The 115,108-nt window shown below is 53.2% G+C and carries 110 protein-coding genes and 1 tRNA gene (1 of these 111 cut by a window edge); 44 read left to right on the plus strand and 67 right to left on the minus strand.

Going from position 1 to position 115,108, the window contains the following annotated elements:
- On the plus strand, positions 1-1,280 hold a 1,280-nt coding region (locus OGY08_RS14530), incomplete at its 5' end, for an L-lactate permease (RefSeq protein ID WP_286565950.1).
- A 500-nt stretch (positions 1,281-1,780) separates the two neighbouring features.
- Here the strand turns inward: OGY08_RS14530 and pdxY are convergent.
- The 8 genes from pdxY to OGY08_RS14570 all read right to left on the minus strand — a co-directional run bounded on the left by pdxY (position 1,781) and on the right by OGY08_RS14570 (position 12,425).
- Positions 1,781-2,638 carry a pyridoxal kinase PdxY gene (gene pdxY / locus OGY08_RS14535; RefSeq protein WP_286565952.1) on the minus strand — a complete coding sequence of 286 codons (858 nt, stop codon included), beginning with the start codon at positions 2,636-2,638 and terminating at the stop codon, positions 1,781-1,783.
- A gap of 11 nt (positions 2,639-2,649) precedes the next feature.
- Positions 2,650-3,915, minus strand: a complete 1,266-nt coding sequence (locus OGY08_RS14540) for an aromatic amino acid transporter (RefSeq protein WP_048215030.1) — start codon at positions 3,913-3,915, stop codon at positions 2,650-2,652.
- A gap of 188 nt (positions 3,916-4,103) precedes the next feature.
- On the minus strand, positions 4,104-5,474 hold the full coding sequence (locus OGY08_RS14545; protein WP_286565954.1) for a tyrosine phenol-lyase: 1,371 nt from the start codon (positions 5,472-5,474) through the stop codon (positions 4,104-4,106).
- 819 nt (positions 5,475-6,293) lie between these two features.
- Positions 6,294-7,304 carry an Ldh family oxidoreductase gene (locus tag OGY08_RS14550; protein ID WP_111466176.1) on the minus strand — a complete coding sequence of 337 codons (1,011 nt, stop codon included), beginning with the start codon at positions 7,302-7,304 and terminating at the stop codon, positions 6,294-6,296.
- A gap of 11 nt (positions 7,305-7,315) precedes the next feature.
- Positions 7,316-8,917, minus strand: coding sequence for an APC family permease (locus OGY08_RS14555; RefSeq protein WP_234103054.1), 1,602 nt, complete (start codon positions 8,915-8,917; stop codon positions 7,316-7,318).
- 11 nt (positions 8,918-8,928) lie between these two features.
- A complete protein-coding gene (locus tag OGY08_RS14560) occupies positions 8,929-10,536 on the minus strand; it encodes an aldehyde dehydrogenase (NADP(+)) (RefSeq protein WP_234096423.1) in 1,608 nt (535 codons plus the stop codon).
- Positions 10,537-10,550: 14 nt separating this feature from the next.
- A complete protein-coding gene (locus tag OGY08_RS14565; RefSeq protein WP_003830108.1) occupies positions 10,551-11,471 on the minus strand; it encodes a dihydrodipicolinate synthase family protein in 921 nt (306 codons plus the stop codon).
- A 138-nt stretch (positions 11,472-11,609) separates the two neighbouring features.
- Positions 11,610-12,425, minus strand: a complete 816-nt coding sequence (locus OGY08_RS14570; protein ID WP_008786078.1) for an AraC family transcriptional regulator — start codon at positions 12,423-12,425, stop codon at positions 11,610-11,612.
- Positions 12,426-12,733: 308 nt separating this feature from the next.
- Here OGY08_RS14570 and OGY08_RS14575 point away from each other — a divergent pair, with 308 nt between their 5' ends.
- From OGY08_RS14575 to OGY08_RS14595, 5 genes are all read left to right on the plus strand, one after another.
- Positions 12,734-13,675, plus strand: a complete 942-nt coding sequence (locus OGY08_RS14575) for a 4-hydroxyproline epimerase (protein ID WP_234103053.1) — start codon at positions 12,734-12,736, stop codon at positions 13,673-13,675.
- The gene (locus tag OGY08_RS14580; protein WP_020996246.1) at positions 13,672-14,775 is read left to right on the plus strand and encodes an NAD(P)/FAD-dependent oxidoreductase; all 1,104 of its coding nucleotides are present in this window, start codon (positions 13,672-13,674) and stop codon (positions 14,773-14,775) included. Before OGY08_RS14575 ends, OGY08_RS14580 begins: the two co-directional genes overlap by 4 nt.
- Positions 14,772-15,026, plus strand: a complete 255-nt coding sequence (locus OGY08_RS14585; RefSeq protein WP_234103052.1) for a (2Fe-2S)-binding protein — start codon at positions 14,772-14,774, stop codon at positions 15,024-15,026. The genes OGY08_RS14580 and OGY08_RS14585 overlap by 4 nt, the downstream gene beginning before the upstream one ends.
- Positions 15,013-16,269 (plus strand): NAD(P)/FAD-dependent oxidoreductase, encoded by a 1,257-nt coding sequence (locus OGY08_RS14590; RefSeq protein ID WP_241176598.1) that lies wholly within the window; start codon positions 15,013-15,015, stop codon positions 16,267-16,269. The genes OGY08_RS14585 and OGY08_RS14590 overlap by 14 nt, the downstream gene beginning before the upstream one ends.
- 494 nt (positions 16,270-16,763) lie before the next feature.
- Entirely contained in the window at positions 16,764-17,636 is an 873-nt protein-coding gene (locus OGY08_RS14595; protein ID WP_241176597.1) for a phosphorothioated DNA-binding restriction endonuclease, read from the plus strand.
- 245 nt (positions 17,637-17,881) lie between these two features.
- Here the strand turns inward: OGY08_RS14595 and OGY08_RS14600 are convergent, their stop codons facing one another.
- The gene (locus tag OGY08_RS14600) at positions 17,882-19,408 is read right to left on the minus strand and encodes a T6SS phospholipase effector Tle1-like catalytic domain-containing protein (protein WP_275372092.1); all 1,527 of its coding nucleotides are present in this window, start codon (positions 19,406-19,408) and stop codon (positions 17,882-17,884) included.
- Positions 19,409-19,457: 49 nt separating this feature from the next.
- Positions 19,458-20,605, minus strand: a protein-coding gene (locus OGY08_RS14605; RefSeq protein WP_241176594.1) for an IS3 family transposase whose coding sequence is annotated in 2 segments (ribosomal slippage) — positions 19,458-20,368 and positions 20,368-20,605 — 1,149 coding nt in all. Because the reading frame shifts where the segments join, the coding sequence is not laid out codon by codon here.
- A gap of 285 nt (positions 20,606-20,890) precedes the next feature.
- Here OGY08_RS14605 and OGY08_RS14610 point away from each other — a divergent pair.
- Positions 20,891-21,712 (plus strand): hypothetical protein, encoded by an 822-nt coding sequence (locus tag OGY08_RS14610; RefSeq protein WP_128612179.1) that lies wholly within the window; start codon positions 20,891-20,893, stop codon positions 21,710-21,712.
- Positions 21,713-21,764: 52 nt separating this feature from the next.
- Here OGY08_RS14610 and OGY08_RS14615 read toward each other — a convergent pair whose 3' ends face one another.
- The 3 genes from OGY08_RS14615 to OGY08_RS14625 form a co-directional block, all read right to left on the minus strand.
- Positions 21,765-22,415 carry a hypothetical protein gene (locus OGY08_RS14615; RefSeq protein WP_118263067.1) on the minus strand — a complete coding sequence of 217 codons (651 nt, stop codon included), beginning with the start codon at positions 22,413-22,415 and terminating at the stop codon, positions 21,765-21,767.
- A 79-nt stretch (positions 22,416-22,494) separates the two neighbouring features.
- Complete coding sequence (locus tag OGY08_RS14620; protein ID WP_020996252.1) at positions 22,495-22,809, minus strand: hypothetical protein; 315 nt, start codon at positions 22,807-22,809, stop codon at positions 22,495-22,497.
- A 521-nt stretch (positions 22,810-23,330) separates the two neighbouring features.
- Positions 23,331-23,415, minus strand: a tRNA-Leu gene (locus OGY08_RS14625).
- Between the two features lie 220 nt (positions 23,416-23,635).
- On the opposite strand from OGY08_RS14625, the gene ahr reads away from it, so the two are divergent.
- Positions 23,636-24,655 (plus strand): NADPH-dependent aldehyde reductase Ahr, encoded by a 1,020-nt coding sequence (gene ahr / locus OGY08_RS14630; RefSeq protein WP_111466188.1) that lies wholly within the window; start codon positions 23,636-23,638, stop codon positions 24,653-24,655.
- A 147-nt stretch (positions 24,656-24,802) separates the two neighbouring features.
- The gene (locus tag OGY08_RS14635; protein ID WP_048227236.1) at positions 24,803-26,305 is read left to right on the plus strand and encodes a helicase HerA-like C-terminal domain-containing protein; all 1,503 of its coding nucleotides are present in this window, start codon (positions 24,803-24,805) and stop codon (positions 26,303-26,305) included.
- A 103-nt stretch (positions 26,306-26,408) separates the two neighbouring features.
- On the opposite strand, the gene lptG is transcribed toward OGY08_RS14635, so the two are convergent.
- From lptG to OGY08_RS14650, 3 genes are all read right to left on the minus strand, one after another.
- On the minus strand, positions 26,409-27,491 hold the full coding sequence (gene lptG / locus OGY08_RS14640; protein WP_008786067.1) for an LPS export ABC transporter permease LptG: 1,083 nt from the start codon (positions 27,489-27,491) through the stop codon (positions 26,409-26,411).
- A complete protein-coding gene (gene lptF / locus OGY08_RS14645; protein WP_032942200.1) occupies positions 27,491-28,591 on the minus strand; it encodes an LPS export ABC transporter permease LptF in 1,101 nt (366 codons plus the stop codon). Before lptF ends, lptG begins: the two co-directional genes overlap by 1 nt.
- A 62-nt stretch (positions 28,592-28,653) precedes the next feature.
- A complete protein-coding gene (locus OGY08_RS14650; RefSeq protein ID WP_212723231.1) occupies positions 28,654-28,704 on the minus strand; it encodes a hypothetical protein in 51 nt (16 codons plus the stop codon).
- 153 nt (positions 28,705-28,857) lie between these two features.
- Between OGY08_RS14650 and pepA the strand changes: the two genes are divergently transcribed.
- The 4 genes from pepA (at position 28,858) to OGY08_RS14670 (ending at position 34,497) form a co-directional block, all read left to right on the plus strand.
- On the plus strand, positions 28,858-30,369 hold the full coding sequence (pepA, locus tag OGY08_RS14655) for a leucyl aminopeptidase (protein ID WP_003025870.1): 1,512 nt from the start codon (positions 28,858-28,860) through the stop codon (positions 30,367-30,369).
- A gap of 119 nt (positions 30,370-30,488) precedes the next feature.
- Entirely contained in the window at positions 30,489-30,932 is a 444-nt protein-coding gene (gene holC / locus OGY08_RS14660) for a DNA polymerase III subunit chi (protein WP_003830256.1), read from the plus strand.
- The gene (locus OGY08_RS14665; RefSeq protein ID WP_008786064.1) at positions 30,932-33,787 is read left to right on the plus strand and encodes a valine--tRNA ligase; all 2,856 of its coding nucleotides are present in this window, start codon (positions 30,932-30,934) and stop codon (positions 33,785-33,787) included. Before holC ends, OGY08_RS14665 begins: the two co-directional genes overlap by 1 nt.
- Positions 33,788-33,993: 206 nt before the next feature.
- A complete protein-coding gene (locus OGY08_RS14670; RefSeq protein WP_003830259.1) occupies positions 33,994-34,497 on the plus strand; it encodes a GNAT family N-acetyltransferase in 504 nt (167 codons plus the stop codon).
- 26 nt (positions 34,498-34,523) lie between these two features.
- Here OGY08_RS14670 and OGY08_RS14675 read toward each other — a convergent pair whose 3' ends face one another.
- From OGY08_RS14675 to rraB, 3 genes are all read right to left on the minus strand, one after another.
- Positions 34,524-35,354, minus strand: coding sequence for a topoisomerase II (locus tag OGY08_RS14675; protein ID WP_125363022.1), 831 nt, complete (start codon positions 35,352-35,354; stop codon positions 34,524-34,526).
- A gap of 165 nt (positions 35,355-35,519) precedes the next feature.
- Positions 35,520-36,278: a tRNA isopentenyl-2-thiomethyl-A-37 hydroxylase MiaE gene (gene miaE / locus OGY08_RS14680; RefSeq protein ID WP_008786061.1), complete on the minus strand. Its 759-nt coding sequence runs from the start codon at positions 36,276-36,278 to the stop codon at positions 35,520-35,522.
- 51 nt (positions 36,279-36,329) lie between these two features.
- Positions 36,330-36,755, minus strand: a complete 426-nt coding sequence (gene rraB, locus OGY08_RS14685; RefSeq protein WP_003025845.1) for a ribonuclease E inhibitor RraB — start codon at positions 36,753-36,755, stop codon at positions 36,330-36,332.
- 98 nt (positions 36,756-36,853) lie between these two features.
- Here rraB and argL point away from each other — a divergent pair, with 98 nt between their 5' ends.
- Positions 36,854-36,949, plus strand: coding sequence for a putative translational regulatory protein ArgL (argL, locus tag OGY08_RS25320; RefSeq protein ID WP_370867251.1), 96 nt, complete (start codon positions 36,854-36,856; stop codon positions 36,947-36,949).
- A complete protein-coding gene (argF, locus tag OGY08_RS14690) occupies positions 36,919-37,923 on the plus strand; it encodes an ornithine carbamoyltransferase (RefSeq protein WP_125363020.1) in 1,005 nt (334 codons plus the stop codon). The genes argL and argF overlap by 31 nt, the downstream gene beginning before the upstream one ends.
- 107 nt (positions 37,924-38,030) lie before the next feature.
- On the opposite strand, the gene OGY08_RS14695 is transcribed toward argF, so the two are convergent.
- Positions 38,031-38,483, minus strand: coding sequence for a YhcH/YjgK/YiaL family protein (locus OGY08_RS14695; protein ID WP_125363019.1), 453 nt, complete (start codon positions 38,481-38,483; stop codon positions 38,031-38,033).
- A gap of 238 nt (positions 38,484-38,721) precedes the next feature.
- Here OGY08_RS14695 and pyrL point away from each other — a divergent pair, with 238 nt between their 5' ends.
- The 5 genes from pyrL to OGY08_RS14720 all read left to right on the plus strand — a co-directional run bounded on the left by pyrL (position 38,722) and on the right by OGY08_RS14720 (position 41,258).
- Positions 38,722-38,823, plus strand: coding sequence for a pyr operon leader peptide (gene pyrL, locus OGY08_RS14700; protein WP_003025819.1), 102 nt, complete (start codon positions 38,722-38,724; stop codon positions 38,821-38,823).
- A gap of 36 nt (positions 38,824-38,859) precedes the next feature.
- Positions 38,860-39,795 carry an aspartate carbamoyltransferase gene (gene pyrB / locus OGY08_RS14705; RefSeq protein WP_125363018.1) on the plus strand — a complete coding sequence of 312 codons (936 nt, stop codon included), beginning with the start codon at positions 38,860-38,862 and terminating at the stop codon, positions 39,793-39,795.
- A gap of 13 nt (positions 39,796-39,808) precedes the next feature.
- On the plus strand, positions 39,809-40,270 hold the full coding sequence (gene pyrI / locus OGY08_RS14710; protein WP_003025816.1) for an aspartate carbamoyltransferase regulatory subunit: 462 nt from the start codon (positions 39,809-39,811) through the stop codon (positions 40,268-40,270).
- 76 nt (positions 40,271-40,346) lie between these two features.
- Positions 40,347-40,733: a 2-iminobutanoate/2-iminopropanoate deaminase gene (ridA, locus tag OGY08_RS14715; protein ID WP_000047544.1), complete on the plus strand. Its 387-nt coding sequence runs from the start codon at positions 40,347-40,349 to the stop codon at positions 40,731-40,733.
- Between the two features lie 72 nt (positions 40,734-40,805).
- Complete coding sequence (locus OGY08_RS14720) at positions 40,806-41,258, plus strand: transposase (RefSeq protein WP_008786057.1); 453 nt, start codon at positions 40,806-40,808, stop codon at positions 41,256-41,258.
- Positions 41,259-41,323: 65 nt separating this feature from the next.
- Here OGY08_RS14720 and OGY08_RS14725 read toward each other — a convergent pair whose 3' ends face one another.
- From OGY08_RS14725 to mgtL, 5 genes are all read right to left on the minus strand, one after another.
- Positions 41,324-42,610 (minus strand): TRAP transporter large permease, encoded by a 1,287-nt coding sequence (locus tag OGY08_RS14725; protein WP_003830349.1) that lies wholly within the window; start codon positions 42,608-42,610, stop codon positions 41,324-41,326.
- Positions 42,611-42,640: 30 nt separating this feature from the next.
- Positions 42,641-43,150: a TRAP transporter small permease gene (locus OGY08_RS14730; RefSeq protein ID WP_020996255.1), complete on the minus strand. Its 510-nt coding sequence runs from the start codon at positions 43,148-43,150 to the stop codon at positions 42,641-42,643.
- A gap of 62 nt (positions 43,151-43,212) precedes the next feature.
- Positions 43,213-44,190: a TRAP transporter substrate-binding protein gene (locus tag OGY08_RS14735; RefSeq protein ID WP_008786055.1), complete on the minus strand. Its 978-nt coding sequence runs from the start codon at positions 44,188-44,190 to the stop codon at positions 43,213-43,215.
- 375 nt (positions 44,191-44,565) lie between these two features.
- Entirely contained in the window at positions 44,566-47,274 is a 2,709-nt protein-coding gene (mgtA, locus tag OGY08_RS14740) for a magnesium-translocating P-type ATPase (protein ID WP_032942195.1), read from the minus strand.
- 144 nt (positions 47,275-47,418) lie between these two features.
- Positions 47,419-47,472 (minus strand): mgtA regulatory leader peptide MgtL, encoded by a 54-nt coding sequence (mgtL, locus tag OGY08_RS25215; RefSeq protein ID WP_223240846.1) that lies wholly within the window; start codon positions 47,470-47,472, stop codon positions 47,419-47,421.
- A 191-nt stretch (positions 47,473-47,663) separates the two neighbouring features.
- Between mgtL and treR the strand changes: the two genes are divergently transcribed.
- From treR to nrdG, 5 genes are all read left to right on the plus strand, one after another.
- Positions 47,664-48,611, plus strand: a complete 948-nt coding sequence (gene treR / locus OGY08_RS14745; protein WP_125363017.1) for a trehalose operon repressor TreR — start codon at positions 47,664-47,666, stop codon at positions 48,609-48,611.
- A 157-nt stretch (positions 48,612-48,768) separates the two neighbouring features.
- Complete coding sequence (gene treB, locus OGY08_RS14750; RefSeq protein ID WP_048215055.1) at positions 48,769-50,187, plus strand: PTS trehalose transporter subunit IIBC; 1,419 nt, start codon at positions 48,769-48,771, stop codon at positions 50,185-50,187.
- A gap of 49 nt (positions 50,188-50,236) precedes the next feature.
- Positions 50,237-51,889 (plus strand): alpha,alpha-phosphotrehalase, encoded by a 1,653-nt coding sequence (gene treC / locus OGY08_RS14755; RefSeq protein ID WP_286565978.1) that lies wholly within the window; start codon positions 50,237-50,239, stop codon positions 51,887-51,889.
- Between the two features lie 408 nt (positions 51,890-52,297).
- Positions 52,298-54,436, plus strand: a complete 2,139-nt coding sequence (gene nrdD / locus OGY08_RS14760; RefSeq protein ID WP_048215057.1) for an anaerobic ribonucleoside-triphosphate reductase — start codon at positions 52,298-52,300, stop codon at positions 54,434-54,436.
- Positions 54,437-54,595: 159 nt separating this feature from the next.
- A complete protein-coding gene (nrdG, locus tag OGY08_RS14765) occupies positions 54,596-55,060 on the plus strand; it encodes an anaerobic ribonucleoside-triphosphate reductase-activating protein (RefSeq protein ID WP_125363015.1) in 465 nt (154 codons plus the stop codon).
- Between the two features lie 33 nt (positions 55,061-55,093).
- On the opposite strand, the gene OGY08_RS14770 is transcribed toward nrdG, so the two are convergent.
- The 11 genes from OGY08_RS14770 to pmbA all read right to left on the minus strand — a co-directional run bounded on the left by OGY08_RS14770 (position 55,094) and on the right by pmbA (position 64,711).
- A complete protein-coding gene (locus OGY08_RS14770) occupies positions 55,094-57,007 on the minus strand; it encodes a BglG family transcription antiterminator (RefSeq protein WP_125363014.1) in 1,914 nt (637 codons plus the stop codon).
- Between the two features lie 21 nt (positions 57,008-57,028).
- The gene (gene dagF, locus OGY08_RS14775) at positions 57,029-57,769 is read right to left on the minus strand and encodes a 2-dehydro-3-deoxy-phosphogluconate aldolase (RefSeq protein WP_125363013.1); all 741 of its coding nucleotides are present in this window, start codon (positions 57,767-57,769) and stop codon (positions 57,029-57,031) included.
- Positions 57,766-58,884, minus strand: coding sequence for a DgaE family pyridoxal phosphate-dependent ammonia lyase (locus tag OGY08_RS14780; protein ID WP_032942188.1), 1,119 nt, complete (start codon positions 58,882-58,884; stop codon positions 57,766-57,768). Before OGY08_RS14780 ends, dagF begins: the two co-directional genes overlap by 4 nt.
- Positions 58,868-60,001 (minus strand): amidohydrolase/deacetylase family metallohydrolase, encoded by a 1,134-nt coding sequence (locus tag OGY08_RS14785; protein WP_008786044.1) that lies wholly within the window; start codon positions 59,999-60,001, stop codon positions 58,868-58,870. The genes OGY08_RS14780 and OGY08_RS14785 overlap by 17 nt, the downstream gene beginning before the upstream one ends.
- A 113-nt stretch (positions 60,002-60,114) precedes the next feature.
- Positions 60,115-60,759 (minus strand): DUF4310 family protein, encoded by a 645-nt coding sequence (locus tag OGY08_RS14790; RefSeq protein ID WP_003830379.1) that lies wholly within the window; start codon positions 60,757-60,759, stop codon positions 60,115-60,117.
- An 11-nt stretch (positions 60,760-60,770) separates the two neighbouring features.
- Complete coding sequence (locus OGY08_RS14795; RefSeq protein ID WP_003025764.1) at positions 60,771-61,547, minus strand: DUF4311 domain-containing protein; 777 nt, start codon at positions 61,545-61,547, stop codon at positions 60,771-60,773.
- A 22-nt stretch (positions 61,548-61,569) separates the two neighbouring features.
- Entirely contained in the window at positions 61,570-61,869 is a 300-nt protein-coding gene (locus OGY08_RS14800) for a DUF4312 family protein (protein ID WP_003025762.1), read from the minus strand.
- Between the two features lie 2 nt (positions 61,870-61,871).
- Positions 61,872-62,234: an SFCGS family glycine-rich protein gene (locus tag OGY08_RS14805; RefSeq protein WP_003830384.1), complete on the minus strand. Its 363-nt coding sequence runs from the start codon at positions 62,232-62,234 to the stop codon at positions 61,872-61,874.
- 10 nt (positions 62,235-62,244) lie between these two features.
- Complete coding sequence (locus OGY08_RS14810; protein WP_003025758.1) at positions 62,245-62,553, minus strand: glycine dehydrogenase; 309 nt, start codon at positions 62,551-62,553, stop codon at positions 62,245-62,247.
- A 332-nt stretch (positions 62,554-62,885) separates the two neighbouring features.
- Positions 62,886-63,272 carry a cytochrome b562 gene (cybC, locus tag OGY08_RS14815; RefSeq protein WP_003025756.1) on the minus strand — a complete coding sequence of 129 codons (387 nt, stop codon included), beginning with the start codon at positions 63,270-63,272 and terminating at the stop codon, positions 62,886-62,888.
- An 86-nt stretch (positions 63,273-63,358) separates the two neighbouring features.
- Positions 63,359-64,711, minus strand: coding sequence for a metalloprotease PmbA (gene pmbA, locus OGY08_RS14820; RefSeq protein ID WP_003830385.1), 1,353 nt, complete (start codon positions 64,709-64,711; stop codon positions 63,359-63,361).
- Positions 64,712-64,806: 95 nt separating this feature from the next.
- On the opposite strand from pmbA, the gene yjgA reads away from it, so the two are divergent.
- On the plus strand, positions 64,807-65,358 hold the full coding sequence (gene yjgA / locus OGY08_RS14825; RefSeq protein WP_008786039.1) for a ribosome biogenesis factor YjgA: 552 nt from the start codon (positions 64,807-64,809) through the stop codon (positions 65,356-65,358).
- 99 nt (positions 65,359-65,457) lie between these two features.
- On the opposite strand, the gene mpl is transcribed toward yjgA, so the two are convergent.
- The gene (gene mpl / locus OGY08_RS14830) at positions 65,458-66,834 is read right to left on the minus strand and encodes a UDP-N-acetylmuramate:L-alanyl-gamma-D-glutamyl-meso-diaminopimelate ligase (protein ID WP_125363012.1); all 1,377 of its coding nucleotides are present in this window, start codon (positions 66,832-66,834) and stop codon (positions 65,458-65,460) included.
- A 175-nt stretch (positions 66,835-67,009) separates the two neighbouring features.
- Here mpl and fbp point away from each other — a divergent pair, with 175 nt between their 5' ends.
- On the plus strand, positions 67,010-68,008 hold the full coding sequence (gene fbp / locus OGY08_RS14835; RefSeq protein WP_003830390.1) for a class 1 fructose-bisphosphatase: 999 nt from the start codon (positions 67,010-67,012) through the stop codon (positions 68,006-68,008).
- A 76-nt stretch (positions 68,009-68,084) separates the two neighbouring features.
- Here fbp and OGY08_RS14840 read toward each other — a convergent pair whose 3' ends face one another.
- The 5 genes from OGY08_RS14840 to ytfQ all read right to left on the minus strand — a co-directional run bounded on the left by OGY08_RS14840 (position 68,085) and on the right by ytfQ (position 73,887).
- On the minus strand, positions 68,085-69,197 hold the full coding sequence (locus OGY08_RS14840) for a methyl-accepting chemotaxis protein (protein WP_125363011.1): 1,113 nt from the start codon (positions 69,195-69,197) through the stop codon (positions 68,085-68,087).
- Between the two features lie 103 nt (positions 69,198-69,300).
- On the minus strand, positions 69,301-70,302 hold the full coding sequence (yjfF, locus tag OGY08_RS14845; RefSeq protein WP_008786036.1) for a galactofuranose ABC transporter, permease protein YjfF: 1,002 nt from the start codon (positions 70,300-70,302) through the stop codon (positions 69,301-69,303).
- Positions 70,289-71,311: a galactofuranose ABC transporter, ATP-binding protein YtfT gene (gene ytfT, locus OGY08_RS14850; protein ID WP_003830397.1), complete on the minus strand. Its 1,023-nt coding sequence runs from the start codon at positions 71,309-71,311 to the stop codon at positions 70,289-70,291. The genes yjfF and ytfT overlap by 14 nt, the downstream gene beginning before the upstream one ends.
- Before the next feature lie 13 nt (positions 71,312-71,324).
- A complete protein-coding gene (ytfR, locus tag OGY08_RS14855) occupies positions 71,325-72,827 on the minus strand; it encodes a galactofuranose ABC transporter, ATP-binding protein YtfR (protein WP_241177405.1) in 1,503 nt (500 codons plus the stop codon).
- A 103-nt stretch (positions 72,828-72,930) separates the two neighbouring features.
- Positions 72,931-73,887, minus strand: coding sequence for a galactofuranose ABC transporter substrate-binding protein YtfQ (ytfQ, locus tag OGY08_RS14860; RefSeq protein WP_008786033.1), 957 nt, complete (start codon positions 73,885-73,887; stop codon positions 72,931-72,933).
- 309 nt (positions 73,888-74,196) lie between these two features.
- Here ytfQ and ppa point away from each other — a divergent pair, with 309 nt between their 5' ends.
- The 3 genes from ppa to OGY08_RS14875 all read left to right on the plus strand — a co-directional run bounded on the left by ppa (position 74,197) and on the right by OGY08_RS14875 (position 78,088).
- Positions 74,197-74,724: an inorganic diphosphatase gene (gene ppa, locus OGY08_RS14865; protein ID WP_003025726.1), complete on the plus strand. Its 528-nt coding sequence runs from the start codon at positions 74,197-74,199 to the stop codon at positions 74,722-74,724.
- A gap of 199 nt (positions 74,725-74,923) precedes the next feature.
- Positions 74,924-75,994, plus strand: a complete 1,071-nt coding sequence (yncE, locus tag OGY08_RS14870) for a 7-bladed beta-propeller protein YncE (RefSeq protein WP_125363009.1) — start codon at positions 74,924-74,926, stop codon at positions 75,992-75,994.
- Positions 75,995-76,078: 84 nt separating this feature from the next.
- Positions 76,079-78,088: a TonB-dependent receptor domain-containing protein gene (locus OGY08_RS14875; protein ID WP_125363008.1), complete on the plus strand. Its 2,010-nt coding sequence runs from the start codon at positions 76,079-76,081 to the stop codon at positions 78,086-78,088.
- Positions 78,089-78,145: 57 nt separating this feature from the next.
- Here OGY08_RS14875 and OGY08_RS14880 read toward each other — a convergent pair whose 3' ends face one another.
- The 3 genes from OGY08_RS14880 to tamA are packed head-to-tail and all read right to left on the minus strand — an operon-like array spanning position 78,146 to position 83,999.
- Positions 78,146-78,490 carry a gamma-glutamylcyclotransferase family protein gene (locus OGY08_RS14880; protein ID WP_003025723.1) on the minus strand — a complete coding sequence of 115 codons (345 nt, stop codon included), beginning with the start codon at positions 78,488-78,490 and terminating at the stop codon, positions 78,146-78,148.
- A gap of 2 nt (positions 78,491-78,492) precedes the next feature.
- Positions 78,493-82,269 (minus strand): autotransporter assembly complex protein TamB, encoded by a 3,777-nt coding sequence (tamB, locus tag OGY08_RS14885; protein WP_079934466.1) that lies wholly within the window; start codon positions 82,267-82,269, stop codon positions 78,493-78,495.
- Positions 82,266-83,999: an autotransporter assembly complex protein TamA gene (tamA, locus tag OGY08_RS14890; RefSeq protein WP_003025718.1), complete on the minus strand. Its 1,734-nt coding sequence runs from the start codon at positions 83,997-83,999 to the stop codon at positions 82,266-82,268. The genes tamB and tamA overlap by 4 nt, the downstream gene beginning before the upstream one ends.
- A gap of 212 nt (positions 84,000-84,211) precedes the next feature.
- Here tamA and msrA point away from each other — a divergent pair, with 212 nt between their 5' ends.
- Together msrA and paeA are read left to right on the plus strand one after the other, a co-directional pair.
- On the plus strand, positions 84,212-84,850 hold the full coding sequence (gene msrA, locus OGY08_RS14895; RefSeq protein WP_003830412.1) for a peptide-methionine (S)-S-oxide reductase MsrA: 639 nt from the start codon (positions 84,212-84,214) through the stop codon (positions 84,848-84,850).
- Between the two features lie 272 nt (positions 84,851-85,122).
- Positions 85,123-86,463 carry a polyamine export protein PaeA gene (gene paeA / locus OGY08_RS14900; protein ID WP_003025713.1) on the plus strand — a complete coding sequence of 447 codons (1,341 nt, stop codon included), beginning with the start codon at positions 85,123-85,125 and terminating at the stop codon, positions 86,461-86,463.
- Between the two features lie 66 nt (positions 86,464-86,529).
- Here paeA and OGY08_RS14905 read toward each other — a convergent pair whose 3' ends face one another.
- On the minus strand, positions 86,530-86,736 hold the full coding sequence (locus OGY08_RS14905; RefSeq protein WP_003025710.1) for a DUF1107 domain-containing protein: 207 nt from the start codon (positions 86,734-86,736) through the stop codon (positions 86,530-86,532).
- A gap of 328 nt (positions 86,737-87,064) precedes the next feature.
- On the opposite strand from OGY08_RS14905, the gene OGY08_RS14910 reads away from it, so the two are divergent.
- Positions 87,065-87,622: a YtfJ family protein gene (locus tag OGY08_RS14910; RefSeq protein ID WP_008786027.1), complete on the plus strand. Its 558-nt coding sequence runs from the start codon at positions 87,065-87,067 to the stop codon at positions 87,620-87,622.
- Here OGY08_RS14910 and cysQ read toward each other — a convergent pair.
- Complete coding sequence (cysQ, locus tag OGY08_RS14915) at positions 87,612-88,352, minus strand: 3'(2'),5'-bisphosphate nucleotidase CysQ (protein WP_008786026.1); 741 nt, start codon at positions 88,350-88,352, stop codon at positions 87,612-87,614. The two genes, OGY08_RS14910 and cysQ, sit on opposite strands and share 11 nt — an antisense overlap.
- Positions 88,353-88,540: 188 nt before the next feature.
- On the opposite strand from cysQ, the gene cpdB reads away from it, so the two are divergent.
- Positions 88,541-90,484, plus strand: a complete 1,944-nt coding sequence (gene cpdB / locus OGY08_RS14920; protein ID WP_103285846.1) for a 2',3'-cyclic-nucleotide 2'-phosphodiesterase — start codon at positions 88,541-88,543, stop codon at positions 90,482-90,484.
- 47 nt (positions 90,485-90,531) lie between these two features.
- On the opposite strand, the gene OGY08_RS14925 is transcribed toward cpdB, so the two are convergent.
- Positions 90,532-90,912, minus strand: coding sequence for a winged helix-turn-helix transcriptional regulator (locus tag OGY08_RS14925; RefSeq protein WP_032934267.1), 381 nt, complete (start codon positions 90,910-90,912; stop codon positions 90,532-90,534).
- A gap of 90 nt (positions 90,913-91,002) precedes the next feature.
- On the opposite strand from OGY08_RS14925, the gene OGY08_RS14930 reads away from it, so the two are divergent.
- The 3 genes from OGY08_RS14930 (at position 91,003) to OGY08_RS14940 (ending at position 93,799) form a co-directional block, all read left to right on the plus strand.
- Complete coding sequence (locus OGY08_RS14930) at positions 91,003-91,851, plus strand: SDR family oxidoreductase (protein ID WP_219013496.1); 849 nt, start codon at positions 91,003-91,005, stop codon at positions 91,849-91,851.
- 81 nt (positions 91,852-91,932) lie between these two features.
- Positions 91,933-92,757 (plus strand): AraC family transcriptional regulator, encoded by an 825-nt coding sequence (locus OGY08_RS14935; protein ID WP_020996259.1) that lies wholly within the window; start codon positions 91,933-91,935, stop codon positions 92,755-92,757.
- A 76-nt stretch (positions 92,758-92,833) separates the two neighbouring features.
- The gene (locus OGY08_RS14940) at positions 92,834-93,799 is read left to right on the plus strand and encodes a DMT family transporter (protein WP_125363035.1); all 966 of its coding nucleotides are present in this window, start codon (positions 92,834-92,836) and stop codon (positions 93,797-93,799) included.
- Between the two features lie 68 nt (positions 93,800-93,867).
- Here the strand turns inward: OGY08_RS14940 and OGY08_RS14945 are convergent, their stop codons facing one another.
- A complete protein-coding gene (locus OGY08_RS14945; RefSeq protein ID WP_125363006.1) occupies positions 93,868-95,439 on the minus strand; it encodes a methyl-accepting chemotaxis protein in 1,572 nt (523 codons plus the stop codon).
- A 244-nt stretch (positions 95,440-95,683) separates the two neighbouring features.
- On the opposite strand from OGY08_RS14945, the gene ytfE reads away from it, so the two are divergent.
- Entirely contained in the window at positions 95,684-96,346 is a 663-nt protein-coding gene (ytfE, locus tag OGY08_RS14950; RefSeq protein WP_003025690.1) for an iron-sulfur cluster repair protein YtfE, read from the plus strand.
- A gap of 144 nt (positions 96,347-96,490) precedes the next feature.
- Here the strand turns inward: ytfE and cycA are convergent, their stop codons facing one another.
- Both cycA and bamJ read right to left on the minus strand, forming a co-directional pair.
- Positions 96,491-97,900, minus strand: a complete 1,410-nt coding sequence (gene cycA / locus OGY08_RS14955) for a D-serine/D-alanine/glycine transporter (RefSeq protein ID WP_008786019.1) — start codon at positions 97,898-97,900, stop codon at positions 96,491-96,493.
- A gap of 308 nt (positions 97,901-98,208) precedes the next feature.
- Positions 98,209-98,829: a BamJ family beta-barrel-assembly machinery protein gene (bamJ, locus tag OGY08_RS14960; protein ID WP_185757621.1), complete on the minus strand. Its 621-nt coding sequence runs from the start codon at positions 98,827-98,829 to the stop codon at positions 98,209-98,211.
- Positions 98,830-99,048: 219 nt separating this feature from the next.
- On the opposite strand from bamJ, the gene OGY08_RS14965 reads away from it, so the two are divergent.
- Positions 99,049-99,699 carry a LysM-like peptidoglycan-binding domain-containing protein gene (locus OGY08_RS14965; protein ID WP_032942177.1) on the plus strand — a complete coding sequence of 217 codons (651 nt, stop codon included), beginning with the start codon at positions 99,049-99,051 and terminating at the stop codon, positions 99,697-99,699.
- Between the two features lie 64 nt (positions 99,700-99,763).
- On the opposite strand, the gene OGY08_RS14970 is transcribed toward OGY08_RS14965, so the two are convergent.
- From OGY08_RS14970 to OGY08_RS15000, 6 genes are all read right to left on the minus strand, one after another.
- The gene (locus OGY08_RS14970; RefSeq protein ID WP_286565996.1) at positions 99,764-100,687 is read right to left on the minus strand and encodes a DMT family transporter; all 924 of its coding nucleotides are present in this window, start codon (positions 100,685-100,687) and stop codon (positions 99,764-99,766) included.
- A 143-nt stretch (positions 100,688-100,830) separates the two neighbouring features.
- The gene (rplI, locus tag OGY08_RS14975; protein WP_003025676.1) at positions 100,831-101,280 is read right to left on the minus strand and encodes a 50S ribosomal protein L9; all 450 of its coding nucleotides are present in this window, start codon (positions 101,278-101,280) and stop codon (positions 100,831-100,833) included.
- 41 nt (positions 101,281-101,321) lie between these two features.
- On the minus strand, positions 101,322-101,549 hold the full coding sequence (gene rpsR / locus OGY08_RS14980; protein ID WP_000135199.1) for a 30S ribosomal protein S18: 228 nt from the start codon (positions 101,547-101,549) through the stop codon (positions 101,322-101,324).
- Between the two features lie 4 nt (positions 101,550-101,553).
- Positions 101,554-101,868, minus strand: a complete 315-nt coding sequence (gene priB / locus OGY08_RS14985; protein WP_111466208.1) for a primosomal replication protein N — start codon at positions 101,866-101,868, stop codon at positions 101,554-101,556.
- 6 nt (positions 101,869-101,874) lie between these two features.
- A complete protein-coding gene (gene rpsF, locus OGY08_RS14990; protein WP_003025672.1) occupies positions 101,875-102,270 on the minus strand; it encodes a 30S ribosomal protein S6 in 396 nt (131 codons plus the stop codon).
- A 158-nt stretch (positions 102,271-102,428) separates the two neighbouring features.
- Complete coding sequence (locus OGY08_RS15000) at positions 102,429-103,193, minus strand: TSUP family transporter (RefSeq protein ID WP_003830447.1); 765 nt, start codon at positions 103,191-103,193, stop codon at positions 102,429-102,431.
- A 299-nt stretch (positions 103,194-103,492) separates the two neighbouring features.
- Between OGY08_RS15000 and yjfY the strand changes: the two genes are divergently transcribed.
- Positions 103,493-103,768 carry a DUF1471 family protein YjfY gene (gene yjfY / locus OGY08_RS15005; protein ID WP_125363005.1) on the plus strand — a complete coding sequence of 92 codons (276 nt, stop codon included), beginning with the start codon at positions 103,493-103,495 and terminating at the stop codon, positions 103,766-103,768.
- 131 nt (positions 103,769-103,899) lie between these two features.
- Here the strand turns inward: yjfY and OGY08_RS15010 are convergent, their stop codons facing one another.
- The 6 genes from OGY08_RS15010 to ulaA are packed head-to-tail and all read right to left on the minus strand — an operon-like array spanning position 103,900 to position 108,309.
- Positions 103,900-104,586, minus strand: coding sequence for an L-ribulose-5-phosphate 4-epimerase (locus OGY08_RS15010; protein WP_125363004.1), 687 nt, complete (start codon positions 104,584-104,586; stop codon positions 103,900-103,902).
- The gene (locus OGY08_RS15015; protein WP_008786014.1) at positions 104,586-105,440 is read right to left on the minus strand and encodes an L-ribulose-5-phosphate 3-epimerase; all 855 of its coding nucleotides are present in this window, start codon (positions 105,438-105,440) and stop codon (positions 104,586-104,588) included. The genes OGY08_RS15010 and OGY08_RS15015 overlap by 1 nt, the downstream gene beginning before the upstream one ends.
- A gap of 9 nt (positions 105,441-105,449) precedes the next feature.
- Positions 105,450-106,100, minus strand: coding sequence for a 3-keto-L-gulonate-6-phosphate decarboxylase UlaD (gene ulaD, locus OGY08_RS15020; protein WP_060682846.1), 651 nt, complete (start codon positions 106,098-106,100; stop codon positions 105,450-105,452).
- A 12-nt stretch (positions 106,101-106,112) separates the two neighbouring features.
- Positions 106,113-106,580, minus strand: a complete 468-nt coding sequence (gene ulaC, locus OGY08_RS15025) for a PTS ascorbate transporter subunit IIA (RefSeq protein WP_006686330.1) — start codon at positions 106,578-106,580, stop codon at positions 106,113-106,115.
- Positions 106,581-106,590: 10 nt separating this feature from the next.
- Positions 106,591-106,896 carry a PTS ascorbate transporter subunit IIB gene (gene ulaB, locus OGY08_RS15030; RefSeq protein ID WP_003025655.1) on the minus strand — a complete coding sequence of 102 codons (306 nt, stop codon included), beginning with the start codon at positions 106,894-106,896 and terminating at the stop codon, positions 106,591-106,593.
- Positions 106,897-106,911: 15 nt separating this feature from the next.
- A complete protein-coding gene (gene ulaA, locus OGY08_RS15035; RefSeq protein WP_003830456.1) occupies positions 106,912-108,309 on the minus strand; it encodes a PTS ascorbate transporter subunit IIC in 1,398 nt (465 codons plus the stop codon).
- 367 nt (positions 108,310-108,676) lie between these two features.
- On the opposite strand from ulaA, the gene ulaG reads away from it, so the two are divergent.
- Both ulaG and ulaR read left to right on the plus strand, forming a co-directional pair.
- A complete protein-coding gene (gene ulaG, locus OGY08_RS15040; RefSeq protein WP_003025649.1) occupies positions 108,677-109,741 on the plus strand; it encodes an L-ascorbate 6-phosphate lactonase in 1,065 nt (354 codons plus the stop codon).
- A gap of 106 nt (positions 109,742-109,847) precedes the next feature.
- Complete coding sequence (ulaR, locus tag OGY08_RS15045; protein ID WP_003025646.1) at positions 109,848-110,603, plus strand: HTH-type transcriptional regulator UlaR; 756 nt, start codon at positions 109,848-109,850, stop codon at positions 110,601-110,603.
- Here the strand turns inward: ulaR and yjfP are convergent.
- Positions 110,600-111,349, minus strand: coding sequence for an esterase (gene yjfP, locus OGY08_RS15050; protein ID WP_048227203.1), 750 nt, complete (start codon positions 111,347-111,349; stop codon positions 110,600-110,602). The two genes, ulaR and yjfP, sit on opposite strands and share 4 nt — an antisense overlap.
- 181 nt (positions 111,350-111,530) lie before the next feature.
- On the opposite strand from yjfP, the gene bsmA reads away from it, so the two are divergent.
- Together bsmA and yjfN are read left to right on the plus strand one after the other, a co-directional pair.
- Entirely contained in the window at positions 111,531-111,860 is a 330-nt protein-coding gene (gene bsmA, locus OGY08_RS15055) for a biofilm peroxide resistance protein BsmA (RefSeq protein WP_057066585.1), read from the plus strand.
- Between the two features lie 147 nt (positions 111,861-112,007).
- The gene (gene yjfN / locus OGY08_RS15060) at positions 112,008-112,283 is read left to right on the plus strand and encodes a DUF1471 family protease activator YjfN (RefSeq protein ID WP_003830465.1); all 276 of its coding nucleotides are present in this window, start codon (positions 112,008-112,010) and stop codon (positions 112,281-112,283) included.
- A gap of 86 nt (positions 112,284-112,369) precedes the next feature.
- Here yjfN and OGY08_RS15065 read toward each other — a convergent pair whose 3' ends face one another.
- The 3 genes from OGY08_RS15065 to rnr all read right to left on the minus strand — a co-directional run.
- Entirely contained in the window at positions 112,370-113,992 is a 1,623-nt protein-coding gene (locus OGY08_RS15065; RefSeq protein WP_125363003.1) for an isovaleryl-CoA dehydrogenase, read from the minus strand.
- 120 nt (positions 113,993-114,112) lie between these two features.
- Positions 114,113-114,844, minus strand: a complete 732-nt coding sequence (gene rlmB / locus OGY08_RS15070; protein ID WP_003830482.1) for a 23S rRNA (guanosine(2251)-2'-O)-methyltransferase RlmB — start codon at positions 114,842-114,844, stop codon at positions 114,113-114,115.
- Between the two features lie 72 nt (positions 114,845-114,916).
- Positions 114,917-115,108 carry the end of a ribonuclease R gene (rnr, locus tag OGY08_RS15075; protein ID WP_008786007.1) on the minus strand. Its footprint extends 2,271 nt past the window's final position, so only the last 192 of its 2,463 coding nucleotides appear in the window; its start codon lies off the right edge, out of view; its stop codon occupies positions 114,917-114,919.

Genomic DNA, 115,108 nt, shown 5'->3' on the forward strand with positions numbered 1-115,108 from the left:
TGCGCGATATTCTCGCCAGCATTAGCGAAGATAAGCGTATTCAGGTGCTGCTGATTTCATGGTGTTTTGGTGGATTTCTTGAAGCCGCAGCGGGCTATGGCACGGCGGTCGCTATTCCGATCGGCATTCTTATTGCGCTGGGATTCAACCCGCTGAAGGCTGCTATTGCTTCTCTGGTGGCGAATACCGTTCCCACCGCATTCGGCGCGGTCGGGATCCCGGTTTCTATTCTGGCAGAGCAGGTTAATCTGCCGGTTTATACCTTAGGCGGAACCATTATTTTGCAGCTCGCGCTGTTTAATATCCTGCTGCCGTTTGTGATTGTCTGCATTATTGGCGGCGGCCTGAAAGCCATTCGTGGCGTATTTCTGATCACGTTGATTTGCGGCATCACCACGCTGGTTCCGCAATATTTTGTCGCCATCCATCTTGGCGCGGAATTACCCGCTTTTGCCGGTAGCCTGGTCAGCCTGTTTGCCGTGGCGATGGTCAGTCGCCTGCGCAAAGGGAAAACCGATCCAGAGTGGCGCATTGAGGTCAGCCATACCCGCGAAACCACGCCACGCTCGGCAAAAGTGCTGTTCCGCGTGGGCTCTATCTATCTGTTTATTTTTGTATTTATCCTGCTGTGTTCGCCGCTGTTCCCGACAATAAAAGGCGCGGCGTCCCAACTGGCTTCGGTGCTGCATTTCACGTTGGCTGACGGCAAAACGATGGCACTGAAAGTTGAATGGGTGACCACACCAGGGATGCTGATCATCTTTGCGACCATTATCGGCGGTTTTATTCAGGGGGCGTCCGCACACGGGATGCTGGAAGTATTTATCAAAACGATTTTCCAGCTTAAAAACTCTATCGTCGCAATTATGGCGATCGTCGCGCTGGCCACGGTGATGGATCTCAGCGGGATTATCTCCACGCTGGCGCAGTCGATTGTCGATCTGACCGGCAGCTCGTACGTCTTCCTCGCCCCGGTGATTGGCGCGCTGGGCACGTTCGTTACCGGCAGCGATACCAACTCGAACATTCTGTTCGGCAAGCTGCAAACCATTGCTGCCAGCAAGTTACATATCGATCCCAACTGGCTGGCGGCGGCCAATACCTCTGGCGCTACGGGCGGGAAAATGATTTCGCCGCAAAGCATCGCCATCGCGGTTTCTGCCACCAAAATGGACGGTCAGGCCAACCAGATTATGTCTGGCACCATGAAATACTGCTGCGCCTACATTGTGATCCTCGGCTTAAAGGTTGGTCTCTTTTATTACTGGTTTATGGCGTAAGCCATTGTCAACCCCGTCAAATTCGCGGCAATCGTATTTGACGACACAGTGACCAAAAAGGTTTACACCGCCCCAGGAACGGAACAAGGCGACAGGCTTTACGATTTGTCGGCGCTGACTAAAATAGCGCCGATGTTTCAAATCGAGGATTGTTGTTATGTTGTTCTGGAAAAAGATGGTGAAGAAGTTCGACGCCTTTTCCGCGTTGATTCCACCACGCTACTTCCGCGTGTAATACCTGGCACTTATGCCTGATGGCGCTTCGCTTATCAGGCCTACATTTCACACTCATTTGTAGGCCTGCGTTTCACGCTCATTTGTAGGCCGGATAAGGCGCGAGCCGCATCCGGCAGCGACAGCAGCGTAAAATGTTCACCCCTTCCTCTTACGCAGACCGCATGCTCTTAACACCGCCACCCACAGACGAAGCCACGCGAAACGGTAGACCAGAGGATGCTGAAGCCGCAGCAATGTCAGAAACATAGAGCCCCCTCGTGGCGCTACAGTACCACTGCCCGATAGCGAATTTGCGGATCCATTATCTGGTGACGCGCATCTATCAGTCGCAGTTCATACGAATCATGCTCTTTCGTCAGTCGCATCACCGCATCGACGACACTGGTGGTCCGCTCCAGCGCCTGCTTGTCCTCATAACCATTGAGCAGTGAGGCCAGCATCAAGCTGCAAATCAGATCCCCAACACCCACCGGCATTTTGGCAAAGGTATACAGCGGCCGGGCAATGTGTAACGTCTGTTCCGGCGTCACCAGCAGCATTTCAAACGCCTGTTTGTCCCGTGAGCAGTCGCCGAGATGCTTCACAAGCACCTTCTTCACACCCCACGACACCAGCTGCTGCGCCGCTTCCACTACCTCGTCAAAACCACGCAGTTGTCTGCCCGTCAGCACGCCCAGCTCATAGAGATTCGGTCCCATGATGTCGGCCAGTTGAATGGCATCATCGACAAAAAAGGACTCTACGCCCTGCGCGACAATGCAGCCTTTTTGCGGGTCGCCCATCACCGGATCGCAAAAATAGAGCGCCTGCGGATTACGCTGACGAATGGTGGTGACCGCGTGCATCACCTCTTCACAATGACGTTTATCCCCGAGATACCCGGACAGCACGGCATCGCATTGCGCCAGCTTTTGCAGGTCATCCAGCCCGCTGATGATGGCACTCAGCTCGCCGTGCGGCATCGCCATGCCCTGCCACATCCCGTACTGGGTGTGGTTGGAAAACTGTACGGTGTAAAACGGCCAGACATCGATCCCCGAAAGCTGCATCGGCAGCACAGCGGCTTTATTTCCGGCATAGCCATAAACGACTGACGACTGAACAGACAACACGTTTTTCATTTTGACTCCGTCTAACGAAACGTTGGCAGCAGACCAAATACGTCCAGAACAACCGTCAGATAGACAACCGCTCCACAGACAATCACCAGGTTAAGCACGGTGTTATTACAGGGCGCGGTATAGCTGGCGGTCGGAAAACGTTTCCGCGCGGCTTTCACCAGGAACGGCGGCAGGATCACGCTCCAGATGGTAAAGGCCAGACCGGCATAGCCAATCGCGTGCACAAAACCGTTCGGGAAGAAGAAGCACACGGCGGCTGGCGGGAAGTAGGTCACCAGCGCGGTTTTCAGTCGGCCCATGCCGTCATCCGGGAAGTGAAACAGGTCGGCGATATAATCGAACAAGCCAAGCGTCGCCGCCAGCAGAGAACTGGCTACTGCGAAGTTGCCGAAGAAGGTCAGGATCAGATCCATATACCGGCTGGTGAACAGCTCGCTGATGGCCTCAACAAACACGTCGATATTGCCGCCTTTGGCGATAATTGGCGGAAACGCGGAACGGCTGATGTTACCCATCGTGACGCCCAGCCAGAAGATATACAGCAGCAGGGCAAACAGCGTACCGATGATAATCGAACGCGTAATATTCGAAATCCCGCGCGTACCATACAGCTTGACCAGGCTCGGCACGTTACCGTGAAAACCAAACGAGATAATACAGAATGGCAGCGTCATCAGAATGTAAGGCAGGTACTGTGAGTTGGGCAGCGCCACCGCCACGCTGTCGACAAGTTTCGCCACTTCAATATGACCAACCAGCCCGGAGAAAGTAGCAAAGAACGCGATAAACTTACCGATAATCAACACGGTAGTGATGCGTCCGACCAGCAAGGAGCTGTACCAGGCAATCGCGCCGACCAGCATGCTGACGATCACCACCGAGATATTCGCCGGAAAGCGCACGCCGCTGTATTTGAACACGGTTTGCGCCATCACCGCTGACGATCCGGAAATATAGGCATAGGTCAGAATATACAGCACAAAGCCGAAAGCGATACCGACAACGATATTCCATTTACGGCCTAATAAATCCTGAGTAAAGGTATTAAAACTGGCACCGGCGCCATAATGCAGGTTGACTTCAACCAGCATCAGACCGGTTAATAACATCATGATGGCGATAAACAGAAGAATAACAGACGCACCGGGGAACCATACGCCGGCCATCGCAATCGGCAGGGAGAACATCCCGCCACCCACTACGGTCGCGATAACCAACATGGTTCCGCTAATCAGTCCGGGGGTACTACTCTGTCGCTCAATGGCATTAATATCCATGATAAATGTTCCTGTAGACTATTCGTTATAATTACAGCTGTCATTTGTACATCATGCGGATAATAAAAATGTCGGAGTCAGGGTTTACTTTTTTAGTTATGTCACGGTAACGGGCACCGCAAAGGCTTCCTGTTCATGGAAAAGGAATACAAAAAAGCCCCATCACGTGATGGGGCCATAACTATTTTTTAGATGTAATCAAAGCGTGCAGTAAAGAAACGCAACTGCTTCGGCTCGTAAATAAACTTCAGCCCGCGAATATCTTCTTTGTGCTGGTAAAGTTTAATAATACCGTCAGCCACGACATCCATATGTGCGTAGGTATAAACACGGCGTGGAATAGTCAGACGCACGGTTTCCAGTTTCGGTCTGTGGTGTTCACCGGTCACGTTATTACGGCCCGCAGAGATAATTCCGCGTTCCATACTACGTACGCCGGTTTCCACATAGATGCTGGCGGCCAGACTTTGTGCCGGGAACTCGTCCTGCGTCAGATGCTCGCAGAAGCGACGCGCATCGAGGAATACCGCGTGACCACCCACCGGTTCAACAATCGGTACACCAGCAGCTTTCAGCTTATCACCCAGGTAGCGAACCTGCTTCACGCGGTGCTCGATGTACTCATACTGCATGGCTTCGCGCAGGCCAATCGCCATGGCTTCCATGTCGCGTCCGGCCAGGCCGCCGTAGGATGGCATACCTTCGTAAACCACGACTAACTCTTTGGCAGAAGAGAACATTTCGTCATCGTTCATGCACAGGAAGCCGCCGATGTTCACCAGACAGTCTTTTTTACCACTCATGGTACAACCGTCGGCGTAGCTGAACATCTCATGCACGATCTCGGCGATGCTCTTGTTCTCAAATCCCTGCTCTTGCTCTTTGATAAAGTAGGCGTTTTCTACGCAGCGGGTAGCGTCGTAGAACACTTTAATGCCGTGCGCTGCCGTCAGTTCACGCACCGCACGCATGTTCGCCATGGAGACCGGCTGCCCGCCCGCGAGGTTAACCGTCACCGCCAGGCAGATATACGCAATATTCTCTGCGCCTTTTTCATCAATCAGTTTTTGTAATTTTTTAAGATCGATATCACCTTTAAACGCAATATTCAGACCGGCATCGTGCGCTTCGTCACGAACGATATCGACAAACACCGCACCATTTTTTTCCTGATGATAACGGGTGGTAGTGAAATACATATTCCCGGCAACATATTGCCCTGGTTTAATAGCCAGTTGCGATAACAGGTTTTCTGCGCCGCGGCCCTGGTGAGTCGGAACAATATGTTTAAAGCCGAACAGTTCCTGCACGGTTCTTTCCAGATGATAGAAGTTTTCGCTGCCCGCGTAAGCTTCATCACCCATCATCATTCCGGCCCACTGCTTGTCGCTCATTGCGTTAGTGCCACTGTCGGTCAGCAGGTCAATATAAATATCTTTCGAATTTAACAGGAAAGTATTGTAACCCGCTTCCTGCATTTTCTTAAGGCGCTTATCACGCGGGATCATAGATACAGTTTCAACGCTTTTAATACGGAAGGGTTCTGCCGGATAATTCATTTTGTTTCTCCAGTAACAGTGGTCATGTACGTATTAATGTGAAGTAAATCATACCTGGTTCATCAATAAAGTCTGATGAAATATAACTATTCGCCTCCTGAGCCAGGGGGAGAAATAATGTGGAGGCACTATGCAAGATTTGATTGATTATGGAAATAGCCCGGTCAACATTAATCACTGGCAATAATTTAGAAAGCTGTAAATATGAGTGATGCAAATCACACGTTATTTTTTTACCCGTTCATATTCAACGAGTTTTTTTTGCGTGTTGATTTGCCCTTCACCGTTGCATGTCACTGGAGAAGGAAAATACTGAAAACTTAACTTTCCAGGCTGTTCTCATAATGTATTGCTCAATGAGTACACCCCAATTTGTGAGAGTCGGATCACTTCCCGGGTTTATATTTGTGATTCACATCACTAAAAGTGTAAAGCAAAGTGTACAATTAAACGTTGTTTCAGAGTTTGCTATTTGCTTCAGTGAGTTAGATCGCATTTTTGGTCTGATGCCGACAGGCGTTGTTTTCTGGAGCGTGGGGATATTCAGGCGCGCGAAAGATAATGAATAAATACGATTAATAATACCGGATTTATTGGGATGAAGGCGTTTTCTATTTATTCCAAAAGCATGCTATTCGCGCTTATTTCATCTTATTTATGTCTGGACTTACCGAAGATTACTGGGGAAATTTACAGGGGTTTTATTAGCGCGATGCGAAGGTGCGCCAACACCTGCGCATCGCTAATCACAGTAACTATTTATATAAACGTATAACAGGAGGGACATCATCCCTCCTGTTATCGCGATAATGCCAATAATTATTTCACTAACGCAGATATATCCTTGAACAGCGAATGGGCTATTTCCACACCGTCACGAGTTGTACGCGTACGGGAATGATAGCGACGCTCGCCCGGCAAACGCGCCCCTTGCCGCTGCATATCGGCAAAGAGTCTCTCGGCACGTGCAAGATGCTGCGGAGCCTCCCGTCCCAGAAAGCGGGCCGGGTCCAGGGCCAGAATCAGCTCGCCACCATAGGGCAACCCACCAGCCCCCTTATCCCACGCCAGCGATTCCGCGCTGGTCATATCGCCGATGAGCGGTCCGGCAAGCAGTTCCACCATTGCCGCCAGTGCAGACCCTTTATGCCCGCCAAACGTCAACATCGCACCGTCGAGGATCGCCTGCGCGTCGGTGGTGGCCTGACCGTCACCGTCAATCCCCCACCCTTCCGGCACCGCTTTTCCCGCCCGTTGATGGAGTTGGATCTCTCCCCGTGCCGCCGCACTGGTGGCCATGTCGAAGATAAACGGGGGTTTTTCTTCACGCGGCCAGCCAAATGCTATCGGGTTAGTGCCAAAAAGCGGCTGCGTCCCGCCTGCGGGAGCAACCCACGCATGGCTGGGCGTCGTCGCCAGCGCCACCAGCCCCGCCTCCGTGAGCGGCTCAACGTCGGCAAACAGCGCCGAAAAGTGCACACAGCGGTTAATCGCCAGGGCTGCAATACCGCTGTGGCGCGCCTTTTCTATCAGCAGCGGAAGCGCGCGCTCGAATGCCAGCAGGGAAAATGCCCCACCGGCGTCCACCTTCACAATGGCCGGAGCGGTATCGGTGATAACCGGTTCAGCGTCAGGTGACACCTTTCCTTTACGTCGCGTCTCCACAATCCCCAGCAACCGCCACAAACCATGCGAGGCACAGCCATCACGCTCACCGTGGGTCACGTTGGTCGCGATCGCCACGGCATGCGCTTCACTGAATCCGTTCCCGCGCAGCACCTTATATGCCAGCGCATAAGCCTCTGTTAACGAGAGGTTTACCATCTCCATGACCGACTCCTTTACTCTTCTTCATCACCGGTAAAGTTAGCCCGCGGCAGACAGGTTCGCTCACCCCAGTAGTAAATTCCCAGCGACATCACCGCTACCACCACCGTATCCCACGGATGACCAATCACCCCTGTGCCCCCAAAACTGCCCAGCCAGGAGAAGAGCATAATCAGCGCGTAGAAGGCGATAAGCCACAGAGACGATTTCACCTGCTGCGCCAGACTTACGGTGTGTACCGGCACTTTTGATTTGCAAAGCACATAGACGACAAACATCACAATCTGCAGTCCCAGCAGCCATGACAGCGTGCCCCAGCCAGACCAGAATACAATCAGCGCCGAAATCACAAACGACACCGGACCGATAATCCCGAAGGCACGCACGCGGAATGGGCGCGGCAAATCCGGTGCATTACGACGTAGCCCCGCCGCCGTGACCGGGGCAATGGCGTAGCTCAGTACCAGCGCCGCCGACACCACGCTTATCAGCTGTTCCCATGACGGGAACGGCAATGTCCAGAAGATAGACAATGCAAAGGTCAGCCACAGCGCCGGACGCGGAATGCCAGACTCTTTATCGATGTGGGTAAACGTCTTAAAGAAGGTGCCTGCTTTGGCCCAGCCATAAATCACGCGCGGCGTGGCGTTCATGTAGATATTGCCGGTACCACTTGGGGAGACAATCGCGTCGCACACCACCATAAACGCCAGCCAGCCCATACCGAGCGTAATGGCGATATCCCGGTACGGCAGCGAGAATTGCTTGCTGATCTCCGCCCAGCCGCCACCCAGCATTTCGGTCGGAATACTGCCAAGAAATGCCAACTGCAATAGCACATAAATAATCGTCGACAGCACCACAGATAAAATCAGCGCCACCGGGATGGTACGCTGTGGATTCTTTACTTCACTCGCCACCGAAATAATTGGCGTCAACCCCAGGTAGGCGAAGATGATCCCACCGGCGCTAATCGCAGCCTCAACGCCCGACATACCAAAGGGTACAATCCCCTGAACGTGCAGGTTCTCAGGTTTGAAAAAGGTAAATAGCGTCACAACGACCGCCAACGGCACCAAAAATTTCAGAATACTGATGATGTTATTGGAACGGGCAAACGTTTTAACGCTGTAGTAATTCAGCCCGAAGAACAAACACAGCAGCAAAAACTGCACTACCCATCCCAGCAACGTTGGGTCGCTTGAACCAGTTTGAGTCAGCATCGGGAACCATGCTGCCGCATACTGCCGCGCAGCAACAATCTCTATGGAGATGAGGCTTGAAAACGCAATCAGCGTAATAAATCCAAGCAGATACCCCATCAACTCACCGTGGGAAAAGACCGGATAACGGATAATCCCCCCGGCACGAGGCAGTGCCGCGCCCAGCTCACAATAGACAATCCCTAACAGCAGAACGGCAATCCCACCGATGACCCACGAGGCAATGCCCGCAGGTCCGGCAATCGATGCCACATGGCTTGCGGCAAACAGCCAGCCGGAACCGAAGATAGCCCCAAGCCCAATAAACGTCAGGTCGGTTAGCGTTAGCTGCTTTTTAAATTTACCCACCTCAGCAACGCGGGCCTGTGTTTGGTGCGTAGAGTGAATCGTCATGGTCATGCCCTTCAGTCAACAGAGGGGGAAATGGCTTCCCGGGTCCACTGCCCGTTAATCAGGCGCAGCAGGTTCAGAGGGTTGTCATCCTGGACAGCAGGCGGAAGCAGCGCGGCAGGCACATTTTGCAGGCATACCGGGCGTAAAAAACGGTCGATGGATTGCGTCCCTACCGAGGTACCGCGAGCATCGGTGGTGGCAGGCCACGGACCGCCGTGCACCATGGCATCACAGACCTCGACCCCGGTCGGATAACCGTTAAACAAAACGCGTCCCGCTTTTTCAGTGAGGGCTGGCAGCAGGCGCTGTGCCAGCGGCCCATCATCAGATTCGGCGTGCACAGTAGCCGTCAGTTGGCCCGGAATCACGCGCAAAATGGACTGCAACTCCGCCTCATCGGCCACCTCGACCAATACCGCCAGCGGGCCAAACACTTCCTGCTGTAGCAGTGGATCCTGTGCCAGCAGCAGCGAAGCCGGAGCCTGATACAACCGGGCCTGCGCGCGGCCGATAACCGATTCATCAGACCCTGCCAAACGCTGAATATGAGGATGTGCCTCAAGCGCGCTGACACCCTCTTCATAATGGGCAAGCGTCGGGGCATTCAGCATGATCTGTGCCGGAGCCTGGTCAACCGCGACCTTCAGCGCCTGCGTGAAGCGGGACATACCCTCGCCGCGTAAGACAAGGATCAGCCCCGGCTTGGTACAAAACTGCCCACATCCCAAAGTGAAAGAGGACACCAGCTCATTGGCCAGCGTTTCTGCCCGCGTGGCGACGGCCTGCGGCAGAATAATCAGCGGGTTAATGGCCGACATTTCCGCAAAGACGGGGATCGGCTGCGGACGCTGCTGCGCCAGCTGCCAGAGCGCCTTACCGCCGCGCAGCGAACCGGTAAAACCCACCGCCTGAATCGCCGGATGGCGAACCAGATCCGCGCCAATATCGGTGCCGAAAATCATGTTAAAAACGCCCGCAGGCAGGCCAGATGCCGCGACCGCACGCACAATCGCCTGGGCAGTCAATTCCGCCGTCGCCATATGCCCGGGGTGCGCTTTCACCACCACCGGACAACCCGCCGCCAGCGCGGATGCGGTATCGCCTCCCGCCGTAGAAAAGGCCAGCGGAAAATTGCTGGCCCCGAACACCGCCACCGGGCCAAGCGCGGTCAGATACTGACGCAGATCCGGACGTGGCAGGGGCTGGCGGTCAGGGAGTGCGGTATCAATGCGTACGCCAAAGGCATCGCCCCGACGTAGCACCCCGGCAAACATGCGCAGCTGATTACTGGTACGGGTGCGCTCTCCCTGTAACCGCGCCAGCGGCAGTGCCGTTTCCTGGTGGGCTATGGCGAAAAAATCCTCGCCGAGCAAATCCAGCTCGTCGGCAAGGGTGTCGAGAAAGCGGGCACGCACGTCTGGCGCTGTCTGTGAATAGACAGGAAACGCCTGGTCAGCCGCCTCCGCCGCCGCGGCGGCCTCCTCACGAGAGGCCGGGTAAAAATGGTATCCGGTCAGCTTGCCGTCAGCGGCACGCAGGCTTGGCAGCGTCGCCTCACCGCTTGCCACGCGGCGTCCGGCGATAAACTGCTGACCCGAAACAGAGAGAGGTAGCGTCATCATCACTCCTTTACTTAAAGGCCAACATCCGGCAGCTGTGGACGGGTCGCCAGCGCCTTCTCAACAATCGCCACCACTTGCGCACGGGTATCCCCTTCCAGCGCCAGACGCGGTGGACGGGTAATGGCGCTGCCACGCCCCAGCAATTCTTCACAGAGCTTGATGCACTGCACCAGATCCGGGCGCGCATCCAGATGCAGCAACGGCATAAACCAGCGGTAAAGCGCCATCGCTTCCTCATAACGCTGTTGTTTCGCCAGGCGGAACAACGTCTCCCCTTCACGCGGGAAGGCGTTCGACATTCCGGAGATCCAGCCTTCCGCCCCAACGGCAATGCTCTCGACCACCACATCATCCAGCCCAGCGAACAGCACAAAGCGGTCGCCAACAGAGTTACGCAGGTCGATAAAACGGCGGGTATCGCCGGAGGAGTCTTTGAAGCAGACGATGTTGTCGCAGTCGGCAAGCGTCGCCAGGATATCCGGCGTCACGTCGTTTTTGTAAATCGGCGGGTTGTTGTACACCATGATAGGCAGGTCGGTAGCCGTAGCCACACTGCGGAAGTGGGCCGCTGTTTCATGCGGTTTTGAGGAATACACCAGCGCAGGCATCACCATAATACCGTCGACGCCCACGCGCTCTGCCTCTTTCGCCATCTTCTGTGCAAACGCAGTGGTGAATTCGGCCACCCCCGCAATGACTGGGATCTGACCGCCCGCTGCATCTTTCGCTACTTCGATGATCTGCAGCTTTTCCTGCGTGGTCAGAGAGGTGTTCTCCCCCACGCTGCCGCACACCACCAGGCCAGAAACACCATCCTTGACCAGGTTTTTCATCACCGTATGGGTGGCATCCAGATCTAGGGAATAATCGCTACGAAACTGGGTGCTGACTGCCGGGAATACACCGCTCCAGTGAATGGCTTTCTTGCTCATGTTCGGTTCCTTGTCGTCAATTTGTTAATTTAAAGTGAATGAATGGTGAATATTCACTGACAGATTGACGTTTCAGGCGACCGACTGCTTGGTGGTTTTCTTCCTCTTTGATGACGAAATTAGCACAGTGAGTGTGTCTTACCCGGCAAGCGTAATACGAAAATCACGCGGCGTAGAGCCCGTCATCGCCTTAAACTGGCGGCTAAACGCGCTGTGATCGGTATAACCGCACTGCAACGCAATATCGGTAATCGGCGTATCGCCCGCCAGCAGTTCGGTGGCTTTTTCCAGCCGAACTTTGTGGATCATCTGGCGCGGCGTGAGATGAAAAATACGCTTACAGTAGCGCTCAATTTGCGCCACCGACATGCCGCTCAGGGCGGTTAGTTCTTCCATCGCGATGGGACGGTGATAATGGTTGCGGATATGATCGTCGACGATCGCCAGCCGCTGCCACGCCGGGTGACGCGCCTGTGCTTCCTGCAGATCGTGTGAAATCCCCGCCATACCGATGACCTGGCCCTGCGCATCCCGCAGCGCCAGCTTCTGGGTCAAACACCAGCCGCGTTCACGACCGTTGTAGAGATGCATTTCCAGCTGATCGCGCAGCGTTACCCCTTCGCGCAGCACCCGCATATCCTGCTCGGTATAGCCCAGCCCAAGCGCTGAAGGGAAAACATCAGCAGAGGTTTTACCCAGCAGAGAAACGACCGTCTTAAACCCGCAGCGTCGTGCCAGTGTCATATTGACCATCAAATAGCGGGCCTGCACATCTTTGATAAAAAAAACCACATTCGGAATGGCATTGAGCAGCGGCGCAATCAATGCCATCGCATGGAGCAACGTCTGGATATTGTCCGGACGCTGACGCGCCAACCCCTCACATATCTGGCTAAGTTCAGCCACTTCAGGCACCGGCGACGGGGCCCGCACATCATTAATCACACAGGACATCACGCTTCCTCCCGATTAGTGATTTGAATATTTATTAACTTTTTGTTAACTCAGCAAGCATCCTTACTGCGTTTTGCGATCCTACCGTAGATTTAAAATTTCCCCTTTTCCAGCCACTGGCGCGGTTGCCTTTTTTGGTTTACCACACCACTAACAAAATGATTAATAACAAATAAATATGATATCGCCTTAACGATGACAGCGGCCATTATGCTGATTTCGTCATTTACAGTGACGAAAGCGATCAAGCCGGGACGCAAAGCTTGCGCCAGCATTTAGCAACAAAATATTAACTTCCCGGAGATCCTATGACAGAACAGTACAGTGAACTGAGAGTGATTGATTCTCACACCGGCGGTGAACCCACTCGCCTGGTCATCGACGGCTTTCCGGATCTGGGAACGGGGAACATGAGCGAGCGTCGCGAGCGCTTTTCCCGCGACTACGACGACTGGCGTAAAGCCATTATTCTTGAGCCACGCGGTAATGACGTTCTGGTCGGTGCATTGCTCTGTGAACCGGTTTCGCCACAGGCCACGGCGGGAGTCATCTTCTTTAATAACTGCGGCTTTTTGAACATGTGCGGTCACGGCACCATCGGGCTGATTGCCTCGCTGGCATGGCTTGGGCGCATTCAACCCGGTAAACATCTGATTGAAACGCCGGTGGGCGATGTGACCGCCACGCTGCACGAAGACGGCAGCGTCTCGGTCGAAAACGTGCCGGCCTACCGCTGGCGTAAGCAGGTACAGGTTGAAACCATCCACGGTACGGTAACGGGTGATATCGCCTGGGGCGGCAACTGGTTCTTCCTCGTCAACGATCATCCGTTCGCGGTCTCGCCGGAAAAGATCCCTGAATTGACGGAGTACGCATGGGCAATCCGTGAAGGGTTAGATCGTGCAGGCATCCGTGGCGAACATGACGGCATTATCGATCATATCGAACTGTTTGCAGAAGATGATCGCGCGGACAGCCGCAGCTTTGTACTCTGCCCCGGTAAAGCCTGGGATCGATCGCCCTGCGGCACCGGCACCAGCGCCAAACTGGCCTGTCTGGCAGAGGACGGAAAACTCAAATCCGGAGAATCATGGCGACAGGCGAGCATCATCGGCAGCGAATTTACGGCGCATTTCGTGCCGCATGGCGACAAGATAGTCCCGACGATCCGCGGAGAGGCATGGGTCTGTGGTGATAATAAGCTGATCCTCAATCCTGAAGATCCGTTCTGCTGGGGGATCTCGCTGTGATCGAAAGTGACGTCATCGTCATCGGTGCCGGGATTATCGGGGCCGCCTGCGCCTGGCAACTGGCCGCTCGCGGACAGCGAGTCACGCTGGTCGATGACGGCAATGCGGGCGCGACGGCGGCGGGTATGGGTCACCTGGTGTGCATGGATGACGATCCTGCGGAGCTCGCACTCTCCGCCTGGTCTCTGGAGAGCTGGCGCAAACTGACGCCCCGGATGCCGGAAAGCTGTGCCTGGCGCGGATGCGGCACGCTGTGGCTGGCGGAAACGCCGCAAGAGCTTGCGCTGGCAGAAGAAAAAAAACAACGGATGGCACAATACCAGGTTGTCAGCGAAATGCAGACCCGCGATCGGCTTGCCGCACGCGAACCGCTGCTCACCGCCGGACTCGCTGGCGGGCTGTGGGTCCCCGGCGACGGGATAGTTTACGCCCCAAACGTCGCCCGCTGGTTTATTAACGATGCCGATTTAACGCACCTTCGGGATAGCGCCCTCTCTGTTGATGCCCCTTACGTCACCCTACACAGCGGTAAACGACTGCGCGCGCGCGCCATCGTCATCGCCAGCGGTCTGGGGGCCAATATGCTGCTGGACGAAAACTGGCTCAGACCCAAAAAAGGCCAGTTGGCGATTACCGACCGCTACGGCCCCTTGCTCAGCCACCAGCTGGTAGAGTTGGGATACGGTGCCAGCGCCCATGCAGGCGGCACCTCAGTGGCATTTAACATTCAGCCACGCCCCACCGGACAGTTGCTGATTGGCTCATCCCGCCAGTTTGATAACACCGACCGCGAGGTTGACCTCCCCCTGCTGGCACAGATGCTGGCGCGCGCGCGCCATTTTTTACCCTCTCTGGAGACGCTAAATATCATCCGTTGCTGGAGCGGTTTTCGCGCGGCATCGGCTGACGGCAACCCGCTGATTGGCCCACATCCTGCGCGTCCGGGTATCTGGCTGGCGCTGGGACATGAAGGACTGGGCGTCACAACCGCGCCAGCAACCGCCGAGTTACTTTGCGCCCAGATCCTTGGCGAGCGCCCGGCGGTGTCCCCGGATGCCTGGCTCCCCGCTCGCCTGCACAAGCAGGAGGCCATCGCATGACAACCCTGAACGTAATTATCGACGGCCAGACCTGTGAGGTTCCCGTCGGAATGAGTATTGCAGCAGCACTGGTCCTGGTGGGCAACGGCGTGACCCGTCGTTCGGTGAGTGGTCAACTGCGCGCGCCCTTCTGCGGAATGGGAGTTTGTCAGGAGTGCCGCGTCACGGTGAACGGGCACCGGGTACTGGCCTGCCAGACGGAATGCCGGCCCGAAATGGTGATTGAAAGGAGCCATCATGCAAAGCGTTGACTGTGAGATCCTGATCCTTGGCGCAGGGCCTGCCGGATTGTCGGCGGCACTGGCTGCCGCACGCTGTGGAAAATCAGTGATAATCCTTGATGACAACCCTCGCCCCGGCGGGCAAATCTGGCGCGACGGGCCGCAGGTCTCACTCCCCCGGCACGCCAGACGGCTTCGTCAGGCGGTGGCGGAACATCCCCACATTACGCTGCTGAGCGGTGCCCGGCTAATTGCCCGCCCCGACCCACATTCCGTAGTCTTCGAAACCGCAGGCGACTGCGGCGAAATCCGCTGGCAGCGGCTGATTTTATGCTGCGGCGCCAGAGAACTCTCGCTGCCTTTTCCCGGCTGGACGCTACCCAATGTGACGGGGGTTGGAGGCCTGCAGGCGCAGATAAAACACGGTCTGCAGCTCAAGGGGGAACGCGTGGTCATTGCAGGCAGCGGTCCTCTTCTGCTGGCGGTCGCTAGTACAGTGAAACGCGCTGGCGGGAATATTGTCGCCATCATCGAACAGGCCCCGATGACCGCACTGGCCCGTTTCGCAACCGGGCTATGGCGCTGGCCTGAAAAATTGCGTCAGTTCGGCGAGCTCTTTCCAGCCCGCTATCATCCGGCAAGCCAGGTCATCCAAGCGCAGGGTGATACCTGTCTGCAGTCAGTGACCGTGCGCCACCAGGGGCAAACCCGGGAGATCGTCTGCGACAGGCTGGCCATTGGCTATGGGCTGGTACCGAATACAGAACCTGGCGCAATCTTTGGCTGCAAAAGAGAAAATCAGGCTATTTGGGTCGATGCGGCGCAACGCACCAGCGTGCAGGATATCTATGCGGCAGGAGAATGCACCGGCTTTGGCGGCAGCGAGCTGGCGTTAGCCGAGGGAGAAATTGCCGGCTACGCCGCCGCAAATTGTCCGCAAAAGGCCCAAAGCGCCGTCTCTGCGCGCGCCCGCTGGCAGCGTTTTGCCCAGGCGTTGCATACGACGTTTGCGCTGCCGGAGTCGCTAAAAGCCGCGACCACCGCGGATACGCTGCTCTGCCGTTGTGAGGATATTCGTTGTGGCGACGTGCAAAACGCCGAAAGCTGGCAGGCGGCAAAGCTCGCTTCACGCTGTGGAATGGGAGCCTGCCAGGGGAAAGTCTGCGCCACCAGCGCCCGCTGGCTGTACGGCTGGCCGCTGCCGCAGCCGCGCGAACCGCTCTCCCCCGCGCGTGTCGACACGCTTATCCATCTCGCAAAACCTGAGGGCTGATGGTCAGGTTTAAAGGCGCCCACTGGCGCCTTTTTTGATGTGGTGTATCCGTAGACCTTTTCGTCAAAGGGAATAATTTTTATCTTCACACATATCTATTTCGCTCTGTGTATTGGGAACCGAGCGTCCTATTTCTGCCAAACATTCAAAAATATAAAGGGAATGTAATGCATGTTTAAAATATGATAAACCCAACACTTCAAATTACCAATATTGCTTTTATTAAAAAGCAGAAACCAGCATAACACCCAAGTAAATAACTTTTTATTTTCATATAGTTAGAAAAATAACACTTACTAAAGCAAGGTTTTTATACCCCCCCTATGAATGAGCATGAATAACTTAAAAATAATATGGCGAAAAAAGTGTTTTATTTAATCTGCGAATTCGATAATGAATATTGTTTTTAGTGTTGGCCGAAATAGACACAGCAACGCTTGATTAAGTGATATTTTGCGAGCATCATCGCAATTATTTACCCGAAAATGAAATCAATGACTTCCAGTAAATCCCTGCAACAGGCAATTGCCGACATCACCATCTGGCGTAAAGGCGAGCAGCGTGCGCCGCACAAGCCTCTGCTGCTACTTCATGTGCTGGCGGGGTATCAGCAGGGTCACGGTCGCCTGTTTGACTACGGGTCGGAAGTTCGCGACCCGTTGCATAGCCTGCTGGAGCGATTTGGGCCACAGCGCGCGCAGTACCGCCCCGATATGCCCTTCTGGCGCTTACAGGGAGATGGGTTCTGGGATCTCCAAAACGCCGAGCATTGCTCAACATCCGGCAGCAGCAAACAGCCCCCTGCCGGAGAACTGGTGGCGCATAACGTTGCCGGAGGCTTTGATGAACAACATTTTGCCCTGCTGAAAAAGAGCAACAACCTCATTAACACCCTGGCACAGCAAATTCTCGAGGCTCACTTCACCGAAAGCATCCAGGAAGAGATCGCGGATGAACTGGGGTTTGATATCCTGCAAATCCGCAAACAGCGGGACCCGTTGTTCCGCCAGCAGGTTCTGCGTGCCTATAACTATGAATGCGCCATTTGTGGCTTCAATATGCGCCACGACAGCACTTCGGTTGCCCTAGAGGCCGCCCATATTAAATGGAAACAGCACGGCGGCCCGTGCGAGATTTCAAACGGCCTGGCGCTGTGTGCAATCCACCATAAAGCATTTGATAAAGGTTCGATTGGGCTGGATGAGAGTATGCGAGTTCAGGTGTCACCCGCAGTAAATGGCAGCGGCATGGTGGGCAGACTATTCTGGGATTTCGACGGGAAGGAGATTGCTCTACCGATGATGCGCGAAAATTATCCAAAAGAAGGTTTTGTGGAGTGGCACAGGAAGGAGGTGTTTAGGGGGTGAGTGCGAAGGCCGGACTCGAATAAATCATTCAACAAACTGATTTTAATGTAATTTATTTTATAAGCATGATGATTATACCCACACTTATACCCACAAATGAAAATCTGTATAAAATATGATCAATGCTTACGCTTTGATACGTTCACCGCGATAGCCACCTAATACAACTAACGGCATGCTCAGGAACTTGCATCCTTCCCATACAGCTCCTACCATTCTAGTTAATCAGGCTAACATGAAGCTTTCTAGTTGGAGCCAATAACCATAGCACTAATAGGCGAGCGGAACGTACCATCCAATTGTTTAATGCAACGTTGATATGGAGCTTCATAAACAGCTTCTGAACTAACTGTCATAGGAGTTAATTCGATAAGCCGATTATCTACCCATGTTGCCATGTAACTGTCTGGCGGCGATTCCAAAAAGCTAAAAGCAACCTTAGAGCCTTCGGATTTTATATGTCTTGTAACTTGCGGTTTGAGAAGTAAACTATTTTCACTTTCTCCCATAGTGAATCTAAAGCGGATCCGTGTAGCGTCACCTTCAGGTGATAATGTTAATGACTCTGGTATGATATTACTCGATACGCTGACAGGTACAATTCCCTCTATTGATTTTCGTAGCGTGATAGTTGCTAGCGACGTTTCAGACCGGTCTACATACATTCCAGACATACGCCTGAAATTGGCTTCCCACATCTGATTTAGGCGAAGGGCAATATCCTTACGCTGTACGATTGTCAGTGGCATAGCTTCTTTACTAACTGATGGCCGGTTTACAACCATGACAGTGTTGGGGTTCTGGCTACCAAATAAAACATCCAGCCCTCCTCGCGAGTCATGTTTCCCTGCTAACAATGGATCATAATGGCTCTCCCAACAGTTTGTCTGAGCCAAGCCCATCATGTATAAAAATTGTTCAGTCAATGTAATATATAAATCACCAATACCTTTGGAGTAAGAAGCGCCTATATCAGAGTGAGATCCTGGCACATAGATAGTATTGATTCGATTTATAGGGGCAAACTGCGTTCCTAAAGGTAGCGGTGTTTTATCCTCATCAATCGTTGGAACAAAAAGCCAGTTTCTAGCCTCGTCTGTTGCAACAAAGTGCACAAGATAATCAACGCTCTCAGGTATATTGAGAGTAAGACGATCCTGCTGGCCGGTCGCTACAGTATCGTAAAGCAGTGCATAAAATCGCGGACTCTTAATATCTGAGTTAAAATATTGGGCCCATTGATTACTGGCCAAATTAATAAAATGCCTAGCAGTTGCTGCTCCTCGACTGAACCCCGTAACAAAAACCCGAATATCTGTATCAGGATTTTGCTTTAGCCAAATTTTGGCTTGAGCATAGAATTTTTTCTCCGCATCTGTTGCTATAGCGATACCACTTCTACCAGTCGCAGCATCGAAATAATCGATGCTGCGACCCTGCATTCCTGCTCCTGGATAGTAATTATCAGCTTTTACAAGCGCGGCTATCCTAGCAACCAGAGTCTCACGCTCACCAGATGGTACTCTAGAGTGATCATTGAGCGTTCCATCAAAAGCAACTTTGTATATTCTTACAGGGCGATTTCCGATGGGTGCTGTGATCAATGGTGCATTATTGGTTGTGTAAGTAATTTTTTGAATTTCTTCATAATCTGTCACTTTGACAGGAATGGTCCGACTCCCAGAAACCAGTCCCGTACAAGCGGTTAAAAGACCACTAATCAAAACACATACAAGAGTGGTACTCAGTTGACGAATCCACTTTCCAGTCATCTTCCCCTCGCACGTAGCAAATGTACTGTTCTGAATCACCACGGATAATCTAGACACTTCCGAGCCGTTGATAATACTGGTTTTCATATTCTGTCGGTGACATCTGATTGCTCGAACCATGCCGACGCTTACTGTTATAAAACATTTCGATGTAATCAAAAATATCGCTGCGGGCTTCTTCCCGCGTTCCGTAGATCTTTTTCTTTATCCGTTCGCGTTTCAGCAACTGGAAAAAGCTTTCTGCAACCGCATTATCGTGACAGTTACCGCGACGGCTCATGCTCCCCTCCAGGCCGTGTGATTTCAGGAACGACTGCCACTCATGGCTTGTGTACTGACTGCCCTGGTCCGAATGAACCAGCACCTGTTTTTGGGGATTACGCCGCCATACAGCCATCAGCAGTGCGTTCAGGACAATGTCCTTTGTCATCCGGGATTGCATTGACCAGCCGATAATTTTGCGTGAGAACAGATCAACAACCACAGCAAGATACAGCCAGCCTTCGTAGGTCCTGATGTAGGTTATGTCCGTTACCCAACGCTTATCCGGAGCATCCGGATTGAACTGTCGCTGGAGCCTGTTGGGCGATACGATACTGGCCTCGCCTTTGCGTGCCCGCGGGCTCCGGTACCCGACCTGAGCCTTTATCCCGGCACGATTCATCAGTCGCCAGACTCTGTTCACTCCGCACTGTTGACCGCTATCCCGCAAGTCCAGATGGATCTTGCGATAACCATGAACGCAACCGGACTCCAGCCAGAACTGTTTGATCTGTCCCGTCAGTCTCAGATCTACCTGGTGGCGCTGAGAATACGGTTGCTTAAACCAGGCGTAAAAGCCACTGGGATGAACATCCAGCACCCTGCAGAGCAGACGAACAGGCCAGCAACGGGAGTTGTCACGAATAAAGGCGTACCTCAGTCGGACAGCTTTGCGAAGTACGCCGCGGCTTTTTTTAATATGTCTCGTTCGTCAGTAACCCGCTTCAACTCCTTCTGGAGTCGGCGGATCTCGGCCTGAGCATCTGACTGTTCTTTATTAGTGGATGAGTCCGGACCGTACTTCTTTATCCAGGCGTAAAGGCTGTGGGTGGTGATATCGAGACGTGTTGCAACGCTGGAAACAGAATGACCGCGATCAATAACCTGTTTGACTGCTTCAATTTTCAACTCTTCGGGATAACGTTTACCGCTCATGGGCACCTCTCTTTAAGTCATCTTAAATGACTCCGAGGTGTCTGTTAAACCCGTGGCGATTCATTCGGCTGGGAGAGGCGCACGGGGGAAGTTGAAGCCTTAATCGTTGAGCGAGGGGCAACCACAAGCGTGCAATTTTTCAAGCCAAGAATACCTGAAATGACATGAGCAACAAAGGACTCAATACATACTACTCATCCATCATGATTGACTTGAGGCCACAGATTACTCAAGCTGCGAAGCTACTAATTATTATACTGATGGTTGAATGGGGAGTTTTCAGGAATGGAAAGATATCGCCCACATGGTCGTACCGTAACCACTTTAGAAGCAGATGTACTTAAACTTCGAGCGCTAGAAATGGTGTTAGTGCTTTTCTATGTAGAAAACCTGAAAGGTTTTATTATCAGTTCTGTCAAAGTTACAAAACGCCTAAGAAAAATCCTTGATAACACGAACCCAAAAACAAATAACGAAGAGCAAATTAGTTTTAAAAAAGCACATGAATTACTCATATTAGAAGGTGTCATAACACAAGAAGAAAGCGTACAACTGAAAGAAATGATTGACTACCGTAATACTATAGGCCATGAGATCCACAGAATAACCATAGATATTGGAGCATATTTAAATCTGGCAGAGTATGACCTCCCTAACGGACATAAAATATCAAAATATGATTACTCAGCAGTCCAACGCATACAAAAGTTTAGAAAGAATATAGAAAGAAAAATGATGGAAAAGTCATTTTGCTTTGAGTTATCTTTTAACACATTGGCATTTGACGCCGCAGAGCAAGCATACCTCAAGGAGATTAAGCGGTTAAAGAAAAAGGTTAACGCTGGGATTGACAAGCTGAATATTACTATAGAAACCACAAATAAAATAATCCGCAACATTCCACGGGAAGTTATGGATACTATACAACCCGGCCATCCGAAAAACAGAAAAAGTAATGGCACATTCAGCGCGGAAGGTGCGAAAGGAATACTCATGCTCTATGATGCAAAAGCAACTCCGCTCGCTGCCTCCTATATAATGAGGGTATCATACCGTACAGCTTCAAAATGGTATAAAGAATGGATTAAAAAGCAGACAAGAAAATAAAATAAGGCTGATAAAAACTCAAAAAACATACCAACCTTATTTATAGTTTATTTTATTTTTTATCTGTTATCGCAGGAACACCCTTAATAGTAAATCTTTTTTCATTGTTAAAGTATAATGGAGATTTAAAATAAGGCCCTTTGTTAACCATAACAGCAGTGTCTATTAACTCATCTATGGCTTTTTCAAGGCCATCTTCTTTAAAGGCAATAGAATCCTCACCTTTTGGATACCCCTCGGTTTCGACTACGCATTCAATTGTAGGGTGCTTAACACAACCAATTAAATAGCTTTCGAAGGCATCGCGAGGCAAAACCAAACCAAATTCCCGCCACGCATATTTCCTACCCCAGTAATAACCATCTTCGGATTGATATTTTACCCGCGAGTCATTCTTTCCTTTATTTTCATCATGTTTTTGTTTTGACATATTACGAGCATATAGATAGCTAAAATCTTTATCCAAAATGGACGCCTTGGATAGACAGGATAGGTCAACTACCTTACAGCCATTTTCCTCGGTGAAACCAATATTATATCGTTCTCCCTCAACGATGACATCTTCGAAATTAGCTTCAAACTGATATGTTGTATCAGTTGTTGCAGGTTGAAAAGTATGTAAAAAGTGACCATTGCCAAGGTCAAGTTTCTGATAATTAGTTGCAATCAAATCATGAATTGTTTTGAGGTCACGTGATTTCATAATTCTATCCTTATCGAAAATATTTTCATTCAAATAAAAACGACAACTCAAACTACAAAATTATAGATTAACAACAAGGTTAAATAGATCGAGAAGAAATTTGCATCTTCTTATGACCAGAATAAACATGTGTGCATTCATTAGTGTGTTTATCAATCATATAACAATCATACATAACATCTCTTGATGTTGTGATTGATTTAACTTCGGATAATTCAAGGTTAGTCAAAAAATTATCATGTTGATCTTCTATATATTCCTTATCGACCAGATAATCATTAACAGCTTTCAGAAAAAAATCATGTCTATCGCAGACAGAAATAGGCAAATCGAACTCTACAATTTGCTTTGAACAAGCGTCATCGCTCCATACAGCAACTTCTACGAAAGTCATATAGCCACCCAGATATTTGGTTTGTCAATCAGATGATACCGCAAATTTTTTTAAATAAAAGAAGTCAATTAGCCCCGTTGGTGGTAAGACAACAAACGGAGCGTCTGGCGACTTCATCAGGGTTATGTCAGATAGTGAGGCTTATCAGGGTGACCATGTACCCAAGGGGAGCGAGGCCGAACCGCTGGCAGAGCTTGCATATGATCTGCAAGTACCGTGACCACCATAAACCTGTTTATCCCCTGCGGCGTCTCGCGACGGCGACATGAACGGGGGCATCGGGCTAAAATGCGCTTCACTAAAAGTTTTTGGGATTGTTTTGAGACGGTGGCTACGTCATAGCTTTCAAGTTGAGTCAGTACGTGTTTGACGCTTGGAACTACACGCCGCTATGAGTTAACATCCCAATTACCACTATCAACCACAGCGGCTTTTTCAAGGGACATAACAGAGCATTTCTTACAGGCAAAAGAGACAGATTTTATTGCCTAACTAGCTGTATTGTAAGGAATTTAGTGACTTGGTGCCGAAGGCCGGACTCGAACCGGCACGTATTTCTACGGTTGATTTTGAATCAACTGCGTCTACCGATTTCGCCACTCCGGCACGGAAGGGATGCGGAAAACGTTGTGGATTATACCTGTCATGCGCCACCATGCAAGCGCCAGCGTGTGTCTGGCCCGCTAAGTGTTGAAAATTTCAGCATTACCTTTCTTACCTGTAACCATCATCACAGTTTGCCCCCTCCTTAATCCCCCCTTCTGCGAAGCGTCCCGTTTCCCCATGCTCTACACTTCCAGTTCAACACCATACTGAGGGAAACACGATGTCGATGATAAAAAGCTACGCCGCAAAAGCGGCGGGCAGCGAACTCGAACTCTATGAATATGATGCGGGCGAGCTTAAGCCGGAAGATGTCGAAGTCCAGGTCGATTACTGCGGTATCTGCCATTCCGATTTGTCGATGATCGACAACGAATGGGGATTCTCTCAGTATCCGCTGGTTGCCGGGCATGAGGTGATTGGTCGCGTGGCGGCGCTCGGCAGCGCGGCACAGGATAAGGGCCTGAAGGTTGGTCAACGCGTCGGCGTTGGCTGGACGGCACGCAGCTGCGGGCACTGCGATGCCTGTATCAGCGGTAATCAGATTAACTGTCTGGAAGGGTCTGTTCCCACAATTCTTAATCGCGGCGGCTTTGCCGAGAAGCTGCGGGCCGACTGGCAGTGGGTGATCCCGCTGCCGGACAGTATCGATCTGGCGGCAGCTGGTCCCTTACTGTGCGGCGGCATCACGGTGTTCAAACCGCTGCTGATGCACCATATCACCGCCACCAGCCGCGTCGGGGTGATCGGTATCGGCGGCCTGGGGCATATCGCCATTAAGCTGTTACACGCGATGGGCTGCGAAGTGACCGCGTTCAGCTCCAATCCGGCGAAAGAGCAAGAAGTGCTGGCAATGGGGGCGGATAAAGTGGTCAATAGCCGCGATCCGGATGCGCTAAAAGCGCTGGCGGGCCAGTTCGATCTCATTATTAACACGGTTAACGTCGATCTCGACTGGCAGCCCTATTTTGAAGCGCTGGCCTACGGCGGTAACTTCCATACCGTCGGCGCGGTGCTGAAGCCGCTGCCGGTTCCGGCGTTCACCTTAATTGCCGGCGATCGCAGCATCTCCGGTTCGGCAACAGGTACGCCATTCGAGCTGCGCAAGCTGATGAAGTTTGCCGGGCGCAGCAAGGTGTCGCCCACCACCGAACTGTACCCGATGTCGCAAATTAACGAAGCAATCCAGCACGTGCGTGACGGCAAAGCCCGCTACCGCGTAGTGCTTAAAGCCGACTTCTGATCATCTTTGCCGGGTGGCGTAAGCTTCCCGGCTATTCTCCCCGCTATTCCAGACAGGTTAAATTCTCCTCACAATCTCCGTAATTTAGCGGTGAAGAGTGCGTCACGGTTGCCTATACTCCAGGCAGGATAAATGGAGGAAATCTCAATGAGCGCACCCCTGCTAATTGCCCGCACGCCGGACACCGAATTGTTTTTACTGCCAGGTATGGCCAACCGTCACGGGCTGATTACCGGCGCGACCGGGACCGGTAAAACCGTCACGCTACAGAAGCTGGCCGAATCGCTGTCCGAGATTGGCGTTCCGGTATTTATGGCCGATGTGAAAGGTGACTTAACCGGCGTGGCCGAGGAAGGACAAGCCTCTGAAAAGCTGCTCGCCCGCCTGAAAAATATCGGCATTACCGACTGGCAACCGCATGCTAATCCGGTCACGGTGTGGGATATCTTCGGCGAAAAAGGTCATCCCGTGCGGGCCACGGTATCTGACCTCGGTCCGCTGCTGCTGGCCCGTCTGCTGAACCTCAACGACGTGCAGTCCGGCGTGCTGGATATTATCTTCCGTATTGCCGATGACCAGGGTCTGTTGCTGCTCGATTTCAAAGACCTGCGGGCCATCACCCAGTACATTGGCGATAACGCTAAATCCTTCCAGAATCAGTACGGCAATATCAGTAGCGCCTCGGTCGGGGCGATCCAGCGCGGGCTGCTGTCGCTGGAGCAACAGGGCGCGGCACACTTCTTTGGCGAACCGATGCTGGACATCAAAGACTGGATGCGTACTGACGCCAGCGGCAAAGGGATGATTAATATCCTCAGCGCCGAGAAGCTCTACCAGATGCCCAAACTGTACGCCGCCAGCCTGCTGTGGATGCTCTCCGAGCTGTATGAACAGCTGCCGGAAGCGGGCGATCTGGAGAAGCCAAAACTGGTGTTCTTCTTCGATGAAGCGCACCTGCTGTTCAACGATGCTCCGCAGGTGCTGCTGGATAAAATCGAACAGGTGATCCGCCTGATCCGCTCGAAAGGGGTCGGCGTGTGGTTCGTCTCGCAAAACCCGTCGGATATTCCGGACAACGTGCTCGGCCAGTTGGGAAACCGTGTGCAACATGCCCTGCGCGCGTTCACCCCTAAAGACCAGAAAGCGGTGAAAAGCGCGGCGCAAACCATGCGCGCCAACCCGGCATTTGATACCGAAAAAGCCATTCAGGAGCTGGGAACCGGTGAGGCGCTGGTGTCGTTTCTGGACGCCAAAGGCAGCCCGTCGGTGGTTGAACGGGCAATGGTGATTGCGCCATGCTCACGGATGGGACCGGTGACGGACGACGAGCGCAACGGGCTGATTAATCACTCTTCGTTGTACGGTAAATATGAAGAAGAGATCGACCGCGAGTCCGCCTATGAACGTTTACAGCAAGGCGTGCAGGCCAGTACCGAGCAGCAAAATACACCTCCCGCCAACGGTAAAGCTGTCGATGTGGATGGCGGTATTCTCGGTGGGTTGAAGGATATTCTGTTTGGCAGCACCGGCCCCCGCGGCGGTAAGCGCGATGGCGTAGTGCAGAGCGTGGCGAAAAGCGCGGCGCGACAGGTTACCAATCAGATAATTCGCGGCATGTTGGGGAGTTTGATGGGCGGGAGAAAACGCTAGCCCCGTGTTACGTTGCCGGATGGCGGCGGAAACGCCTTATCCGGCCTACGGGTCCGGAGTAGGCCTGAAAAGCACAATGCCATCAGGCCTACGATTACTGTGATTACGACTTACGTAGCATTAGCCACAGGCTTATCAGGAAGAAGCTGGCGCTTGGCAGCAGCGCACCGATAATCGGCGGAATGCCGTACACCAGCGTCAGCGGGCCAAAGATTTGGTCCAGCACATAGAACACAAAGCCAAAGCTAATCCCTGTCACCACGCGCACGCCCATCGGGACGCTACGCAGCGGACCAAAGATAAACGACAGCGCCATCAGCATCATGACCGCTACAGACAGCGGCTGGAAGACTTTGCTCCACATATTGAGCTGATAGCGTCCGGCATCCTGGCCGCTCGACTTCAGGTACTTCACGTAGTTATGCAGACCGCTAATCGACAGCGCATCAGGATCCAACGCCACAACGCCGAGCTTGTCGGGTGTCAGGTTGGTTTTCCAGGTGCCGCTCACCGTTTGCGAGCCGGTGATTTGCTTCGGATCGGTCAGGTTGGATTCATCCACCTGCGACAAACGCCAGACCTTCTGCTCCGGGTCAAACGTCGCGCTCGCAGCGTAGCGTACAGACTGCAGACGGCGCTTGTCGTTAAACGAGTAGATGCTAATCCCGCCTAACTCGGCGTCGCCTTTCACCCGCTCGATGTAGACAAAGCTGTCACCGTCTTTCGCCCACAAACCCTGCTGGGTAGAGAGCAGCGAGCCGCCGTACATCTGCTGCGCACGGTAGTTACGCGCCATCTGTTCGCCTTGTGGCGCAACCCATTCGCCGATAGCCATCGTCAGCAGCACCAGCGGAATCGCGGTTTTCATCACCGACAACGCCACCTGCATACGGGTAAAGCCAGAAGCCTGCATCACCACCAGTTCACTGCGCTGGGCCAGCATGCCCAGACCCAACAAAGCACCCAGCAGCGCCGCCATCGGGAAGAAGATCTGGATATCTTTAGGCGCACTGAGCAGGGTATACAGCCCGGCGCCCATCGCATCGTAGCTCCCCTGCCCGGCTTTTTTCAGCTGGTCAACGAACTTGATGATCCCGGAGAGCGACACCAGCATGAACAGCGTCATCATGATGGTGGTGAAAATGGTTTTACCGATATAGCGGTCAAGTACACCAAAAGGCTGCATTATACCGCTCCTTTACGCATAAAACGGGCACGCAAGCGGCGCATCGGCACCGTATCCCAGAGGTTAAGCACAATCGCCAGCGCCAGATACGCCAGGTTAACCGTCCACATCCAGAACACTGGATCCAGCTTACCTTTACCGCCGTTCGACTTCAGCGACGTCTGAACCAGGAAGAACAGCAAATAGAGCAGCATTGCTGGCAGCATCGACAGCACGCGCCCCTGACGCGGGTTCACCACGCTCAGCGGTACGACCATCAGCGCCATCATAAATACGGTGAATACTAACGTGATACGCCAGGTCAGCTCCGCGCGGGCACGATCGGTGTCGGTCGTCCACAGCGTACGCATGTTCATCTGATCGGTATCGTTTGGATCCAGCGCCACGGCCTGATGACCGATAATCGCCTGATAATCCTGGAAGTCGGTAATGCGGAAATCGCGCAGCAGCGCGGTACCTTCGAAGCGCGTCCCCTGGTTCAGCGTCACGACCTGAGAGCCATCACGCATCTGGGTAAGATGTCCGGAATCGGCTACGACGACCGAAGGACGAGCGTTGCCTTTCGGGCGGATTTGCGCGAGGAACACGTCTTTGAAGTTGCTGCCGTCAACGCTTTCGATAAACAGCACCGAACTGCCGTTGGTCGCCTGCTGGAATTGCCCCTGAGCAAGCGCCGCCATACCGGGGTTCGCTTTCGCCTCCGCCAGAACTTCGTCCTGATGTCTGGAGGACCACGGCCCGGCCCACATCACGTTGACCGCCGCAATAATACTGGTAAACAGCGCCAGCACCATCGCCGCTTTCACGAGCACTGCCTTGCTCAGCCCGCAGGCGTGCATGACCGTAATTTCACTTTCGGTATACAGTTTGCCCAGCGTCATCAACAGCCCGAGGAACAGGCTTAAGGGCAAGATAAGTTGCGCCATTTCTGGCACGCCCAGCCCCAGCAGCGAGAGCACCAGATTTGCCGGGATATCACCGTCAACCGCCGCACCAAGGATCCTGACCAACTTTTGACAAAAGAAGATCAAAAGCAGGATGAATAGGATCGCAAGTTGGCTTTTGAGCGTTTCCCGAACCAGATATCTTATGATTATCACTTTAAATACGCCCGTAAAAACCCGTCTTTTGCCGGAATTTAGCTTGTTTCATGGCTTAAACGTCATTTATTCTCTTGAGTCGTCGAAATCGTCGCTAAGATCATTATACTCAACGGATCCACCTCTCAGAAATTGTTCTGACGTGCCAATGCCGTAATAACGTTAAGATTAACACGAAGTCACCGCAACAGCGGGTATGAGTTACGAAAGCTTGCAATTCTATCCGTAGCCACCGCCGTTGTCTTTAAGATTCAGGAGCGTAGTGCATGGAGTTCAGTGTAAAAAGCGGTAGCCCGGAGAAACAGCGGAGTGCGTGCATCGTCGTGGGTGTCTTTGAACCACGCCGCCTCTCTCCGATTGCAGAGCAGCTCGACAAGATCAGCGACGGGTACATCAGCGCACTGCTGCGTCGCGGCGAACTGGAAGGCAAACCGGGTCAAACCCTGTTGCTGCACCATGTTCCTAACGTTCTGTCTGAGCGAATTCTCCTTATTGGTTGTGGCAAAGAGCGCGAACTTGATGAGCGCCAGTACAAGCAGGTCATTCAGAAAACCATCAATACCCTGAATGATACAGGCTCAATGGAAGCCGTCTGCTTTCTGACTGAGTTGCACGTCAAAGGGCGCAATAACTACTGGAAAGTGCGTCAGGCCGTTGAGACGGCACAGGAAACGCTGTACAGCTTTGATCAACTGAAGACCAACAAAAGCGAGCCACGTCGCCCGCTGCGTAAAATGGTCTTCAATGTGCCGACCCGCCGCGAGCTGACCAGCGGTGAGCGTGCGATCCAACACGGTCTGGCGATCGCCGCCGGCATTAAAGCGGCAAAAGATCTTGGCAACATGCCGCCGAACATCTGTAACGCCGCCTACCTGGCCTCTCAGGCGCGCCAGCTGGCAGACAGCTACAGCAAAAATGTTGTGACCCGCGTAATCGGCGAGCAGCAGATGAAAGAGCTGGGCATGCACTCTTATCTGGCCGTCGGTCACGGCTCGCAGAACGAGTCGCTGATGTCGGTCATCGAGTACAAAGGCAATCCGTCCGAAGACGCGCGTCCGATTGTGCTGGTCGGTAAAGGGTTAACCTTTGACTCCGGCGGTATCTCCATCAAACCAGCCGAAGGCATGGATGAGATGAAATACGACATGTGCGGCGCGGCAGCGGTATACGGCGTGATGCGCATGGTGGCCGAGCTTCAGCTCCCCATCAACGTTGTCGGCGTGCTGGCGGGCTGTGAAAACATGCCGGGTGGCCGCGCGTATCGCCCAGGCGACGTGCTGACCACGATGTCTGGACAGACTGTTGAGGTGCTCAATACGGATGCCGAAGGCCGTCTGGTGCTGTGCGACGTGTTAACCTACGTCGAGCGCTTTGAGCCAGAAGCAGTGATTGACGTCGCGACCCTGACCGGCGCGTGCGTGATTGCGCTGGGCCATCACATCACCGGCCTGATGTCGAACCACAACCCGCTGGCGCATGAGCTGATCGGTGCGTCCGAGCAGGCTGGTGACCGCGCGTGGCGTTTGCCGCTGGGTGATGAATACCAGGAGCAGTTAGAGTCCAACTTTGCGGATATGGCGAACATCGGCGGACGTCCTGGCGGTGCCATTACCGCGGGCTGCTTCCTGTCACGCTTTACCCGTAAGTACAACTGGGCGCACCTGGATATCGCTGGTACCGCATGGCGTTCAGGGAAAGCCAAAGGCGCAACCGGTCGTCCGGTCGCGCTGCTGTCGCAGTTCCTGCTCAATCGTGCCGGTTTTAACGGCGAAGAGTGATGTAAAACGCCGGGTGGCGGCTTCGCCTTACCCGGCCTACAACGTCACTCAACCGTAGGCCGGGTAAGCGTAGCGCCACCCGGCTTTGCATTTAAATCCACAACAAGAAGCCCCATATCATGAGAAACGCAACGTTCTATATTCTGGACAATGACAACACCGTCGATGGCTTAAGCGCCGTTGAACAACTGGTGTGTGAAATTGCCGCAGAACGTTGGCGTGCTGGCAAGCGCGTGCTGATCGCCTGTGAAAACGAAAAGCAGGCTCTTCGACTGGATGAAGCTCTGTGGGCGAGACCGGCAGAAAGTTTTGTTCCGCATAATCTGGCGGGAGAAGGCCCCAGAGGCGGCGCACCGGTAGAGATTGCCTGGCCGGAGAAACGCAATAGCAGCCCGCGCGACCTGCTCATCAGTTTGCGCGTTGGCTTTGCAGATTTTGCCACCGCTTTCACAGAAGTGATAGACTTCGTTCCTTACGAAGATTCTTTGAAACAATCGGCACGCGATCGCTACAAAGCTTACCGCGTGGCTGGTTTTAACCTGAATACGGCAACCTGGAAATAATGGAAAAGACATACAACCCACAAGATATCGAACAGCCGCTTTACGAGCACTGGGAAAAGCAGGGCTATTTCAAACCTAACGGCGATGAAAGCAAAGAGTCCTTCTGCATCATGATCCCGCCGCCGAACGTCACCGGCAGTTTGCATATGGGTCATGCTTTCCAGCAAACCATCATGGATACCATGATTCGCTACCAGCGCATGCAGGGTAAAAACACCCTGTGGCAGGCCGGTACCGACCACGCGGGTATCGCTACCCAGATGGTGGTTGAGCGTAAGATTGCCGCTGAAGAAGGTAAAACCCGTCACGACTACGGTCGCGAAGCGTTTATCGACAAAATTTGGCAGTGGAAAGCGGAATCCGGCGGCACCATTACCCGTCAGATGCGCCGTCTCGGCAACTCCGTTGACTGGGAGCGCGAGCGCTTCACTATGGACGAAGGTCTTTCCAATGCCGTGAAAGAAGTCTTTGTTCGCCTGTACAAAGAAGATCTGATCTACCGTGGCAAGCGTCTGGTCAACTGGGACCCGAAACTGCGCACCGCTATTTCTGATCTGGAAGTGGAAAACCGCGAGTCTAAAGGCTCCATGTGGCACATCCGCTATCCGCTGGCTGACGGCGCAAAAACCGCAGACGGTAAAGATTACCTGGTCGTCGCCACCACCCGTCCGGAAACCGTACTGGGTGATACCGGCGTGGCTGTGAACCCGGAAGATCCGCGCTATAAAGATCTGATTGGCAAATTCGTTGTTCTGCCGCTGGTTAACCGCCGCATTCCGATCGTCGGTGATGAACACGCCGACATGGAAAAAGGCACCGGCTGCGTGAAGATCACCCCGGCGCACGACTTTAACGACTACGAAGTCGGGAAACGTCACGGCCTGCCGATGATCAACATTCTGACCTTTGACGGCGACATCCGCGAAACCGCGGAAGTGTACGACACCAAAGGCGAAGAGTCCGACGTTTACTCCAATGAAATCCCGGCTGAGTTCCAGAAGCTGGAACGTTTTGCTGCGCGTAAAGCGGTGGTTGCCGCCGTTGATGCGCTGGGGCTGCTGGAAGAAATTAAACCGCACGACCTGACCGTACCTTACGGCGACCGTGGCGGCGTGGTTATCGAACCGATGCTGACCGACCAGTGGTACGTCCGTGCCGACGTGCTGGCAAAACCGGCGGTTGAAGCGGTTGAGAACGGCGACATCCAGTTCGTACCGAAGCAGTACGAAAACATGTACTTCTCCTGGATGCGTGATATTCAGGACTGGTGTATTTCCCGTCAGCTGTGGTGGGGTCACCGTATCCCGGCATGGTATGACAACGACGGCAATGTCTACGTTGGCCGCACCGAAGACGAAGTGCGTCAGGAAAACAACCTCGGCGCCGACGTTGCGCTGCGCCAGGACGAAGACGTTCTCGATACCTGGTTCTCTTCTGCACTGTGGACCTTCTCTACGCTGGGCTGGCCGGAAAACACCGACGCACTGCGTCAGTTCCACCCAACCAGCGTGATGGTTTCCGGCTTCGACATTATCTTCTTCTGGATTGCCCGCATGATCATGATGACCATGCACTTCATCAAAGATGAAAACGGCAAGCCGCAGGTTCCGTTCAAGACCGTCTACATGACCGGTCTGATTCGTGACGACGAAGGCCAGAAGATGTCCAAATCCAAGGGTAACGTGATTGACCCGCTGGATATGGTCGATGGTATCTCTCTGGCAGAACTGCTGGAGAAACGTACCGGCAACATGATGCAGCCGCAGCTGGCTGAGAAAATTGCCAAGCGTACCGAGAAGCAGTTCCCGGACGGCATCGAGCCGCACGGCACCGACGCCCTGCGTTTCACCCTGGCAGCGCTGGCCTCTACCGGTCGCGATATCAACTGGGACATGAAGCGTCTGGAAGGTTACCGTAACTTCTGTAACAAGCTGTGGAACGCCAGCCGCTTCGTGCTGATGAACACCGAAGATCAGGATTGCGGCTTCAACGGCGGCGAAATGACCCTGTCTCTGGCGGACCGCTGGATCCTCGCTGAATTCAACCAGACCATCAAAGCGTACCGCGAAGCGCTGGATAACTTCCGCTTCGATATCGCCGCGGGCATTCTGTACGAGTTCACCTGGAATCAGTTCTGCGACTGGTATCTGGAGCTGACCAAGCCGGTCATGAACGGTGGTTCCGAATCTGAACTGCGCGGCACCCGCAATACGCTGGTTACCGTGCTGGAAGGTCTGCTGCGCCTGGCGCACCCAATCATTCCGTTCATCACCGAGACCATCTGGCAGCGCGTGAAAGTGATTTGTGGCAACACTGCAGATACCATCATGCTGCAGCCGTTCCCGGAATATAACGCAGCGCAGGTTGATGAAGCGGCGCTGGCCGATACCGAATGGCTGAAGCAGGCAATCGTCGCCGTACGTAACATCCGTGCGGAAATGAACATCGCCCCGGGCAAACCGCTGGAGCTGCTGCTGCGTGGTTGCAGCGCTGATGCGATGCGTCGTGTGAACGACAACCGCAGCTTCCTGCTGAACCTGGCACGTCTGGAAAGCATTACCGTGCTGCCAGCCGATGACAAAGGTCCGGTCTCCGTGACCAAAATCATCGACGGCGCCGAACTGCTGATCCCAATGGCTGGCCTCATCAACAAAGAAGATGAGCTGGCACGTCTGGCGAAAGAAGTGGCGAAAATCGAAGGCGAGATTGCCCGTATCGAAGGCAAACTTTCCAACGAAGGTTTCGTTGCCCGCGCACCGGAAGCAGTTATCGCCAAAGAGCGTGAGAAGCTGGACGGTTACGCAGAAGCCAAAGCGAAGCTGATTGAACAGCAGGCGGTCATCGCCGCGCTGTAATTGCCTATGCCGGATAGCGCTGCGCTTATTCGGCAAACGGGCACCGTCATCGTAGGTCGGATAAGCGTAGCGCATCCGACACCACAGACGATAAAGCCTCTGACGCATATGCTCAGAGGCTTTTTATTGAATTATCCTCGCTTGCGCTTCCCCTCACCGCAGTGGTATTAACTGCATATGTCTCACTTTTATGTCATGAGTTCGCTATGAGTGCCATTACCTCCGTCGCGGCAACGCTGCGCCGAATTTCTGCCGATGATAACGCCGCCATTGCCCGTGTTATCCGCAAAGTTTCCGCTGAATACGGGCTTACCGCCGATAAGGGCTATACCGTTGCCGACCCTAATCTGGACGAACTGTTCCAGGTTTACAGCCAGCCGGGCGCGGCCTACTGGGTGGTTGAGCAAAATGGTGAAGTCGTGGGCGGCGGCGGCGTTGCGCCGTTAGGATGTAGTGAACCAGGCATTTGCGAGCTGCAAAAGATGTACTTCCTGTCGAGCGCGCGCGGTCAGGGGCTGGCGAAAAAGCTGGCATTGATGGCGCTCGAACATGCCCGCGAGCAGGGTTTTAAACAGTGCTATCTGGAGACCACAGCGTTTCTGACTGAGGCAATCCGCCTGTATGAGCATTTAGGCTTTGAGCATATCAGCGAAGCGCTGGGCTGTACCGGGCACGTGGATTGTGAAGTGCGGATGTTAAAGCCCCTCTGACCTTACGCCGAGAGGCTTTAGCCGCGTTACTGCATCTCGGTTGAGAGCATCAGTCGAATAACGCCAGCCGCGCGGGCGGTTGGCAGCTTCAGTACCTGTGACCAGAGATCCTGCACTATCTCACAGGCAATCTTCTCTTTGCCGATCGCTTTAGTCGGATCGGCCATGATCTGAATATCCGGCCCATAGCGCTGTACTAACCCAGGGCTTATTGCTTGCAGATCCTGCAACGCCAGCTGTTTCTCTTCTGCCGTGACCGTATGTTTGTTCGGACCATAGGCAGCACGCATCATACTCATATCACTCGCCATACGACGGTTCATGATCTCATGCGGAACCAGACGTGCCGGGTTAATCCCCCCTTTCACTGCCGGAAACAGAAAGCGGAAGCATTCGTCATCACCTATTTTGGCCACAGCAGCGATCTGCTCAAGGTTAATTTTCATATATTCAATGACATTGGCATCTGGCGCCTGCTGCAATCTTGCCATTTGTAACTGAAGAATTTGCGGCTGTATCGCGTCGATAACCTGCTGTTCGCTACTCCCTGCTTTCTTCATCTGCGCTGCCTGGCTGATAATTTTTTGTGTCAGCTCAGGTTCCTGCTCCTTAATCACCTGAAATGCCGGATTGGAGAGCATCGCCTTTTCAAACTGCTGCTCTTCGGTCAGACCATAATCCGGGCTTTCGCGTGGGATCAGGTAGTGCACATCAAACAGATTCCACGCGATAATCGCCACCACAAAAACCACCGCGCCGGAGATCTTGCCCAGCCAGCCTTTTTTGCGAAACATGCCGATGACGATAGCAATCACCGCCCCGATATAACCTGCCAACAATACGTGTGCCCAGTTCATTAACCATCCTTATGCCAAATCATCTCTGTTACGGGGATATATTTCCCCTTCGTGTGTTTTGATTATTACGGCAGCAGCGAGCGATTTCCAGCCACCAGATTTTGCTAACAGAAACAGGAAGGATTAAACCGCGCGGCGATGGACACCGCGCGTCAAAGAAAGGAATTAAGCTGGCACACCACTGTGAAAACGGAATTCATCGTCAGGAGAGGTGATCAACGCGGCTTCTACTTCGCCAAAAAACCGCACCCGGCTACTGATATCATCGGCTGAAACCTGCTGCGCCAGCGCCAGGTAATCCTGATAGTGCCGCGCCTCGGATCGCAGTAGCGACAGATAAAACGCCTGCAAATCGTCATCCAGATACGGTGCCAACGCGGCGAACCGTTCACAGGAACGCGCCTCAATATAAGCCCCGCAAATCAGTTTATCGATTAACGTCAGCGGCTCGTGGGTGCGTACCTCTTTGAGCATGCCTTTAGCGTAACGGCTGGCGGTAATCTTAATATAGGGAATGTTGCGGCTCATCATCGCCTCACGCACCTGCCAGAAGTGATGCAGCTCTTCTTTGATAAGCAAAACCATGCTGTCGATAAGCTTGCGTCCCCACGGGTCGTCGGTTTGCGGCATCACGCTTTTGCTTATCTGTTTATTCAGCGCGATAAAATCCGGCTCATCCCCTTCTCTGAAAGCAAACGCTTCATAGGGTTTCAGCCAGTCCAGCAGCGCCTGCGATCCCTGTTTATCTGCGACATACTTACGCACCAGCAGCATCGCCGTTTGCGCCGCTTTCAGCTCACAGACGAGGTGATCGGTCAATAACAGTGGGAGATTCGCCGGGTCTCGCGCTTTATCAAGCCAGGCCTGGGGCGTTTTACAGTGCAGGAAGTTGTGGATCGGGGAGAGTATTTGCAGGTAATCCATACATTGTCCTTGGCCTGCGGCAGCCTGGGCTACCGCAGGTCAGTTGATGACTTAGTGACGCACGCCGTCATCATCTTCGTCGACGAGGTCTTCATCGTCGCCGTCTTCACCTTCTTCACCGTTCGGGTCTTCAAAATAGGTGCCCCAACCGTCGTATTCCACATCATATTTTTCGGCCAGGTTCATCAGTTGCTCAACCTGAGCATCGATCAACTCCGCATTCAGTGCACATTCGCTCAGAATGTCACAGCAAATAACCGTGTCGCCTTCTTCCACTTCCAGCTCTTCCGGCTCGGTCACTTCATAACCCAGCTTGAAGGCTTCTACTGCCGCTTTTTCCAGGGTTTCGAAGTCATCCGCGGAAAGGTGATGCTCAATGGTGTACAGCGCGTCTGGATCGCTGCCATCTTCGAGTAACTCTTCAATAATCAAGCGCGTTTCTTCACGCTGTTCTTCCAGTAGTTCCGGGTTTGCCATGGCTCGTTCCTCATAATGTCCTGCCGATACTCTTATTGTCACATACCGCTGTCATTGCCTCCACCTTTCCAGGAAAGATTTGTTAAACAAGGTTGCAAATGAATAAACATCCATATAAATTGAATTTTAATTCAATAAATGGCCTAAGCCATGTGAGGGAACCATGTCTGCGTTTTATCAGAAACATTTTTTGAAACTGCTTGATTTCACCTCTGCTGAACTCACGTCACTGCTTCAGCTCGCCGCACAGCTGAAGGCTGATAAGAAAAACGGCACTGAAGCCGCAAAGCTCACCGGTAAAAACATCGCGCTCATCTTCGAAAAAGACTCAACCCGTACCCGTTGCTCTTTCGAAGTTGCCGCATACGATCAGGGCGCGCGCGTGACATATCTCGGGCCGAGCGGCAGCCAGATTGGCCATAAAGAGTCGATCAAAGACACCGCCCGCGTACTCGGCCGTATGTACGACGGTATTCAGTATCGGGGCCACGGTCAGGAGATTGTCGAGACGCTGGCGGAATATGCCGGAGTTCCGGTGTGGAACGGATTAACCAACGAGTTTCATCCCACCCAGCTGCTGGCGGATCTGTTAACTATGCATGAACACCTGCCGGGTAAAGCGTTTAATGAGATGACGCTGGTCTACACCGGTGATGCCCGCAACAATATGGGTAATTCCATGCTGGAAGCCGCCGCGTTAACCGGGCTGGATCTGCGTCTGGTCGCACCGCAGGCCTGCTGGCCGGAAGAAAGTCTGGTTGCGGAGTGCAAAGCGCTGGCACAGAAAAACGGCGGCAATATTACGCTGACCGAAGATGTCGCCACGGGCGTGAAAGACGCAGACTTCATCTATACCGACGTCTGGGTATCAATGGGCGAGGCAAAAGAGAAGTGGGCCGAACGTATTGCGCTGCTGCGTAAGTACCAGGTTAATAGCGCGATGATGGCGTTGACCGGCAATCCGCAGGTGAAATTCCTGCACTGCTTGCCCGCGTTTCATGACGATCAAACCACGCTTGGCAAACAAATGGCACAGGAATATGGTCTGCACGGTGGAATGGAAGTGACCGATGAGGTCTTTGAATCCCCCGCCAGTATCGTATTTGATCAGGCAGAAAACCGGATGCACACCATCAAAGCGGTGATGGTGGCGACGCTGGCGAAGTAAGAGCATGGATGAAAAGAATGCCGGATGGCGATGCTAAGCATCTTATCCGGCCTACAATAGCGCTCCCGTAGGCCGGGCAAGGCGAAGCCGCCCCCCGGCAAATACGCTTATGCCACCCGCATTTTCACCACGGCTTTGCGTACCAGCGCTGGTGCACCGACCGCGCACAGCGGTTTATGCACTTCGCCCGGATAGAACACCACGAAATCACCTTCGTTCAGCACCACCGTTTTCTCCTGTCCCCCTTCCGGCAGGAAGGCGATATCTTTATCCGCCAGCCAGTCAGTTTCCGGCGCGCCCGCAGGCTGCGTGCTGAAGGTCATGCCTTCCTGACCTTTGAGCAGGATCTGAATATCCAGATAGCGCGCGTGATACTCAGCGCGGCGCTGTGCAAACGGCTCCGTCATATCTTCAGCAATCAGATAAAACAGACGATCGCCGTCGATGTCGTGCTTACCCTTTTCCGTCGCATCCGTCACATGCGCTTTAATGTGTTCAATCGCCTGACGCAGCTCTTCCGGCAGCCAGGCATACAGGTTGTGAATATTGCCGACAATCATCTCAAACCCCTTAATTAAAACATCGTTTCATTTTAGTTGTTATACGAAAAAACGGTCTGCCATACTACTGCTATTTGCCGATATTTTGCGTCAACGCATGTTTATCTCATTGTTGCTGTTTGGCATTCAGGGTGAATGAATATTCATGAGAATCGTTTGCGATGAATAATTTGTGAATTTTTCGCTTGATCCCATAACGGAGCTGAGTATAATCGCGGACAATTTGCCGGGAGGATGTATGGTTCAGTGTGTACGACATTTTGTCTTACCGCGTCTGAAAAAGGACGCTGGCCTGCCGTTTTTCTTTCCGTTGATCACCCATTCCGAGCCCCTCAATTGAGGGGCTTTTTTTTTGCCCAGGCGTCAGGAGATAAACATGGCTAACCCGCTCTATCAAAAACACATCATTTCCATAAACGACCTCAGCCGCGATGACCTCAATCTGGTCCTCGCAACAGCGGCGAAATTAAAAGCTAACCCACAGCCGGAGCTGTTAAAGCATAAGGTTATCGCCAGCTGCTTCTTTGAAGCCTCAACCCGCACCCGTTTATCCTTTGAAACCTCCATGCATCGCCTGGGCGCCAGCGTGGTGGGTTTCTCTGACAGCAGCAATACCTCTCTGGGCAAAAAAGGTGAAACGCTGGCCGACACTATTTCCGTCATCAGCACCTATGTCGACGCCATCGTAATGCGCCATCCGCAGGAAGGCGCCGCGCGTCTGGCTACGGAGTTCTCCGGTAACGTTCCGGTACTGAACGCAGGCGACGGCTCCAACCAACATCCCACCCAAACGCTGCTGGATCTGTTCACCATTCAGGAAACTCAGGGTCGCCTGGACAATCTGCACATCGCCATGGTGGGTGACCTGAAATATGGCCGCACCGTCCATTCCCTGACCCAGGCGCTGGCGAAGTTCGAAGGTAACCGTTTCTACTTCATCGCCCCGGACGCGTTGGCGATGCCGCAATACATTCTGGATATGTTGAATGAAAAAGGTATCGCCTGGAGCCTGCACGGCACTATTGAAGAGGTGATGGCGGAGGTCGATATCCTCTACATGACCCGCGTACAAAAAGAGCGTCTGGACCCGTCCGAATACGCCAACGTGAAAGCGCAGTTTGTTCTGCGCGCCAGCGATCTGAACGGCGCCAGAGCAAACATGAGGGTACTGCATCCGCTGCCGCGTATCGATGAGATCACCACCGACGTCGACAAGACGCCGCACGCCTGGTATTTCCAGCAGGCTGGCAACGGCATCTTCGCCCGCCAGGCGTTACTGGCACTGGTACTGAATAGCGAACTGGCACTGTAAGGGAGAAAAAGAGATGACACACGATAACAAACTGCAGGTTGAAGCCATCAAACGTGGCACCGTGATTGACCATATTCCCGCACAGGTTGGTTTTAAGCTGCTGACGCTGTTCAAACTGACGGAAACCGACCAGCGTATCACCATCGGTCTGAACCTGCCGTCAGGCGAGATGGGCCGTAAGGACCTGATTAAAATTGAAAACACGTTCCTGACCGATGAGCAGGTAAACCAGCTCTCCCTGTACGCCCCGCAGGCAACGGTAAACCGCATTGACGATTACGACGTGGTGGGTAAATCTCGTCCGAGCCTGCCTGAGCGTATCGACAATGTACTGGTTTGCCCGAACAGCAACTGTATCAGCCATGCTGAGCCGGTTTCCTCCAGTTTTGCAGTGAAAAAGCGTGCCGATGACATCGCACTCAAATGCAAATACTGTGAAAAAGAGTTTTCGCATTATGTGGTGCTGGCCAACTAATTGGGGTTGGTTATGAGATCCCGGCTCCCTATAATGAGCGGGAACATTCTACTACCGCTGTAATTCAGGAGAAATCATGAGCAAGACTATCGCGACGGAAAATGCACCAGCAGCAATCGGCCCATACGTTCAGGGCGTTGACCTGGGTAGCATGGTAATCACTTCCGGTCAGATCCCGGTCGATCCGAAAACCGGTGCCGTAGCGGAAGACGTGTCCGCTCAGGCACGTCAGTCGCTGGAAAACGTAAAAGCTATCGTTGAAGCAGCAGGCCTGAAAGTGGGCGACATCGTAAAAACGACCGTCTTCGTAAAAGACCTGAACGATTTCGCAACTGTAAACGCGACCTACGAAGCGTTCTTCACCGAACACAACGCGACCTTCCCTGCGCGTTCTTGCGTAGAAGTTGCCCGTCTGCCGAAAGACGTGAAAATCGAGATTGAAGCGATCGCCGTTCGTCGCTGATTTCTAGCGTAAAGATAATCCAGGCGACGTTCTGGATTATCTCAAGGTTGACCGCGCCATGGAGGGCCGGTAATGACAAAAGCTCGTTTTACCGCAGAACAAATCGCCGATTTTCTTCAGCAGTCTAAAAACGGCGTATCCAATAAGGTATTATGTGAAAAATACGAATTTAGCGTCAGCACGCTCCGTCGCTGGCAGGAGCAGCACGCCGAAGGCATCCGCCGTGAGTTAAAACAATTAGAATCGACGGGCGCAATCGTATTCTTGTTCTTTTTCATTTCGGCCACATTACTCGCCATTATGTTCTCTAAATCCCTCTCCGCATGTGTGATGTTCTTTTTCCTCGCGTACTGCGTTGGCTACATCCGTCAATTTCGCAAGATATCTGCAAAACACATCCAAGAAGAAAATATCTTTCTCGCCCGCTCCGGACGTGGAGCGAGAAATGCGTTTTATCATTTCAGTTGGGCCTACATTGCTCTTTTTGTCTTTGCCGTTGGGTATATAATTGTGCGCATGGTCTGAAAGATTATCGGCCTGGCGAAGCATAGTTTGTAGGCCCGGTAAGCGCGAGCGCCACCGGGCATTTATCACATCACGCCAAACAGTTTCGGCAGGAACAGCGAAATCGCCGGAATGTACGTCACGAGCATCAGCACCAGGAATAGCACGAGGTAGAACGGCAGCATCGCCTTCACCACCTGCTCTATTTTCTGTTTACTCACCGCACTGGCCACAAACAGCACCGACCCTACCGGCGGCGTAATCAGGCCGATCCCTAAGTTCACCAGCATGATCATGCCAAAATGAACCGGATCAATGCCGAGCGCGTTGGTCACCGGCAGCAGAACCGGCGTCAGAATGAGGATCAGCGGTGCCATATCCATCAGCGTACCGATCAGCAGCAGCATGATGTTAATACACATCAGGATGACGTATTTGTTGTCCGAGATGCTGGTGAAGGCTTCAGTGATACGCATCGGCAACTGCATATAAGTCATGACAGCACCGAACGCGGCGGCAAAGCCTATCAGGATCATGACGATAGTGACCGTTTTCACCGTGCGGAACATCAGCTTCGGCAGCTCAGACCATTTATAGTCACGATAGATAAACATGGTGACAAAGAAGGCCCACAGGCAGGCAATTGCCGCAGACTCCGTCGCGGTAAAGATACCTGACAGGATACCGCCCATGATGATCACAACGGTCATCAGGCCCCACAGCGTATCAACGAAAATCTTCAGCGCCTGGCGAAACGGTACACGTTCTCCTTTTGGATAACCGCGCTTGTGCGCAAAAGCCACGCACATCACCATCAGGCTGAGGCTTAACAGCAGCCCCGGCAGGATCCCGGCGATGAACAGCGCGGCAATCGACACCGTGCCACCGGTTGCCAGCGAGTAGATAACCGAGTTATGGCTGGGCGGCGTAAGAATCGCCTGCACCGAACCGCTGGCAGTTACCGCTGCGGCAAAGTCACGCGGATAACCTTTTTTATCCATCTCCGGGATCATTACCGAACCAATGGACGCGGTATCAGCCACCGACGATCCGGAAATGGCGCCAAAAAAGGTTGATGCCACAATGTTTACCAGCGACAGTCCGCCGCGGATAAAACCAACAAAAATATAGGCAAAGTTCACCAGTCGCCGCGCAATTCCCCCTTCGGCCATAATAGCCCCGGCCAGAATAAAGAATGGGATCGCTAACAGAGAGAATTTGTTCACCCCGCTGGTCAGTTGGATCATTACCGCTTCCAGCGGAATATCTATGTACCAGGCCCCAATGATGGCGCTAATGCCAACTGCGTACGCTACCGGTACCCCAATCGCCAGCATAATGCCGAGCGTAAAGACGAGAATAAATGCATCCATCTGCTTTCCTTTCTGAAATGGGGGCGGTAACTAGCTGGTCGATCCCAGCATGACAACGGGACGTTGGTACTGCGGACCACGGAAAATCTTTTCAGCGATAAACAGCAGCGTTATGGCAGAGCCTATCGGCAACGGAAGATAGTTTTGCCCGGCGCTTAAAAGCGGGAATTCCGCCACGGGCTGGTCCCACAGTTCAAGACAGAGATTGGTTCCGTACCAGAGGATAAACAGGCTTATCGCCACCAACATAACGTCTGCGATTACCGAGCAATAACGGCGGGAAGCATCCCCCAGACGGTCAATCACCATGCTCACCGCGATATGCGAGCCTGCACGATAGCTCACCGCCGCGCCAATAAAGGTGAATGTCACCATACAGAGAATAGCAACGGGTTCAGGCCATGACAGGGCGTTATTCAGAACATAACGCGCGAATATGCCAATGGGGATAATGGCGACCATGACCAATAATGCGATACCGGCAATCCACATTGACACTCGATAAAGAAAATCCATTACCGATGAATAGCATTCACCCATAATTATCACCTCGAATTAATCAAAAGATTCAGGCGGAGGGTTGATATCCTCCACCTGATGAATTACTTCACATCCTGAATACGTTTGATCAAATCCTGGTGGTCTTTACCGTAATTATCCCGCACTGACTGCGTGGCTTTATAGAAATAGTCCGTATCAATATCGTGGAACTGAACGCCGTTGGCTTTCATGGTCTCCAGTGATTTCGCATTATAATCCTGCCAAAGTTTTCGTTGCTCTATCTGTGCTTCTTTGGCGAGTTTAATAATGAGATCCTGATCTTCTTTTTTCAACTTATCCCATTTAGCTTTCGAAAACAGAAAAAGCTCAGGAATAATAAAGTGTTTGCTCCAGGTATAGTTTTTCACGACCGGTAAATAGTTATGCGCAACAAACGTTGGCGGGTTATTTTCCGTGCCATCAATAACGCCGGTCTGCATGCCGCTAAATACTTCACTGACGCCCATGACAACGGAGTTAGCGCCCATCGCTTTCAGGGTATCCAGCGCTATCGGACTTCCTTGGACGCGGATTTTCATACCGTGTAAATCCTCCGGTTTCACCACCGGATTTTTGGTGATCAGGTTACGCGTGCCGGCATCCATCCAGCCGAGAAACACCAGCCGCGATTTGGTATTAGCCGTCAGACGGTCGCCAATCTCCTGACCGATCATGCCGTCGAGAACCTTATGCAGATGGTCCTCATCGCGGAAAATATATGGCAGGGTAAACACGTTAATTTCAGGGAGAATGGCGGCAACAGGCGTCATTGAGACACGAATAATATCGATAGCGCCTAATTGCGCCTGTTCAATCATCTGTTTTTCATCGCCTAACACGCCACCAGGAAATGTTTTAATCTCCAGACGCCCGTCGGTCGCGGCGCTAAGTTTTTCCCCCATATGTTTCACTGCAACAACGTTCGGGTAATCAGCCGGATGCACATCTGCGGCGCGAAAAGTTTGTGCCAGCGTTGCATGACTCATCAGTAATACAGACGCGCCAATACATAGACTTAACAGGTTTTTTGTCAGTTTCATTTGTCCTTCTCCAGAAGTTCATAATATCCATTAACAGGAATAGCTTGCAGAGCAAATGACTGCCGGAATTAAAAACGGGCAGCGAGAAACTTTCTTAACGACGTTACCTGCGCAGACTAACTGGTGTAACAATTTATTTCGATGACTGCGTTCACAAAAAATCGCAGACGCTTAAAATTTTTAGCACGCTGTTTCATTTTTGCAATGCAGATCGTTTTATTGATAAAAAAACAACGCAAGGAAGGCGATTTGATACTAATAACACCCGTTAGCATTTCAATAAAAATAAAACACTAATGTTGCGAGGTAATATCTTCGAATGAAAATGAGGAATGCAGGATGGTATTAACACCATCCTGCTGAGGCGTTTGATGTTTACTGCCAGCCGTAGCGACGGCTATAAAAACCTTTCACTAATTGAGTCAATGTCATGTAACCCGCCAGAATCGCAATCAGCCACGGGAAGTAGCTCAGCGGTAATGCCTGCAATTGCAGATAGCTGGCCAGCGGCGAGAACGGTAATGCAATGCCGACGACCATCACCACCAGCGTCATCAACATCAGCGGCCACGCGGCGCGGCTCTGGATGAACGGCACACGACGGGTACGGATCATATGCACAATCAACGTTTGCGACAGCAGGCCCACCACGAACCAGCCAGACTGGAACAACGTCTGATGTTCAGGCGTATTGGCATGGAAGACGAACCACATCAGGCAAAAGGTCAGAATGTCAAAGATCGAGCTGATCGGTCCAAAGAAGATCATAAAGCGGCCCAATTCGCTGGGATTCCAGCGCTGCGGCTTTTTGATCTGCTCTTCGTCGACGTTATCAAACGGAATCGCCACCTGGGATACATCGTACAGCAGGTTCTGAATCAGTAAGTGCAGCGGTAACATCGGCAGGAACGGTAAGAAGGCGCTCGCCACCAGCACGCTAAACACGTTACCGAAGTTTGAACTGGCCGTCATTTTGATGTACTTCAGCATGTTAGAGAAGGTACGGCGTCCTTCAATCACCCCTTCTTCCAGCACCATCAGGCTCTTTTCCAGCAGGATGATATCCGCCGCTTCACGTGCAATATCAACCGCGCCGTCAACGGAGATACCAATGTCCGCCGCGCGCAGCGCCGGGGCATCGTTTATACCATCGCCCATAAAGCCGACCACATGGCCTTCGCGCTTGAGCAGCGTGACAATGCGCTCTTTGTGCATTGGCGTCAGACGGGCAAACAGCGTGGTGCGCTGAGCAAGCCGAGCCAGCTCATCATCGCTTAACCCTTCAATGCTGCTACCGATAACCACATCGCCCGCATCCAGGCCCACTTCATGACACACTTTTGCCGCCACCAATTCGCTATCGCCAGTGAGGATTTTCACCGTAATGCCGCTGGCTTTCAGCGCTTTAAGCGCAGGTGCGGTGGTCTCTTTCGGCGGATCGAGGAACGCAATATAGCCTTCGAGGATCAGATCTGATTCATCAATACGCTGGTAATCACCTTCACGCGCTGGCAGGTATTTCGTCGCCACCGCCACCACGCGCAGCCCCTGGCGGTTCAGCGTGTCCGTAACGCGTTTCACCCGACGCAGCATGTTGTCATCTAACGGGACTATCTCACCGTTGTGACGCACCTGGGTACATACGCTGAGGATCTCCTGTAGCGCCCCTTTACAGACCAGCTGGTGCACATCGGTTTCTTCTGCCACCACTACCGACATGCGGCGACGTTCAAAATCAAACGGGATCTCATCGATTTTCTGCCAGCGAGTCGAGAGCTGGCGGGCTGATTCTTCGTCCACACCTTCCAGCACCGCCGTATCCAGCAGATTCTTCAGCCCGGTCTGATAATGGCTGTTCAGCCACGCAGAATGCAGGACATGTTCGCTGGGCTTTCCAGAGATATCCGTATGATTCTCAAGTACAATTTTATCCTGAGTCAGGGTGCCGGTTTTATCGGTGCACAGGATATCCATCGCGCCAAAGTTCTGGATAGCGTCGAGGTGTTTAACGATAACCTTTTGTTTTGACAGCTTCACCGCCCCACGTGCCAGCGTCGAAGTGACGATCATCGGCAGCATTTCCGGTGTCAGTCCCACCGCCACAGACAGGGCAAACAGCGCCGCTTCCCACCAGTCACCTTTGGTGTAGCCGTTGATGATAAGCACGATGGGCGCCATCACCAGCATAAAGCGGATCAGCAGCATGCTGACGCGGCTGATCCCTTTCTGGAAGGCATTCTGCTCGCTTTCCTGCTCGCTGACGCGACCGGCCAGTTGCCCAAACCAGGTATTGGCTCCGGTTGAAATCACGATGGCCTGCGCCGTGCCGCTCACCACGTTGGTGCCCATAAAGCACAGGGTATCGCATTCCAGCGGGTTGCTTTGCTGCGGATCGCGACTGGTTGCCACTTTCTCCACCGGCAGCGATTCACCGGTCAGCGAAGCCTGGGCGACGAACAGGTCACGAGCCTGTACCACGCGCAGATCGGCCGGGATCATATCCCCTGCCGCCAGCTTGATGACATCGCCGGGAACCAACTGGTCGATCGGCAGTTCAACCCAGCCGTTCTCCCCTTTCTCGTTGATAACGCGCAGCACCGTGGCGGTGTTGCTGACCATCGCTTTCAGCGCATCAGCCGCTTTGGTGGAACGCGCCTCTTGCACAAAATTCAGCAGCGTAGAGATGACGACCATCAGGGCGATGACGCCAGCGGCAAACAGATCTTCGGTGGCATAGGAAATCGCCCCGAGAATGGTCAGCAGTATATTAAACGGGTTGCGATAGCAGACCCACAGATGCACCCACCAGGGTGACGGCTTCTGCGCTGGCAACTGGTTCTCGCCATGAATTTCACGGGCGTTCTCGACTTCTGCGGCGTTTAAGCCTTCCGGATGAGCGCCGAACGTTTTCCACAGCGCGTCTTCGTCCATCAGCGCCATTTTCAGGCAATGTTCGCTCAGCGATGGCGGGATCGGTGTGCTGGCAACGGTCTGAGCATTCGGCAACGGATCGCGATGCACCAGACGATGTGGTAAATGGCGGCTTAGCCGGGCAAACAGCTGGCGAGTCATATTTTTGAACATAGGCAGTCCCTCTGCACCAGTATAAACAGGCGCAGTAAATCCTTCAGGCGTGGCAAAGCCTTGCCTGGTGGCAATATTAAAATCACAACAGGGACGTCAGAACGTCACTGTCTTACTGTTCCGGTAAGACAGTGAAAGACAGGCTTACCGGAAAGGGTTGTTTCTCCATCTCGGGAGAGGGGTGGGATCGGGATCCATATAGCCTCCGGTAAGTGAATGATTTGCGCCGCGGATTATACGCAGAAAACCATAAGGTTTGTGGCAATTATGGCGGTATGATAAACCATGGAAACTAAACCAAACGTATACCAGACTTTGCCCATTGCGCCGCGCTTGAGTAAAGTTATTCTCTATTTGGCATAACTTCACACGCAACACGGGAAAACAGGATGCAAAATCGGCTGACCATTAAAGACATCGCCCGCTTAAGCGGTGTGGGAAAATCAACCGTTTCCCGTGTGCTCAACAATGAAAGCGGCGTGAGTGAACGCACCCGCGAACGCGTTGAGGCGGTGATGAATCAGCACGGTTTTTCCCCTTCCCGCTCCGCACGCGCCATGCGCGGACAAAGCGACAAGGTGGTGGCGATTATCGTCACGCGTCTGGACTCGCTTTCGGAAAATCTCGCCGTGCAGACCATGCTGCCCGCCTTTTATGAACAGGGCTACGATCCGATCATGATGGAAAGCCAGTTCTCGCCCGAGCTGGTTGAAGAACATCTCGGCATGCTCAGACGCCGCAACATTGATGGCGTGGTGCTGTTTGGTTTTACCGGCATTACTGAAGCCATGCTCGCCTCCTGGCAGGATTCTCTGGTGCTGCTGGCTAGAGATGCCAAAGGCTTTGCCTCCGTCTGCTATGACGATGAGGGTGCCATTCGTACCCTGATGCAGCGTTTATACGAACGCGAGCATCGCCATATTAGCTTTCTTGGTGTTCCGCATAGCGATGTGACCACTGGTAAACGCCGCCATGAGGCCTACCTGGTATTCTGTAAAAAACACAAACTACATCCTGTGGCCGCGCTGCCGGGTCTGGCCATGAAGCAGGGCTATGAGCAGGCCGCCAACGTCATCACCCCGGAAACCACTGCCTTAGTCTGTGCGACGGATACCCTTGCCCTTGGCGTCAGCAAATACCTGCAGGAGCAGCGGATTGAGAACCTGCAGCTGGCGAGCGTGGGCAGCACGCCGCTGATGAAATTCCTCCATCCGGAAATTATCACCGTCGATCCAGGATACGCCGAAGCCGGGCGACAAGCGGCCTCGCAGCTGATCGAACAGATCAACGGCCGCAGCGAACCACGACAAATCGTTATTCCTTCCACCCTCTCCTGATCGCTTTCTGAGCATTAATTTGTGATCTTCGCTGCGTTTCGGGAACGTTCCCATTTTTAAATATTCATCGAAGATATACTCTGGCGCCAACAACGAGAGAGTTGCCGAATGACGACGCAACAGCGTCTTTTCCGGTCTACGGGGAACACACACCATCATGAGCAAAATAAAACAAGCAGACATCGACCGGCTGATTGAGCTGGTTGGCGGGCGCGACAATATCGCTACGGTGAGTCACTGCATTACTCGCCTGCGTTTTGTGCTGAATCAGCCTGCAAACGCCAGACCGAAAGAGATCGAATTGTTGCCAATGGTCAAAGGCTGCTTCACCAACGCCGGGCAGTTTCAGGTAGTAATTGGCACCGAGGTGGGCGATTACTACAAAGCGCTGTTGGCGACCACCGGACAAGCCAGTGCCGACAAAGAGCAGGCAAAGAAAGCGGCGCGGCAGAACATGAAGTGGCACGAGCAGCTGATTTCTCACTTCGCGGAGATCTTCTTCCCTCTGCTGCCAGCACTGATTAGCGGCGGCCTTATCTTAGGTTTCCGTAACGTGATCGGCGATCTGCCCATGAGTAACGGGCAGACGCTAGCGCAGATGCATCCTTCGCTGAAAACCCTCTATGACTTCCTGTGGCTGATTGGCGAAGCGATCTTCTTCTATTTGCCGGTCGGGATTTGTTGGTCGGCGGTCAAGAAAATGGGCGGTACGCCGATCCTCGGTATTGTGCTGGGCGTGACCCTGGTTTCTCCGCAACTGATGAACGCCTATTTGCTCGGTCAGCAGGTGCCGGACGTGTGGAACTTCGGCCTGTTCAGCATTGAGAAAGTGGGCTACCAGGCGCAGGTCATTCCGGCACTGTTGGCCGGGCTGGCGCTCGGGTTTATTGAAACACGCATGAAGCGCATCGTCCCGGATTACCTGTATCTGGTGATCGTCCCGGTGTGCTCGCTGATCCTTGCGGTATTCCTTGCGCATGCCTTTATCGGTCCATTTGGCCGCATGATTGGCGACGGTGTCGCGTTTGCGGTCCGTCATCTGCTGACCGGCAGTTTTGCTCCGATTGGCGCGGCGCTGTTCGGCTTCCTGTACGCCCCGCTGGTGATCACCGGTGTGCATCAGACCACGCTGGCTATCGACATGCAGATGATTCAGAGCATGGGCGGCACGCCGGTATGGCCACTGATCGCACTGTCGAATATCGCTCAGGCCTCTGCGGTGGTCGGGATCATTATCTCCAGTCGCAAACACAACGAACGTGAAATTTCCGTTCCAGCTGCGATCTCCGCCTATCTCGGGGTAACTGAACCAGCGATGTACGGGATCAACCTGAAATACCGCTTCCCAATGCTGTGCGCGATGATCGGCTCCGGTCTCGCCGGACTGCTGTGCGGCCTGAACGGTGTGCTGGCGAACGGGATTGGCGTCGGCGGTTTGCCGGGCATTCTCTCCATCCAGCCGACTTACTGGCAGGTCTTTGGCATGGCGATGGTCATTGCGATTGTCATCCCAATGGTACTGACCTCATTCGTTTACCAGCGTAAACACCGTCTGGGCACATTACAGATTGTCTAACTTTTCTTCGGGGCGCAGTTGCGCCCCAGCGTATTTCCAGGAAACAACCATGAATATTCCCCACTGGTGGCAAAACGGCGTTATCTATCAGGTTTACCCCAAGAGTTTTCAGGACACCACCGGCAGCGGCACCGGAGATTTACGCGGCGTGACGCAGCGCCTCGACTATTTGCAAAAGCTGGGCGTTGATGCCATCTGGCTGACGCCGTTCTATATTTCGCCGCAGGTTGATAACGGTTACGACGTCGCAGACTACACATCTGTCGATCCGGCCTACGGCACGCTGGAAGACTTTGACGAACTGGTGGCGCAGGCGAAAGCGCGCGGCATCCGTATTATTCTCGACATGGTGTTTAACCACACCTCAACCCAGCACGCCTGGTTTCGTGAAGCGCTGGATAAAGACAGCCCGTATCGTCAGTTTTATTTCTGGCGCGATGGCACGCCAGACTGCCCGCCAAATAACTGGCGCTCCAAGTTTGGCGGCAACGCCTGGGGCTGGCACGCCGAAAGCGAGCAGTACTATCTGCACCTCTTTGCTCCGGAGCAAGCCGACCTGAACTGGGAAAACCCGGCGGTACGCGCCGAGCTAAAGAAAGTATGCGAGTTTTGGGCCGATCGCGGCGTGGACGGACTGCGCCTCGACGTGGTGAATCTTATCTCTAAAGACCAGGACTTCCCGAACGATCCCGACGGCGATGGACGCCGTTTTTATACCGACGGCCCGCGCGCGCATGAATTTTTGCGTGAGATGAACCGCGATGTTTTTACCCCACGCAACCTGATGACGGTCGGCGAAATGTCTTCCACTACGCTGGAACATTGCCAGCAGTACGCCGCACAAGATGGTAGTGAACTGTCGATGACCTTTAACTTCCACCACCTGAAAGTGGATTATCCCAACGGTGAGAAGTGGACGTTAGCAAAACCCGATTATGTGGCGCTAAAAACCCTGTTCCGCCACTGGCAGCAGGGCATGCACAATCAGGCCTGGAACGCGCTGTTCTGGTGTAACCACGATCAGCCGCGCATCGTGTCGCGTTTTGGCGATGAAGGTAAATACCGCGTTCCGTCGGCCAAAATGCTGGCGATGGTGCTGCATGGCATGCAGGGCACCCCCTACATCTACCAGGGTGAAGAGATTGGCATGACCAACCCGCATTTCCGCCAGATTACCGATTATCGCGATGTGGAAAGCCATAACATGTTTGCCGAGTTGAACGGCCAGGGACGCGATGCGCAAGAACTGCTGGCTATCCTCGCCAGTAAATCACGCGATAACAGCCGTACGCCGATGCAATGGGATGCCAGCAAACACGCGGGCTTCACCCCCGGCGAGCCGTGGATCAATCTGTGTGACAACGCAGCAGACATCAACGTAGCGGCAGCACTGAACGATACCGACTCGGTGTTCTACACCTATCAGAAGCTGATCGCCTTGCGCAAAGCGGAGCCGGTTATCACCTGGGGCGACTACCAGGATCTGCTACGGGACAGCCCGCATCTGTGGTGCTATCAACGAGAGTGGCAAGGGCAGCGGCTGCTGGTCATTGCCAATCTGAGCGATACCTTCCAGAGCTGGCAGCCAGCCCAGACCGACGGAAACTGGCACGTGCTGATGCACAACTATGCCGAGGTTGCCAGCCAACCTGGGGAAATGACACTGCGTCCTTTTGAGGCCGTCTGGTGGGTGCAAAAATAGCTTGCAATTATGTTCAGGCCCGGTACGCATAGCGCTACCGGGCGTTGCTATATACGCTTAGCTTAGCTTCCTGTTTTTGTTGAATAATTAATCAGAATTTTCTGCCCACAATTTACAATCGCTGTACTGCCCGTCATCTGTACGCTCCGATTTTTACTTTGCGCTACATCAAATAAATCGTAAACATCCTTGATGCAAATCACTACATATAGAACTTAAAATGCACGCCGACCCAATATGTTGTATTAATCGACTACAATTGCTACAACTACAGTGCACCGTTTAACGGTGGAATTGTGGATAAAGTGGGTCAGGATTGCGGGAAGTCATTGGCCAGATAGATGAATAAAGCCATGGCCGCTTCTCCAACCTCTGTGGATAACCTGTTCTTATAAATATGGAGTGATCATGACACCGCATGTGATGAAACGAGATGGCTGTAAAGTGCCGTTTAAATCAGAGCGCATCAAAGAAGCCATTCTGCGTGCAGCTAAAGCAGCGGGAGTCGATGACGCAGATTACTGTGCCACCGTCGCAGAAGTCGTTAGTAGCCAGATGAATGAGCGCAGCCAGGTCGATATCAACGAGATCCAGACAGCGGTAGAAAACCAGCTGATGTCTGGTCCGTACAAACAACTCGCCCGTGCGTACATCGAATATCGCCACGACCGTGATATACAGCGTGAAAAACGTGGCCGTCTGAACCAGGAAATTCGTGGTCTGGTTGAGCAAACCAACTCTGCTCTGCTGAACGAAAACGCCAACAAAGACAGCAAAGTGATCCCGACCCAGCGCGACCTGCTGGCCGGTATCGTCGCCAAACACTATGCGCGTCAACACCTGCTGCCGCGTGATGTCGTCCAGGCGCACGAGCGTGGTGATATTCACTATCACGATCTCGACTACTCTCCGTTCTTCCCAATGTTTAACTGCATGCTGATCGACCTGAAAGGTATGCTGACGCAGGGCTTTAAGATGGGTAACGCGGAGATTGAGCCGCCAAAATCCATCTCCACCGCGACGGCCGTCACCGCGCAAATTATCGCGCAGGTTGCCAGCCATATTTATGGCGGTACCACCATTAACCGTATTGACGAAGTTCTCGCACCGTTCGTGACCGAGAGCTTTAATAAGCATCGCAAAACCGCTGAAGAGTGGCAGATCCCAGATGCCGACGGTTATGCGCATTCCCGTACCGAGAAAGAGTGCTACGACGCATTCCAGTCCCTTGAGTATGAAGTGAATACCCTGCATACCGCCAACGGTCAGACGCCGTTCGTTACCTTCGGTTTCGGCCTGGGAACCAGCTGGGAATCGCGTTTGATCCAGCAGTCCATTCTGCGTAACCGCATTGCTGGCCTGGGTAAAAATCGTAAAACCGCCGTGTTCCCGAAACTGGTGTTTGCGATTCGTGACGGTCTGAACCACAAGTTTGGCGATCCGAACTATGACATCAAGCAGCTGGCGCTGGAGTGCGCGAGCAAGCGTATGTATCCGGATATCCTGAACTACGATCAGGTGGTTAAAGTGACCGGCTCCTTCAAAACGCCGATGGGCTGCCGCAGCTTCCTGGGCGTATGGGAAAACGAGAACGGCGAACAGGTCCACGATGGCCGTAACAACCTCGGCGTTATCAGCCTTAACCTGCCGCGTATCGCGCTGGAAGCTCATGGCGATGAAACCACCTTCTGGAAACTGCTCGACGACCGTCTGATCCTGGCGCGTAAAGCGCTGATGACCCGCATTGCGCGTCTGGAAGGCGTGAAGGCCCGCGTTGCACCAATCCTGTATATGGAAGGGGCCTGCGGCGTGCGTCTGAAAGCAGACGATGACGTGTCAGAAATCTTTAAAAACGGCCGCGCGTCGATTTCTCTGGGTTACATTGGCATTCACGAAACCATCAACGCGCTGTTTGGCGACAAACACTTGTACGACAGCGAGCAGCTTCGCGCTAAAGCTATCGCCATTGTGGAACGTCTGCGTCAGGCGGTCGATCAATGGAAAGACGAAACCGGCTACGGCTTTAGTCTGTACAGTACACCAAGTGAAAACCTGTGCGATCGTTTCTGCCGTCTGGATACCGCCGAGTTTGGCGTGGTGCCGGGTGTTACCGACAAAGGTTACTACACCAACAGCTTCCACCTCGACGTGGAGAAAAAGGTTAACCCGTACGACAAGATCGATTTTGAAGCGCCGTACCCGCCGCTGGCGAACGGAGGTTTCATTTGCTACGGCGAGTACCCGAACATTCAGCACAACCTGAAAGCACTGGAAGACGTCTGGGATTACAGCTATCAGCACGTGCCGTATTACGGGACCAACACGCCAATCGATGAATGCTACGAGTGCGGCTTTACCGGTGAGTTCGAGTGCACCAGCAAAGGCTTTACCTGCCCGAAATGTGGTAACCACGACGCCGCGCGCGTGTCGGTCACCCGCCGCGTATGCGGTTATTTAGGCAGCCCGGACGCTCGTCCGTTTAACGCCGGTAAGCAGGAAGAAGTGAAGCGCCGCGTTAAGCATTTAGGTAATGGGCAGATAGGTTAATTTCGACAGTATTATTGTCTGGCGATGTGACGCTTTTCGCAAAGCAATTGGCGCCAGGACAAGGCGGCAAGCAAGCGAATCCCGGGGAGCTTACATAAGTAAGTGACCCGGGAGAGTGAGCGCAGACAACGCAGTAATGGCGTCAATTGAGAAGCGAAAATGCGATACCATCAATACTATCCTGTCGATATCGTTAACGGCCCCGGCACTCGCTGCACCCTGTTTGTGTCGGGATGCGTGCATGAATGCCCTGGCTGCTATAACAAAAGCACCTGGCGACTCAATTCCGGCCAGCCGTTTACCAAAGAGTTGGAAGACAAGATCATTGCCGATCTGAACGACACGCGAATCCCTCGCCAGGGTATTTCGCTGTCCGGCGGCGATCCGCTGCATCCGCAAAACGTGCCGGATATCCTGCAACTGGTACAGCGTATTCACGCTGAGTGTCCGGGGAAAGATATCTGGGTGTGGACCGGCTACAAGCTTGATGAACTCAACGCCGCGCAAATGCAGGTGGTGGATCTCATCAACGTGCTGGTCGATGGTAAATTTGTGCAGGATCTTAAAGACCCGTCGCTGATCTGGCGCGGTAGCAGCAACCAGGTTGTACATCATTTGCGTTAACTTTCAGGCGGTAAATATTCTGTTATCCGCCTCTCAAAAACGGCTCACACACTCCATCGCAACCGCTTTGAACTCGGTGAAATTGCGACACGCGCAGAGTCGCGTCATCGCGCGTTCGCGCAGGAAGGTGACGAAGATATCGTAGATAGCCATCGCCTCTTCGTATTCACTCTTGCTGATAGCGAGCAAGAAGATCACGTGGGCCGTTTCATCTCCCCAGGCGATACCCTGCGGGGCGAGGATGGTGTAGACCACCGTTTTCTTTGCCAGCAGACCAAGGGCGTGCGGCAAGGCAATGCTGTCACCCAGCATGGTGCTGACGATGGCCTCGCGCTCAACCACCGAATCAAGAAACTCCGCGTCGACAAAACCTTCATCCTGCAACTGACGGCATAAGGTTTTGAACAACGTTTGTTGATCCATTGGCTCGTCAATCACACGAAAATGGGCGGCATCGAAGAATTTGTTCAACATCCACGGACGGGTTCTGTCGACCAGCACCAGTTTGCCAATCTGCTCCAGCTGATAATCGGTAGGGAACGGCGCAATCATCACCACCGGTTTATCTTTTTCACCAATCCGCGCGGTAGAGATAACAAAATCTTCGCTGATGCTTTCCCGCTGTTCGTAGTCGCGAAGCGTTACGGTATCGACGATCTCTATCTGCGGATACTTTCGCGCCAATACCGCTTCAATCATCCGCGCCATCGCATTTCCGGCATCGCATACCAGCAGAACCTTCGGCTGTCTCTGGTAACCGATGTTGTAACTACGCTCCAGCCCGACGCCAATATGCAGCACGAGGAAGCCAATCTCATTTTCACTGATGGTGTACGGCGTATATTTTCCCCATCCCGAGACGGCGGCCAGCGTCATGTCCCACGCCATGGGGTAGTGCTGTTTAATATTTTCCAACAGCGGATTGGGGATCATTATCTGGTAACGCACCCGGGTGATCATCGTCTTAATATGCGTCAGCAGGTCAGCATGCAACTGTTTATCATTCAACAGGTTGTAGTTGTACTGGGTGTTGATAAAACGCAGGATGTAATTGACCAACGCTTCGTCATCATCCGCATTGATAGCACTGGGCGCGATCTCCTGAACCTGGCGGGCAGCAATATGCACCTGTAGCCAGTTTTCTTCGGAAACGGAAAGCGGTTTGTCTGCCAGGCGGTGCAGTACCGCCGCGATTTCCCGCGTGGCCAGGCACACCGATTGATCGGCCTCTTCTGCGGCAAAATCCGGGAGTGGATATCCTTCGCTAATCCGCCGTACCGCCACCGCGCAGTACAAGCGTAAAAACAGCTCGCCCTCATCGGTCAGACGAATATGGAAACGGGCAAAAATGTCCTGCAAAACGGGTTGCAACTGTTCAGGGAGCCCCGCATTCAGCGCTTCTTGCGTCACTAACGGGTGCTGCGGATCCTGCTGCGCCAGCGTCCACAGCAGATCGGTCAAACAGGCGCGGATCGCCATTTCGCTGCCGAACAGCTTCATGCCGTGACGGGGACGCGTTTCCAGCGTCAGATGATAACGTTGCAGATGCTCGCGCACCTCAGCCATATCGTTTTGCAGCGTCGCTCGGCTGATAAACCATTCATCAGCTAAATCTTCCAGCTTCAGCGAGAAAGCCGACGTCAGAAAACGCACCACCAGCCAGTGTATCCGTTCCTGGCTGGTGCGTGGGATGCGCAGCAACGTATTGGGCTGCTGCGTTTGCAGGGTGTGAAAGCTTGCCGGGTCATCAATTTTGAGCTGATAACCATTACCCCGGCTGAGGACAAACTGTGCGCCGTACTGGGTGAGCAGCGCGTTTAGCGCGGTGATATCCGCCCGTACGGTGCGTGTGGAAACCGACAACCGCTGCGCCAGCTCGTCCTGTGGAAGCGCTTCGTTTTGCAACATGTCAAACAGCTGTGCTAAACGTTGGTTGGGGAATCGCACGTCAGTTTCCTCATCTGTCAGTTAGCCTACGCAGGCCCGGGTCATCGCCATCAGCTGGCGTACGTCGTCCGGACGAGTGTTACCACTCACCTTATCAATAATCGAACTATAGATGTGAGGAATGATTTTACTCACTCCGGCATCGAGGGCAATTTGCAGGATTTCAGTGAAATTATCCAGATCGATACCGCCGGTTGGCTCCAGCCAGAAGTCATGACGGGCGCAGGCCTGCGCGACCGCAATGTACTCGTCACGGCATTTCAGGCCGCCCATCGGGAAGTATTTAATTGAGCTACCGCCCATGTCTTTGAGCAGCGCAATCGCGGTTTCTATCGGTACAATACCTTCCGGCGACTGGCTGCTTAGCGGACCAGTGGAGATTTTCACCCTGCCCGGCGTGCCGGTTGGCGAGACCAGACCGTTGACCACTGTCTCCTGCTGGCCCAGCAGCGCGCGACTGGTAGCCACGCCGGTAAAGACCTGATTGACATGTTGTGGCTGCACCTGACGGGAGATTTCACTGACCATCGCCGACTGGTTAGGATCGCCCGCCCCCAGCCCCACGGAGAGCGCATTGTCGATAAGGGCCGCGTATTCACGCATATCCGCTACTGCGCTTGCGACATCCGGGTAATTTTTTGACAACACACCAACCAGCACGTGTCCTTCCGCCGCCGCATAAATATCCCGGGCATTTTCTTTGGAGCCTGCCAGCACGTTCAGGCAGACGCGGTCGCGATAAAAGTTAGGGGTCAGTTTCATGCGTTTTTCTCCTGCGAAATCACTTCACCAATTCGACGGGCCACAATCTCCAGCTGCGCGCGATCGACGCTGCGCACATCGGCTTCGATAATGCCTTCATTGGCTTTGTAACCACGGAAGTAAATCGCGTACTCCCCCTGTTTCAGCGCGTCGACCAGTTCCCCCGTGGCGATCCCGGTTACCGCTTCATCAAACTTAATTTCCGTCCGTGCGATGTCGCGCCCTGCACTATCCCACACCACGCGGGCGCTCACGCCGTTAAGCTGGTTCAACGCATTAATGAACGGCGTCATTTTCTCGACCATCTCCGCGCCGCTCTCTTTCTGCGCGTTCAGATACAGTTCGATGGCGCAGGTCAGTCCAAGAATTCCCTCTTTGCCCACCTTCATCGCCCGGCCAATCCCCGCCGTCTGGCGCTTCACCCACTCAACATATTGGGTTTTACCAATCACCAGACCGCTGGTTGGTCCTTCTATCGCCTTGGCGCCGCTATAAATCACCAGATCTGCACCAACCCGGTAGTAGCACTGCAAATCCTCTTCCGCCGCCGCGTCCACTATCAGCGGCAGATTATGCGTACGCGCCACCACCGCAGCCTGCTCCACGCTGAGCATACTTTTCTGGACGCAGTGGTGAGATTTGATATACAGAATGGCCGCCGTACGCGGTGTAATGGCCGCCGCCAGCTGTGCCGCGGAACATTCGTTGGCATAACCGGCTTCCACTAACTTGCCGCCGCCAAGCGCTACCATGGTGCCCACCGGTGCGCCAAAGTTGACGTTGTGACCTCTGGGCAGCACGATTTCGTTGTTCTCGATGGGCGTGACGTGCAGGTTCTCCAGCAGCCAGTCGCTGTCTTTAACCAATACGCCAGCCACCGACAGGGCGATCCCGGCCGATGCGCAAGAGACAACCGTTGCCCCCTCCACTTCCAGTAATTTCGCGATGTAGTCGCCGGTTTTATTGACCAGGTCTTTCATCTCGAAATATTGGTTCATCCCCGCCATCGCGGCTTCAACCACTTCTGGTCGCGGCGTGGAAACGCCGAGCGCCGTCATGCGGCCGGAGGTATTAATCACCTGTTTTAAATCGTATTTCTCAAAAATCGAAGGCATGTTCCGCGCTCCCTTGTTCGGTCATATAGCCCTTGCCCGCACGTATTGCGGCAAGCGGCACCAGCAGTTGTTCAGCCTGCAGGCTGTCGTTTTCTGCATCTACCAGCACGGTTGGCTGGCGCTTAAGCGTAAAGAGGGTTAAATCGGCATCCAGACCGATCTGCAGCCGCCCCTTCTGTTTCAGGCGCAGACCATCGGCGGCATTGGCGGTAACGCATTCAATGACCTGCGGAAGCGACATCCCAATGGCGAGGAATTTCGACATCACATTCGCCAGGGAATGCACCGGGCCGCTGATACGGTTACGACAGTAAATATCGGAGCTAATGGTGTGCGGCAAAATACCCAGTTCGATAGCGCGTTTTGCCACCGCAAAACTCAGGCTGGCGGTGCCATGCCCAACGTCCAGACGCACGCCGCGTGAAATCGCCCGCGTCACTGACGCTCGTAGCTCACCTTGCGGTGTCAGAATGCGATTCGGCTTACCGTTGTAACAGTGGGTAATGATGTCACCCGCGCTCAGGCGCTCGGCGATCTCATCCAGGTCCGGCGGGTTGTTGCCGATGTGCACCATCAGCGGCAGGTCACCGTTCTGCGCTTGCATCGCTTTGGCGCGATCCAGCGGCGTGATGCCATTTTCACCGACTACGCTGCTGCTCATACGTGCCTTCAGACCGACGATAAAATCAGGGTGGCGTTTCACCGCCTCTCGCACCGCATCAGCGTCAATATTGACCATGTTGGCCAGCTCGTTCTGGGCAATAAGCCCAACGCGGGAGATATTCAGCAACGCGTACACTTCGGTGGCAGCTTCCCGGGTCAGGGTGTAAAAATCGTCGATGTCATCCGCCCCGGTGCTGCCCGCATCCACTACGGTAGTGACACCGGTCGCAATACCAACGCTATCCGGCTGGTCGTGGTAAATCGGGGATTTCGGGTAGCAATGAACGTGGGAGTCAATCCAGCCTGCGCTGACGTAGCACTCACCGCCCAGCTCGATGGTTTTCAGCGCCGGACCATCAACGTCACCCAACGCCGCTATCTTGCCGTCTTTGAGCGCAATATCGCTCACCGTATCGTCAACGAGGCGCGCACGGCGCAGGAGTAAATCAAACATGTCTCTCTCTCCTGTTGAAATGGGGGCGGTCGTGTAGGCCTGATAAGCGCAGCGCCATCAGGCGTCATTGCCGGATGGCGGCTGCGCCTTATCCGGCCTACAACGACACACCATCAACTAATGGCAATCGGGAAGATGGACCCGAGGATCATCGCGCCGAGGATCGCCCCGCCGGTAATCGGTTTTTGCCACAGGTAAAACAGCAGCGCGCCTGCCAGAGAACCGATTCCGATAGGAATCGAAGCCGTCATCGCGCTGAGGATAATCAACGGCCCGAGGAAGCGTCCGGAGGCGTTACCGGCCCCCATCATGACGTCCGCACCGTAGGTCGAGTCGCTCTGGTTGATGGTGAACTTACGCGCCAGAATGATGATGTAGCCAATCGCCAGACCAATCACCAGACCGGTGACCAGCGAGGCGGCGAAGTTGGCGACCGGGAAGATAATGCCCGCGCCCAGCAGCAGCGCCGGAACACCTAACCCAACCCCGGTCTGAATCGCCCCGCCGATATCCAAAATCCCCACCAGCGAACCTTCAATGATGCGGGCAAACAGGAAGCTTGCGCCAAATGCCGCCACTGCTCCGTAGGAGCCGGTATCCATTCCCGCCTTCAGCATCGCCACAAAAGCCACTTCGTTAAATGCGCCAATACCGTACAGGTAGTACATGTGTGTTCCGGCAAACACGCCAGAGGAGAGCAGGCCCACGAAGATCGGGAACGACCAGTCAGCGAACCAAAAACCTTTATTCTGTTCCATGATGACCTCCGTTATTTGCCGCTGAGCGAGTTGTGGATAAGTTCGAGCCAGTTAGGCACGGTCAGATGGAAGGATTCGATCATCTTCATGTCGAAGCCACGGAAGAAGCCGCTCAGGACAAACAGCGCGACGATAGCCACCATCATCACTTTAGTGACGTGGTTCCAGCCGCTCTCTTCAACACCTTTGCCGATCAGAATGCCGAGAACCAGACCCGGAACGGCGTTACCCATGATCAGCTGCGCCGCGCCGCCAAAAACGGTGGCCCAGAAGCCAGATTTCTTACCGGCATCGATCGCCGCCAGCCAGAAGATTACTGGCATCACGGTGTTAACCAGCAGGTTAGCCGCGGGCACCAGCACCTTGACGGCGGTAACCTGCAACGCTTCCGGTACGGATGATGCGGTGAGGTTCAGGAAGGTCACCACGATCATCCCGATAACGCCGCAGGCAATTGCCATGCGTTTGGGGTCGTGCAGCGTTTCACCGACGTTGCGATTTTTAATCATCAGCGCGGCGGCGCCCCAGTTGGGGATGATGCGATGGTCGACGTCCTGCGTGAACGCCCCCGCCGCAACAGAGGAAGCCCAGGCGTTAAAGAAGAAACCCAGGCCGAACGAGAAGTGAGAAGCCGGATCCCCTTCGCAGGAATTCAGTTCTCCCAGAGTACGAAACGCGCCCATCCCTTGAGTGGTAGGCGCATGAAACATGCGTGCAGCCCCAGCGCCGACACCAACGCCAACCAACGCGCCGATGATGAGCGATTTTATTAATATTATCAGGAACATAATTATGCCTTTTAATAGAAAATCAGCGTTGCGTAACGAAATCCACCTTGTCGAGATTGATGGCAGTCACGTTGACGGTCACGTCCAGCTCCACGCTGAAAGTGCGTCTTTCCCGGCGCAAAAAGAGGAATAAAAACGCCTCTTTACGCACCGATTCACGCGCTTGAACAACCTGCACATCCTGTGGCTCAATACGCAGTAAGATATGCGGCGACGCTTTCATCACCGCAGCCTGAACGTGGTTCAGGGCATCGGCAAAGGCGCGAGCTTTGGTCTCGCCCTTACCCGTGACTCTCACCGTGGTGGTGAATTGCTCTTTCATGCTTAAGCGCCGTGTTTCTTTTGCCACGCCTGCACCAGGCGCTCGCCGAGCTCTTCTTTGTCCATAAAGCCGAATCCCAGTACGTTGCACCCTTCGTTGATGGCGGTTACCCCTTCATCGACCGAGCGCATGCCGTATTTCGCCTTGTAGCCGTATTTGGTCTGCGCGGTAATCGCACCCGCACCACCGCTGCCGCAAAACGAGATACCAAAGGTGGCGTTTTCCGCTTTCATCACGTCACCCAGCTTCATATCTGCTGCAACGCCCGGCACCACAACGGCACGGCCACCCGCTTTCTCTACGCCTGCCGCCACTTTCTGGCCTTTACCCAGACGATCGCCAATCACTACGGTAATCTGTTCCATCTTTTGCTCCTTAAAGGTTGTCTTTCGCGACTTCGAAGTGCACCGACAGCAGCCAGGCCTCTTCCTCAGGAAGATTGCCAAACTCGGCGACCACGTCGCGGGCAAGCGCCATTGATTCGGCAGATATTTCATCAAACAAGCTGGCATCGACCTCTGGTAAGGGTTCACCCGTTACCGAGCGGTGCGCCATGGCGCGAACATGCGACGTCAGCATCTGTTCCTGTACGGCGTTGGGAATAATGTTGCGTTCACGCAGCAAGGCATACACCTGCGCCAGCATGCGGTCGGCCAGTTCCACCGATTCCCCCATGTCATTCATTACAGCTCCGTTATTCACTCGTCTTACCCCATTAATGTCTCTGAGGGTAAATTAGCGACGGAGGTTATGAGTTTGTAGCGAGTTGTTTTCCACTTCGAAGTGGAAAGGTGTGCAGCGATAGTGATCTGTGCCGCAAAAAGAGCTGGAACCACGATTTATCACTGGAAGAATGTGATTGAGATCGCAAGAGCGAGCAGAAAAATGGAAGGAAGTGCGAACAATGAATGGGCGATAAAAATGAAAAAATGTGATGGGGATAGCGTTTACTTATGGGACGTGCAGTAGCGGGGTGTTGTATCCGACCTACGGGTATGCAGGCCGGATAGCGCAGATTAGCGGAACTTCTTGTGGTTTTCGTTGCGCGTGGTTTTCAGCTCTTCCGCAACAGCTTTCGCCTCTTTAACTTTACCTTCGTTCGCCAGCTTCAGCGCGCCGTCAATCTGGCCGATCAGCGTGTCAAAACCGTGACGGAAATCCTTCATCTCCGGGCTATCCGGGGATTTGTTTTCCAGCTTCGGCGGCGTTCCCTTTTGTGCGTCCAGCGCAGCTGCACGCATTTTGGTTAACGCATCTTTCAGTTCGGTCGCATTATCCGTTTTTTCGACGATTTTCAGGTTGTCGTTGAGGATCCCCATATCGTCTTCAAGATCGGCTGCAAACGCAGAAGAACCAAGAACCAGCGTTGAAGCTGCGACGATCGCTAACAGGTGTTTACGCATTGCTCACTTCCTTTTTTATTATTCAAAAATAAACAAACGCCAGATACCCTCAATAATTCACGCCACAGCTTGAAGTATGACGGATATTATTGCCCGGCGATCTTCATCTCCGGCAACAGGACCGAACCACACTGAATATTACTGCGCGTTTCAATATCGTTGCCGACGGTGACGATATTACGCCACATCTCTTTTAAGTTACCGGCGATGGTAATTTCACTCACCGGGTACTGAATTTCACCGTTTTCGACCCAGAAGCCCGCCGCGCCGCGCGAGTAATCGCCGGTAATGCCGCTTACGCCCTGTCCCATCAGCTCGGTAACCACAAGACCTGTGCCCATCTCTTTGAGCAACTGCTCGAAGCTTAGACCCTGTCCCGGAATTCGCCAGTTGTGGATCCCGCCTGCATGTCCGGTGCTCTTAAGCCCCAGCTTACGTGCAGAATAATTGGTCAGCAGCCACTGAGTCAGCACACCGTCTTTAATAATGTCGCGGCGTTCGGTCCGTACGCCTTCGCTGTCGAACGGTGAAGACGCCAGCCCTTTCAGCAGGTGCGGATGTTCTTCAATGGTCAGCCATTCCGGCAGAATTTGCTTGCCCAGCGAGTCGAGCAGGAAGGTGGATTTGCGGTACACCGAGCCGCCCGCAATGGCGCCAACCAGGTGTCCGAACAGTCCGGTCGCCACTTCATTGGCGAAAATCACCGGCGCTTTCATGGTGGAAAGCTTTCGCGGAGACAGGCGAGATAAGGTACGGCGAGCGCAGTCTGCCCCCACCCACTCCGGCGTTTGCAGATCGCCCATCGCCCGGCCAATGGTGTAAGCGTAATCACGCTCCATATCACCATTTTCTTCTGCGATTACGCAGCTGGAAAGGGAATGGCGCGTGGAGCAGTAGCCCTGCAGCATACCGTGGCTGTTGCCAAACACTTTGATGCCATAGTGGCTGTTAAAGCTGCCGCCTTCGGTATTGGTGATGCGTTTGTCGGCCTGTAGTGCCGCCTGTTCAGCGCGGGCAGCCAGTTCGATAGCTTCGTCAGGGGAAACTTCCGCCGGATGGAACAGGTCCAGATCGGGCGCATCAAAGGCCAGCAGTTCTTTATCTGCCACGCCCGCGCACGGGTCCGGCGAAGTGTAACGTGCAATGTCCAGCGCGGCCTGCACGGTGCGTGCAATCGCCTGCGGGCTTAAATCGGTGGACGATGCGCTGCCCTTACGGTTCTGGTGATAAACCGTAATCCCCAGTGCACCATCGCTATTGAATTCGACGTTCTCCACTTCACCATAACGGGTGCTGACGCTAATACCCGTGGTCTTGCTTACAGCGACTTCCGCGCCATCCGACTTACCTGACGCTAATTCCAGTGCCGTCGAGACTGCTTCTTCCAGAATCTTACGCTGCGCTTCAACTTGTGAGATTACTTTCATCGCAAATGCCATAATGTAGAGAGAGTTTCTCTGAAGTCTAACAGAGAACCGTTTTTCAGTGCGCATCTTAACTGGTAACATTAGCCTCTTTTTTTGAGGAGCCTGACATGACTAAGCAGCCCGAAGACTGGCTCGACGACGTTCCCGGTGATGACATCGAAGACGAAGACGATGAAATTATCTGGGTCAGTAAAAGTGAAATAAAACGTGACGCCGAGGAGTTAAAACACCTGGGTGTGGAACTGGTAAAACTGGGGAAAAACGCGCTGGATAAAATCCCGCTCGATGCGGATTTACGTGCCGCGATTGAGCTGGCCCAGCGTATTAAGATGGAAGGTCGCCGTCGTCAGCTGCAGCTGATTGGCAAAATGTTGCGCCAGCGCGATGTTGATCCTATCCGTCAGGCGCTGGACAAGCTGAAAAACCGTCACAACCAACAGGTCGTTGTCTTCCATAAGCTGGAGCAACTGCGTGACCGTATGGTTGACGGTAGCGATGAAGCTATCGAAGAAGTGATGAACCTGTGGCCTGACGCCGACCGTCAGCAACTGCGTTCGCTGGTGCGTAACGCCAGGAAAGAAAAAGCGGGCAACAAGCCGCCAAAATCTTCCCGCCAGATCTTCCAGTATCTGCGTGAACTGGCGGAAAACGAGGCCTAACCTCTTCGTCCGCCGAAAGTGCCGGATGGCGGTGCAAACACCTTATCCGGCCTACGATCCATTGTAGGCCCGGTAAGCGTAGCGCCACCGGGCATTTTTTTACTCTTCTTCTGCCTGAGCTTTCTTCGCCAGACCATCCAGCAGTTTTTGATGAATACCGCCAAACCCGCCGTTGCTCATCACCAGAATGTGATCGCCAGGCTGTGCGGTTTTCACCACCATCTCTGCCAGTGCATCCACATCGCCGCTCCAGTGCGCCGGCTGAACGCAGGCTTCAGCGACTTCTGCTACCTGCCAGGGAATGTGCGGCGGTTGCAGCAGGAACACTTCGTCTGCACGCCCTAACGACGGCGCCAGGTCATCTTTGCACAGGCCCATTTTCATGGTGTTCGAGCGAGGTTCCAGCACCGCGATGATGCGCGCCGTGCCGCCCACTTTACCGCGCAGTGCCGCAAGCGTTGCCAGAATGGCCGTCGGGTGATGGGCAAAATCGTCATACACCGTCACGCCATTGGCTTCACCGCGCAGCTCAAGACGGCGACGGGCGTTGATGAACGAGCCCAATGCATTGGCCGCATCCGCAGGCACGACGCCAACATGACGCGCGGCTGCAATCGCCATCAGGCCGTTGTGCATGTTGTGCTCGCCCACCAGGCCCCACTTCACTTCGCCGACTTTTTCACCGTCCAGCCACACTTCCCACTCGGAGGCATCGGTGGTCAGCTTTTTCGCCTGCCAGTGACCTTGTTCGCCCACCAGCTCTTGTTCGCTCCAGCAGCCCATCGCCATCGTCTGTTTCAGATTGATGTCGTTTTCCGGGTAGATGATGCGTCCCTGGCCCGGCACGATACGCACCAGATGGTGGAACTGTTTCTGAATAGCTTTCAGATCGTCAAAGATGTCCGCGTGATCGAACTCAAGGTTATTGAGGATCAGCGTGCGCGGGCAGTAATGCACGAATTTAGAACGCTTGTCGAAGAACGCGCAGTCGTACTCATCCGCTTCAATCACGAAGAAGTCGCTCTCGCCGAGGCGTGCGGAAACCTCAAAGTTGCCCGGAACGCCGCCGATCACAAAGCCAGGTTTATAGCCGCAGGCTTCGAGGATCCAGGTCGCCATTCCGGCGGTAGTGGTTTTGCCGTGCGTACCCGCAACCGCCAGTACCCAGCGATCGCGCAAGACAAAGTCATGCAGCCACTGCGGGCCTGACATGTACGGAATGTTCTTTTCCAGCACCGCTTCCACGCACGGATTACCACGGGTCATGGCATTGCCGATGATCACCAGGTCCGGCTGCGGCTCGAGCTGGCTGGCATCGTAACCCTGAATCAGATCAATGCCTTGCTTCTCAAGTAAGGTACTCATCGGCGGATACACATTGGCGTCCGAACCGGTTACTTCATGACCGAGCGAGCGCGCCAGCATCGCCAGACCGCCCATGAAAGTGCCACAAATTCCCAAAATATGAATGCGCATACGTCACTATCCTTTTTTAATCTGGGGGCCATTTTACGCACATGTCCGGCAAGTGAGAAACGCATTTCAGGATATTCCGCAGTTTGCTGGCGCGATTCACCTAAGCGCAGCAATGGAAATATTTGTTAATATTGTTGCGGTCGCTTTACTCCACATAAATTGCAGGGAAAGTGTTATGAAAACGTTAGGTGAATTTATTGTCGAAAAGCAGCACGAGTTTTCTCATGCTACCGGTGAACTCACTGCTTTGTTGTCGGCAATAAAGCTGGGCGCCAAGATCATCCACCGCGATATCAATAAGGCCGGTCTGGTCGATATCCTGGGTGCCAGCGGTGCTGAGAACGTGCAGGGAGAGGTTCAACAAAAACTCGATCTGTTCGCGAACGAAAAACTGAAAGCTGCACTGAAGGCGCGCGACATTGTGGCGGGCATTGCCTCAGAAGAAGAAGATGAAATCGTCGTCTTTGAAGGCTGTGAACACGCTAAATACGTTGTGCTAATGGATCCGCTGGATGGCTCATCCAACATCGATGTTAACGTCTCTGTCGGTACGATTTTCTCTATTTACCGCCGCGTAACCCCAGTCGGCACACCGGTCACGGAAGAGGATTTCCTGCAGCCGGGCAACAAGCAGGTTGCTGCAGGTTACGTTGTTTATGGTTCTTCCACCATGCTGGTGTATACCACCGGCTGTGGCGTACATGCCTTCACTTACGATCCTTCTCTGGGCGTATTCTGCCTCAGCCAGGAACGTATGCGCTTCCCGGCGAAAGGCAGCACGTACTCCATTAACGAAGGTAACTACATCAAATTCCCGAACGGCGTGAAGAAGTACATTAAATTCTGCCAGGAAGAAGATAAGCCAACCCAGCGCCCGTATACCTCGCGCTACATTGGCTCTCTGGTTGCGGATTTCCATCGCAATCTGCTGAAAGGCGGGATCTACCTGTACCCAAGCACCGCCAGCCACCCGCAAGGGAAACTGCGTCTGCTGTATGAATGCAACCCGATGGCCTTCCTGGCCGAGCAGGCGGGCGGCAAAGCCAGCGATGGTAAAGAACGCATTCTGGATATCACCCCAGAAAGCCTGCACCAGCGCCGTTCCTTCTTCGTGGGTAACGACCATATGGTTGAAGATGTAGAACGCTTTATCCGCGAGTTCCCGGACGCGTAATTATTATTCATCGCACGGACGTAGGCCGGATAAAACGCGTAGCGTTGCCATCCGGCCTACAAAATCCATCGTCCGGTTACGCTTTCTGTAGCTTAAATACGGCCATTGCTTCGATTAGCGCTGAAGACTGCTCTTCCAGCGAGCGGGTAGCCGCTGAAGACTGCTGTACCAGCGCCGCGTTTTGCTGCGCCGTTTCATCCATCTGAATCACCGCGATATTCACCTGCTCTATGCCGCGACTCTGTTCCTGGGACGCACTGGCAATTTCACGCATCAGTTTGGTCATACGCATAACCTCGGTCGCGATTTCATCCATGGTTTCGCCCGCCTGCTGCGCCAGTTCACTGCCTTCCCCCACATGGGTGTGTGAATCGCTGATTAGCGTACGGATCTCTTTGGCCGCCTCGGCGCTGCGGCTGGCCAGATTACGCACTTCACCAGCCACAACCGCAAAGCCCCGCCCCTGCTCACCAGCCCGCGCCGCTTCAACGGAAGCATTGAGCGCCAGAATATTGGTCTGGAAAGCAATGCCATCAATCACGCTGAGGATGTCGGCGATTCGGCTGGAACTGCCTGAAATATCGCGCATTTTCTCGATCACATAGCATACCATTTCACTACCGCGATCGGCGGTATCCGACACCGATTTTGCCAGCTGGTGCGCCTGTTCCGCGTTCTGCGCATTCTGTTTCACCGTCGCCGTGAGTTCTTCCATGCTGGCGGCGGTCTGCTCCAGCGAAGTGGCTGTCGATTCAGTGCGTTGCGCCAGGTGCTGGTTACCGGCCGTTAGTTCACGACTGCCAATATCAATTTGCGAGCTGGCATCGCGTACGCGCTGTACCGAGTCGCCCAGCGCATGGCGCATGTCATCCATTGCCGCGTTCAGGCGGTTGAATTCGGCGCTGGCCGACAACGCGGTAACCGCCGACAAATCCCCCGTTGCCAGACGTTCCAGTTGCTCAACCATGTTATCCAACGGTTTGAGAAACTTATTTCGCAGCATAAACCAAATGACCGCCAGCAATGCGATAGCAGCCAACATCGCAGCGCTCATAATACCGTGATAAATCAACGAGGTAATGACACGGGTAGAAGCATATAGTCCCATGCCACCGGTCAGTAGCAGAAGGAACGTCAGCAGAGACAATAACACCAACAAACTTGATCGAATTGAAAGGGATTTTGGCATCGTTATATTTCCGGTTGTAGGGTTAAAACAGACCTGTACAGAACCTATCGACTACAACCGGAAAAAGTTTAGGTATTTAAATGTCTTGTGCAAAATCAGGATGTTACTTTGGTGTTGCCGCCGTACCCACTCGGGTAACCGGCGAGCTTTGACGATTTTCCCAAAGCACCGTCAGACCGCGTTGTAACGCTATAAATATAAACAATAAAATGCCAATCGCGATCTTCGTCCACCAGGAACTTAATGTGCCGTCAAAATTAATGTAGGTCTGGATCAGCCCCTGAATAGCGACGCCAAACAACGTCCCTAACACTGTACCGACCCCACCGCTGAGCAGCGTTCCGCCAATCACAACTGAGGCTATCGCATCCAGTTCGACGCCAACGCCCGCCAGCGCATAGCCCGCCTGGGTGTAAATGGAAAAGACAATGCCGGCAAGCGTCGCAAGCCCGGTAGACAGCATATAAATGCGGATGGTGGTGCTGCGGGTTGAGATGCCCATCAGGTTGGCAGAGGTGGCGTTGCCGCCAATCGCGTAAACCTGATTACCAAAGCGCGTACGGTGCGCCAGGAATATGCCGATGACGACAACCGCCAGCATCAGCAATCCCATCGCGCTCAGGCGACCACCGCCGGGAATTTTCCATGCCAGGCTTGAGAGCGTGTCATAAACCGGATGATTAATCGGTATAGATTCTTCAGAGACCAGATAGCTGACGCCGCGCAGGAAGAACATTCCCGCCAGGGTGATAATAAATGCCGGGATCTTCAGCGCATCAATCAGTAACCCCATAAACGCACCAAACGCGCAGCCCATCAGCAAAACCAAAGGGAACGCCAGCAGCGGAGAAATGCCCCAATAGCCAATGGCCTTTGCCAGAAATACGCCGGTAAAGGCGATCACCGAGCCAACGGAAAGGTCGATCCCGCCAGAGAGGATTACGAAAGTCATGCCTACGGCAATGATGCCCAGAAAGGCGTTATCGGTCAGGATATTGCAAATGACCCGGGTGGAAGCAAAAGCGGGAAACTGCGTCAGGCAGTAGAGATAACCCAGCACAAACACGCCGAGGGTGATCATCAGCGGTAAATTACGTTTTATCATGACCACGCACTCCTTTTATCAGGCTGATAAAGCGTTGCGACTGCACGACCAGCACACACAACACCACCACGGCTTTGACCACCTGATTCAGTTCCGGCTGGAAGCCCGACAGCAAAATCCCGGTGTTCATGCCCTGAATAATCAATGCGCCTACCACCGACAGCAGCAGGTTAAAGCGCCCGCCCATCAGCGACCCGCCGCCGATAACCACCGCCAGGATGGCATCCAGCTCCAGCCATAATCCGGCGTTATTGGCATCTGCCCCGCGGATATCCGCCGTGACGATAATACCAGCGATAGCCGCGCACAGGCCGCTCAGCACATAGGTGAGCATCACGATAATGCGGGTGTTCACCCCGGCGTTTTTTGCCGCACGAATGTTGATACCCACCGCTTCGATAAACATACCCAGCGCCGTTTTCCGCGTCAGCAGCCAGAACACCACCAGCGTGAGCAGTGCAATAATTACCGGCGTAGGGAACAGTAAGAGCGAGCCGCTGCCAAACCATGACAGTTCGGGCGAGTTAAAGGTGACGATCTGCCCGGAGGTGATAAGCTGCGCCACCCCGCGCCCGGCCACCATCAGGATTAGCGTGGCGACAAACGGTTGGATCTTGAGGATGGCCACCAGAATCCCATTCCACAACCCAGCCAGAATGCCGGAGCCTAAGGCGGCAAGCAGCACTACCGGCAGACTGTGCCCGGCCACCGTCATCGCCGCAGTAGTAGCGCCAGCAATAGCCATGACTGCCCCCACGGAAAGGTCGATGCCGCCGGTAGCAATCACCAGCGTCATACCAATCGCCAACAGCGCCACGGGCGCGGCACGGTTGAGAATATCAATCGGGCTACCGAACAGCCGACCATCCTGCAAAATCACCTGGTAGAAATGCGGGGCGACCAGGCTATCCACCAGCAGCACCAGCAGTAACGCCACCAGCTGTGGCATCCCCTTTGGCCAACGGAACCGCCGTTTAGACGGATTGGATTGAGGGAGAGATTGAGGCATCACCATAGTCTCCTTAGGCCGCAATGGCGTTCATGATCGCCGGTACGGACAGTTCAGCCAGGGGGATCTCGGCCACCTGTTTGCGATCGCGCATAATAATGACCCGATCGGCATAGCCCACTAACTCTTCCAGTTCGGATGAAATGACCAGCAGCGCCAGACCATCCGCGCACAGCGTTTCGATCAGGCGAATGATCTCCGCATGCGCGCCAACGTCGATCCCACGCGTGGGTTCATCGAGGATCAGGAACTGCGGTTTGGTCAGTAACCAGCGCGAGAGCAGCACTTTTTGCTGATTGCCGCCGGAAAGAAATTCGATCGGTTGCTCAGCGTTCGGAGTACGAATACCAAGCTGGCGGATAAAACGCTCGGCAATCTCGTTTTGCTCTTTCCAAGGAATAGGCCGCAGCCAGCCGCGCTGTGCCTGCAATGCCAGAATGATGTTTTCCCGCACCGAAGCGGCGGCAATAATGCCATCCGTTTTGCGATCCTCCGGACAGAAGCCGATCCCCAGACACGAAGCCTGATGTGGCGATCGCAAGGTCTGCGGTTTGCCTTTGATCAGCGCACTTCCGCTGTCGGCGGGTTTAATACCGAAGATCACCTCCGCCGTTTCCGTTCGCCCGGATCCCAGTAGTCCGGCGAGACCGACGATCTCACCGGGACGCACCTGTAGATCAAATGGCGCGATGGTGCCTTTTTTGCCAAAGCCGCTGAATGCCGCCACCGGTTTATCACTCAGCAACGTGCGGCCCGCACGCTGTAGCGCATGGGTATCCAGTTCACGGCCCAGCATCATTTTGACCAATTCGATCTGAGGCAGTTCTCGGGTTTCACGGCAGCCAACGAAGCCGCCGTTACGCAGAACGGTAATGCGATCGCTGACCTGATAAACCTGATCAAGAAAGTGGGTGACGAAGATCAGGCTGACGCCCCGATCGCGCAGATGCCGCATCAGGCCAAACAGCATTTCAACTTCCTGGGTATCAAGGCTGGCGGTCGGCTCATCAAGGATCAGCACTTTCGCGGAGAGATCGATCGCCCGACAGATGGCGACGATTTGTTGCATCGCCACGGAAAAGCGGTTCAGCGGCTCGCGCACGTCGAGGGAAAAACCGTATGACGCCATCAGCTCCGTCGCGCGTTTTTCCATCTGCTTGCGCAGAAGCAGGCCAAAGCGCCGCGGTTCACGACCAATAAATAAGTTATCGGCAACCGACATATTGGGCAGCAGGTTCACTTCCTGGTACACGGTGCCAATCCCCAGTTGTTGGGCATGGGCGGTGTTTTTGGGGGTGATCGGTTGGCCTTCAAGCCAGATAGTGCCGCGATCGGCATGGTAAACGCCGGTCAGCGCTTTGATGAGCGTCGATTTGCCGGCTCCGTTTTCTCCCAGCAGCGCCATAATCTCGCCACGACGCAAGCTGAAATCCACGTTATCCAACGCTTTGACGCCGGGAAAGAATTTGCTTAATCCTTCGGTGCGGAGGATTTCCTGATGTTGGTCGGTGGTCATGGTTCCCCCTGCATCACGCCGGATGGCGCTACGCTTATCCGGCCTACAAAAGAGCGTAATGTAGGCCGGGCAAGCGCAGCGCCCCCGGCATTTTCATGAAGGCTTAGTAGCCCATGTTTTTCTTCTTCTCTAACTCTTCTTTTGCCGTATCCGGCAGATAGAGGATCGACTTGGTAATGGTCAGCTTCTCAGGCATCGTGCCGTCTTTTTTGAATTTCTCCAGTGCGTCGAATGCCGGGCCAGCCATATTTGGCGTCAGCTCGACGCTGGCGTTGGCTTCACCGTCAATCATCGCTTTGTAGATATCCGGTACGCCATCGATAGAACCGGTGAGAATATCTTTGCCAGGTTTCAGGCCCGCTTCTTTGATCGCCTGAATCGCACCGATCACCATGTCATCGTTGTGGGCGTAAACCATGCAGATGTTCTTGCCGTTGTTTTCCGCTTTGATAAAGCTCTCCATCACTTCTTTCCCTTTACTGCGGGTGAAGTCACCGGACTGAGAGCGAATAATTTTGATGTTTGGCGCATTAGCGATAGCTTCAGCAAATCCTTTTTTACGATCAATCGCCACGCTGGCCCCAACGGTCCCTTGCAGCTCAACGACGTTACACGGCTTGCCGTCCACTTGTTTAATCAGCCAGTCGCCGATCAATTTACCTTCCAGCACGTTGTCGGCGGTGACGGTGGTCATATAGAGAGATTTGTCTTTTACATCGATGGAACGATCGAGCAAAAAGACCGGAATGTCGGCATCTTTAGCTTCTTTTAAAACCGGCTCCCAACCCGTTGCCACGACCGGCGCAATAAAGATGGCATCGACGCCCTGCGCAACAAATGAGCGGACTGCTTTAATCTGGTTTTCCTGCTTTTGCTGGCCATCAGCGATTTTCAGCGTAATTCCCCGCTTTTCGGCCTCGCTTTTCGCGACGTTGGTTTCTGCGGCGCGCCAGCCGGATTCAGAGCCAACCTGCGAAAATCCTACGGTTAAAGGGGCTGCCATTGCCATAGACGACATGGCTGCCGAAACTGCTGTGACTAAAAGTAAGCGCTTCCACATAAGTGCGTCCTCGTAGGGTGATTATTGTTGGTTAATTAACCGTTGCGAAAAAACTATAGACAATTGAGCATGTAACGGATTGCGTTACATCACACTTCAAAAAAGTAAATAAAACGTTAATCACAACTTTGTAATCGCTTTCATCTCGCTATGAAAAATGTGGCTGAAGATATGGATTTTTCTGTCACGAGAGAGAGGTAAAAAGAAGAAAATGCACGCAGAGAAAGCGAAAACAAGCGGAGACATTCCGCGCGAGTTGGCTATAATACCCGCCACTTGTTTGCCATAGCTTATTTAAAGGAAACAGACATGAGCTTACTCAACGTCCCTGCCGGTAAAGACCTGCCGGAAGATATCTACGTTGTTATCGAGATCCCTGCGAACGCAGATCCGATCAAATACGAAGTTGACAAAGAGAGCGGCGCCCTGTTCGTTGACCGCTTCATGTCCACCGCGATGTTCTATCCGTGCAACTACGGTTACATCAACCACACCCTGTCTCTGGATGGTGACCCGGTAGACGTTCTGGTCCCGACTCCGTACCCGCTGGAGCCAGGTTCAGTGATCCGCTGCCGTCCGGTTGGCGTACTGAAAATGACCGACGAATCCGGTGAAGATGCGAAACTGGTTGCGGTACCGCACACCAAGCTGAGCAAAGAATACGATCACATCAAAGATGTGACCGACCTGCCGGAACTGCTGAAAGCGCAGATCACCCACTTCTTCGAACACTACAAAGATCTCGAAGCGGGCAAATGGGTGAAAGTTGACGGTTGGGACAACGCTGAAGCTGCTAAAGCTGAAATCGTTGCTTCCTTCGAGCGCGCGAAGAAGTAAGTTCGCGTTAGCGTAAAGCCCTGAACGCCAGCCCCTGGTTAGTAAGGGTTTTTTAATTTCTACTTTCTTTTCCCCCTCCCCTTCGCTGTTTTCTTTTTGACCTACCAGATTGGGTAGTCACATTTCATTTATCTTAATTGCGAATGAGATTAGATCTCATTATCATTCTCAGTATGTAAATAAATGTGAATAAAAGTCAATGAACCTCCACAATGTGAAGTCCCTGAAACGCTATTCCTGCGTGGCTCTCGCCACAGCACTGTTATTTACCAGCCTGTCCAGCGTGGCGCAGACGCTACCTGAGCAAGATTTTCTGACCCGCGACGTTGGCAACGGCGTGTATGAACTGGCGGTTGATAGCCAGCAGAATGCGCTTTTTGCTGCCTCGTCGCCGTCGTTTGATAAAGATAAAACCAGCGGGCTTATCTATAAACTCGATCTGGAGAAACTCACCACGACTGAAGTTATCGAAACCAGCCGTCGTGCCTTTGCCACTGCCCTGGATGCAGAAAACCAGGTGCTCTATGTCGGCAACACGCTGGAGGGTTCGGTCACGCTCATTGATACCCGCAGCGGTAAAGAGCTGGCGATACTGCAACTGAGCGAAGCCAAAAACCCGAAAGAAATTGTCCATACCCGCGAAATGGTGCTCGATAAACAGCATCACCGCCTGTACGTTTCCGGCGTGGCTGAAAAGGGCATTGTCTGGGTGGTGGATACGCAAAAGCGCGAGAAAATCGCCACCCTTGAAAACATGGGCCAGTATCCGACCGGTATGGCCGTAGATGCCAATAAGAACCGCCTGTATGTCGTAAATGGCCGCAACGAACTTATTACGCTGGATACCACCAACCATCAAATTATTAGCCGCTTCAGCATTGAGCCAGGCAAAAAACATTTTTTCCTGAATATTGCTTTGGATGCAAAAAATAATCGCGCATTCCTGACCGATCCTGATTTAGCGGATGTACTGGTTGTTGATATTAATAACGGTAAGGTTATTGCACCCATTAAAGTTATCAATTCGCTGGCGGTGATATATAACGAAAAACGCCAGGAAGTTTATATCACCCACCGTAATGCAAAGCGCATCAGCATTGTGGACAGCAAGACTTATCAGGTAAAACAAAGCATTGAAACCAATGCGTTACCTAACAGCCTGGCGCTCTCGTCTGATGCCAACACCCTGTATGTCAGCGTCAAACAGCCGGAAAAAATGACCGGTGTGAAGCCCGACTACGTGATGCAAATCGACCTCTCCAAATATTAATAATTAAAAACGCTTCTGACACCTTGCAGCTTTTCTGGGCTGCAAGGTGATGCTTTTATTTTTTACTTTTCAGGTGTCTATATTATGAAAACGCGTCAACTTATTACGCTGACAGGGATCGTTGCATTCTCAGGCGGTGTTATTTTCCCCACTCAGGCAGAAGAACTCACAGAAACCTCACGCAATAGCGAAGATGAAATGGTGATCACCGCATCCGGGTTCTCGCAGCAAAAGCGCGAAGCGCCGGCCACCATTTCCGTTATCGATCGTAAAACGCTGGATATTCAGCCGGACCGTAGCATTGGTGAAGCGATTAAAAACCTTCCTGGCGTCTCGGTCACCAACAGCAGCGGTATGAACGCTGGCAGCATTATGATCCGCGGCATGGACCCGTCCTATACCGCGTTTATGGTCAACAGCGTCAAACAAAATACCGGTGAATCTCGCCCTTACGGACATGACATCGGTACTGAAGCCAACTTCTTACCGCCGATGGAGGCCATTGAGCGTATCGAAGTTATCCGCGGGCCCATGTCCTCGCTGTACGGCTCAGATGCCATCGGCGGTGTGGTCAACGTGATTACCAAAAAACCGTATGGCGCAAAAGAGTGGACGACGGCAATTGCCGCCAATACCTGGCTTCAGGAACACCAGTATTTGGGTAATACCAGCCAGATGAATCTGTTTACCATGGGGCCGATTGTGCCCGATGTTCTCGGCCTTAGCGTAGCGGCCGACTGGCTCGACCGTCGCGATGACGATCGCAATAACTATTTCGGTAAACACAACCGTAAATCCGTTGATATGACGCTGGGCCTGGCCGCTAGCGAAAATAACCTGTTCGACCTCAATGTGGTCACCGGTGAGCAGGAGAAAAACCGTACCCAGAAGCGCGGCGCGCCGTGGTCATGGCTGTTCGATCGTAACGCCGCCACCCTAACGCATACCGGCTGGTATGCCGACGACACCATTGCAACGACCAACTACATAAACTATGAAAAAGGCCGTTCGAAGTACGTTTATGACGGCCAGTCGCCGCAGTATGTGCAGATGGAGAACTACGTCGCTAATTCGCAAACCACCTTCACGCTCGACAACCATAAACTGACCGTTGGGGCGAATTTCACCCGCGAAGAGCTGAATGACCGCTTTGATGTGGCCAACAAAACGCTGCCCGGATCTGAGCCAGTGACAAAAATCAGCCGTAACGGTTGGGCATTGTTTGCTGAAGACGGCTGGAGCATTGACGACTTCATCCTGACCACATCAGCGCGTATGGACCAGGATGATAACTTTGGCACACATATTACGCCGAAAATGTACGGTAACTGGGCCTTCAGCAATGACTGGGCGCTGAAGGGCGGCGTTTCCGCAGGTTATAAAAAACCTGAGCTGCGTGCGACATCCAGCGACTTTGTCACCCCATACGGCTCGACCGTACCTTATCCCTTCCTGACCGTCGGTAACGACGATCTGAAACCAGAACAAAGCGTTAACTCTGAGCTGGGCCTCTACTGGACGGGGAATGCGCTGTCACTGGATAGCACCGTCTTCTATACGCAGTTCAAAGACAAAATTGCTGAACAAACCATTTGCGAAACTACATCGACGAATCAGTGCTCCGTGAATGGCTACAAGGCGGACTCCGTCAGTAAATACTTCAACGTCAGCAAAGCGGACGTGTACGGCATAGAACTGAATGCCGACTGGCAGATTAGCGCCGATATAAAAGCCAACGCTAACTACACCTGGAACCATAGCGAACAGAAAAGCGGCGTAAACAAAGGCTACGCGCTCAACGATTATCCGCGCCATATGGCGAACCTGTCGCTGAACTGGGCGGCAACGCAGAGTCTGGACGTATGGAGTACGGTGAATTACCGCAGCAGTAACCGCAACAGCGGCAATAACTATAAGTACGATGACTACACGATGGTCGACGTAGGCGTACGTTATAAGCTCAATAAGCACACGCAGCTGATGGCAGGGATCTACAACGTGCTGGATGAAGATCCGAAACTGACGACTGCATGGAATGAATCCGCGCAGGTGGAAGGACGCCGCTATAACCTCGGCGCGCGCGTGGAGTTTTAAGCCTTTAATAAACAACGCCACCCGAAGGCGGCGTTGTTTATTCTGGTAGACGATATATCAGTACTGGTCTCTGTCTAACCAGTTACCGCTTTCAATCAGCGTTAAGCCATCAACCGGACGTTGGTACACGTACATCCATGCACTTCCGTACGGCGTTTGAATTAACTGGCGTGCGTATTCACCGCCGCGGGTACGCAGAGCGTCAAGCTCTGCCAGCGTGGCGTTATCAATACGATAAACTTCCCCGTGTACTGTTCCATTTCCCGGAACCGCGCCTGGATAGTGGCCCAGGCTGTACAACTGGTAGTTATCGATACTGAAATTTCCCAGCAACAGGGCATTGGTCATCCAGTGGCTGTTGCCTTGTTTGGTTCGTAAACTGCCGTAGACAAATATTCGCATTGCTAAAACTCGAACTGATAGAGCAAATCAAGTGCCTGATCTACGCCAGACACTGCTTCCAGATATAGCTTAGGCATCAGACGATAACGTAGCGTGAGTGTCGCTAAGGAGTCAAATATACCCACACCATATTTCACCTGCAGACCTGGCAGTACGTATCCGCTGACAACCACCTGAGATGAGTCGCCCACCCCTTGCGTGTCCAGTGCCAGATTGCTTACGCCAAATGTCTCCCCGATTTTACCCACAACCTGACCACTTTGTGCAACCCCCAGACCAATAAGCATTGAAGTCATCGCTGCGCTATCGCTCTGTTCGCTATCCAGCCCTTGTCCACGTAGCAGGTAGGAAAGCGCCATTTGCTGCGACATTGCCGGGTCGGAGAAGATCTCCGCCTTCGGTTCATCGGCGGTACCGGTGACGCGAACGCCAGCGATCACGTCGTCTTCGGTGGCATCTGGGTTACGAATCGCTTCGATGTTGAGCAACGGCTGATCCGGCGGACCGGAGAACAACAGCTCGCCCTTACGCACAATCAGATCCTGACCATAGGCGTGGAAGCGACCGCTCGGGATATTAATTTGCCCGTTAAGTCCCAGACCTTGCTTATCCTGCACCACTTTCAGATCGCCCGTCAGACGCGCTTTCAGACCAAAGGCGTCAAGACGCACGTTGTTACCGACGTGGATATTCAGGTTGCTGTTGATCGGAATACCGGCGGTCTGCGGTTTCTCCGGCTGCAGATTGTTGTTAAGCATGACCATATCGCTGGAAACCCCAACCGCACTTTCCGGCAGGTCATGTACCACGATACGCGCCCACGGCACATCCACGTTGCCATCGAGAGTAAACAGGCTCGGCGTGGCTTCAAAGACCACGTCCGGCGATACGTCGAGGCGGACCATCGGCGGTACGGTAATACGCACCCTGCTGCCTTTAGCCGCAACACGCGCCCGCCAGTTGTCTATCTGACTCCAGTCGGCATCGCCGCTCAGGTTAATTTCTCCCTGCTGCGTACGCACCACGCCCGCCAGCGTTGAGCGTGTTCCATTGAAGTTAACGGCTAACTGGCTTGGCTGCATGTCAAACGGCATGAAGTTACCGTCAATATCCAGACCACTCAGTTGCAGCTGTCCGAGCAACTGCGGGCTTTGCACATCGCCGCCCAGCCGCAGGTTGGCGTTGATCATCCCTGCCGCTTTTTCACCGCGCGAGAAGATAGGGTTCACCATCGCCAGATTGAAGTTGCGAATATTGACGTTACCGCCCAGATTACGACGCCCTTGCGGGTCCGTTACCTGCACCTGTCCGTCAAACTGCCCGTTGTTGGTCAGACGAATTAGCCAGCCCAACTCGGCACGGTTATTGTGCAGGTCGGCGGTCAGATTCAGCGTTTCAAACGCCACGGGGAGCGGGGCATCATTCACGCTTTGCGTGACCTTCACGTTACGTCCGCTCAGGGTGACCTGCCCCTGTGGCAGCCCCTCTTTGGTGGTATCCCAGCTCACATCAGCTTTGCCAGTGAACACACCGCTGGCCTGGGTTGTCTCCGGCATAAACGGTTTTAGCATCGCCAGGTCGAAGCGGTTAAGATTCACCACCGCGCGACCTTCTGCACCGGCATCAATGGTTTGTGGTACGCACAGCTCCGCATTCGGGTTGTTCCAGCAGTGCGGCCCGATACTAATTTTCTGTTCTTGATTACGATAATCCAGCGCGATAGCCCGGTTGAGCGACCACGGACCGACCGGCGTCTGGAAGCGGGTATTGCTTAACTCCCCTTTCCAGCGCTGTTCTTTGCGATCAAAGCTCCCGGCAAGATCCAGTTGCCCTGAAACCGGCTCACCCTGAATGCGTAACTGCAGTTCATGCTGCTTTTCACTGCCTTTGGCGTTGAGCGTCACCAGACCAATATTCACGTCAGGTTGTACAATCCGCTCTACGCGAACGTTGAGATTACCGGCGATTTGCTCGGCCGATTTCACATCGCCTTCGACGCGCACCTGAGCAACGGAAAGTTCCTGCCAGCGCAGACCACGGGCGGTAATATCCGCCAGCAGCTGCGGCGCTTCAACCGTACCGCGAACTTTTACCAGCCCTTTCGCCGTACCGCCCAGCCCCGGCAGCGCGTTATCCAGGCTTGGGGCATCAATCGTCGCGTCGAGGTTGAGGTCTTTAACCCCCAGTTCGCCTTTTACGTCCGCACTGTTGCGTCCCAGCTCCAGATGAAGGCCCGGAATCGTCCACTGCAGGTAGCTGTTCCCCTTCAGCGAACCGTTCACATTGACCTTGTTCTGCTTCACGTTGCCGGTCAGCTTCAGCTCCGGAACCTCCATCTGCCAGCTTCCGCCGTACAGACTGCCGCGCGTTTTCACCAGGCCATTCAGTTTTGACGGCCAGTCCGGGATCGCTTTCGCGGTATTGATACCATCCAGCGTTAGCTCCCCGCGCCAGCTGATCGCCTGCTGCCAGTCCACCAGCGCTTTCAGCTCGGTTTTCCCTTCCAGCGCCGCAACGCTGAGTTTGTCGAGATTAATCTGCTGCTCGTTGCCTTTGGCGTCCAGCGTGATAGTAGCCGGAGGAATATCCTGACCTTTCACGGCGGTACGCATCGACAGCGTATAGTCGGTCATCTTGCCGGTCAGTTTGAGCTTGATGTCATCGGCCTGGAACTGTTTCTCACCGGTAAACGGCCAATAAACCTGCTTACTTACCACCTCAATGTTGAGCGGCAATCCGGCTTCTGCCAGGCGCGTCTGTGCACGCAGGTCCATATCTACCGGACCAGACAGATTGACGCCGACTTCCAGCTGTTCGCGCAGCGCACCGCCGACCTTCAGCTTCACCTTTTCGCCTTTTAACGGGTCGATGTTTAGCGTGCTGTTTAACGTAATATCAACCGGCCACGTGTCGGTCAGTTGCGCCGTGCCGCTGGCTTTTACCGTTCCCTGATTCGAGTCGATATCCAGCGCGTCGAGCTTCATGTTGCCGTCTATGCTGCTCACTTTCAGCAGCATACTATGTACTGTTAAATCCGTATCCCCGGTCACGCGCAACTGCTCGCCGCGAAACTCTTCAATATTGAGATTGAGCGGCAGATGGACATCGGTCATTTCCGGCAGTACCGGCTTTGAGAACAGATCTTTTAGCGTTTCCCCCAGCGGCTTTTCATCCGGCTGCGGGTTTTGAATCTTCGGTTCGACAACCTCTTCCTGTGCCACTTCCGCCACTTTAGGCAGAGCAATCAGCAGCCCCTGTAATGACGTTGGCTTCAGCGTCAGCGTTTTTTCCTGCCAGTTCAGGCCGGAGGTAAAATCCAGCACTGAAACCGTGGTGTCATCGATTTTGATATTGATGTTGTTCAGCGCCACGCGCGAAAGCGTGATGGGGTAAGGCGTGGAAAGATTAAGCGGACCGCTCTCTTCTTCCTCTACCGGCGCGGATGGCGGCATCTTTTTGCTGTCGATCGCCACGTTGATGTTTTTCAGCGCCAGATCGTTGACGCACAGGCTGCTGTCCCACAGACAGTTAAGCCCCACGGCCAAATGCACTTCACCAGCATTCACCGCCACGCCAGGCTGGTCGTAGCGAATATTTTTCAGTGATAGATCCCGCCAGCCGCCGGTGACCTGACCAATTTCCAGACCCGGAACCCAACGATTAGCGGCTTTGAAGATCAGATGCAGGCCCGAGGTGGTACCGACGAGGAACGCCACCGTGCCTAACAACAGCAGGATAAAAACCAGCACGCCGAGGCTTATCTTCTTCCATAAACTCATAATTCAGGCCCCAGACCGATGTAAAACTGTAAACCATGTTCATCTTTGTCGCCGACCGGGACGGCAAAGTCGAGCTTGATAGGTCCAACCGGCGATTGCCAGCGTACGCCGACCCCGGCACCGGTTTTGAAATCGCTTCGGCGAATATCGCTGACCGCTTCGCCGCTATCGACAAACATCGCTCCCCACCATTTACCGGTCACGTTGTACTGGTATTCCAGCGAGCCGGTTGCCAGCTTGGAGGCCCCTTTCAGCTTGCCGTCGCTGCCTTCCGGCGAAATAGATTTGTATTTGTAGCCGCGAATACTGCGATCGCCCCCGGCAAAGAAACGCAGGTCCGGCGGCACTTTGTCGAAGTCTCCGGTTTCAATCCAGCCGAGATTACCGCGCATCACAAAGCGATGCCTGTCGTACAGCGTGCGGATCCAGACGTTTTGCGCCTGGAAAACGGAGAAATCAACATCTGAACCCCAGGCCGTGTTCGAGTAATCAATAGAGTAACGCTGAGAGTCGCCCCAGACAGGCATCAGGCCGCCGCGTGAACGCGTCCGGCTGATCATCACGCCCGGATAGAGCAGCATAGTGGTGTTGGTGACGTTACCCTGGGTAAAGTGGTCGAGGCTCCAGCGCAGGTTAATCGCGCGCTGCCAGCCGCTGGAGAGGTCCCAGTAGCGGGAAACCGCAAGCGTTGTGGAATCCTGCTCGGTGTCGTTTAAATCGGTACGCTTAAAGCCGCCCTGTACCAGGTAATACTGTTCCAGCGGGTTCTTTAACAGCGGCATTTTATAGCTGAAATCAAGCACCTGCTCTGGCGCCGAGATACTGGCGCTGGTCGTCAGGCTGTGCCCGTAGGAGTTCATCCACGGCTTTTTCCACGAGGTCTTCACCCGTGGCCCGACGTCAGTTGAATAACCGACCCCGGTTTCGATGGTGTTTTCGGTTCGCGGTGAGACCACGCCTTTCAGGGGTAGCACCTTGGTTTTGCGGGCTTTATCAAACTCCGGTGCGACGACCACGGAATTAAACCATCCGGTCGCCGACAGACGACGGTTCAGTTCGCCCAGATCTTTCGACTCGTACTCTTCACCTTCTTTAAAGGGCACCAGATTTTGCAGATACTCATCGCGAATTTGCGAGCCTTCAAAGGTGACATGCCCAAAGCGATAGCGTTCGCCGCTGTTGTAATCGATATCCCAGAACGCCTGGCGGCGCTCAAGCGCTATCCCGAGCTGGCTTTTATTAAATTCACTGTCGAAATAACCTTTACGCAGCGCCACGCTGGTGAGTGACTTTTTGAAGTTGTCATAGTCCCCCTGATTCAGCACGGTGCCGATTGCCGGGCGCGTTTTCAGCAGATCCAGATAATCTTTATCCGTACGCGCGCCACCGCGCAAAATCACCTCAGTGCCACCAATCAGCACCGGCTCGCCGGGGGTCACTTTGGCAATCAGCACCTGGCGGCCTTTTGCCGGCGGTGGACGCAGTTCAAAATCAATGGTCGGCTCAAAGTAGCCCAGCGCTTTTAGCCCTTCGCGGATGGCATCATCAACGCGCGCACGAAAGCGTCGGTCTGGAGTGACTTCATCACTTTGAATCGTGGACAGCTGCGCACGGACGTTTTTCTCCAGCGGTCCTGATAATCCTTCGACCTGTAAGCGAACATTCGCGGCGGCGGCGGAGCCACTTAAGCACAGTAATCCCACCCAACATAACTGACGGATATGTGGCACATTTTCTCCTGAATATCCTTTTTTCCCACCCCTGGAAAAAAATACTATGCCGTTCCTCGGCTTAACAAAAAATCAACAATAAGAGTTGAAAAACAGACGACAACCCAAATATTTCTTATGTTTAACTCTAGACGTATTCACGCCGTTTATTGTGGGCAAAGACGCGTCTCGTTACAACCTTAACCCAAATGACTGATTTCGGGAGAACGGCCATGAGTTTATTTGATAGAAAGCATCTTGTTACTCAAGCAGATGCGCTACCTGGACGCAACACCCCGATGCCAGTGGCAACGCTGCATGCGGTTAACCAACATTCGATGACCAACGTGCCCGACGGTATGGAGATAGCTTATTTCGCCATGGGATGCTTCTGGGGCGTTGAACGTTTATTCTGGTCATTACCCGGGGTATACAGCACCGCAGCCGGGTACACCGGCGGCTACACCCCAAACCCAACCTATCGTGAAGTGTGTTCTGGCGATACCGGGCATGCCGAAGCGGTACGCATCGTCTATGACCCGCATGTTATCAGCTACGAACAACTGCTGCAGGTGTTCTGGGAAAATCACGACCCGGCTCAAGGCATGCGTCAGGGGAACGACCAGGGCACGCAGTATCGCTCCGCCATTTACCCGTTAACGCCGGAACAAACCGCCGCCGCACAGGCCAGCCTTGAACGTTTTCAGGCAGCAATGACCGCCGCAGGCGACGAGCGCACCATTACCACGGAAATCACTACGGCAACCCCGTTCTATTATGCCGAGGACGATCACCAGCAGTATCTGCACAAAAATCCTTACGGATATTGTGGCATTGGTGGTATTGGTGTTTGCCTGCCCCCACAAGGATAATTTCCCCCTCTGGCGACTTTACAGTACCTTACGCTATACTAGCTTCTGAATTTACCGGCTCACTTCCACGAGCCGGTTTTCAATGAATATTCCATTGGATTTATACTCTAAGGATTTCGAGTTGCAGGCAGGCGGCAAACTCGTGAATCCCCAGGAGCATAGAGAACTATGTGACTGGGGTGAATGAGTGCAGCTAACGCACCTGCAGCTTGAAAGACGACGAGTATCAACTTCTCCCTTCCGAGGATCTGACCCGAACGGTCGGATAAGATATGTTAAACAGTATTTTAGTCATTCTCTGCCTGATCGCCGTGAGTGCGTTTTTCTCGATATCTGAGATCTCGCTTGCTGCATCACGCAAAATAAAACTTAAACTGCTTGCCGATGAAGGCAACGTAAACGCACAACGTGTTTTGAAGATGCAGGAAAACCCCGGCATGTTTTTTACCGTCGTGCAAATTGGCCTTAACGCGGTCGCCATTCTCGGCGGTATCGTCGGTGATGCAGCATTCTCTCCGGCGTTTTACAGCCTTTTCTCGAAGTACTTCGCTCCAGAGCTGTCCGAACAGTTAAGCTTTATTCTGTCGTTCTCGCTGGTTACTGGCCTGTTCATCCTGTTCGCGGATTTAACCCCGAAACGCATCGGTATGATTGCGCCAGAAGCTGTGGCTTTGCGTATCATCAACCCGATGCGCTTCTGCCTGCTGGTCTTCCGCCCGCTGGTGTGGTTCTTTAACGGTCTGGCAAACAACATTTTCCGTCTGTTTAAGATCCCAATGGTGCGTAAAGACGACATCACCTCGGACGACATTTACGCCGTGGTCGAAGCGGGTGCGCTGGCGGGTGTTCTGCGCAAGCAGGAGCATGAGCTGATTGAAAATGTATTCGAACTGGAATCCCGTACCGTCCCGTCTTCAATGACCTCGCGCGAGAATATTATCTGGTTCGATCTCCATGAAGATGAGCAAAGCCTGAAGAACAAGGTGGCGGAACATCCGCACTCCAAATTCCTGGTGTGTAACGAAGATATCGACCACATCATTGGTTATGTTGATTCAAAGGATCTCCTCAACCGCGTACTGGCGAACCAAAGCATGGCGCTGAACAGCGGCGTACAGATCCGCAATACGCTGATCGTCCCGGACACGCTGACGCTCTCTGAAGCGCTGGAAAGCTTCAAAACCGCAGGCGAAGACTTTGCCGTCATCATGAACGAGTACGCGCTGGTGGTGGGGATTATCACGCTCAACGACGTTATGACGACGCTGATGGGCGATCTGGTAGGTCAGGGTCTGGAAGAGCAGATTGTGGCACGTGATGAAAACTCATGGTTAGTCGACGGCGGTACACCGATTGATGACGTAATGCGCGTGCTGGATATCGACGAGTTCCCGCAGTCCGGCAACTATGAAACCATCGGCGGCTTTATGATGTTCATGCTGCGTAAAATCCCGAAACGCACCGACTCGGTGAAGTATTCAGGTTACAAATTTGAAGTGGTGGATATCGATAACTACAAGATCGATCAGCTGCTGGTGACGCGTCTGGACAGTAAACCTACCGTTCTGGTACCAAAACTGCCAGATGCAAAAGAAGAGGCAAAGGCGTCTTAACGCCTTACAGAAACATCAACGGCTCCCATCAGGAGCCGTTTTTTTAACTACTGCATAGCACTTTGATCAAGCCATCTCAGTTTGCAGACGCAAGACCTGACGGTTAACTTCGGACATCACGGAAAAATGCAGTTTGTCCTTCACTTTTGGGATAAGAATCTTACCCTTATCAAATTCAAAAGCGCCTACATCCTTGATATATAACCGTCCACGAAACAGGATCTTCACGTACTTCGCCACCTGCAGCGGGTTGTATCGTTGGAAAATTTTCATTGTTGTCTCCTGCTGAGCATTACGCCTTTGCGGTACCACAATCGGTCCGACAATCCTCAGGCGCAAATTTTAATGCCCTATGACTATAGACTATCTCGTTGATGTTTCCAGCGTGTATAAGTTTATTTACCTTCAAGTTACAATTATTCAGAATTATCTTTTCAACGCTTCGCTGTCTTCAGTATAAGCCTTCATTTTTCGCAGGATTTGTGCGCCCGTCCGCAAACTGGCATCGCGCTTGCGGGAAAAAGCATCATTCGCACATATGATTAAATTCCAGACCCAAGTGGTCGGATCACCTGCAAAATAAAAGAAAGAAGGAAAACCTATGACCTTACGAAATCTGCTGGCGCTGTCGTGCCTGCTACTGCCGATGATTGCCTCCGCACATAAGTTTGAGACTGACCAGCGCGTACCGCCGGTGGGGATCGCCGATCGCGGCGAACTGATTCTCGATAACGATAAGTTTAGCTACAAAAGCTGGAATAGCGCGCAGTTGCCAGGCAAAGTGCGAATTGTGCAACACATTGCCGGACGCACCTCCGCCAAAGAGAAAAATGCGACGCTGATCGAGGCAATCAAAGCCGCCAACCTGCCGCACGACAAATACCAGACCACTACTATTGTCAACACGGATGACGCCATTCCCGGCTCCGGTATGTTTGTGCGCAGCAGTCTGGAGAGCAATAAGAAGCTCTACCCGTGGTCGCAATTCATTGTCGACAGCAATGGCATTGCGCGTAAAGCCTGGCAACTGGATGAAGAGAGTTCCGCTATCGTCGTACTCGACAAGGACGGACGCGTGCAGTGGGCAAAAGATGGCGCATTAACGCAGGAAGAGGTGCAGCAGGTAATTGCCCTGCTGCACAAATTACTCAGTAAATAGAGACGCGGAAGCCGGGGTTGAGGAACGATTCACGTGGGGTGTAATCCAGAGGTTTCCCCTGCCAGTCGTGAACGTGCGCTCCGGCTGCGGCTGCAACGGCATGGCCAGCGGCGGTGTCCCACACGTTGGTTGGCCCAAAACGCGGATACAGCTGTGCATGCCCTTCCGCCACCAGGCAGAACTTCAGCGATGAGCCAATCGACGTGGTCTGGTGCTCACCCAACTGTTGCAGATACTCTTTTAACTCATTGTCGGCATGCGAGCGGCTAATGACCACCAGCGGCGGACGCGCGTCACGAACCTGAATTTGTTTGCGTACCCCGCACTCTTCTTTCCACGCTTTACCTTCTGCTGCGCTGTACATCACTTTCATTACCGGCGCGTAAACCACGCCCAGAACCGGCTTTCCTTTCTCGATCAGCGCAATATTGACGGTAAATTCACCGTTACGCTTAATGAACTCTTTGGTCCCGTCCAGCGGGTCCACCAGCCAGTAGCGCTGCCAATGCTGGCGAACATCCCAGCCAGGAGGCGCCTCTTCAGACAGAACCGGAATATCCGGCGTCAGCGCCAGTAATCCTTCGAGGATCACCGTATGTGCGGCGATATCTGCCGCCGTGACCGGAGAATCATCCTGCTTGCTGGTAATCTCCATCGGTTTGATTCCATCGTAGACCTGCATAATGGCATCGCCCGCGTTCCGTGCAAGCTGGCATACATGTTCTAGCATTCTCCACCTCGTTTCTGTCAGTGGTGTTAACTCGTTGTTTTACTTATACCCGATCGTCAGGGGATCCGCCAACTGTGATAGCGTCTGCGGTTTTAAACGCTATATTCATGTCATGATTCACAGTTCTGTAAGCAAGAAGATTTATATACATTTTCTTTTGTGGCTTAGATCTTAAAAGGATGCCCCTGATGATTAAGTTTAGTGCAACGCTTCTGGCAACGCTGATTGCAGCCAGCGTCAATGCCGCGACCGTCGATCTGCGTATAATGGAAACCACTGATTTGCATAGCAATATGATGGATTTCGATTATTACAAAGATACACCGACTGAAAAATTCGGTCTGGTACGTACGGCAAGTCTGATCAACGCTGCGCGTGGTGAAGTCAAAAACAGCGTGCTGGTTGATAATGGCGATCTGATTCAGGGCAGCCCGCTCGGGGATTACATGGCGGCCAAGGGGCTGAAAGCGGGCGAAACTCACCCGGTATATAAGGCGCTGAATACCCTGGATTACGCGGTGGGTAACCTCGGCAACCATGAATTCAACTACGGTCTGGAGTATCTGCACAACGCGCTAGCCGGAGCGAAGTTCCCTTACGTTAACGCCAATATCATCGACGTGAAGACCAAAAAGCCGCTGTTTACGCCTTACTTGATCAAAGACACTGAAGTGGTCGACAAGGAAGGGAACAAGCAGACGCTGAAGATTGGCTATATCGGCTTTGTTCCACCGCAGATTATGACCTGGGATAAAGCCAACCTCAGCGGCAAAGTCACGGTGAACGACATTACGGAAACTGCACGCAAATACGTTCCGGAAATGAGAGAAAAAGGCGCCGATGTCGTGGTGGTGGTTGCTCACTCCGGGCTTTCTGCCGACCCATATCAAACGATGGCGGAAAACTCCGTTTATTACCTCAGCGAAGTACCGGGCGTGGATGCCATTATGTTTGGTCACGCTCACGCCGTCTTCCCGGGTAAAGACTTTGCCAATATTAAAGGCGCAGATATCACAAAAGGTACGCTGAATGGGGTTCCTGCGGTGATGCCGGGTATGTGGGGCGATCACCTGGGCGTGGTGGATTTAGTGTTGAATAACGACAGCGGTAAATGGCAGGTCACTCAGGCGAAAGCCGAGGCGCGCCCGATCTATGACGCCGCAGCCAAAAAATCACTGGCAGCAGAAGACAAAAAAATCGTTGAGATCCTGAAAGCCGATCACGACGCCACGCGTGAGTTTGTCAGCAAACCGATCGGTAAATCCGCCGACAACATGTACAGCTATCTGGCGCTGGTACAGGATGACCCGACCGTACAGGTGGTGAACAACGCGCAGAAAGCCTATGTGGAACACTTTATTCAGGGCGATCCGGATCTGGCAAAACTGCCGGTACTTTCCGCCGCCGCGCCGTTTAAGGTCGGTGGACGCAAGAACGATCCGGCAAGCTTCGTAGAAGTCGAAAAAGGCCAGTTAACCTTCCGTAACGCCGCTGATTTGTATCTTTATCCCAACACCCTGGTGGTAGTGAAAGCCAGTGGCAAAGAGGTGAAAGAGTGGCTGGAATGTTCCGCCGGGCAGTTCAATCAGATTGATATCCACAGCAGCAAACCACAGTCGTTGATTAACTGGGATGGCTTCCGTACCTATAACTTCGACGTGATTGACGGCGTGAATTATCAGATTGATGTTTCACAACCTGCTCGCTACGACGGTGAATGTCAGACCATTAACCCGAAAGCGGAACGTATTAAAAATCTGACCTTTAACGGCAAACCAATCGATCCGAATGCCACCTTCCTCGTCGCGACCAACAACTACCGCGCCTACGGCGGTAAGTTTGCCGGAACCGGCGACAGCCACATCGCGTTTGCTTCTCCGGATGAAAACCGCTCGGTGCTGGCGGCCTGGATTGGTGCTGAGACGAAGCGTGCCGGTGAAATTCACCCGGCGGCAGATAACAACTGGCGTCTGGCGCCAATTCATAGCGATACACCACTGGATATTCGCTTTGAAACATCACCGTCTGATAAAGCCGCGGCATTTATTAAAGAGAAAGGCCAGTATCCGCTGAAGAAAGTCGCGACCGATGACATCGGTTTCGCTATTTATCAGCTGGATTTAAGTAAGTAATTTTCGTGCCGGATGCGGCGCAATAGCGTCTTATCCGGCCTACAAAACTACGCAGCCCGTTCGTCCCGCTGCGCTAAAACCTGCGGCAAATTCAGTTCTATCCAGTCTGCCAGCGCGGCGACTTTATCGCTCACCTGCTCACCCAACGGCGTCAGGCTATACTCCACGTGCGGCGGCACCACCGGATACGACACCCGATTGATAAACCCGTCATGCTCTAACGCTTGCAAGGATTGCGCCAGCATCTTTTCACTGACCCCGCCCATCTTACGGCGCAAATCGCTGAAACGGTGCGTACCGTCGCGCAGCGCCACCAGAATCAACACGCCCCAGCGGCTGGTGACGTGTTTTAACACCTCACGGGAGGGACACTGTTCGGCAAACAAGTTGCCATCGCGTAACTGCTGAGAGAGCGTCGAAGCTGTCATTTTCATACTAACCTTTTTGTGCGTACTTACTAAAAGTAAGTTTAGGTGTTAGCGTGATTAAACACAAGACCAATACCAAGGAGTCACTCCATGATCGCAATTACCGGCGCCACCGGCCTGCTGGGCCAACACGTTATTGAATCTCTGCTGAAAACCGTTCCTGCCAGCCAGATTGTGGCAATTGTGCGTAATCCCGCTAAAGCGACGGCGCTTAGCCAGCAGGGCATTACCGTTCGTCAGGCGGATTACAGCGATGAAGCCGCCTTTACAACTGCCTTACAGGGTATCGACAAGCTACTGCTAATCTCCTCCAGCGAAGTGGGACAACGCGCCCCGCAGCATCGTAACGTGATCAACGCAGCGAAAGCCGCGCACGTGAAATTCATCGCCTACACCAGCCTGCTGCACGCCGACACCTCCCCGCTGGGGCTGGCTGATGAGCATGTGGCAACCGAGAAGATGCTGGCTGAATCCGGTATCGCCTACGCGCTGCTGCGTAACGGCTGGTACACCGAAAACTATCTCGCCAGCGCACCGGCTGCACTGGAACACGGCGTGTTTATCGGGGCTGCAGGTGAAGGCAAAATTGCCTCAGCGACCCGCGCCGACTATGCCGCTGCCGCCGCGCGCGTCATCAGTGAAGACGGTCACGCCGGTAAAACTTATGAACTGGCGGGCGACGCAGGCTGGACCCTGAGCCAGTTGGCTGCCGAGCTGGCAAAACAGAGTGGTAAAAAAGTGGTGTATCAGAACCTGAGCGAAGCAGATTTTGCCGCCGCGCTAAAAGGTGTAGGCCTGCCTGCCGGGCTGGCGGACATGCTGGCTGACTCAGACACTGGCGCCTCCAAAGGTGGTCTGTTCGACGACAGCCATACGCTGAGCAAACTGATTGGTCGCCCGACCACCTCGTTGGCTGACAGCGTCAAAGGCATCGTGTAAGTGTTAAAAATTAGTTAATTGTGGTGGCATCCCCGCGCATCCTCTCTGATAATGACAGGATGATGCGTGGGGAGAGAAAACGTGCAAGGTGTACCTGAGCAGTTTATTGATGAGAAAGACAGCGCCCGCTTTCGCCATCTGGCGCAGGTGCCGGGCGTTGAGCTGTATCATGCACACATCTCGCGTTACGCTTTCGAGCCGCACACCCATGAAGCGTTTGGCATTGGCGCGATAGAAGCCGGAGCCGAACGTTTTCGCTATCGCGGCACGCAGTATGTTGCCCCCGCCCATTCCGTCGTCACCATGAATCCCGATGAGCTGCATACCGGCGAAGCCGAAACCGCCGACGGCTGGCGCTATCGGATGATTTATCTTGAACCCGACCTTCTGGAAGAGGTCACCGGGATCCGCCACTGGTGGTTTCATGACGTAACGCGTCACGATCCGCTGCGCTCGCGCCAGATCTGCTCGCTGATCCACGGCCTGTGGAACACTGAAGATCCGCTGGCGCAAAAAGGCCTTCTACTCGATCTGATCGACACGTTCCAGCCGCTGGCCCGCCATGCGCCAGTATTAACGGAGGGGGCGCATCGCTTTGAACGGGTACGTGAGTATCTGCACGATAATTATATGCATCCGGTCACGCTCGACGAGCTGGCGCGGGTTGCATCGCTGAGTCCCTGGCATTTTCAGCGCCAGTTTAAGTCTCATTTCCACGTCACGCCGCACCAGATGCTGATGGCGATCCGGTTGTGGCGAGCCAAAGGTTTTCTCACTTACGGTATGCCCGCCGCAGAGGTCGCCGCCGCAACCGGCCTCACCGACCAGTCGCATCTCACCCGCGCGTTTACCCATCGCTACGGCATTACGCCGGTGCGTTATCAGAAACAAGTCGTCCGGCGTTGATCAGCAATCTCATACAATACGGCAGCATTTTTCCTGCCTACACTCGACGTATTGTTAAACGATGTGGATGTCCAAAATGATTAGCGGTGTGTTGTATGCCCTGTTGGCCGGGCTGATGTGGGGATTAATTTTTGTTGGACCGCTGATCGTACCGGAATACCCGGCGGTATTGCAGTCGATGGGGCGTTATCTGGCGCTGGGGCTGATCGCATTGCCGATTGCCTGGCTGGGACGTGCGCGCCTGCGTCAACTCGTGCGGAAAGACTGGGTAACTGCGCTGACGCTAACAATGATGGGGAATCTGATTTATTACGTTTGCCTGGCAAGCGCCATCCAGCGCACCGGCGCACCGGTCTCCACGATGATTATTGGTACATTGCCGGTGGTGATCCCGGTCTTCGCTAACCTACTCTACAGCCAGCGTGACGGCAAATTATCATGGTGGCGTCTGTCGCCTGCGCTGGTATTGATTGGTATAGGACTGCTGTGCGTGAATATCTCGGAGCTGAATCAGGGGTTACCAGACTTTAGTGGCTGGCGTTATGGTTCCGGCATCGCGCTGGCGCTTGTCTCGGTGGTGTGTTGGGCATGGTATGCGCTGCGTAATGCCCGCTGGCTGCGCGAGAATCCGGATAAGCACCCGATGATGTGGGCGACGGCCCAGGCTCTGGTAACGTTGCCCGTTTCTCTGCTCGGTTACATTGCCGCCTGCCTGTGGCTGAACGGGCAAACACCGGACTTCGCTCTACCCTTCGGTCCGCGTCCGGGCGTGTTTATCGGTCTGATGATAGCCATTGCGGTATTGTGTTCGTGGGTTGGCGCACTGTGCTGGAACGTCGCCAGCCAAAAATTGCCGACGGTGATCCTCGGCCCGTTGATTGTCTTCGAAACGCTGGCTGGCCTGTTGTACACCTTTATTCTGCGCGAGGAATTTCCACCTCTGCTGACGGTTAGCGGTATTGCGCTGCTGATGGTTGGGGTGGTGATAGCCGTCAGAGCCAAGCCGCAGAAACTGAGCGTCGTGGTAGTTTCACAATCATAATATGCCGGATGGCGCTGCTTATCCGGCCTACAAGGACTGTACGATCTCATGTAGGCCGGATAAGGCGTTTACGCCGCCATCCGGCGCGACACCTTAAACACCGCTACCGTCTGGTTCAACCGTGCGGCCTGCTCTTCAAGCGCTGCAGCGGCGGAAGCGGACTCTTCTACCAGCGAGGCGTTTTGCTGCGTGACGCGATCCATTTCGGCAACCGCCTGGCCTACCTGATCGATACCCCGACTTTGTTCATCAGAAGCTGAGGCAATCTCCCCCATGATGTCGGTCACGCGGGTCACGGCGCTAACTATTTCCGCCATCGTTTCACCCGCTTCATGCACCAGCGCCGTACCGGCATTGACCCGATTCCCTGAGTCATCTATCAGCGCTTTGATCTCCTTCGCCGCCTGAGCGCTACGCTGCGCCAGCGTCCGAACCTCGCCTGCGACCACGGCAAATCCGCGCCCCTGCTCGCCCGCACGCGCCGCTTCCACCGCCGCGTTTAGCGCAAGGATATTGGTCTGGAAGGCAATACCGTCGATAACATTGGTAATTTGCGCGATTTTGCTGGAACTGGTGGCGATTTCATCCATCGTACGCACCACACCATCAACCACGGTTCCGCCTTTTTGCGCCGTCTGTGAAGCATTTTTTGCCAGACTGGTCGCCTGACGCGCGTTATCTGCGTTCTGTCTCACGGTTGCGGTAAGTTGTTCCATGCTGGCTGCGGTCTCTTCCAGAGAGGCGGCCTGCTGCTCGGTACGTGAAGAGAGATCGTTACTGCCTGCGGCGATTTCACCCGCACCGGTATAGATGGTATCGGCCCCGTCACGCACCACGCTGACCGTATTCGCCAGCGCCTGCTGCATGTCACGGACGTTACTTGCCAGCAGCGCCATTTCATTGCTGCCATCGGCGCTGATGGGGTGCGTCAGGTCACCGGCGGCAATGTGGCGAATATGTCCCATCACCTCGTGGAGCGGCTTGAGCAGCACTCGCTGCATCGCCAGCCAACTGGCGATAATCACGGTGACGACAATCAGCATCACCACGGACAGCAGCCAGATTATCTTCTGGTAATCACTCTCATTGTCCTGCACTCCGGCAGCGGCCAGCGCCGTTTGCGCGCTACGCCATTCCCGATAAACTTCCTGCATGGCCGTTTGCTTTTGCTCGGCATTCTGCTTGAACATCTCTTCCAGCTTTCCTTCAGCCAGCAGCGCGTTCATTTTTGCCAGCGTCGCAGAATAGATGCCGTACTGCTCTTCCAGTCGATCGGCCAGATGCTCATCCAGCCCCGGCGTTTCCGGAAGAGCGTAGTATTTATCGTAATGCTCTTTCGATTCGGCCAACAGGCGATTTGCCGTGTTCACCAGCTCCTGCAACTGACCACCGTTAATCTCGCTGGCCATCGTTCCCTGTAAACGCAGCATACCCCGGTTGAGCGTGACGCGAGCCTGGTTCAGGCTAATCCACGCATCGGTAAACTCGGCCACGTTCTGGCTGGAAAGTTGAGACACGTTAAAGTTCTGCTTATCGTTATTGAGTGCGCCAATAAAGACGCCCGCGGAGATGAGCTGCATTGCGCCCAGCGCGAGTAACACGGTGATAAGTAAGGTTATCACTTTGATTCGTTTGAACATCTGTAGCCTTTTATTATGCAGGTATTGTCTGAGGTCTAACTATCGGCAGCGGCGTGCGCTTATTTAATCCTGTCGTGCGGCTTTTTTCGCCGTACTTCTCCTTTCCAATAAGATTCAGCATCTTAACGAGATAAGAAATTTTCGTGACGCCCATCACAAAACACCCCACCCCGAAAGGGTTATATCCTTCGCCATAAGTTGTATTTAAAATACATCTTATATTATTGAGAATGAGGTAACGGCAATGTCTTATCGCGATCAACCTTTAGGTGAACTGGCGCTCTCTATTCCTCGCGCTTCGGCCCTGTTTCGTAAATACGATATGGATTACTGCTGCGGCGGTAAGCAAACGCTGGCACGCGCTGCCGCGCGTAAAGAGCTGGATTTAGACGTTATTGAGGCGCAGCTCGCGCAGCTGGCTGAACAGCCGCTGGAGAAAGACTGGCGTACCGTGGCTCTGGCTGAAATCATCGACCATATCATCGTGCGTTATCACGACAGACACCGCGAACAGCTGCCGGAGCTGATCCTGCAGGCCACTAAAGTTGAACGCGTTCACGCAGACAAACCGAACGTACCGCGCGGTCTGGCGAAAAACCTGACCATGCTGCATGAAGAGCTGTCCAGCCACATGATGAAAGAAGAACAGATCCTGTTCCCGATGATCAAACAGGGCATGGGTAGCCAGGCGATGGGGCCAATCAGCGTGATGGAAAGCGAACATGACGATGCGGGTGAACTGGTGGAAGTGATCAAACACATCACCCATAACGTAACGCCGCCACCAGAAGCCTGCACTACCTGGAAAGCCATGTATAACGGCATTAACGAGATGATCGACGACCTGATGGAACACATCAGCCTGGAAAACAATGTGTTGTTCCCGCGTGCCCTCGCAGGTGAATAAAAAAGCCCGGTGGCGCTAGCGCTTACCGGGCCTACAACGACCTCGAACGTAGGCCTGATAAGGCGAAGCCGCATCAGGCAATCCCGCCAGCATAGTGCCGGATGCGGCTTCGCCTTATCCGGCCTACATCTCACGTCTTAGCGATTAACGCACGCCTGCCATACGTTTCTTACCGATAAACAACCAGCCCAGACCCAGCGCGATGAACCACAGCGGCGTGACGATCAGCGCCTGACGGGTATCATCTTCCAGCGTCAGCAGTACCAGTACGAAGACGAAAAACGCCATACATACCCAGCACATCAGCTTGCCTAACGGCATCTTGTAGATTGATTTTTCATGCAGGTGAGGACGCTGCTTGCGGTACACCAGGTACGAGCAAAGAATGATGGTCCAGACGAACATGAACAGAATCGCCGATACAGTGGTGATCATGGTGAAGGCGCCAATCACGCTCGGGTTCACGTACAGCATCACCACGCCGCCCAGCAGACAGATACAGGAGAAGGTTAAACCCTTCGCCGGAACTGCGCGTTTAGACAGCTTGGCAAACGCTTTAGGCGCAACGCCTTCCTGCGCCAGACCGAACAGCATACGGCTGGTAGAGAACACGCCGCTGTTTGCAGAAGAGGCAGCTGAAGTCAGCACCACAAAGTTGATCAGGCTCGCCGCAGCAGGCAGACCAACCAACACAAACAGTTCAACGAATGGGCTCTTGGTTGGCACTACCGAGCTCCACGGCGTAACGGACATAATCACGATCAGCGCGAACACGTAGAACATGATGATACGGATTGGAATCGAGTTAATGGCGCGCGGCAGAGATTTCTCCGGATCCTTGGTTTCCGCTGCGGTCGTACCCACCAGCTCAATACCCACAAACGCAAACACGGCTATCTGGAAGCCGGCAAAGAAGCCACTCAGACCTTTCGGGAACCAGCCACCGTCATTCCACAAGTGCGTGAACGATGCCTGAACGCCGGTTGGCGACTGGAAGTGCGTCAGCACCATCACCAGACCGACGACAATCAGGCCGATGATGGCAACGATTTTGATCATCGCAAACCAGAACTCCATCTCACCGAACATTTTTACGGTGGCGAGGTTGAGGCTCAGCAGCAGCACAATCACCGCCAGCGAGGCGACCCAGTCTGACAATTCGGGGAACCAGAATTGCGCATACGCGGTAATCGCGACCACGTCTGCCATCCCGGTAACAACCCAGCAGAACCAGTAGGTCCAGCCGGTAAAATACCCGGCCCATGGCCCGAGCAGGTCAGAGGCAAAATCACTAAACGATTTGTACTCCAGATTCGAGAGCAGCAATTCACCCATTGCGCGCATCACGAAAAACAGCATAAAACCGATGATCATATACACAAAGATGATCGACGGTCCGGCGAGACTGATGGTTTTACCGGAGCCCATAAACAGGCCAGTACCGATAGCGCCACCAATAGCAATAAGTTGAATATGACGGTTTGTGAGATTGCGCCGTAGCGACTGTTCAGACGACGCCTCTTCAGCGGTGTCGACTTTTACCTGATCTACCATGTTTTTTCTTCCTGTACCTGTCTGTGTTGTTCAGGCTCTACGGCCTTTAATGTGTCTATGATACGACGATCCTGTTATCAGGACTCATCGATATTAGGTAAGAATTGGCGGGATGAATACTAAGATTTAGATATAATGTTAATTTAATGTTTAAAGTGAGTGTCATATCACTCTGATAGCGCGAATCAGCTCACAAAAATACACGCTGTTGGGGCATTTGCAAGATAAAATATCGACAACGACGTAACTATAGCTTTTCACGCTATTTTTTTGCTCCCCCCGGCTTCGGGGGGAGCAGAAGTCACTGCTTACAGGATCTCAAGCAGCTCAACTTCGAACACCAGCGTGCTGAACGGAGGAATGGACGCGCCAGCGCCACGCTCGCCGTAAGCCAGTTCCTGAGGAATAGTCAGTTCCCATTTGGAACCTACCGGCATCAGGGTCAGCGCTTCAATCCAGCCTGGGATTACGCCGTTAACCGGGAATTCAGCCGGTTCGCCACGTGCGACAGAGCTGTCAAACACGGTACCGTCGATCAGCTTACCGGTGTAGTGCACGCGAACGCGGTCAGTACGTGCCGGAATAGCACCTTCACCCTGGGTCAGAACACGGAACTGCAAACCAGATTCAGTGCTGTTCACACCTTCTTTCTCACGGTTTTCTTCCAGATATTTGACGCCATCAGCCGCCATAGCCTGGAAACGCTCGCGACGAACTGCATCAGCACGTTCGTGGATTTCACGCAGTGCGCGATGCACAACATCAACCGGCACTGCCGGGTGCTTACCTTCCAGCGCGTCAGCGATACCCGCTACCAGCGCTTCAGGCAACAGTCCTTCCAGTCCGGATTCGCTCAGCTGTTGTCCTACCTGCAAACCAATGCCGTAGCTTGCTTGCGCTTCGATAGTGTCAAAAGTCGGGTTAGCCATCATATTTCCTTTCATCGGATGTAAAGTAGCGGGCAGCATATCAGCCATGCCGCATCCGGTAAAACTTTGTCTCGGGAACAGATGACAAATCGCGAGGAAACATAAACAATAGGAATATCCCGCGTTGACGTCACGAAAGCGGGTAATATGACGAACATCATAGCGTTAGCCATCTATACTCTATGATCGAGGAACGAGACGCGGAGCAGGAGGAAAGCCATGCCCGGGCGCTTTGAATTAAAACCAACCCTGGCGAAAATCTGGCATGCACCGGACAATTTTCGCATTATGGACCCGCTACCGCCTATGCACCGCCGCGGCATTATTATTGCTGCTATTGTGTTGGTGATAGGTTTCCTGCTCCCTTCCAGTGACACCAGCGATACCCCTGTGGTGACGCGTACTGCCCAGCTGGATTTACAGTCACAGTCGCAGCCACCGACCGAGGCTCAGCTGCAGGCACAGCTTGTCCCGCCGCAAAATGATCCCGGCCAGGTCGCTCCGGTTGCGCCAGAGCCAATCCAGGAAGGCGAACCTGATGCGCAGCCTCAGGTCCAGCAATCTCAGCCGCAGACACAACCTTTCCAACAGGATAGCGGAATTGACCAGCAGTGGCGCTCCTACCGCGTAGACTCAGGTAAAACGCTGGCGCAGGTATTCCGTGACCATAACCTCCCGCCAACCGATGTGTATGCGATGGCACAGGTTGAAGGCGCCGGAAAACCACTGAGCAATCTGAAAGACGGTCAGATGATACAGATCAGGCAGAATGCCAATGGCGTGGTGACGGGATTAACCATTGATACCGGGAATGGTCAGCAGGTACTGTTTACCCGCCAGCCTAACGGTAGTTTTATCCGCGCCCGTTAAGCACTGTGACCCCGCGATTCCAAGCCTGATAAGAGATAGCGCCATCAGGCATCAAGGTGAAACGTCAGCGTTTCACCTTGTTCACCCACCAGATCCCCGAACACACCAGCACCAGCGCTACCGCATATTTCCATTCGAGAATGTTTTCACCGAGGAATATTGCCGACAGCACTGCACCCGAAACCGGGATCAGGAAGTTAAACGGCGCAATCATCCCCACGCGATTATGCTTGAGCAGAATACTCCACAAGGCGAAAGCGACCGAAGAGAGTAACGTCAGGTAGCCGAGAATCGCCACCGAAGACGCACCGTGTACGGTTAGCGTGCCGCCAAAAGCGTAGCCGCCGATAACCAACGCCAGACCGCCACCGCCCAACTGGTACCCTGTCATTACCGTCGGGTCCACCGTCTGAGAAATACGTTTTCCATATAGCGTGGCAGCAGAGAGAATAAAGGCTGCCATCACTACTGAGCCGTCGCCTAACAGGCTGAAGCTAAAATCCATTCCGCTGCTAAAGTTCACCACCATTACGCCGGTAAAGCCCAGAATACAGCCCAGCGCTTTGTTGTAGCTCAGTTTGTCGTTATGGTAGATAAAATGGGCCAGCAGCACGCTGAAGAAGGTCCCGGTCGCATTCATGATGGACCCTTTCACTCCCGTCGTGAACGCCAGGCCAACGTAGAAGAAGATGTATTGCAGCGAGGTTTGCGTTAGCCCCAACAGCGTGAGTTGGCCGTACTGACGCGGGCTTAACCGGCCAATCGGTTTACGCTGCGCTACCGCCAGCAGTAGCAGCAATAATCCCGCAAACAAAAAGCGATATCCGGCAAAGACAATCTTTGAGGGAATGTCATCCGTGGCAATCTGGAAGATCTCATATCCGCTTTTGATCGCCGGATAGGCGCTCCCCCACAACAGACAGCAGAACGCTGCGCTCAGGTAGACAACATTTTTACGCGCAAACAGAGGTTGGTGCGTTGGTTCCATTCCATCACCACTTTGAAATAATGTTTTATTTTTGTGATTATCCCGAAAAGGATAAAGAATAGCCAGAGAGAAAAGCGGGGGGAACAGAAAAGCAAAACGCCGGCACAGGGCCGGCGCTTTTACGCGGTCATCAGAATAAAAACTTATTCTGCAACTACGTTTACAGTCAGCTTAGCAAACACTTCGCTGTGAACCTGGAAGCTCACTTCGTGCTCGCCAGTGGTACGCAGAACGCCGTTCGGCAGACGAACTTCGCTCTTAGCTACTTCAACGCCAGCTGCAGTTACAGCGTCAGCGATGTCGCGAGTACCGATGGAACCGAACAGTTTACCTTCGTCGCCAGCTTTAGACGCGATGGTTACGGTTTCCAGTGCGTTGATTTTCTCAGCACGAGCTTCAGCAGCGGACAGAACGTCAGCCAGTTTAGCTTCCAGCTCAGCGCGACGCGCTTCGAAAAATTCAACGTTTTTCTTGGTAGCAGGAACAGCTTTACCCTGTGGTACCAGGAAGTTACGAGCATAGCCCGCTTTAACGTTAACCTGATCACCCAGGCTACCCAGGTTTGCTACTTTATCAAGCAGAATAACTTGCATTACCTTATCCTCTCAAAGTCGTATTAATGGACCGTGACCGATTACTGATGACGATCAGTGTACGGCAGCAGGGACAGGTAGCGAGCGCGTTTGATAGCGCGAGCCAGCTGACGCTGGTATTTTGCACGGGTACCGGTGATACGGCTTGGGACAATCTTACCGCTTTCGGTGATGTAGTTTTTCAGCGTAGCGATATCTTTATAGTCGATCTCTTGAACGCCTTCCGCGGTGAAACGGCAGAACTTGCGACGACGGAAATAACGTGCCATATGGCTAGTCTCCAGAATCTATCAATTCAATCTGCTCGGCATGCAGAACCATTTTGCTCAGGCCGTTCTTTGCCTTGTGGCAAGAGATGAACCCCTGAACGGTCACTGCGCTACCGACCGTTATACTGTGAGTAATGGCCTGGTTTTCTTGTCCGCTAATAATAACGGGCATTTGGCACCACGCCTGCCGGTGAAACCCGGCTTCCTCCTGCACAGAACGATGCTCAAGCACGAACTGGCAATGAGGAATTCCTGATGGACTGACCTTTCGAAGGGGGGCCCTGCACACAGTGCCGGACAACGCCAGACGGTTGGTCATCAGAAATTACTCTTCAGAATCCCCAGCTTCAGCATCATCTGCGGTTTCGTTAGCGAAATCATCGCGACGTTCACGACGCTCGTCTTTCGCTTTAACCATCGGAGATGCTTCGGTAACAGCGTGTTTAGTACGCATAACCATGCTGCGGATAACGGCATCGTTGAAGCGGAAGGTAGTTTCCAGCTCATCGATCACTTCCTGCGGCGCTTCAACGTTCATCAGAACGTAGTGAGCTTTGTGCAGTTTGTTGATCGGGTAAGCCAGCTGACGGCGGCCCCAGTCTTCCAGACGGTGGATCGTGCCTTCTGCACCAGTGATGGCAGCAGTGTAGCGTTCGATCATACCCGGAACCTGTTCGCTCTGGTCAGGATGGACCATAAAAACGATTTCGTAATGACGCATCGAATTGCTCCTTACGGATTATTCAGCCTCCTGTCTGGGTCAGCCGAGGCCCATGGAGGCAAGGAACGTGTTAAAGGTCGGCTGAAAAATGACGCGTCATAATACTGGGGTCAGCAGGTAAACTCAAGGTGCTTGTACGATTATTTATCATGTTGCCATTAATACATATCCAGCAGCATTTTGATGCTGATACAAATGGAGACAATGACAATCATGGGTCGGATGACTTTCTTACCGCGCGTCAGTACGACTGTCGCACCAAGACGTGCGCCAAGGGATTGCCCTGCAAACATCACCAAACCCAGCGACCAGATCATTTTACCGCCGAAAATGAAGAACAAAATCGAGGCGATGTTCGACGCCAGGTTAATAAAATTCGAGTGGATTTGCGCTTTATCAATACTGTATCCCCACAGCAGAATATAGCTGAGGGTATAAAAGGAACCTGCCCCAGCCCCGAGAAAGCCATCATAAAAACCAATACATCCCCCACCGATCAACGAGAAGAGAAACAGGGATACCTGCTGCTTTCTTTTCGGTTCGCTAAGGTTTGGCGCAAAAATAAAGTAAATGGCGACTGCGATAATCAGGATTGGGAGCAGTTTCTTCAGCAGTTCCGGTTCAATGAACTGGATAAGCGTCGTTCCCAGCGCAGAACCGATAAAGGCAGATAAAAACACATACTTGTGCTCCTGCACGTTGATATGTCCTCGGCGTAAAAAGTAAATTCCGGAGGTCAGCGAGCTACCCAGAGCCTGAATTTTATTGGTTGCCAGCGCATTAGCCGGGGGTAAACCAGAAATTAAGAGTGCGCCAATAGAGAGAAATCCACCACCACCCGACACCACGTTAATAAAGCCAGCCACCAGCGCGACCATAAACATAACCACGAAATAGCTGAAATCCATGAATGAAGTATCCATAAGTTTTTGCCTTATTATCATAAAGTTATATTAATTATCCGGCTCACTATAAACGGCGTACTCACCCGATTAAATTGACTATTTAGTAAGAGCTTATGCGCGAAAGGCAGGTATTTTTTCACCGCAGCGGTATACACCAGCAGACTGTTAATTAAAGAAAAGATGGCTATGCGGTAATTTTTTGAACAACTGCATCAGAAATGGTCGCTATCGACTGCGCTGGTAGCGGTTAAAATTACATCAGAAGTTAATCACTCACAGGAGAGAGGCAACCAGAGACCGCAGTCGAGGAGGTACATATGCGAGCCCGTGTTTTGACCCTTCTGGCTGTGCTTTTGCTCAGTGCAAATGCAACGGCAGCCATCAAAATTGATAACCATCAGGCCAGGAACATGGATGATGTGCAGAGCTTAGGCGTCATTTACATAAATCATAACTTCGCCACTGAAAGTGAAGCCACTCAGGCCCTGAAGGAAGAGACCGATGCGCAAGGCGCAACCTACTACCACGTGATCCTCACCAGGGAACCCGGTAGTAACGGAAATATGCACGCCAGTGCAGATATTTATCGTTAACACCAGAAATAACCAACGAGAACATTGCCACAGTTTGACTTGCCCCCTTCACTGGGGGCTTTTTTTGCAAAACAATCCCGAAGCCAGACCGATCTCATCCCCATGAAGAGTTGGCTCCGGAACGTTTATTCCTACTTCTGCCCGTAATAGGCATTTGGGCCGTGCTTACGCATGAAGTGCTTATTCATCAGATAACTGTCGATGGGGCTAAGAGCCGGATTAATGCCACGCGCAATCCATGCCATTTTTGCCACCTCTTCCATCACCACCGCGTTATGTACCGCGTCATGAGCATCTTTGCCCCAGGCAAACGGGCCATGCTGGTACACCACTACGCCTGGCGTATGCAAAGGTTCCACCTCCCCCAGCGTTTCAACAATCACCCTGCCGGTATTCAGCTCATACTCATCCTGAACTTCCGCTTCAGTTAACGCCCGGGTGCAGGGGATATCGCCAAAGAAGTAGTCCGCATGCGTCGTGCCTAGCGCAGGAATTGCCAGACCTGCCTGCGCCCATGCCGTCGCGTGGGTTGAGTGGGTATGCACCACGCCGCCAAGAGAGGAATAGCGACGATACAGCGCCAGATGGGTGGCGGTATCGGAAGAAGGACGATAGCGTCCTTCCACCACGTTGCCGTGCAGATCCACAACTACCATGTCGTCCACTGTCATTGTCTGGTAGTCGACGCCGCTGGGCTTAATCACCACCATCCCGCGTTCGCGGTCGATGGCGCTGACATTACCCCAGGTAAACGACACCAGCCCGTAGCGCGGCAGATCCATATTAGCCTCAAAAACCTGCTGTTTGAGTTTTTGCATTACACCGCCTCCACCAGACCGGCGCTGGCCATACGCGCTTTCACCCAGTCGCGCGCCTTCGCCACTTCACGTGCCGGGTCGTCCGACGTTTCACTCCACATCTCAATCAGGTATGGCCCGCAATACCCACTCTGTTTGAGCGTCGCAAAACAACGTTCGAAATCGACAACCCCTTCACCAAACGGCACATTTTTGAATACGCCGGGTTTGGTATCTTTCACGTGTACGGCAACGATATGGCCCATTCCCGCCTGCAGCTCCATCTGCACATCGTTGTCCCACGCCGACAAATTGCCGATATCGGGATACAACTGGAACCACGGATTGTTGAGATAGTGAGCGTATCCCAGCGCCTTACTGATCGAATTCATCAGTGGATAATCCATGATTTCCATCGCCAGCGTCACCTGTGCACGGCTCGCCATCTCTACGCTTTCTTTCAGCCCATCGCGAAACCGACGACGCGTTTCGTTATTGGCCTGCTGGTAATAAACGTCGTAACCCGCCAGTTGAATAACGCGAATACCGATATCCTGCGCAAACTGAATGGCTTTACGCATGATCTCCAGCCCCTGTTCGCGTACCGCATCATCTTCACTGCCCAGCGGGAAACGTCGATGAGCGCTCAGGCACATGGACGGTACCCGTATCCCTGTCTCGGCGATAGCGGCCACCAGCGCCAGTCGCTGCTCGCGGTTCCAGTCAAGACGCGCCAGGCGAGCGTCGGTTTCATCAACCGACATTTCGACAAAGTCAAAGCCCAGTTCCTTCGCCAGCTGCAAACGTTCCAGCCAGCACTCCCCGCCGGGGAGTGCCTTTTCATAAATACCGAGCGGGACCTGTTTCGACAACATAGTCGCTCCTTATCCCCACAGCTGGGCGATAGAACGTTTGAACTGACGGGCCGCTTCCACCGGAGAGGCGGCATCGCGAATGCTGCGACCGGCAATAAATACGTGAATCGGAATTCCCTGGAACAGCGGCAGATCTTCCAACGCCAGACCGCCGGTGACGGTGACTTTAAAGCCCATCTCAGACAGGCGTTTGATCGCGCTGATATCCGCCTCTCCCCACGCCACACCCGCTGCCTGCGCATCACGGCTGCGGTGATACACAACTTGCCCAATGCCCGCGTCACGCCACTCTTGCGCCTGCTCCCAGGTCCAGTAACCCGTCAGTTCAATCTGTACATCACCGTTAAATTCTTTCGCCACCTCCAGTGCCCCCCTGGTGGTGTTGATATCCGCACAGCAGATGACGGTGACCCAGTCAGCGTTGGCTTCGAAACACATTCGGGAGAGGATTTTTCCCGCATCGGCAATTTTGGCGTCCGCCAGCACAATTTTATGCGGGTAAAGCGCCTTCAGATCGCGTACGGCGCGCACGCCCTCTGCCACGCAAAGAATAGTGCCCACCTCAATGATATCGACCTCTTCGGCAATCAGACGCGTCGTTTCATACGCGGAAGACATTGATTGGTTATCCAGCGCAACCTGCAACATAGGTAATGACATTTTGGTATCCTTTTAAACAGCCGCCGCAGTGGCGTTATCAATTAAATCCAACACTTCCTGCGCGGTGCGACAGGCGCGTAAACGGTCGAAATTGGCTTCGTCATCAAAGAGATTCACGATCTGCATGATGCCCACCTCCTGATGCGTGTTGGCATCAACTGCCGCCATCGTTATCAGAATATCGACCGGGTCGTTATCTTCGTGGTTAAACACCAGCGGCGTTTTCAGCGTCACCAGCGCAAAACCGGTTTTCTTGACCCCTTCCTCCGGACGGCCGTGCGGCATTGCCAAGCCTGGTGCAATCACAAAGTACGGGCCAAACTGCTCAACGCCATCAAGGATGGCCTGGTAGTAGCGTGGTTCAACCACATCGGCCTTAACCAGCAGATCCACACCAAGCTTTACCGCTTCCTGCCAGGTACTGGCCTCGGCTTGCAAAAGGATGGAATTATTGTCTGCCAGCGAGTCACGTAATTTCATATGCCGCCCCTTACTTCACGTCCTGCGGGAAATGCGCTTTGATCACTTCCAGCAGTTTTGGTCCAAAATCGGCAGGAGACAGCATGTTGCGTACGCCAACGACATATTTATTGCCAGAAACGGTAATCTCACCGGCGATATGCGTAGAGGCGATGATGATATCCGCGCCGCTCAGTTCACTTTTGTATTCGCCCACGGCGCAGCTGTTTACCGTATGGTCAATATTTGACTGGGTTAAAAACTGGTCCACCTTCATTTTCATGATCATGGAACTGCCCTGCCCATTGCCACACACAGCCAGAATACGTACGGTCATAATCGGAACTCCTTATTAAGCAGAGTGTTCTGCCAGTTGTTTTTCTGCGTCTTCCTCAGCACGCAACGTGCGCCCTGCGAAAAACATATAAGCCAGTGCAATCAGAATAATGACGGCCATAAACACGATGCCGATGGAGGCAAAGCCTTGCATCATCGGCGGTGCCAGAATTGACCAGTCCGCCATGCCCATCCAGGCGCTCATACCGGTGAGCTTAACCGCCCAGACGCAGCCGAAGATTTCGATCATCCCCATCACCAGGCAAATCTTGAGCGCCGCGCGCCAGCCGCCAAAGTGGTTAGCAAATACGCCGATAGTGGCGTTCGAGAAGAACATCGGGATAAAGCCTGGGATAATCAGGATGGAAGAGCCGCAGGCAACCAGAATACCTACCGCGATCAGTTGGCCGATGGTACCCCACATAAAGCCCCAGACCACCGCGTTGGGGGCAAAGCTGTAAATCGCTGCGCAGTCGATAGCCAACACCGCGCCGGGGATCAGACGTTGAGAGATACCGTTGAACGCTTCTGAAAGTTCAGCAACGAACATACGTACGCCCTGGGTGATGATGAAGATAGCGACAGCAAACGAAAAACCGGTTTGCAGGATATAGACCGTCCAGTGGGTTTTACCCGCCATCGCCTGAACCACATCTATGCCGAAAGAGAGCAGGATCGCCCCGAAAAAGATGGTCATCACAATCGCGGTGGAAACGATGTTGTCATGGAAGATATTCAGCCAGCCCGGCAGCTTGAGATCTTCTACGCTCTCCTCTTTCTTACCCAGATACGGCGCGACTTTGTAAGCAATCCAGGAGGCGAACTGCTGCTGGTGACCGATGGAAAAACCACAGCCGTCAGTTACTTCCTGCGTCGGTTTGTACATCATATTGGAGGTAATGCCCCAGTAGAGCGACACCAGCACCGCGGTACAGATGATGGTGGTCCACATCGGGTAACCAAAGATGTAGAAAGAGACAGCAATCAGCCCCGCCTGCTGGAACATGATGTGCCCAGTCAGCATGATGGTTCGAATGCCGGTAATACGCCGTAGCAGTACGTAACAAATGTTCAGCGCCAGCGCTAACAGTACGGCGTACCCTACCCAACTGTAGGCATCACCCATTCGTTCGATGGTTGCCATCATGGAGGCATAGGTATCGGAGATCGCGCCATTGATACCGTAAACCTCAGACATCTTCGCCACCACCGGTTTAAACGTGCTGGTCAGAATGCCCGACCCTGCCTGCAATAACATAAAACCGATAATCGTTTTGATCGTGCCTTTGATAATGACGCTGACACTTTTACGCAACAGGATGTAGCCGAGGCAGGTCACAATACCCAACAGCAACGGTGCATTGGTCATGACCTGATTAAAAAAGACGGTAAAGATGTTGTAGAGGATCTCCATAACGATCTCCAGTAGACGAAGTTGCTGAACATTCATTACAGATGCCCAGGATGTTGTGCCCTCACTCTAATTTTCAAAAGTAATCACAACAAGATTGAATTTGATTAAATGTGATGAAGTACGCAAATAATTCTCTTACTTGCAGAGTGGATTTACTTCAAATTCATACACACCAAAATAAATTCATTTAAAACAATAAAATACAAAAATACATTTCATATAAACCATCTTGTCACGTTGTTATTTGTTCACATTTTCCCATTCAACACCAAAAATCAGCGCATTGCCTTCTTGAGAAAATGATGTCAGTATCAATCAAAACAAATCATCATTTGATTCAACTTGAACAAACATGAAGGTAATTGCGATGAGTAAAGTAAAAAGCATCACGCGTGAATCATGGATTCTGAGCACATTCCCGGAGTGGGGAAGCTGGCTCAATGAAGAGATCGAGCAGGAACAGGTCGCACCTGGCACTTTCGCTATGTGGTGGCTTGGCTGCACCGGAATTTGGCTAAAGTCTGAAGGCGGAACTAACGTCTGCGTCGATTTCTGGTGCGGTACGGGTAAACAGAGTCACGGTAACCCGCTGATGAAAACCGGTCACCAGATGCAACGCATGGCGGGCGTGAAGAAGCTGCAGCCAAACCTGCGCACCACGCCGTTTGTTCTTGATCCGTTTGCCATTCGTCAGATCGATGCGGTGCTGGCCACGCACGATCATAACGATCACATCGACGTAAATGTTGCAGCAGCCGTCATGCAGAACTGTGCCGACGACGTGCCGTTTATTGGACCGCAGACTTGTGTGGATCTGTGGATCGGTTGGGGTGTACCAAAAGAGCGCTGCATCGTGGTAAAACCTGGCGATGTGGTGAAAGTGAAAGATATTGAAATTCATGCGCTTGATGCGTTTGATCGTACGGCATTGATCACGCTTCCTGCCGATCAAAAAGCGGCAGGCGTGCTGCCGGATGGTATGGATGCCCGCGCCGTAAACTATCTGTTCAAAACGCCGGGCGGTACGCTTTATCACAGCGGTGATTCACACTACTCCAACTACTATGCAAAGCATGGCAATGAGCACCAGATCGACGTCGCGCTCGGATCCTACGGCGAGAATCCACGGGGAATTACGGACAAAATGACCAGTTCCGACATGCTGCGTATGGCGGAGGCCCTGAATACAAAAGTGGTGATCCCTTTCCATCACGATATCTGGTCAAACTTCCAGGCCGATCCTCAGGAGATCCGCGTACTGTGGGAGATGAAAAAAGATCGGCTGAAGTATGGCTTTAAGCCTTTTATCTGGCAGGTGGGTGGCAAGTTCACCTGGCCGCTGGACAAAGATAACTTTGAATATCACTATCCGCGCGGCTTTGACGACTGCTTCACGATTGAACCGGATTTACCGTTTAAATCGTTCTTGTGAACCACACAAAATGCCGGGCCATCCCGGCATTTTTTCCCATTTACTTTAGTATTTCCAGGCTATTTCAAATATCATCTTTTCAAATCAATTTGTATCGGAATAGCTCATGACTGAAGCACAAAGACATCAAATATTGCTGGATATGCTGGCGCAGTTGGGCTTTGTTACCGTTGAGAACGTGATTGAGCGTCTGGGGATTTCACCCGCCACAGCACGCCGGGATATCAACAAACTCGATGAAAGCGGCAAACTCAAGAAAGTCCGCAACGGCGCAGAAGCTATTACCCAGCAGCGACCGCGCTGGACGCCAATGAATCTGCACCAGGCACAGAACCACGATGAAAAAGTTCGCATTGCCAAGGCGGCATCCCAGCTTGTGAATGCGGGTGAAAGCGTGGTGATCAACTGCGGATCGACCGCCTTTCTGCTGGGTCGCGAAATGTGCGGCAAGCCGGTGCAGATCATCACTAATTATCTGCCGCTGGCAAACTATCTGATCGACCAGGAGCATGACAGCGTGATCATCATGGGAGGGCAATATAACAAAAGCCAATCCATCACGCTTAGCCCGCAAGGCAGTGAAAATAGCCTGTATGCCGGGCACTGGATGTTCACCAGTGGCAAAGGGTTGACCGCAGATGGACTGTATAAAACCGATATGCTCACCGCGATGGCGGAGCAGAAGATGCTTAACGTGGTGGGCAAACTGGTGGTGTTGGTCGATAGCAGTAAGGTCGGTGAACGCGCGGGGATGCTGTTCAGCCGCGCCGATCAAATCGATATGCTGATTACCGGCAAAAATGCGAACCCTGAGATCCTGCAACAACTCGAAGCTCAGGGCGTGAGCATTATGCGCGTTTAAAGGTGCTGGCGGAAAAACGTCACCGTCGCAGCCAGCGCTTCTGGCGTGATGCGATGTCGTACGCCCGCTTCCCACAGGCAGGTCAGATTGTTGTCCAAACCTGCCTGAATCAGCGCTTGCTGTAAGCGGAAAGTTTCAACAGCCGGTACAACATCATCATCCTGTCCATGCCACAGCAGCAACGGCCTGTCAGCGAGGCGTGGTAACTGATGCGTAACATCCCATTCGGCAAGCGGGGCGATAACGGCATCAAATTCCGCCTGTTGCTCTGGGGTCTGAACCAGTAAAGGGGGAAACAGCGTCTGCGCAAGACGGGTAAAATAGCCTGAACCCATCAGGCTGGCTACACATTTAACCTCAGGATGGCGCGCCATTATGCCCAATGCTGTCATTCCCCCCATCGACGCCCCACCGACGGCAAGCCGCTCATCTGAAAGCCAATTTTCCGCCACCAGCGCCGCACGTAACGTCGTAAACTCCTGCATATTTTGCTGCAAAATATGCCAGAAGCGATGCATCCGCACCTGGGCATCGCTTTTGAAGCGAGCGCCATGGTCTGGCGCATCTGGCATGACGACCCGGAACCCGGCCTGAGCCAGAGCAACGGCAAAATAGCTGTAAACCAGGCTTGAAGAGGTAAACCCGTGATAGAAGATAATACAAGGGAGTGAACATTCGCGTTTGCCAGCCGGAACGGCGTGCAGGACAGGGATACCCGCCAACTGTCGTGTTTCAATTTCGATCATTTGTCGCCTCTTTCTTTCTGGTATGCCATGCAGCAATACTTAACGCAAGCGAATGTGTTCGGCAATGATTCATAATGTTGAGAACTGGGTTACGCTTTCGCAACATTTTCATTCGAAAATCGCGTGAGAGATAACAATTCGGGAACATTCCCCTAAAGGGAAATTAATAAGGCACTACACTATGGCTATCAGGAAACGAGATAGAGTTATGCGTCGGTTTGCCTCTTTGTTGTTGGTTATGTTTTTAAGCGCCTGTAGCGTGCTACAGGGAACGCCACAACCCGCACCGCCCGTTGCCGACCACCCGCAGGAGATCCGCCGTGACCAGAGTAATGGGTTACAGCGATTAGGGACGGTTAGCGCGCTGGTAAGAGGCTCTCCGGATGATGCGCTGGCAGAGATCCGTGCCAAAGCCGCCGCGGCTAAAGCTGATTACTACGTGGTTTTATTAGTGGATGAAACTATCGTGACAGGCCAATGGTATTCACAGGCTATTTTGTATCGTAAATAACATTGGGTTGAAATTTAGTCAGCTTTACATTGCTTTGCGCCCCTATGCGTTTACCTGTGCACAATAAACCAACAGCAGGAAGCTTGAGGTTTATTATCGCGATGGAATGCCCTGCCGTGTGTAGGGGTACGAATAATGGAGCTGACGATGAAACAATCACTTGCCTTATCCTCACTGCTGCTTTCTGCCGGACTGGTAGGTACTACGGCGCAGTCTGCCGAATTCGCCAGTGCTGACTGTGTTACTGGCCTGAACGAAATTGGCCAGATATCTGTCAGTAACATTGCAGGAAATCCGCAGGATGTAGAACGTGTTGTCGCGTTAAAAGCGGATGAACAAGGTGCCTCATGGTATCGGATCATTCAAATGTACGAAGATCAGCAGCCCGACAACTGGCGCGTACAGGCCATACTCTATGCTTAACACATTGCCGGATGGCGTAAACTTATCTGAGCTACAGTGAACTGTAGACATGATAAGACGCGAAAGCGTCGCCATCAGGCATATTATTACCGTAATCCCCCCGTTGCCCGCAGAAGCAAATCATTCAGCACCTGCTCAGACAATCGTAGTCCCCCCCGCGTATCAAGCATCATTTGGCACCAGGCCTGCGCCACTGGTGGAGAGGCATAGCGCAACATCTGCGCTCCGCAACCAAGCTGAAAAAGCTGCTGCGTAATCTCCCGCCCCAATGCCTCGCTGGGTTTACGTAAACGCTGCTGGAGCTGACGTACCATTCGATCGTAATGTCGGTCTTGCCCTTTGACTTCCGCAAAGGCTTCACTGAGCATCTCGTATATGCCGGGTTGTTTGGTCAGTACCCGCAATACATCAAGGCACATAATGTTACCAGAGCCTTCCCAGATACTGTTTACCGGCATTTCACGATACAAACGCGGCAGCTCGCTCTCCTCGCAATAGCCAATCCCACCCAGCACTTCCATCGCCTCTGCCACAAATGGCATACCGCTTTTGCAAACGGAGAATTTCGCTGCTGGCGTGAACAACCTGGCCCACAGCGCTTCTTTAGCATCAGCACGGCGGTCCCAGGCCCGCGCCAGTCGAAACAGTAACGCCGTTTGACCTTCCAGTTGGAGCGCCATCCGACCTAACACTTGACGCATCATCGGCTGTTCAATCAATGGCTTGCCAAAAACCTGTCGCTGGTGAGCATGGTAAATCGCGACGGAAAAAGCACGCCGCATCATACCGTGACTACCGAGCGCACAGTCAAAACGCGTCATCCCCCCCATTTTCAGGATATGGCGTATACCTTCCCCTTCGTCACCCAATAGCCAGCCAATCGCATCGTGGAATTCAACCTCGCAGCTGGCGTTGGAGCGGTTGCCTAACTTATCTTTCAATCTCTCAAGACGGATAGCATTACGCTGCCCGTCAGGTAAAAATCGCGGCACAAAAAAGCAGGATAATCCCCCCTTAGCCTGGGCCAGCACTAAATGGGCATCGCTTTGCGGCACGGAGAAAAACCACTTATGTCCCACCAGCCGATACGAGCCGTCAGCAAGACGTTCTGCCTGAGTGGTATTGCTCAGCACATCTGAACCACCCTGCTTCTCGGTCATGCCCATACCGATAAGCAGCCCACGCTTTTGCCCACCGGGCAGCAAATGCGAGTCATAACGGTCGCTTAGCAGCGGCGTAAGCCAGTCGTGAAAGGGGGCGGGTAACATTTGAAGTAACAGCGGCGTGGCGGCAAAAGTCATGGTCACCGGACACAACGTGCCAGCTTCAACCTGCGCATGCAGCATGAAACGCGCCGCCCGGGCAACAAATGTTCCCTGCCTCGCATCTTCTTCCCAGGCCAGATTATGTACGCGGTTGGCGCATAATCCCTGCATCAGCAAATGCCAGGCAGGATGAAAACGCACATCATCCAGCCGCTGCCCCTGCGGGTCGTAGCGCAACAGTTCAGGTGGAAAAGCATTGGCCAGACGGCCCAGTTCGAGCGACTCGGCAGTCCCTAGCTGCTGACCAATACTGGCGAGAAGATCGCTGTCCCAACCAGCGCCTTCGCGGATAATCGCTTCGCACAGCGCGCCATCGGACAAATATAAGTTACTGTTATTGAGCGGTACAGGTTGGTTAAAAACGGTATGCGTTTGCCAGTGCATTGTGTCTCCCTCCGTCAATGGCCGTCGCTTTAAGTATGGTCAGCCAGACAAGAGAGTGCCTGGGATTCAGGTCACAAAAAAGCCATCCCGAGGGATGGCTTAAGAGACATAGAGAATGAATTAGCCGCGCTGGCGGACGGCTTCAAACAGGCAGATGCCCGTCGCAACTGAAACGTTCAATGACGAAACGCTCCCTGCCATCGGGATGCTGATCAGTTCGTCACAGTGTTCGCGGGTCAGACGGCGCATACCTTCACCCTCTGCGCCCATCACCAGCGCCAGACGACCGGTCATTTTGCTCTGATAGAGAGTATGGTCGGCTTCACCTGCGGTTCCGACGATCCAGATATTCTCTTCCTGCAGCATACGCATGGTGCGCGCCAGGTTGGTCACGCGGATCAGCGGTACGCTTTCTGCCGCACCACAGGCCACTTTTTTCGCCGTCGCATTCAACTGTGCGGAACGATCCTTCGGTACGATTACAGCATGTACGCCAGCAGCATCAGCGCTACGCAGGCATGCACCCAGGTTATGCGGATCGGTGACGCCATCGAGAATCAAAAAGAACGGCTGATCGAGCGTAGCAATCAGATCCGGCAGATCGTTTTCCTGATACTGACGGCCCGGCTTCACGCGAGCAATAATCCCCTGATGTACCGCACCCTCGCTTTTCTCATCCAGAAACTGACGGTTAGCCAGTTGAATGACAACACCCTGTGCTTCCAGTGCGTGGATCAGCGGCAGCAGGCGTTTATCTTCACGACCTTTGAGAATAAAGACGTCCTGGAAGCGCTCAGGCGCACGTTCCAGCAGGGCCTGCACCGCATGGATGCCGTAAATCATTTCACTCATGAATGTACTCGTTAATAGTTTATGCGTAACGCCGGGCAACGCGAAGGTTGCCCGACTTACAGTCTATGGCTGTTATTGTGCGACTTTCTTTTTCGCCGCACGTTTAGCTTTAGTGGCGGCAGCAATTTTAAGCGTTTTTGCCGAAGGCTTTTTCGCTTTTTTATCACCTTTCTTCTCAGCCGCATTCTTATCCGCCTGAGGTTTGGCTCTGCCTTTCTTCTCGCCGCGGAAAGCGCTGTCCGGCTCGAAATTCACCTTTTTGCC

Origin of the sequence: Citrobacter sp. Cpo069, from assembly GCF_030332785.1 — a bacterium.
Classification (GTDB): domain Bacteria; phylum Pseudomonadota; class Gammaproteobacteria; order Enterobacterales; family Enterobacteriaceae; genus Citrobacter; species Citrobacter portucalensis.

Excerpts from the sequence above, each read along its gene's own strand:
- pdxY (WP_286565952.1), bottom strand. The coding sequence starts at position 2,638 with ATGAAAAACGTGTTGTCTGTTCAGTCGTCAGTCGTTTATGGCTATGCC.
- OGY08_RS14540 (WP_048215030.1), bottom strand. The coding sequence starts at position 3,915 with ATGGATATTAATGCCATTGAGCGACAGAGTAGTACCCCCGGACTGATT.
- OGY08_RS14545 (WP_286565954.1), bottom strand. The coding sequence starts at position 5,474 with ATGAATTATCCGGCAGAACCCTTCCGTATTAAAAGCGTTGAAACTGTA.
- OGY08_RS14550 (WP_111466176.1), bottom strand. The coding sequence starts at position 7,304 with ATGGAGATGGTAAACCTCTCGTTAACAGAGGCTTATGCGCTGGCATAT.
- OGY08_RS14555 (WP_234103054.1), bottom strand. The coding sequence starts at position 8,917 with ATGACGATTCACTCTACGCACCAAACACAGGCCCGCGTTGCTGAGGTG.
- OGY08_RS14560 (WP_234096423.1), bottom strand. The coding sequence starts at position 10,536 with ATGACGCTACCTCTCTCTGTTTCGGGTCAGCAGTTTATCGCCGGACGC.
- OGY08_RS14565 (WP_003830108.1), bottom strand. The coding sequence starts at position 11,471 with ATGAGCAAGAAAGCCATTCACTGGAGCGGTGTATTCCCGGCAGTCAGC.
- OGY08_RS14570 (WP_008786078.1), bottom strand. The coding sequence starts at position 12,425 with ATGTCCTGTGTGATTAATGATGTGCGGGCCCCGTCGCCGGTGCCTGAA.
- OGY08_RS14575 (WP_234103053.1), top strand. The coding sequence starts at position 12,734 with ATGACAGAACAGTACAGTGAACTGAGAGTGATTGATTCTCACACCGGC.
- OGY08_RS14585 (WP_234103052.1), top strand. The coding sequence starts at position 14,772 with ATGACAACCCTGAACGTAATTATCGACGGCCAGACCTGTGAGGTTCCC.
- OGY08_RS14590 (WP_241176598.1), top strand. The coding sequence starts at position 15,013 with ATGCAAAGCGTTGACTGTGAGATCCTGATCCTTGGCGCAGGGCCTGCC.
- OGY08_RS14595 (WP_241176597.1), top strand. The coding sequence starts at position 16,764 with ATGACTTCCAGTAAATCCCTGCAACAGGCAATTGCCGACATCACCATC.
- OGY08_RS14600 (WP_275372092.1), bottom strand. The coding sequence starts at position 19,408 with ATGACTGGAAAGTGGATTCGTCAACTGAGTACCACTCTTGTATGTGTT.
- OGY08_RS14610 (WP_128612179.1), top strand. The coding sequence starts at position 20,891 with ATGGAAAGATATCGCCCACATGGTCGTACCGTAACCACTTTAGAAGCA.
- OGY08_RS14615 (WP_118263067.1), bottom strand. The coding sequence starts at position 22,415 with ATGAAATCACGTGACCTCAAAACAATTCATGATTTGATTGCAACTAAT.
- OGY08_RS14620 (WP_020996252.1), bottom strand. The coding sequence starts at position 22,809 with ATGACTTTCGTAGAAGTTGCTGTATGGAGCGATGACGCTTGTTCAAAG.
- ahr (WP_111466188.1), top strand. The coding sequence starts at position 23,636 with ATGTCGATGATAAAAAGCTACGCCGCAAAAGCGGCGGGCAGCGAACTC.
- OGY08_RS14635 (WP_048227236.1), top strand. The coding sequence starts at position 24,803 with ATGAGCGCACCCCTGCTAATTGCCCGCACGCCGGACACCGAATTGTTT.
- lptG (WP_008786067.1), bottom strand. The coding sequence starts at position 27,491 with ATGCAGCCTTTTGGTGTACTTGACCGCTATATCGGTAAAACCATTTTC.
- pepA (WP_003025870.1), top strand. The coding sequence starts at position 28,858 with ATGGAGTTCAGTGTAAAAAGCGGTAGCCCGGAGAAACAGCGGAGTGCG.
- holC (WP_003830256.1), top strand. The coding sequence starts at position 30,489 with ATGAGAAACGCAACGTTCTATATTCTGGACAATGACAACACCGTCGAT.
- OGY08_RS14665 (WP_008786064.1), top strand. The coding sequence starts at position 30,932 with ATGGAAAAGACATACAACCCACAAGATATCGAACAGCCGCTTTACGAG.
- OGY08_RS14670 (WP_003830259.1), top strand. The coding sequence starts at position 33,994 with ATGAGTGCCATTACCTCCGTCGCGGCAACGCTGCGCCGAATTTCTGCC.
- OGY08_RS14675 (WP_125363022.1), bottom strand. The coding sequence starts at position 35,354 with ATGAACTGGGCACACGTATTGTTGGCAGGTTATATCGGGGCGGTGATT.
- miaE (WP_008786061.1), bottom strand. The coding sequence starts at position 36,278 with ATGGATTACCTGCAAATACTCTCCCCGATCCACAACTTCCTGCACTGT.
- rraB (WP_003025845.1), bottom strand. The coding sequence starts at position 36,755 with ATGGCAAACCCGGAACTACTGGAAGAACAGCGTGAAGAAACGCGCTTG.
- argL (WP_370867251.1), top strand. The coding sequence starts at position 36,854 with ATGAATAAACATCCATATAAATTGAATTTTAATTCAATAAATGGCCTA.
- argF (WP_125363020.1), top strand. The coding sequence starts at position 36,919 with ATGTCTGCGTTTTATCAGAAACATTTTTTGAAACTGCTTGATTTCACC.
- OGY08_RS14695 (WP_125363019.1), bottom strand. The coding sequence starts at position 38,483 with ATGATTGTCGGCAATATTCACAACCTGTATGCCTGGCTGCCGGAAGAG.
- pyrL (WP_003025819.1), top strand. The coding sequence starts at position 38,722 with ATGGTTCAGTGTGTACGACATTTTGTCTTACCGCGTCTGAAAAAGGAC.
- pyrB (WP_125363018.1), top strand. The coding sequence starts at position 38,860 with ATGGCTAACCCGCTCTATCAAAAACACATCATTTCCATAAACGACCTC.
- pyrI (WP_003025816.1), top strand. The coding sequence starts at position 39,809 with ATGACACACGATAACAAACTGCAGGTTGAAGCCATCAAACGTGGCACC.
- ridA (WP_000047544.1), top strand. The coding sequence starts at position 40,347 with ATGAGCAAGACTATCGCGACGGAAAATGCACCAGCAGCAATCGGCCCA.
- OGY08_RS14720 (WP_008786057.1), top strand. The coding sequence starts at position 40,806 with ATGACAAAAGCTCGTTTTACCGCAGAACAAATCGCCGATTTTCTTCAG.
- OGY08_RS14725 (WP_003830349.1), bottom strand. The coding sequence starts at position 42,610 with ATGGATGCATTTATTCTCGTCTTTACGCTCGGCATTATGCTGGCGATT.
- OGY08_RS14730 (WP_020996255.1), bottom strand. The coding sequence starts at position 43,150 with ATGGGTGAATGCTATTCATCGGTAATGGATTTTCTTTATCGAGTGTCA.
- OGY08_RS14735 (WP_008786055.1), bottom strand. The coding sequence starts at position 44,190 with ATGAAACTGACAAAAAACCTGTTAAGTCTATGTATTGGCGCGTCTGTA.
- mgtA (WP_032942195.1), bottom strand. The coding sequence starts at position 47,274 with ATGTTCAAAAATATGACTCGCCAGCTGTTTGCCCGGCTAAGCCGCCAT.
- treR (WP_125363017.1), top strand. The coding sequence starts at position 47,664 with ATGCAAAATCGGCTGACCATTAAAGACATCGCCCGCTTAAGCGGTGTG.
- treB (WP_048215055.1), top strand. The coding sequence starts at position 48,769 with ATGAGCAAAATAAAACAAGCAGACATCGACCGGCTGATTGAGCTGGTT.
- treC (WP_286565978.1), top strand. The coding sequence starts at position 50,237 with ATGAATATTCCCCACTGGTGGCAAAACGGCGTTATCTATCAGGTTTAC.
- nrdD (WP_048215057.1), top strand. The coding sequence starts at position 52,298 with ATGACACCGCATGTGATGAAACGAGATGGCTGTAAAGTGCCGTTTAAA.
- nrdG (WP_125363015.1), top strand. The coding sequence starts at position 54,596 with ATGCGATACCATCAATACTATCCTGTCGATATCGTTAACGGCCCCGGC.
- dagF (WP_125363013.1), bottom strand. The coding sequence starts at position 57,769 with ATGAAACTGACCCCTAACTTTTATCGCGACCGCGTCTGCCTGAACGTG.
- OGY08_RS14780 (WP_032942188.1), bottom strand. The coding sequence starts at position 58,884 with ATGCCTTCGATTTTTGAGAAATACGATTTAAAACAGGTGATTAATACC.
- OGY08_RS14785 (WP_008786044.1), bottom strand. The coding sequence starts at position 60,001 with ATGTTTGATTTACTCCTGCGCCGTGCGCGCCTCGTTGACGATACGGTG.
- OGY08_RS14790 (WP_003830379.1), bottom strand. The coding sequence starts at position 60,759 with ATGGAACAGAATAAAGGTTTTTGGTTCGCTGACTGGTCGTTCCCGATC.
- OGY08_RS14795 (WP_003025764.1), bottom strand. The coding sequence starts at position 61,547 with ATGTTCCTGATAATATTAATAAAATCGCTCATCATCGGCGCGTTGGTT.
- OGY08_RS14800 (WP_003025762.1), bottom strand. The coding sequence starts at position 61,869 with ATGAAAGAGCAATTCACCACCACGGTGAGAGTCACGGGTAAGGGCGAG.
- OGY08_RS14805 (WP_003830384.1), bottom strand. The coding sequence starts at position 62,234 with ATGGAACAGATTACCGTAGTGATTGGCGATCGTCTGGGTAAAGGCCAG.
- OGY08_RS14810 (WP_003025758.1), bottom strand. The coding sequence starts at position 62,553 with ATGAATGACATGGGGGAATCGGTGGAACTGGCCGACCGCATGCTGGCG.
- cybC (WP_003025756.1), bottom strand. The coding sequence starts at position 63,272 with ATGCGTAAACACCTGTTAGCGATCGTCGCAGCTTCAACGCTGGTTCTT.
- pmbA (WP_003830385.1), bottom strand. The coding sequence starts at position 64,711 with ATGGCATTTGCGATGAAAGTAATCTCACAAGTTGAAGCGCAGCGTAAG.
- yjgA (WP_008786039.1), top strand. The coding sequence starts at position 64,807 with ATGACTAAGCAGCCCGAAGACTGGCTCGACGACGTTCCCGGTGATGAC.
- mpl (WP_125363012.1), bottom strand. The coding sequence starts at position 66,834 with ATGCGCATTCATATTTTGGGAATTTGTGGCACTTTCATGGGCGGTCTG.
- fbp (WP_003830390.1), top strand. The coding sequence starts at position 67,010 with ATGAAAACGTTAGGTGAATTTATTGTCGAAAAGCAGCACGAGTTTTCT.
- OGY08_RS14840 (WP_125363011.1), bottom strand. The coding sequence starts at position 69,197 with ATGCCAAAATCCCTTTCAATTCGATCAAGTTTGTTGGTGTTATTGTCT.
- yjfF (WP_008786036.1), bottom strand. The coding sequence starts at position 70,302 with ATGATAAAACGTAATTTACCGCTGATGATCACCCTCGGCGTGTTTGTG.
- ytfT (WP_003830397.1), bottom strand. The coding sequence starts at position 71,311 with ATGCCTCAATCTCTCCCTCAATCCAATCCGTCTAAACGGCGGTTCCGT.
- ytfR (WP_241177405.1), bottom strand. The coding sequence starts at position 72,827 with ATGACCACCGACCAACATCAGGAAATCCTCCGCACCGAAGGATTAAGC.
- ytfQ (WP_008786033.1), bottom strand. The coding sequence starts at position 73,887 with ATGTGGAAGCGCTTACTTTTAGTCACAGCAGTTTCGGCAGCCATGTCG.
- ppa (WP_003025726.1), top strand. The coding sequence starts at position 74,197 with ATGAGCTTACTCAACGTCCCTGCCGGTAAAGACCTGCCGGAAGATATC.
- yncE (WP_125363009.1), top strand. The coding sequence starts at position 74,924 with ATGAACCTCCACAATGTGAAGTCCCTGAAACGCTATTCCTGCGTGGCT.
- OGY08_RS14875 (WP_125363008.1), top strand. The coding sequence starts at position 76,079 with ATGAAAACGCGTCAACTTATTACGCTGACAGGGATCGTTGCATTCTCA.
- OGY08_RS14880 (WP_003025723.1), bottom strand. The coding sequence starts at position 78,490 with ATGCGAATATTTGTCTACGGCAGTTTACGAACCAAACAAGGCAACAGC.
- tamB (WP_079934466.1), bottom strand. The coding sequence starts at position 82,269 with ATGAGTTTATGGAAGAAGATAAGCCTCGGCGTGCTGGTTTTTATCCTG.
- msrA (WP_003830412.1), top strand. The coding sequence starts at position 84,212 with ATGAGTTTATTTGATAGAAAGCATCTTGTTACTCAAGCAGATGCGCTA.
- paeA (WP_003025713.1), top strand. The coding sequence starts at position 85,123 with ATGTTAAACAGTATTTTAGTCATTCTCTGCCTGATCGCCGTGAGTGCG.
- OGY08_RS14905 (WP_003025710.1), bottom strand. The coding sequence starts at position 86,736 with ATGAAAATTTTCCAACGATACAACCCGCTGCAGGTGGCGAAGTACGTG.
- OGY08_RS14910 (WP_008786027.1), top strand. The coding sequence starts at position 87,065 with ATGACCTTACGAAATCTGCTGGCGCTGTCGTGCCTGCTACTGCCGATG.
- cysQ (WP_008786026.1), bottom strand. The coding sequence starts at position 88,352 with ATGCTAGAACATGTATGCCAGCTTGCACGGAACGCGGGCGATGCCATT.
- cpdB (WP_103285846.1), top strand. The coding sequence starts at position 88,541 with ATGATTAAGTTTAGTGCAACGCTTCTGGCAACGCTGATTGCAGCCAGC.
- OGY08_RS14925 (WP_032934267.1), bottom strand. The coding sequence starts at position 90,912 with ATGACAGCTTCGACGCTCTCTCAGCAGTTACGCGATGGCAACTTGTTT.
- OGY08_RS14930 (WP_219013496.1), top strand. The coding sequence starts at position 91,003 with ATGATCGCAATTACCGGCGCCACCGGCCTGCTGGGCCAACACGTTATT.
- OGY08_RS14940 (WP_125363035.1), top strand. The coding sequence starts at position 92,834 with ATGATTAGCGGTGTGTTGTATGCCCTGTTGGCCGGGCTGATGTGGGGA.
- OGY08_RS14945 (WP_125363006.1), bottom strand. The coding sequence starts at position 95,439 with ATGTTCAAACGAATCAAAGTGATAACCTTACTTATCACCGTGTTACTC.
- ytfE (WP_003025690.1), top strand. The coding sequence starts at position 95,684 with ATGTCTTATCGCGATCAACCTTTAGGTGAACTGGCGCTCTCTATTCCT.
- cycA (WP_008786019.1), bottom strand. The coding sequence starts at position 97,900 with ATGGTAGATCAGGTAAAAGTCGACACCGCTGAAGAGGCGTCGTCTGAA.
- bamJ (WP_185757621.1), bottom strand. The coding sequence starts at position 98,829 with ATGGCTAACCCGACTTTTGACACTATCGAAGCGCAAGCAAGCTACGGC.
- OGY08_RS14965 (WP_032942177.1), top strand. The coding sequence starts at position 99,049 with ATGCCCGGGCGCTTTGAATTAAAACCAACCCTGGCGAAAATCTGGCAT.
- OGY08_RS14970 (WP_286565996.1), bottom strand. The coding sequence starts at position 100,687 with ATGGAACCAACGCACCAACCTCTGTTTGCGCGTAAAAATGTTGTCTAC.
- rplI (WP_003025676.1), bottom strand. The coding sequence starts at position 101,280 with ATGCAAGTTATTCTGCTTGATAAAGTAGCAAACCTGGGTAGCCTGGGT.
- rpsR (WP_000135199.1), bottom strand. The coding sequence starts at position 101,549 with ATGGCACGTTATTTCCGTCGTCGCAAGTTCTGCCGTTTCACCGCGGAA.
- priB (WP_111466208.1), bottom strand. The coding sequence starts at position 101,868 with ATGACCAACCGTCTGGCGTTGTCCGGCACTGTGTGCAGGGCCCCCCTT.
- rpsF (WP_003025672.1), bottom strand. The coding sequence starts at position 102,270 with ATGCGTCATTACGAAATCGTTTTTATGGTCCATCCTGACCAGAGCGAA.
- OGY08_RS15000 (WP_003830447.1), bottom strand. The coding sequence starts at position 103,193 with ATGGATACTTCATTCATGGATTTCAGCTATTTCGTGGTTATGTTTATG.
- yjfY (WP_125363005.1), top strand. The coding sequence starts at position 103,493 with ATGCGAGCCCGTGTTTTGACCCTTCTGGCTGTGCTTTTGCTCAGTGCA.
- OGY08_RS15010 (WP_125363004.1), bottom strand. The coding sequence starts at position 104,586 with ATGCAAAAACTCAAACAGCAGGTTTTTGAGGCTAATATGGATCTGCCG.
- OGY08_RS15015 (WP_008786014.1), bottom strand. The coding sequence starts at position 105,440 with ATGTTGTCGAAACAGGTCCCGCTCGGTATTTATGAAAAGGCACTCCCC.
- ulaD (WP_060682846.1), bottom strand. The coding sequence starts at position 106,100 with ATGTCATTACCTATGTTGCAGGTTGCGCTGGATAACCAATCAATGTCT.
- ulaC (WP_006686330.1), bottom strand. The coding sequence starts at position 106,580 with ATGAAATTACGTGACTCGCTGGCAGACAATAATTCCATCCTTTTGCAA.
- ulaB (WP_003025655.1), bottom strand. The coding sequence starts at position 106,896 with ATGACCGTACGTATTCTGGCTGTGTGTGGCAATGGGCAGGGCAGTTCC.
- ulaA (WP_003830456.1), bottom strand. The coding sequence starts at position 108,309 with ATGGAGATCCTCTACAACATCTTTACCGTCTTTTTTAATCAGGTCATG.
- ulaG (WP_003025649.1), top strand. The coding sequence starts at position 108,677 with ATGAGTAAAGTAAAAAGCATCACGCGTGAATCATGGATTCTGAGCACA.
- ulaR (WP_003025646.1), top strand. The coding sequence starts at position 109,848 with ATGACTGAAGCACAAAGACATCAAATATTGCTGGATATGCTGGCGCAG.
- yjfP (WP_048227203.1), bottom strand. The coding sequence starts at position 111,349 with ATGATCGAAATTGAAACACGACAGTTGGCGGGTATCCCTGTCCTGCAC.
- bsmA (WP_057066585.1), top strand. The coding sequence starts at position 111,531 with ATGGCTATCAGGAAACGAGATAGAGTTATGCGTCGGTTTGCCTCTTTG.
- yjfN (WP_003830465.1), top strand. The coding sequence starts at position 112,008 with ATGAAACAATCACTTGCCTTATCCTCACTGCTGCTTTCTGCCGGACTG.
- OGY08_RS15065 (WP_125363003.1), bottom strand. The coding sequence starts at position 113,992 with ATGCACTGGCAAACGCATACCGTTTTTAACCAACCTGTACCGCTCAAT.
- rlmB (WP_003830482.1), bottom strand. The coding sequence starts at position 114,844 with ATGAGTGAAATGATTTACGGCATCCATGCGGTGCAGGCCCTGCTGGAA.